Raw genomic sequence first — 101,432 nt, forward strand, 5'->3', positions numbered from 1 at the left:
TATAACGTGTTTGGCGCATCGCTGCATGACATTGGATCGGGGAAGTTTTATGGGGCTGTCGGGATGTATATCCTTTTTGCATTAATTCCGCTGTTCTTTAAACGAAGACAAGCTGTAAGGGACCGAGACAGAGTTTGAACAAAATGGGAAACTAGTTGAACGTTGGAGGAGAATCGAGTCATGCAGGGGAAACGATTGTATCAAAATGTAAGCTGGAGCTTCGGGGCGGCGTGCGTGCTGTTAATAGGTTTTGTCTTCTTGTCGCAGAGCTTAACGAGCGGTTGGCTGCAAGCATTTGATGAAGGAATCGGCAGCGCTGTCCAGTCACTTCGAAGCGATGGACTAACGCCTGTTGTGATAGGGATTACTTTGCTCGGAAAAGCAAAAGCGGAGAGCATAATCTTCGTTGTGGTTGCTGCGGTCTTGTTAGTGAGGTTTAAGCAGAAATGGGAGACGCTTGTGCTGCTGTTGGGAGTTTTAACGGCATGGGGGTTGAACAACGTGCTAAAAGGCGTGTTCGAGCGTGATCGTCCTGCGGGACCGTGGCTGATTGAAGAAACAGGCTTCAGCTTTCCCAGCGGACATGCGATGGTGTCGATTGTATTTTACGGACTAGTCGGTTATTTATTGTGGCTCAATGTACGCAACAAATGGAAGACGGCTTGGTTGATACCGGTTATTGCGGCTGTGCTCATTTTGTGCATTGGTCTAAGCCGTATTTATTTAGGCGTTCATTATCCGAGCGATGTGCTGGCCGGCTTTGCTGCAGGCGGCGCCGGACTCATCGGATGCGTGGCGGCGATTGGGCGCATCAGGCACCGGAAAACGAGCATACAACGGCCAAGTCAGCCTAACCGCAACATCTCAGGGTGACTTAAGTTTGGTGTCATTCCCAAAAAGGAAGGCATAAAGTTTTGCCAAAGTCATACACTTTTAGTAAGTAAGAGGCTCACTAAAGACATGGTTATAATCGGGGACAACGCCTTCCAGGGGTTCGTCCTTTTTCTTTTGCTTCCAGGACGTTGTATAATCAAAATCATCGGCAGATGACTCAGAAGGAAGGGATGACTATGCTGAAATTAAGTATTCTTGATCAGTCACCGGTTTCTACCGGTTTTACGCATAGCGAAGCGCTGCAGCAGACCATTCGGATGGCGCAGTTGGCGGATCGTCTCGGCTACACGAGATTCTGGGTGTCGGAGCATCATAACTCGCTGGGCCTCGCTGGCTCCTCGCCGGAGGTGCTGCTGTCGACGCTGGCGGCGCGCACAAGCCGCATTAGACTCGGCTCCGGAGGCGTGCTGCTGCCGCATTACAGCGCCTACAAAGTCGCTGAAAATTTCCGCATGCTCGAAGCGCTCTATCCGGGACGCATCGACCTGGGCATCGGGCGTGCGCCCGGAGGCACGCCGCATACGGCAAAAGCGCTGCGAGGCGTCGGCGCGGATCTGTTCGAAGGACTGGAGCGGTTCCCGGCGCAAGTCACGGATCTGCTCAGGTTCCTTACCGATTCGGTGGAATCCGGGCATGTGTTCGAGGGCATCCGCGCCACCCCCTTGGTGGCTGGAGTGCCCCAGGTGTGGCTGCTCGGCTCCACCGGGCAGAGCGGGGTGTACGCCTCGCAAGCAGGCGCAGCGTTCTGCTTCGCGCACTTCATTAACGGAGCGGGCGGACAGCATGCGGTGCGCAGCTACCGCAGCTCGTTCCGGCCGTCCGCGCTCAATGTCGTGCCGCAGGCGACGGTTTGCATTTATGTGCTCTGCGCCGATACGCAGGCAGAGGCGGAAGAGCAGGCCGCTTCCATCGATTTGCGCATTCTGCAAATGGAAAAGGGCGAATTCACCGGAGTGAAATCGCCCGCAGAAGCGGCTCGGTATAGTTACTCGGATTGGGACTACACCCGGGTCAGAGATAATCGGTCCCGGATGATTGTCGGCGATCCGGGGCAAGTCAGGGAGCAGATGTTGAATCTGGCTGACAGCTACCAAGTCGATGAAGTCATGGTGGTTGCCGGCGGTTATCTGCCTGAGACGAGGCTGCGGACCATTGAACTGTTAGCGGACGCGTTCAGGCTCGCTTAACGATTTCGTTTGTTCCTTTTATCGATTTCCTGTGTCACGATGAAAGCAAGCTCCTCGTTGCCGAAGAGAGACAGCACGCCTAAAACGGTGCCATCTGCAACCTCGCCGGCCTCCTCTTTGGAAACCGTTAAATCGAGGGCTTGCTGGAGAGCGGCATTATTAGGCTGGTCCGGGTAAGCGGCATGATAGAGCGCAGACGGGTCCAGATCATGATTAATGCACCACTGGGCAAAAACGAGAATCATCATATGCTCTTCGCGTTTATAGTTTTCGATCATCTGTTCTTCTAATTGTTTTTTATTCATACGGGGTAACATCTCCTTAAACTGCCTATTCCGCTTTATAGGACGGATGGGTTCATTATAGCGAAAGATCGGGTGCGTTCACAATGATTAAGAATGAGAAAATCAAAGCCTCCGAGGTTCATCTTACCGGCATTCACGGGGAGGACCTGGGGGTAGTCCCAACGAAGGAAGCGCTGGAGCTGGCGAAGCAGTTGAAGGTCGATTTGGTTTGTACCTCGCTCATGAGCAGTCCGCCGCCATGCAAGCTGATCGGAGCGGGTCAGGCGAAGCAGGAAGCGCTGCAGGAAAAACAGCAGGCCCGCAAACGCGAGCAAGCGCCAAAAATCAAGGAGCTGCGCCTAACGCCGCACATCGAGGATCATGACCTGGAGACGAAGCGCCAACAGGCCGAGCGGATGCTGCAAGGCGGGGATGCCGTGCAGTTGGTTGTCAAGATTTCAGGCAAGGAAGGCGTACAGGCCAAAGCTTTGCTCGAATCCTTAATGAAGGATCTAAGCGCCCATGGACGTAAACAGTCCGGCATTCAACTTAGCGGAAAGCAGGCTTCCGTCCAGTTGGATCCGTTATAAGAAAAGCATGAACGCCACTCCGCTTCTAGAGGGGAGAGGACGTTCATGCTTTTTTTCGCCCATGAGGGAGCGGCATCCCCCTAATTCACGGTTATGGCTTGCGAGCCCATCTGCTCCCAAACATATTTGAAATCGCTTAATGCATAGGCTTCCTGCTGTCCGGTCATGGGATCGTTCATATACGCGTAATCGTCGTCCCAACCGGTTAAAAGTAAGGCATGCTCAGGCTGATACCACTCCACGAGCCGGTCCTCATCATCCTGCCATTCCAGATCCAGAAAAGGCGTATCCATATGCTCGGTAGCCCATATCATGGCCGGTTTGCCGGCCGCAATCACGCTTAGCAAATTTTCGAAGGAAGTGCCGGTAATATCTTTGAGGCGGCCCGGCAGCAAGCTGTTCAGTGTGACAAAGACGGGCTTATGATAAATGCCATATCCCGCGTCGTAAGGATTCCCGACAAATACATCCTCCGGATTGCCGCCAACGAAAGCTCCATCTTCATTCTCGGCAGGCATCTCGCCTCTGGGGAGCGCGTCGGCAACTTCCTCCTTCGTGACAGGCAGCCCCGCCCAATTCAGCAGCATCGTGGCCGCTACGGCCTCGCACCCGTTGGGCAGCTCCGGCAGCTGTGAAAGGGCAGCGGCATCCTCCACTTGATAATGGTGCTCCGCAGGGGGAGAGGCATCAGCGGAAGGCTGTAGATCGGGCGCATCCAGGCGCGGCTCCATGAGCGGAGCGGCGGGGATAGTCGAAGTGGAAACAGCCTGTTCGACCGCAGGCGCAGTGGGCTTGGCCAATGCCAGACATAGGACGATTCCTAATGCCAAGAGGAGGCACAATATTTTTTTCAGCGAAATCACTTCCGATCCTGATCGATCTTTTTATTACAACATGGAGAACCCGGAAAAGCAATATGAAGCGGCAGAGACATATAAAAGCGACCGTGCTGCATAGTCTAGGAAAGCGGACAGCCTTTAGAAGCGCTGCTTTGGCGCCATTTTATGACCAGGGGAGGCATAAGCTCATACAATAGGGTAAAATGATATCAAATACCCGATTCACGGACTTGAGGGACGTTTATGAATAAGCACGAAGATGAGAAAAAGGCGTTAGAGCAAGCAGCCATCGATATTTTTCTGGAGTTATACAATGTAAATAACGGAGTTGCGCTGCAGATGGTTCGCCAGCAGGAGAAGCCGGATGCGCTTCTGGAGGATGCGGGCGGATGGCGGATTGGACTTGAAGTGACGCATTTGTTTTATGATATGGAGGAAGCCAGGCTGATGATGTCGCGATCCGAGCTTACGAAGCCCGGGGCAGAAGTGCTGGACACATTTATTAAGGTCATTAATGACCGGATTGTCAGCAAGGAAAAGAAGTTTCAAGATTATTCCCATGATTATCCTTGTATGCTGCTTATACGCAATGTATCGCTGTTGTTCGGGATGTCGGATGTTCTCAGCTTCAAGCATAAGCTGGTTCCGCCCAGCGGACGGTTCACGCAAGTATGGCTGTTGTCCAGGGATTTCACACCGGATTGGTTATTGATTAATCTCTATGAAGTTGGCGGCGGAGGGATGAAATGAAGCGTCTTTATGTTGGGCTTGGCGCAGCTTTTGGCGTATATGCCCTCATTATGATTGTGTATTTGTTAAAAGGAGATCTATTCGCGATCCCGAATAACTTGGTCGGCACAAGCGCAGACCCGCACACGTTCATGACCGTACAGGAAATCAACAAAGCTGAATCTTTGTCCCGCATCCGGTCTTTAGCTTATTTCCTAAGTTCACCGCTGCAAATCGGGTTAATCCTGCTGCTCCTGGGCGGCGCGGTCACCATTCGAAGCTGGGCGGAAAAATTGTTTCGGGCTTCCTTCCTGCAAATGGTCGTTTTTGTGCTGCTATTTATCCTGCTGATGGACGTGCTGTTCCTGCCGGTGGATTATTTTTTGTTTAAAGTTGACCAAGCCTACGGGGTTTCTACGGAGACGCTGGCTATCTTTTGGGGCGATCATGGGAAAGATTTTCTGCTTAATGCCGTAGGGACGATTGTGATGGTCTGGGTATTCAGACTGGTGCTAAAATGGAGCCCTGACCGGTGGTGGTTCTGGTTCTGGCTGCTGTCCGTTCCGCTGATTCTGTTCGTCACCTTTATTCAACCCGTTGTGCTTGACCCCTTGTATAATGACTTCAAGCCGCTTCAGGATCAAGAGCTTAAGGCGCAAATTCTTCAACTGGCTGCCCAATCGCACATTCCTGCCAAGCAGGTGTATGAGGTCAATATGTCCGAGAGGACCAACGCGATTAATGCTTATGTCAATGGAATCGGGGGCAACGCTCGTATCGTGTTGTGGGATACGACGCTCAAAAAGCTGCAGCCCGATGAGATTTTGACCGTGATGGCGCATGAAATGGGACATTACGTAGAGAAACATATTTATCTCGGCATTGCCTATGGAGTCGCGCTCAGTTTTGTTGGTTTATGGCTGGCTTTTCACGCTTACCGCTATTTCTTGAAACGCTGGGGTTCCAAATGGGGCATTAGGGGAGAGAATGATTTAGCGGCCCTGCCCGTTTTGCTGCTGCTTATTACGTTCATGAGCTTCGTCTCCGCACCCGCGCAAAATGCGTTTTCCCGGGTGATCGAGCATCGGGCGGATATGTATGCGATGAAAATGACCGGAGACGGCGCCGCCGCGATCCGCGCTTTTCAGCAAATTGCCAAAGAAAATTTAAGCCCGGTCACACAGCCGAAGCTGGTGCAATGGTTCCGCGGTTCGCATCCGGCGATCATGGATCGGATTATGTATTTTAAACAGTTTGAACGTTAAAAAATGCGCGGCAACGGCGAATCCCTCAGGATCGCAAACGAAAAGGACCGATTGGGCACATTTGTGCCTGATCGGTCCTTTTCTCGCTGCAGAAGGAGGGGAAGCTTACTGCTCGTTCCTGCGCGTCATTTGCTGCCAGACCGAGCCCTCGGCCGCATGTCCGCCCTGGATGCGCTCCAGCGCGATTTTGACCTGCATGCGGACCTCGAACTCAGGGTCGTCCGCCGCTTGCTGCAGGTCCTGCAGAACCGAGCTGTCGCCGACCTCGTACAGGAAGCGCGCCGCGCGCCAGCGGACCAGCTTGTTGCGGTCCTTCAGCGCCTTCGCCATGGCCGGCATGGCGGCCGGATCGCCGAGGTCGGACAGCGTATCGCCTGCCGTCCGGCGCACAGAAGGCGTATCGTCCTCAAGGGCGCGATACAGGAAGGGCAGTACCTCGGGCTCTTTAATATCCCCGAGGTACACCGTGGCCAGTCGCCGAATCGACGTGTTCTCGTCCTGCAGGGCATGGACGAGAAGCGGCAGCGTCGTTAGCGACGGCTGGATCTTCTGAAGCGCGGCGTAGCGCTGCTTCCAATCGCTGTGGCGCAGCTGCTCCAGCACAGCGCCTGCATCTTCGGCTTCGGCCTCTTCCGAAGCCGACACCGGGGTCTCCTGCATCGCGCTGGAGACCAGGCTTTCGATGCGGGCGTCGTCGTAAGAAGCGTCCAGCTCCTGGACGACTTCGCCCGCGATGTCCTTCAGCTCGCCGTAGCGCACGCCGAGCTCCTCGAGCTTCCGCTCCTTGATCAGGTTCGGCGAAGCCGTACCTGCGCGGACCGCGGCCTGTGTGAAGCGCTCCGGCATCGCTACGCGCGCTTCTTCGCTGCCTGCGCGCACCCTCACCTGGAGCGGGATGCCGCGGAACATCTGCACGAGGACTTGTGCCTCTCCGAAAGCCGCTTCCGCCTGAGGCTGCACGGACGGCACGCCGCCGCCGCTGTCAGAGCCCAGCGCTTCGCCAAAAATCTCGCGGGCTTTGGCCAGGATGAACTGCCAGTCACCCTTGGAAGTGCGGTCTAGGGCAATGAAATCGGCAGCGTGAAACACGCTGATCACACCTTGGACAGCGAGCAATTGCTGAATGCTGTCTGAAGCCTCGGAGCTGTTTTCCTTCGTATATGTTTGGCGCATGCCTGCCGGCAGGGATTCATCCATATTCAGTTTCATGGAATTTGGAGAGGGGGTAGGCTCGATCGATACAATTTTCATAATGGACACTCCTTCCGGTCGGTTGTTACGTGAAAAGACCCGGACGTAACAACGTCCAGGCCTGTATAGGCATTTCATTTTAATCCAAATCAACGAGGTTGCGGTTTAAATATTTATCAAGCGTTTTGGTGAGATCGAACACGGTATGTGCCAAATCCACGTTTTCAAAGACATGATCGCATTGATCACGGAAAGCCAATTCCTCTTCATAATAAGAGAGGTACTTCTGAATGATTTCCTCGGAGTCGCCGCTCTCTCTCATCCGCTTTTCGAGCGTATCCCGCTGAGCATAAATGAAGACCAGCACGACGTTGTCACCGTAAAGCTTTTTGAGCGTTTCGGCGCCGGAGCGGTTCAAAATTAAATAAATGCTGCCGCTGTGCTCGAACATCCGTTCAATATCGGCACTTTTAATCCCGTATAGGTGATCATTGACGGTACCAACCTCCATGAATTCACCGTTTGCCTGCGCCTGAACAAATTGAGCAGGGGAAATAAAGTGATAATCTTGACCGTCTTCTTCGGTTGCTCTAGGAGGTCTGGTGGTGTAAGAGATAACCTGCTTCATGCCCAGCGTAGAACCAGACATTTCAGCAACTGTCTTACGACCAGCTCCGTGAGGACCAGTGAATACAAAAATCATTTCCTTATCCTTTAATGCGTACATGGAACATACCTCCTTATTTGCAAAAAGTGAGGGGTAAATCCTACGTGCGTGCAACGGTATGAAACGATTTTTGTCCAAGTAGGATCATTTTCAGCCGTAATTATATTTTACATGGTTCGGGTTATTCGGTAAAGGTCTAGCGATGGAAACGCTTTTCTGACTAGCGTTTTCCTCCGCGGCCTCCCCTTGGCGCATTGCCGCGAGGTGAGCCGCCTCTGTCGCCGCGAGGCGCGCCACTGCGGGCGCCGGAGTTGTCGCTGCGTCCGCGCGCCGGACCGCTGCGCTCGCCGCCGGCTTGGTAGCCGCGCGAAGCTGCGCCTCCGCGTGCCCCGAAGCTGTCGCTGCGTCCTGCTCCGCGCTCCGCGCTGTCGCCACGGCCTTTGCCGCCGCGAATCGCGCGTGATGCGCTAGCCGCATCGTCGCGGCCCGTGCCGGCGTACTTGTTGTATGGCGAGTAAGATTTATCGCCATGAGGAGCGGAGCGCTTGCCTTCGGCACGTCCTGCTGCTGCGCGAGGAGCGCGTTCGGCGGATTCGCCGCGTCCCCATGAGTTCGTGACTCGCGCCTTTGCCGCGCTCATGTTGCCGCTGCGGCTTGGCGCTGCGTTCAACGGCTCTTTGCTCTCCGCGCGTCCCCACGTATTCGGATTCCGCTCGGAATTGACTTTGGCCGCACGTTGTCCTCTTGGCGCATCGCTGCGCGCTCCGAATTTATCGCCTTTGGAGGCGGAACGGCCCGTGCCGTACTGCATGCCGGATCTGTCTTCGCGCGAGCCGGATCTTCCGCGGCTGCGCTCACCGCGAGGTTCCGCATTGCGGCCGCTGCCCCTGCGGGAGGCTCCGCCATTGCGGCGGCCGGATCCTCTGCCTTCATGCTCGAAATGATCCTCGGAGCTGGAACGAACGCGGCGTCCTTGAGGCTCGGATGAACCTCGCAAGGACATCTTGATGCCTTTTTCGATAAGCTCGATTGTCGGCATATCCCGCTGCGTCGCGAAAGTTACGGCAACGCCCGTATCTCCGGCACGTCCGGTCCGTCCGATGCGATGAATGTAGCTTTCGGCGTCTTGCGGCACATCATAATTGAAGACATGCGTGACCCCTTCAACGTCTAATCCGCGCGCAGCGATATCGGTGGCAACCAACAGCTCGATGCGGCCGTCGCGGAATCGTTTCATGACTTGCTCGCGCTTGGCTTGTGATAAATCTCCGTGCAACTCGTCGGACATAAGTCCCATTTCCTGCAAAGCCTCATTTAATGCGATGGCTCTGGCCTTTGTGCGGCAAAAAATCATCGCGAGGTAAGGTTTGTATTGTTTAATAGCAGCGATCAGAGCATCTTGCTTCTGGCGGTCAGTCGTTGGAACGAGAACCTGCTCGATTTCGGTCAACGTGACCTGCTTGCTTTGAATTTTGATTTCTTTGGCTTCCTTCATATAAGCCTTGGACAAATTCATGACTTGCTCAGGCATAGTGGCTGAGAAGAGAAGCGTTTGGCGATAAGGAGACGTTTGCGCGATAATATCTTTCACTTCATGAAGGAAGCCCATATGCAGCATTTGATCGGCTTCATCCAATACGAGTATTTTCAATTTATAAAAATTGATCGAACCGCGGCGAAGGTGGTCCAGCAATCTTCCCGGAGTTCCTACTACTATATGTATGTTCCCCTGAAGTTTTCTAAGCTGCTTTTCTACATCTTGGCCGCCATAAGCTGCGAGCACCTTTGCACCCGTTACAGGGACAAGGGTTTTTAGCTCATTTGAAATTTGAATGGCTAATTCGCGTGTAGGCGTCAGAATCAACGCTTGCACATCTGAGCTTTCTACATCGATTGTTTCTAATATTGGAAGTACAAAGGCAAGTGTTTTACCTGTGCCTGTCTGTGCTTGTGCAATGACATCCGTGCCTTTCAATAAAACAGGTATGGCTTCTTTTTGAATGGGGGTCGGTTCGATAACGCCTGATGCTTGCAGGACTCCTACAAGTCTTTCTCTGATTCCTAATGAGGCAAATCCACTTGACATGGTAATTGGCCAGCTCCCTTTTTCCTACTATTGATAGGGATCTTTGGTGGTAGACCAAAGTCTCTCCTTGTTAAAGACGATTCCCCCATTGTACAGGAATGCCAGACAAATGAAAACAGGAGCAGGCCAACAAGCAGTAAATATCTACTTTATATAGTAGAAATGGATTTAAAAGAGCCCCTATTTATCCGGCAAAACTTGTGCAGTCCCGAAAACGCGCTCCACCGTCTTGTTGAAATCCGTCAAATGCGGCATGAGGGAGTTGCCTTTCCAAGTTTCTTGCGCGTAACCGTTCATCTTATTGAGGAAATCCCGATTGGCTGAAATATAGACATCCATAACGCTTGGCTGCAATAAACGGATTTTCTCCGCCATGGTTTGTTTAAAGCGATGGGAGAGCAAGTCATGATGAATGGCTGTTTCATAATTGTTAAACCCGTTGTTTAGCTCGTTGGAAGGCAAATAATCGTCGAAAGGGGCATGGTCATTGTAAAAGCCTTTGACGGTTCCTTGGTTGTTTGTTTCCCTTGTCGATCCTTTGGTGCCTATCGCACTGCTGTCAATCATAAGAGCCACATAGGCATTCTTGTCCGTTGTCATAACGATGGCTGTATTTACACCATTCATGGCATTGAGTTGATTCGAAAGAAATTGATTGAATTCGAGACTTGTATTGTTGTGCGTAACCGGACCATAGAGTTGCTGTGTTTGGTAGGCTCTTTCGGATTCTGTCGATTTGTTGGAGACAGAGCCAAAGTTGGTATGGTCCGGGCTTTTGCCGTATTCCCTTCCGCCTTCCGAACAGCCAGATAAAGACAGCATAAGGAATAGCATTCCATAAATCGGAAAACCTAACTTACTGAGCATCGTTAATGACCTCCTAATATCGAGTGTAATGACTATAGGATGGGATGTTTCTCTCCTTTTATTCGTGTTCACAAATATACGCTTTTGTGCATAAAGAGGTGGGTGTATGGAAATAACCATGGAGGGAAAATATATCGCTACAGAGCGGTTTAAGAACAATTTGTGAACTTCCCTCCAGCGATTGACAAAAACTTTTCACGAATTTATAGTTAATAAAGTGAATTGACATGGGCATGGCCATCGTGGTAAAAATAATGTTTTAAAAGTGGGGTTGATACAATGAGTCGATTGAAAAAGTTATGGCGTCTGCTACCCCTTTTAGCGGTAATGACGTTCTTGCTAACCGGGTGTGGAGACCCAACTCTGTCCGCTTTACAGCCGAAAGGTCCTGTTGCATCAGAGCAGCTGTTTTTGATGAAATTAAGTCTCTTTATCATGGTTTTTGTCGTAATTGTCGTATTTGCAATTTATGTGTATGTTTTGATTCGCTTTAGGAAACGTGAAGGCGATAACAGCATACCGAAACAAGTGGAAGGAAGCCACGTGCTTGAGATCATCTGGACTGTCGTTCCGATTCTCTTACTGTTAGTGCTTGCGGTGCCAACAGTATCCTACACGTTCAAACATTCCAAGAATTACACGCAGGACAAAGCCGCCGTTCACGTTAAAGTTACTGCTCATCAATTCTGGTGGCAGTTTGAATATCCGGATCTAGGTATCGCAACGGCTCAAAAGCTTGTCATACCTAAGGATAAAATCATTGCATTTGAGCTTATCTCTGCAGACGTTTCTCACGCATTCTGGGTACCGTCTTTGGGTGGTAAAGTGGATACGAACCCTGGAATCGCTAACACGCTTTACCTGCAAGCTGATGAAATCTCCACGTTCCAGGGCAGATGTGCTGAGCTTTGCGGAGCTTCTCACGCCTTGATGAACTTCACGGTTGAATCGAAGAGTGAAGGTGATTTCGACGCTTGGGTAGCGAGTATGAAAACACCGGCAACTGTACCGGCTACCGCTCAGAAGGGCGAAGAGCTTTTCAAAGAAAATTGTATGTCTTGTCACGCTGTTACGGCTAACGGCCCTGGTGTGGCTCCGAACCTCAAAGGTTTCGCAGATCGCGATACGCTTGCTGGTATTCTGGAACATACTCCTGAGAAAATGGCGCAGTGGATACATAATCCGCAAGAACAGAAACCAGGCAACAAAATGCCGGCATTCGGCAAAGACGCAGGCGGCAAGCTTGATGACGCCCAAATTAACGATATCGTTCAGTACTTACAGACTTTGAAATAAACTTCTCAGGTAAAGGAGGTTAATACGTTGGCTCACTCTCATCCAGTAAAAAAACATACCGGACTTATGGATTGGCTTACAACAGTCGATCATAAGAAAATCGGTATCCTGTACTTACTTGCGGGCGGGTTCTTCTTCCTCGTAGGAGGACTTGAAGCCATTCTGATCCGGATTCAGCTCGCTTATCCCGATCAACACATTTTTATCGGCGATTCCTTTAACCAATTAACAACGATGCACGGAACAACGATGATTTTCTTTGCGGCGATGCCGATTATCTTCGCTTTCATGAATGCCATCGTTCCTCTACAAATTGGTGCCAGGGACGTTGCGTTCCCATTCGTTAACTCACTTGGATTCTGGCTGTTCTTCTCGGGCGGCGTATTAATGAATACAAGTTGGTTCTTGGGCGGCGCGCCGAATGCCGGTTGGACCGGGTATGCACCATTGTCCACGATTATGGACAGCAGTTGGGGGCAGACGCTCCAAAACAACGTGCAAGGTACAGACTTCTATGTACTAGGTTTGCAAATTGCAGGTATCGGTACACTTATCGGGGGGATTAACTTCCTCGTTACGATCATCAACATGCGTGCTCCTGGTCTTACGTACATGCGTTTGCCAATGTTCACATGGGCAGCTTTCATTACTTCCGGTTTGATCGTTCTTGCATTCCCTGCAATTACGGTTGGGCTAGTTGAGCTTATGTTTGACCGTGTCTTTGGCGGGGCATTCTTCGATGCAGCCAGAGGCGGTAACAACGTACTTTGGGAACATCTGTTCTGGATTTTCGGGCATCCCGAAGTTTACATTCTGATTCTTCCTGCATTCGGTATCATTTCTGAGATCGTTTCAACGTTCTCCAGAAAACGTCTTTTCGGATACAGCTCCATGGTCTTCGCAACTGTGTTAATCGGTTTCTTGGGCTTCATGGTTTGGGTTCACCATATGTTTACAGCAGGCTTGGGTCCGGTTGCCAACTCAATCTTCTCGATTGCAACGATGGCGATTGCCGTTCCTACAGGCGTTAAAATCTTTAACTGGTTGTTCACCCTTTGGGGCGGGCAAATCCGTTTCACAACAGCTAACATTTTCGCAACGGCTTTCATCCCGACTTTCGTTATGGGTGGAACAACAGGGGTTATGCTCGCGATTCCGGCAGCAGACTTCCAATACCATGATACGTATTTCGTAGTTGCTCACTTTCACTATGTAATCGTTGGTGGTCTGATTCTTGGCTTGTTCGCAGGTCTGTACTACTGGTGGCCGAAAATGTTTGGCCGCGCGTTGAGCGAAGGACTGGGTAAGTTACATTTCTGGTTGTTCTTCATCGGGTTCCATTTAACATTCTTCCCGCAGCATTTCTTGGGTCTGATGGGGATGCCGCGCCGGGTATTTACATACCAACCTGGGCATGATTTAGAAGTAGGTAACTTAGTTTCGACGGTTGGTGCCTTCTTCATGGGTATCGGTACAATCGTTTTCCTGATCAACATTATCGCAACATCAAGAAAACCGGCTACGGCTCCAGCAGATCCATGGGATGGCCGTACATTGGAGTGGTCGATTCCTTCACCTGCTCCTGAGTATAACTTCAAACAAACTCCGCTTGTTCGCGGGTATGATGCACTCTGGAAAGAAAAAATGGCTGGCAATAAACAAATGACTCCGGCAGAACCGGTTGGTTCGATTCATATGCCTTCAGCATCCATATTGCCGCTAGTTATGTCTGTTGGTTTGTTCATCGCCGGTTTTGGTTTTATGTATAAAAACTTCTATGTGGCAGGCGCTGGTCTAGTAGTCACATTAATTGCTATGTTCTTGCGTTCGGTATACGACGATCACGGTTGGCATATTGAACCGGAAGAACTTGAAGATGACAAGGGGGTAAAGGCATGAGTACTCATCACACGGGCGCACTGCCTGCTAATCCGGAAACGGCTACCCTCGAAGGGAAAAATAAGGTACTCGGATTCTGGTTGTTTCTTGGTGCCGAGGTTGTATTGTTCGGTTGCTTATTCGCAACTTACATCGCGCTTCGTAACTCTGTTCCAGACGGTCCGACAGCGGATGAAATTTTCAAGCTCAAAACAGTGGGCTGGTCAACTTTTATCCTCTTAACAAGTAGTTTGACAAGCGTGTTCGCGATCATCGCCATGCACAAACAGAAGCTGGGCCAATTGTTATTCTGGCTTCTGATTACGGTATTGTTTGGTCTTTCGTTCTTGGGTCTTGAGATTTATGAGTTCGTTGAGTATGTTCACGAAGGTCATAAATTCACGACAAGTGCTTTCTCAACTTCCTTCTACACGTTGGTTGGTTTCCACGGAGCGCACGTTGCATTCGGTATTTGCTGGATTACCCTGTTGATTCTACAAGGACTCAAAAAAGGTCTTACCGTTGTTACAGCACCAAAGTTCTACGTAGCAGCGTTGTATTGGCACTTTATTGACTTAGTCTGGGTATTTATCTTCACAGTCGTTTACCTGATGGGGAAGGTGGGTCATTAAGATGAGCAGCAATTCTCATGATACACACGCACCTAGCAAACGAGTTAAGCATGAATCTCCATTGAACCACTATTTGTCTTACATTATTTCGATCTTGCTGACAATGCTTGCATTTGCAGTCGTTCTCTACGGAGACCTGGATCGTTCGTTTATCTTAATCTTCATCGTCACTTTGGGTCTGGTGCAAGCGATTATCCAGTTGTTCTTCTGGATGCACGCCAAAGAAAGAGGCCACTTATTCCCGTTGATCTTTCTAGGGGGAGGAGCTTTCGTAGCTCTGACTTGCGTAATTATGGCCGTATATTGGGTTTGGTGGTAAGCCATTAGGAAGAGGCAACTTTGTCTAGGCAAAGTGCCTCCTCTTTTTTTACCATGAGTTGAAAGGAGAAAGGGATCAGCTATGAGCCAAATTGGTGGATTTTTCGAACTATGGAGTCCTGTTTTACTGTTGGTGATCGTCGTTGTCGGATATGTATATCGTCGCTTTGTCGCTATGGGGAATGGGAAAACCGCAGAACCAGTTTCGGTTTCGAAGCAAATCTCTTTCTTCATTGGTCTGGCTTTATTCTATATTGGCCAAGGGAGCCCGATCAATTATATCGGCCATCACTACTTGTTCAGTATGCATATGCTGCAGCAAACCATTTTGTATTTAATCGTACCGATTTGCATATGGGTTGGAACACCGGACTGGATTTTGCGTTCGTTCATGAAAAATATCGTGTTCCGCGGCATACTCACATTTTTTACCCGACCGTTGATCGCCTTGTTCCTGTTTAACATGCTCTTCTCCATCTATCATATGCCTTTGGTTATGGATTACTTGATGAAGAACGATTTGTCACTCTTCGGTTATCATGCGGTGCTGCTGTTCACAGCATTTATGATGTGGTTTCCCGTCTTTTGTCCACTGCCTGAGTTGAACCGCTTGAATGATTTGAAGAAGATGGCTTACATCTTTGGTAACGGGATCCTGTTGACACCAGCTTGTGCGCTCATTATTTTCGCAGATACGATCATTTATGACATGTACTCGAATGTCACCGTGCCATTCAGCCATTTATCTCCTCTTGATGATCAACAACTGGGTGGTGTTCTTATGAAGATTATCCAGGAAATCGTTTATGGAGCAACGCTCGCGTACATTTTCTTCCGGTGGTATCGTAGAGAGCGCAGGGAAGAAGACGATGTGGAGCTTGCGGAAGCACAAGAGGGCCCCAATAATCATGGCGGGAATTGGAATCACGCTTAGGAGAAAGGATTAAGGGAGATGCACATTTTACCAACGATTTCCACGATGTTTATCGTAATCAGCGCCATTTTTGTCGGCTTTGGCTGGTATCATATTGTAAAAGGGAACCGGGAAACCCATCAAAAATTGATGGTCCTTGGAGCGGTTTTCGCTTTGGCGTTCTTCATCATTTATATGTCGCGCACGCTGTTTGAAGGCAACACGGCATTTGGCGGACCTGAGAGTTTGAAGCTGCCCTATCATTTATTCCTGTTTTTCCACATCGCTTTGGCAACGGTTGGCGGTGTTCTCGGATTAATAACACTTTGGCTGGCCTACAAAAACAAATTTCTTAAGCATAAGAAGATTGGCCGAGTAGCGGCAATTGTATGGCTCCTGACCGCACCAACCGGTGTAGCGGTTTATGTGCTGCTCTACTTGATGTACCCGGGCGGAACGACGAAGCCTGTTATTGATGCTATTTTTGGTTTGTAAAAAGAGTTCACTTTTTTCGAAGCTGTTCTGCTTTCTGGCATTTTGCCAGTGGCTGGGCAGCTTTTTTTGGTGTTTAAATTTCCTTTGTTTTCCAACATGTTGTAAGATGGTCATATAGGCTGATAAGCAAGCAACTTTTGTAAGAAAGGCAGGTTCAGGACATGACATACCCGCTTTCGGTAGAAAACGTTACGAAGCAGTACGGTGAGAAGACAGCTGTGAACGCTATTCATTTTCGTGTGCAACAGGGGGAGATTTATGGTCTGCTGGGCGCCAACGGGGCCGGTAAAACGACAACGATGCGAATGGTGCTAGGTCTCATTTATCCCGATGAAGGGAACATTTTGTGGAAAGGGCAAGGGTATCGTGAGGAACTGAAGAGGCTCATGGGCTACTTGCCGGAAGAGCGCGGCTTATATCCCAAGATTAAAGTGAGCGAACAAATCATATATTTAGCAGAGCTGCGCGGCTTAAGCCGCAAGCAGGCGGATGCAGCTCTCAAAGCTTGGCTGGATCGGTTCGAAGTGCCGGAGTACTACAATAAGAAAGTTGAAGAGCTGTCCAAAGGGAATCAGCAGAAGATTCAATTCATCGCTGCCATTATACATAATCCCGAAATTTTAATTCTGGACGAGGCTTTCAGCGGGCTTGATCCGGTAAATGCGGAGCTTTTGAAAACGACGGTGAAAAGCTTGCGCAACGAGGGAAAAACGATTTTATTTTCAAGCCATCGCATGGATCATGTCGAGGAGCTTTGCGAGAATATTTGCATGCTGCATCGTTCGAATACGATTTTACAAGGGAATCTCAAGCAGATTAAATCGGAGTTTCCAAAAGAGAGAATCACGCTGCAAACCGAGCAGCGAATTGAGGGCTTGGAGCGGCTCCCCGGCGTCACGGCAGTAGAGGAACTGCGAAACGGCTATCAAATTCGCATAGACTCCGCCGCGGATGCTCAGCTCATTTTGAGACATGCGATGGAGCAGTCCAGTATACAGCGGTTTCAAATCATGGAACCCACGCTGAACGAAATCTTTATTCAAAAGGTGGGGAAGGCACATGAATAGTACGCTGACCGTGATCAAGTTTACCTATTTGAGCCGCTTTCGTTCCAAATCATTTCGCGTAATGAGTTTGATATTAATTGTGCTCTTATCCGTTCTTATACATCTGCCAACCATTATAGATAAAGTATCTTCGCATGAAGCGACGAAAATTGGTGTGTTTGCTGGGAAACAAGCGGAAGTAGCTGGTAAGTTGGCCTCCTTTTATAATACTCAGCAGAACCCGGATATTTCGATCATTCCTTTGCAAGATGCAGGAAGCGCCGCTGCGAATGAGACGCTCGCCAAGCAGCTGATTGCGGAGAAGAAAATTAAGGGCTACCTGGAGTTCACGGATAATAACATTGCCGGATTCCCCAAAGCGGTCTACAAATCCGAAGGAACGATGGAGTTTTCGCTCAAAAACAAGCTTCAGACCGCCCTGCAGCTGGTCAAAACCGATGTAGCGCTGCAAGGAGCCGGAATCGCGCCCGAGCAAAAGGCCAACATGCAAGCTCCCGTATCCTTAGAAACGGTTCAAATTTTGATGAACAATGAAGGAACTGCAGGCAAAACCGAATCGCAAATGGTGATGTCCTATGCGCTCGTATATGTCATGCTGTTCATGCTGTATATGGGCGTCATCGGCTTCGGCAATATGGTAGCTATGGAAATAACCGCCGAGAAGAGCTCCCGCGTGATGGAACTGCTTATTACAAGCGTTTCGCCGCTTAAGCAGATGTTCGGCAAAATCGTTGGGATATGTTTGCTGGCGCTGACGCAGATCGCACTCACCATTGCTGTCGGTGCTGTTAATTTAAGTTTATCGAGCAGCAGTAAGCTAGTCTCGCAGTTAAATCTGAAATGGGAGGACCTTCAGGTTTCCCTCATCGTTTATTTTTTGATTTTCTATCTTTTAGGCTTCTTCATCTACGCCACCGTTTTTGCCGCCGTCGGTTCGTTAGTGAGCAGAACGGAGGAAGTAGGGCAAGCTATTATGCCTGTAACGATGCTGATCGTAGCTGCTTTTATGATCGCGATCTTCGGATTGAACAACCCGACTGCCGGGTTCGTCGTCACCATGTCGTTCATCCCGTTCTTTTCACCGCTCATCATGTTCCTGCGTATCGGCATGAGTTCTCCGGCAGTATGGGAAATATGGCTATCGATCGCCATCCAATTGGCTTCTATCGGCGCAATGGCTTGGGTTGCAGCGAAAATCTACCGCACAGGCGTGCTGATGTATGGCAAACGGCCATCATGGCGGGAGCTGCGCAAGGCGATGCGGGCGTATAAAGTTTAAGCATCCATACCTTGCTGATTGTGTGTGAGTAATTTTTATAAATAAATCTATTAATAAAAAGAATTTAAGACCTTGTTGGGAGAAACTGCTCCCACAAGGTCTTTTTTATCCCCCTACTCAATGCCATATGAGCCGGGCGGCTGCATCCAATCAAGTATAACTCTCATAAGACCAGTCGAGTCCTTTACGAAAGCTTATTATGCAGCTTATGCAGCAAAAATAAAAGTTAATAGAATTATAGTAGCAATGGATTTTGGGAATATAAGGGGACTAACGGTTTGTTCTCGTTAAATCAGAAAGGATAAAAAAACTTGAAAAAAAGACTAATGAAGAAAAGTAACATTTGGGTGCTAATTATAATTTTAATTATGGCAGCGATAATCATAGGTATTCTAGCTGTAAACAAGAAGAACAATGAAAAAACATTGTTATACCCTATACAAGTCGATGGAAAATGGGGCTACATAAATAAAATGGGGAAGATGGTCGTAGAACCAACTTATGCATGGGCGGATGATTTTCATGACGGTGTCGCCATCGTTCTATTAAATAATGATTCAGATGGAAGCAAAGATATGAGGGATCAAGATAGTGTAAAATATGGCGCCATCGATATGACAGGAAAAATGGTAGTTAAGCCGGATTACTCATACATAACGAAGTATAACGAAGGTGTAGCCGGGGCGATTCAAGTAGATGCGATGACGTATGATCTTACATACTTCATCCTGGACAGAAAGGGTAAGATTTTATACACGTTACCTGATGAGATGCAGATCGTTTCTATGCTGTTCAATGGAATGGGTTTGCAGACGCAAAGTGAAGGTCTGATATTAGTACAAGACGATAAAACTGAAATGTATGGGTACATTGATCGAAATGGGAAAATTATCATCCCAATTCAATATCATGAAGCTAGCAGCTTTTCAGATGGCTTAGCTTTAGTAAAGAATGATAAGCACTACCAGTATATCGACAAAACAGGAAAAGTACGGATTGACGCTAGTCCATATATTTCCGGTAAAAGTTTTTCGGAAGGATTAGCAGCCGTAGCAGTGCAGAACAAGGATCGGTCCACTGTTGAGTTCGGATATATTGATACAAAGGGCAACATGAAGATAGAGCCTAAATATACAAGGGCATATAGTTTTTCAGAAGGGCTTGCAAAGGTATGCGTGGGAGATAGCATCAACGAGTATTCAATAGGATATATAGATGAATCGGGAGCATATAAAATTGGCCCAACTTTAAATGATAGCTATGAGGAAACACTGACTTCAGAAGGCTTAGTTCCAATTGCTGATGGGGCAGGCGGGTATATGAATAAGGACGGGAAGCTTAGCATTGCTCCGGTTGTTACGAAAGATAATGACAATTATTTGAAACACAATATGGCCGGAGAATTTAGAAATGGAATTGCAAAAGTAAGCTTATCCGATGGAAGGATTGGGTATATCGATAGAACCGGGAGATATATCTGGGCCCCTCGTAAATAATTGGACAGTGAAACTACCGATTTCTGCAGAACTAGAAGCAGAAATAGAAAAGGAGGGCATATATGGCGATTTGTCGATGGCGTTTCTTTCTTTCAATTTCTATGGCGCTGCTTGTGCTTTTGTCATTTGACCATCGAGCGGATGCTCATGCCTACAGCGCGACCTATTCGTCATTGGAATTATATAAATCCAAGACGGAGTTTACTTATGCACTCGATGACGTATCGGTCATAGAGCTTGTGGGTGGCGATACCAATCATGACGGAACGCTCGATGCAAAGGAATTCGCTGCAGTGGAGCAGAAGCTGCTAGAGACTCTGAAGAGCAACGTCGATTTGAAAATTAACGGAGAAAGCGCGGCGTGGACTCAAATTGAGAGTCTCATTATTCGCGGCAAAAGGGCGATTCTGAAGGCCTCCTTCCCGGCGGTTGCGGCATCCCAGTCGATCCAGTTGACCGATCATTTGTATATGAATGACAAAGCGAGCAATTACGTAAACCTGATGACGATTTACTACGGTACCCAGAAAAGCACAGCGGCACTCTCGGGCAATAACCGGACCTGGGCGCTGCAAATGACGGAAAATGATTTTGCCGGATTGCAGTCGGGCGATGCGTTGCCTCAGCAGCAACAGCCTGAGGAGGCAGCTTCGTCAAGCACGTCTGACGGCTGGCTGTCTTTTTTCGTGCTGGGGATGAATCATATTTTATCGGGATACGACCACCTTTTGTTCTTATTTTCCCTGCTCATCGCAAGGCAAACGTTCAAGCAGTACGCGGGGACGATTACAGCGTTCACGATCGCGCATAGTATTACCTTGGCCTTGACAGTTACAGGCGTGATCCATATCTCCTCCCGTATCGTGGAGCCGGCCATTGCGCTGAGCATTTGTTATGTCGCTTTGGACAATCTGATTCGCAAGAAAGTCAGCTACCGGTGGGTATTGACCTTTATCTTCGGGTTGATCCATGGGATGGGTTTCGCGGACATTTTGACGGAAATGAACATTCCGAAGAGCGAATTGGCGGTGGATCTGATCAGTTTTAATGTCGGCATTGAAACGGTTCAAGTGATCATCGTTGCCCTGATGCTGCCCGCGTTAGCTCTTCTTTATCGCTGGAAGCACTCGAGTCGCGTGGCTGTTGCCTGCTCCGCTGTGGCCCTGATACTAGGCGGACTGTGGCTTGTCGAACGGGTATTTTTTCAAGTTTAATCATTCATGTTTGTAAAAATACTAGCACAAATGAAAGCTCTTCAGATACTTTCATTTCAAGCGAAGATTTTGCAATAAATAAATTCTACAAGGAGTGAAGACATGAAAGCATTCAAAAAAGGGCTGCTGCGAATAATCATGGCATGTTTACTATTAGTGAACATGATAGTGCCTGCATTACCAGCAGCACCAGCATTTGCGGCAATCGACGCCAGCAACAAATCCGTTGAAAATCCGCCGCAAGCTATTGTGGGGAAAACGGATGTAGCGACGTGGAACTATACCAGTTCTACACAAGTTACTGATGCGGCTCCAAACTTTGCAGCAACAAGCGGTTATTATTCTAATCCAAGTTTCAATTCAACATTGCAATTATTTAAAAGTAACGCCCAAGTAACTTCAGGATTAAGCTATGGTTCTGGAGGAATCACAAACACTAACTTCAGTGGACAGATGGATAAAGGATACTGGTACATTAAGACTTCCACCGCTGGATTTAAGGATCTGGTTTTTAATTATAGCGCACGTTCTTCAGGCACCGGTCCTCGTGATCTCAATACAGAGTGGAGTACTGACGGAACAAACTGGTCTGTATTCGGAAATAAAGTTGCAGATACAGGCTATACCGTTAAAATCGAGAGCACGTCCCTTGAGCAATTTGGTATGATTTTGCCGGCAGAGGCAGCAAATCAAAATACGTTATATATCAGAATTATTCAGAAATCTGAAGCTTCTGAAGGAAATGGCACAATTGGTACAAGTGGTACTTACACGGTTAACGGCATTCAGCTTTACGGAACCAAGGATCCAGCGTTTACTACACCTCCCGTAACAGCTTCGCCAAATACAACCGGTGCAATATTGGATGTTACACCGATCACTTTGTCCAATACAGATTCTAACGCACATATTTTTTACACAACTGACGGTACAACTCCGGCGACAACTGCGGGCGGTTCAACTAAATTATACACAGCGCCGATCACAGCTCTTTCCGCAGGCGGTTTTACAGGAACAGATCCGTTTGTCGTGAAGGCTGTAGCGAAGTTGCCGACACTTCTGCCGTCCGATGTCGCTACATTATCCTTTACTCAGCAGACCATCACATCGAATACTGACGCTAAAAAGCTTGATGCTGGGAAGTATGTCTGGGTAAAAGGCATCGGTACGTACTCAACTGCCACTAATACTCTGTACATTCAAGACGGTATGAATGCCGGCAGCGGTCTCTGCATTTTTAAATCCGGCGCAGACATCTCCTCCTATGTGGGCAAAGAAATCTATGTCTATGGGAAAGCAACGGTGTATAACGGTTTGATGGAGATTGTTCCAGATGATGTGACAACGAATATCGTTGTACGCAACGCTAGCCCGACTCTTCCAACCCCGACCAAAATTATGTTCAGCCAGCTTGCTGACAGAACATACGAAGGCATGCTGGTTTCCTTCGATACGGTAAAGCTCAACACGGTCGCTGGAACAAATACCGGAAGTCTTTATAATCACACAGTAAGCCAGGCAGGCATACAAACGACATTGCGCAGCAATGGTATTGCGAGTGCAGTTGGCGTTACAGGAAGCTATGTTAACATTACAAGGTCCATTGCCAATTATTTCAACGGCGTACAGCTGCTTTCTTCAAATGCTGCCGATCTCGTCGCTGCTACAACGCCGACCGTTGAGTTTATGACATCTAGCGTACCTACCGGAACGGCAATTCCGCTTAATTCCAAGGTGACGCTTGCCACAGCAACAACAGGCGCGAAAATAACTTACAGTTTAAATGGCGGCACTCCTGTAATTAGTACAACAAATTCAGTTGATATTACAGTTGATGCTTTACAAAACGGAAAAGCAACGATTACAGCAACAGCGTCAGACGGCACTTATACAACGGCGACTCAAACTTTTACATATACACAAAGCCAGGTCGCAAAAGTATCCGCAAGCCCAGGGAGTTCTGCAATTAATCCTGCAACACCCATCGCATTATCATCAGCTACGACGGATTCAACAATCATTTATTCGGTATACAGAAATTCCTTTTCTTCCACAGACGGTACTTTGGTGGGTACAGCTAATCAAATCTATACAGCTCCTATCACATTGGATGCCTCTTACTTCCCAGTAAGAATAGCTGCAAAGGCAACGCTTCAAAACTATGTGGACAGTGATCCTGAAAACTTCGCCTATACGGCCAAGAAAGCTATTGGCGGAGAAAAGAACTATTACGGATCACTTCACGCGCATACGATAAACTCGGACGGTCAAGGAACCTTGGAAGAAGCGTATAAATATGCAAGAGATCAGGGCAAATTTGATTTCTTTATCGTAACAGACCACTCCAACTCTTACGATTCCGCAACTTACGACGTTACCAAGGATCAAAACATTAATAATTACAACAAAACCAACGCCCCTTGGCTTGCCGGCAAAAAGGCAGCGCTGGAGGCAGCTACTTCTACATACGTGACCGACTACGGTTATGAGATGACATGGTCCGGCGGCCCAGGACACATGAATACGTTTAACACAACAGGTTTTGTCAGCCGCAACAACGCGACTTTAAATAACAAAACAAATGATGCCGGTCTTCAAACCTATTATCAAATGCTTAAGGGTACGCCGGGCTCCATTTCACAGTTAAATCATCCCGGAGCTACATTCGGTAACTTTGCAAACTTTGGTTATTATGATAATGCGATTGACGATAAAGTTACTCTTGTTGAAGCAGGCAACGGCGAAGGCGCCGTCGGTTCCGGCGGATACTTCCGGTCTGTCGACCAGTTTATTTTGGCTTTAGATAAAGGCTGGCACGTGGCCCCGACAAATAACGGCGATAATCATAAAAAGGGCTGGGGAACATCGAATACCGCTGCGACGGTCGTCTATACGAACGATTTTACATTGAGCGGAATTTATGCGGCACTGCACGACCGTTCGGTATGGTCGACAGAAAACAGGGACTTGGATGTCACCTATCATCTGACCGATGGGACGAACACCTACAGCATGGGCGCTATTTTGAATGCTCCCCCTGCGACCGCAAACATTACGGTAACAGCAACCAATAAAAACCCAGGCACAGCGACGAGTAATATTGCATCGGTTCAGCTGCTAAGCTACGGAGGAAAAATTGTAGATCAGAAGACCTACCCTAGCGGAACCAGCAATGTGAATTACACCTATTCGATGACGGCGCCCTCTGCCGGCTACTACTTCGCGATCGTCACGGACAACCAGGGCTTTGTAGCCGTCACTGCACCGATTTGGCTGGGTTCATCGCCGAAGATCGGAATCACCTCGGTAACCAACAGCACGGTCATGCCTGTTACAACTGAGGCGTTGAATTTAACAACAAATTTCTTCAATAATGAAAGTACACCCGTCACACTTAAGTCTATTTCTTATACCGTAGACGGGGATTCTGCTGCCAACAAAACGTATACTCCTGGCACAACAATCACGTCCTCTGGTGTCGCTGCGCATGTATTCAGCTATACACCGTCGACTACCGGAACCAAAACAGTCACGATCAGCGCCGTGATTACGGTGAACGGTGAAGATAAAACGTATACGACAACCAGCACGATGAAGGTTGTAGATATAAACTCCGTATCGTATGTCGGGCTTGACGCCTCACACGGCAATGAGTACGTCAGCGGAGGAAGTTATCCGGATTCAATGGCCAATATGATGGCTCTCGCGGGCGCAAACAGTGTGAGAGTTGTACAGCTGAAAACGTCAGCGGAATTAATTGACGCTACCAGCAATCCTAAATACAAAATGATCATTTTGAATGCTCCTTCAAGAAAGAGCGTTCCCGCATGGCCGACTCCTGTAAACTACTCGGCGGCGGAAATCGCGGCGTTAAAAGCATTTTCGGAAAACGGTAATACGCTTGTATTCGGAAATATCGCGGACTACGCGGAATCCGCAAACGCGGATCCGGCTTCACCGAAGAAGCATATGGCCGAGCTGCAGAACGACGTCCTGGAGGCCATCGGCTCCACGCTGCGCGAAGGTGACGATGAAGTGCTGGACGATGACAAAAATGGAGGACAACCGTATCGTCTGTATCCGACGGAGTTCAATATGGCTAATCCGTTGCTGAAAGGCGTCGTCGATGGTCAGACCTACAGCCAATATTCAGGCTCAACCATTTACGCTGTAGACCCGGCGACCGGTGAGAGAACCTCAACGCTGCCGACAACGGTGAGCCCGCTTGTGTTTGGCTTCCCAACCGCTTATTCGTCTGAAAACGACAATGACAACTTTGGATATGGGACGACCATGCCTACTTTTCCTTACGTCACAGTCGGAACTTATAAAACGGATAAGGGAATAAGCAATTCACAAGGGCTTTATATACCGAAATATGTAAATCCAAACAGCAAGGTTGCAACTAACCCGGAAGAAAAACTGCTGGCGGCATCTGAAACTGTCACGCATCCGAACGGTAAAACTTCTCTTGTCGTCGTTGCCGGCGGAGCTTTTATGAGTAACTTCGAAATACAAGTAACTTTAGACAATGCAGGGACATTGCCATATGCCAATTACAATTTAATGGATAATCTATATAAAACGGTTAATCCGCTGACGATTACAAGCATTGCCAACGCCAAGAATCTGCCGGATGGGACAGATGTCATCATTGAAGCAACAGCGACAACTGAGGTAAATACCCAGAGCGCAAATCCTGATACAAACAAGGGCTTTTTCGACTCTATTTATGCGCAGGATGCAACGGGCGGTATCAATCTATTCCCGGTTGCCTCAGGCATACTGGAAGGACAAAAGGCAAGGTTTGAAGGTAAGATCACGCATTATCAAGGTGAAGTAGAGTTGACGGTCAGCAAAATGACTGTTGTGGATCCAAGTATCCATAAATTCGCGCCTACTACACTTACGACAGCTGCTTCAATGTCACCCGTGAATACCGGACTTTTGGTGAAAACAGAGGGCGTCGTGTCAGATGTTTATAAAGACAATGACGGAACAATTAATCAATTTACGATTAATGATGGGTCCGGTCCGGCAATTGTATTCATTAACGGATACATTACAAAGGGAACGACGCTTCCGTTCGTTACAGACGGAGCAAGTGTTTCCGTCGTCGGTTTGGCTTCTGTCGGCGAGGTTTCCAGCGATTCGGATATGCACCCGAGACTCAGAGTCAGAGACCGTTCTGAGATCTTGAACGTTTCGTCAACTGTGGACAAATCCGCATTAAAAACAGAAATTACTAATGCGCAGACGCTACTCGGAAGCAGAACGGTAGGTACCGCTAATGGCAATGTATCGCAAGCGGGTCACGATGCGCTCAAAAATGCAATTACAGCAGCCATAGCCGTACAATCGGATGCGAATGCATCGCAAGCCGAAGTAGATGCGCAAGTGCGTGCATTGGCGACAGCAACTCTAACATTTAACGATTCAATTGTTTCAGAAGTACCATTAACGATTAATGGTCTGTCGACGATGAACGTAGGCGAGAGCTCTGTTGCTGAAGCAACATACGGTACTACGAAGTTGGATGCGACATCAGGAGTTATCTTTACGAGCAGCATTACGGCGGTTGCGGAAATCAACAGCACAAGCGGGCAAATCACCGCGATCAGCAAAGGTCAGACTGTGATTACAGCAACATATGGCGTACTTAGCAAAGCATACATTCTAACAGTCAATGCTGTGGCCAGCACGAATGCTAACCTTGCATCGCTGAAGCTGGATAATTCGACCATCAGCCTCACGTCGAACCAAACCGAGTATTCGACTAGCGTGGGCAATAGCGTAATCAGCGCTACAGTAAGTGCAGCAGCAGAAGATGCCAATGCTGTTGTGGAAATCAATGGTGAAGCGGTAAGCAGTAAATTAGTTAATCTGTCTAAGGGCTTGAACACCATCAAGATAATCGTGACAGCTCAAGACGGAACGACAAAGAAGGAATACAAGCTTCAAATCACCAGAGCAGATGACCAGACTAGCAACTCATCTGGCAGCAGTTCCGCTCCTAGCGGTACGCTGATCTCCTCTTCTAACGGAGGAACGGTGAAGGATAACGGTGTGACGATCGTGATTCCAGCCGGAGCGGCAAAAACGGATTTCCGGGTAACGGTTGAGAAAGTAACGAATACCGATGAACTGCTGAAGAACGCTTCTGGCAAGCTTATCGGCGATGTGTTTGAGATCAAGAAAGATTTTGCAGATAATTTCACTGCTAATCTAACGCTTAGTTTGCCGTTTGACCCGGCTAAGGTAGATCTGGCCAAGTTTGACCCAGCAGTCTATTGGTACGATGAGACAGCGAAGAAGTGGAATGCACTCAGCAACCCAAGCGTCGATAAAGACAAGGCGATGGTTAGCGGCAAAGTCAACCACTTCACGAAATTCGCCGTATTCGCAACAGAGAAGAAACCGACGGAGCCAACGAATACCGGTTCTACAGGTAAAGGCACCCTGTCCGATATCGCCGGCCACTGGGCGGAAGCGAATATTCGCGAGCTCATTCAAAGCGGAGCGATCGAGGGCTATCCTAACGGCACCTTCGGACCGGATCGTACGATTACCCGTGCGGAATTTGCATCGATTCTTGTCAAAGCATTCAAGCTTCAAGAGAAGAGCGGCAAAGGTTTTGCCGACACGAACAATCACTGGGCCCGCAAAGCAATTGAAACAGCGGCAGCCTATGGCATCATCTCCGGCTACAGCGACAGCTCGTTTGGACCGGATGATCAAATCACCCGCGAGCAAATGGCGGCGATGATCGTACGTGCAGCCAAGCTGCCTGCAGCAGCGGCAGGCCATACATTCACGGATCGCACAGCGATCTCCGATTGGGCACAAAGCGCCGTTGCTTCTGCATCGGCCAGCCATGTGATCGACGGCTACAGCGACGGTTCATTCAAGCCGCAAGCGAACGCTACGCGTGCTGAAGCTGTTACTGTGATCATGAAATCAATCAAGAAGTAATAGGCAAGCTGAATAAAGTCTCGGATCGCGAGCCTGAAGTTCCTTCATGGAGCGACAGGACGCGGTCCGGGACTTTTTTTCTTTACCATATAATTCTTGCTGAACGGTTCTCACTAAAATTTGTTAATGAAATCTTAATTTGCAGTATATGACGAAATTCTGTAACGTATAAATTGGCTCCTTTTTCCATGGCAAAAAAGCCCTGACAAAAGATGCCGCCAATAGCCGTTCTATCATGCGCCTCGCCAAAAAGCCCGTGATAGCGGCTTTCTTTTTTTATGAGGAAATTCCCCTACCTTCCCTCTTAAACCACGTTTTTGGGATAAACGCACTAATCATGGTATCCCGCTCCGACTAGTTCCGTTAGCGGTCACACTTCAAAAATGAAAATTTTTTACCATTAAACAATAAATGAAATTTTTTTACGCAAATCGTGATATTCGTTAATCACGTATTTACACTCTGTCTTTATAGTCAGAAATAAGAAAACGAACAAGGATGCGGCCTGCTAGTCCGCCATCCCGTCAGGAGGAGCATGAAGATGAATAAACAGTTACAAACGGTGAGTAAGCCTGCAAAGGTCAGTCTGATTCTAGTATCTGCCCTGATGCTCATGACCGCCTGCAGCCAAACGGCCGGCACGGATAAAAACGCAAGCCAAGCTGCGAGCGCCAAACCTGAGGTAACGGCAAAATTCGACGCGGCCGAAACGGCTGACCAGCTGTATGCGAAAGCGAAGGAAGAAGGCAAGCTGATCGTCTACTCGACATCCGGACGTGCCAATGACGCCGCCAACACGTTTATGAAGAAGTATCCAGGCATCAAAGTTGAAGTTAGTAAGGTGAAATCTGACCAGATGATGGACAAGGTGACGAAGGAGCAGGATGCGGGCCAGTTCAATCCGGACGTCATTGTGACGAAGGAAGTCAGCGGCGCAGTATTCGAAGAGATGGTGAAAACAGGCCGCTACGTCAAGTATTTGCCGGAGGATCTAGCGCCAAAGGTAGAAGAGCCGTTCCGTACCCAGGACGAAGCATATGCCAACTACGTCGAGTTCCGCACGATGTTCTACAACACGTCGCACTACAAAGAAGTGCCGGTCAAGAACTGGTGGGATCTCATCACCCCCGAGTTTAAAGGTAAGGTCTATACCGCGGATCCACTGAGTTCGCCGGCGTTCATGGATCTGTTCACGACTATGGTTATTCACAGCGACGACATGGAAGCAGCCTACAAAGAGAAGTTCGGCAAACCGATAGAGCTCCACGGCACAGAAAATGCTGGCTACGAATTTATCAAGCAGCTTTTCGCGAACGGTCTTGTCGTGCTAAAAGGCAGCGACGACGTTCTCGACGCCATCGGCAAAGCGAACAGCGACGCGATCGGCCTAGCCGTATCCGGCGACGTGTCCAAGAACGACGAAAAAGGCTGGACGATCCAGCCGATCTTCGACATCAAGCCGAAAACGTCCGTCCCCGACGCTGGCTACCTGTTCCTGGCGAACAAAGCGCCTCACAGCGCTTCGGCGAAGCTTTTTATCCGCTGGCTGATGGGAGAAACGGATGGCAAAGGCGAAGGCATGGAGCCATTCAACCAAATCGGCTCATGGGTGCCGCGCACCGACGTTACAACGAAAAACCAGCTGACGTTCGAGCAGTTGAAGCTGTGGCCGTTCAACGGCGATGCGCTGTATAAAACGGCACCGAAGGTCAGAGACTTCTGGATCAAGCAAAAGTAAGCAATAGCAATTCTCACCAAGGGTGGAGAGCACTTTGACGAACAGACCGAAGACGACATATCGTCTTGCCCGATTCAAGTATCAAGTACTGGACCGACTCAGGAATCCCGTGTATGTGATCGGGATTCCTTCCCTTCTATTTCTAGCCTATATGATCATTTGGCCGGTCGTGAAGCTGCTGTCGACCACGTTCGTCTGGCGCACGCAAGATTTGCGCTTAACACCGGAGGCAAATCCCGGCCATTTTACGCTATATCACTGGGTTCGTGTGCTGGCCAGCGATATGAGCCCCTCCTTGTTTTACAAGCCGGTGCTGCATTCGCTTGGCGTCGGGATCGCTGTCTCGATTCTGTCCTTGCTGCTCGGTTGCCTGCTCGCCTGGTTCGCGACGCGCACGGATATGCCGCTCAAACGGACGATTTCGTTTCTCATCGTGATTCCGTATTTGCTGCCGAACTGGATTTTGTCGCGGGCATGGCTCATTTTCTTCAAAAATAAACTAATTGGCGGTACGCCGGGCATTCTGCAGTCCTTGTTCCACCTGTCCCCCCCGGACTGGATCTCGTACGGGTTTGTGCCTATCGTGCTAACGATTACTGTGCATGACAGCGTGTTTGTGTTTCTGATCGTCGGCAGCGCGCTCAGCTCGATGAACGGCCAGCTGGAGGAAGCGGCGAGCCTGACAGGTGCCGGAAGGTTTAGGGTGCTGCGGCGCATTGTGTTTCCGCTGGTCATGCCGGCAATGCTGTCGGCGTTTATTCTTATTTTTACTAAAGCGATCTCCTCCTACGGGGTCCCTGCCATGCTCGGGACGCCGGTTCATTTTGATATGATCTCGACGATGCTCTATTCCAGCATGCGATCCCGCCTCACGACCGAGGCGAACGTGCTCAGCCTGATTCTCATGGCGATCACCATGCTGACGATCTACCTGAATCAACGTGTCATCGGCCGGAGCCGCAGCTTCGTGACGGTCACCGGCAAAGCCGCCTCGCAAACACTCACTGCCTTGGGGCGGTTCCGCTGGCCTGTCGCAAGCGTTCTGACCGGACTGCTGGCCGTCGTTGCTGTCGTGCCGCTGCTCATCTTGTTGCTGCAGACATTCATGCTCAAAGAAGGTTCATACAGCCTGAGCAACTTGACCATGCATTACTGGTGGGGAGAGTCCGATCCGGCGATTAACACCGGGGAAAAAGGCGCCATGCGCAACGACATTTTCCTGCTCGCCCTGAAAAACTCGGTCACAATTGCCGGCATTTCATCCGTCCTTGCTGCAGTGGCGGGCCTATTTCTCGGCTACGTCGTAGCCCGGGGACGCAACGGCTGGCTCGGCCGCGCCGTCGATCAAGTCTCGTTCCTGCCGTATCTCATTCCCGGCATCTCTCTGGCAGCGATGTATATTACGATGTTCGCCAAGCCGACGCTTTTTATCCCGGCGCTTTATGGCACGATCGGCATTCTGGTCGTAATAACCGTGGTGAAGGAGCTGCCGTTTACACTCAAAGCGGGCAGCGCCGCCATTATGCAGATCAGTCCGGAGCTGGAGGAAGCCGCGCAGAGCAGTGGGGCGTCTTGGTTTACCCGGTTTCGCCGGATCTTGCTGCCGCTCACCCGCAAAAGCCTGGTCTCCGTCTTCCTCCTTGTCTTCATCGGGGCGATGAAGGAGATGGAGTTGATCATTTTGTTGGTAACGCCGCGCACGGAAACACTCACCACGCTTACGTTTTACTATGCGGAAAAAGGGTATGAACAGCTGACTAACGTCGTGCTCATGATCATTATCGCGATCGTTATCTTGGTATATCTGCTCGCGGTACGGCTCGGCAAAGCAGATTTGACGCAAGGAATAGGAGGAAGTTCATGAATGCCATCGAAATCAACAATATCACGGTGTCTATTCGTCATAAGCAGGTGCTGCAAGGGATTGATTTAACGATCCCCAAAGGAGAGTTCATGACCTTTCTCGGACCTTCCGGCTGCGGCAAAACGACGCTGCTGCGCACGATTGCCGGCTTGCAGCGGGCTGAATCGGGCTCGCTTCGCATCGGCGGCAAAGAGGCGGCCAACGGCGAGACCGGGCTGCACGTGGAGGCTGCGCGCAGGGGCGTCAGCCTCGTGTTCCAAAGCTATGCGCTCTGGCCGCATATGACTGTGTTTGAGAACGTCGCCTTTGGCCTCCAAGTACAGAAGCTGCCGAAGGCCGAAATCAAGACGCGCGTGCAGAACGCTCTTGCCAAGATGCGCATCTCCGAGCTGGGGGATCGATATCCTGGCCAGCTGTCGGGCGGCCAGCAGCAGCGCGTCGCCATTGCCCGCGCGATTGTTACCGAGCCGGAGATTTTACTGCTTGACGAGCCGCTGTCCAATCTCGATGCGAAGCTGCGCATCGAAATGCGCGCGGAGCTGAAGCGGCTGCATCATGAGCTGCATACGACGATTGTCTATGTCACGCATGACCAGCAGGAAGCGATGACGATGTCGACGCAGGTCGCGGTATTTTTCGGCGGACGCATTGTGCAAGTGGATAAGCCGCGGAAGCTGTACGGACAGCCGCGTACGCTGGAGGTCGCGGAATTCATCGGGAATGCGGGCAATGGGATGAATTTTATCGAAGGAACGTTTGCGGGAGTTTCTGGAAAGACATGTCTGCAAACTGCAATCGGCACCTTCGGCATCGAGGGCTTGGCAGCCGGCGAAGGCGAGTTCGTCGTGACGGTGAAGCCGGAGGACATTCGTCTGTCCGACAAGAAGGAACCCGGCAGCCTGCAGGTTGAAGTCGAAGCGGTTTTCCCGTCTGGCGCGGAGACGCTTCTGCAGCTCCGGGTAGGCGAAGGGCAAACGCTCATGGCTCGTATGATGGGCGAGACTGACTACGAAGCCGGGAATAAGCTGTACGCCGCTTTGCGGCCGGAACGCATAAATGTGTACGAGAAGCGCACCGGAAAGCGGCTGGATGTCCCGATTATTTTTATACAACAATTGGAGGAACTACAGAATGAAAATCGATTTTCATATTCACGTTAAACTTTCCAAAAAAACGAACTTCAGCTTGGAGCACTTCTACAGCATGATTGATGAAGCGAAGGCAAACGGCTTGGACGCGATTACATTGACCGAGCATTTTAATACGCATCGATTTGAGGACGTATACGGGACGCTGGATGTGACTTTCCCTTGCAACAATCACTACTATAATATTGACGGCTTTAAAGTGTTCACGGGCATGGAGGTCGATGTGGCGGAAGGCGGCCATATTCTTGTCAGCGGACCGAAAGATAAGCTGTTGGAAGTGCGTGCAGCGCTGGAGAACCATACGACGGCTGAAAGCTTTATTCCACTTCAAAAGCTGTTCGAGCTCTGCGAGCCGCGCGGCATGATGGTTATCGGCGGACATCCGTTCCGGGCGTCGAATTCGCTTTATACAATCGACAAGGCTTTACTGAGCCGGTTTGACGCGTTCGACCTCAACGGCAAAGACCTGCACGAGATCGGCATTCAGGAAAATATCGCGAAGGTGCTGAATCTTGGCGACGAGCTCGGCGTGCCGGTGGTGGCGGGCAGCGATGCGCATCAAATGTTCCAGGTCGGTTGCGTGTATAATGAATTTAACGGACAGTTCGAAACCGTCGAGGAGCTGAAAAGGGCGATTCGCGACCGCGCCTACAAGCGGGTCATTTCGCCTTCGCTGAACCTTCAAGTACGGGCGGCGAACCTTGTAAAGAAGCTGCTGAAGAAAAAAACGGAGGTCGTTTAGTCCGCCAACTTTTTCAAGAATGGATGAGCTCGGGATGGATTTAAACTTTGCCAATCATAAATTATCGCGTGCCCACCAGCGAATCGCGGATTATATCAGCAAGCACGTGAATGAGATCCCGTACTTGGTGGAGGAAGACTTGGCGAAGGCATGCCAAGTGAGCATTTCGACGGTCTCCCGTTTTTGGGGGGAGATCGGGATGCGCAGCCTGAAGGACTTCCGCCAGCATGTCAAAGACGACATGCAGCAGTCGCCGGCCCGCAAGCTGCAGTCCGCATTCGACAAGTGGAGTCCGGACGCGGGGGCTGCGGCAGGCCTCCTCTCCGGCGCGGATTACCTGCAGCAGTCCGCAGAGCGGCTGGAGCAGGCTGAATTCGACCGCGCGGCGAGCCTGCTCAGCGCAGCCGGCACGGTACACATTTACGCGCCGGGGTCAGCGGAGTGCTTGGCGGCGCTGATGGATTTCCGGCTAACGCGCTTCGGCGTGCGCGTGAGCCGGCTGGAGCGCGGCGGGCATGAGCTGTTCGACAGCCTGCTGGCCGTCAAAGCATGCGATGTCATCGTCATCTTCGGCTTCGTGTCGGAATCGCCGGAAATGAAGGTGCTGTTCGATTTTGCCGCGTCGCGGGGCTGCCGGACGCTCTTGGTCACCGACTTGGCCGTCAGCCCGATGCGTAACAAAGCGGATATTGCGCTGTATACGGCGCGCGGCCAACTGTGGGAGTTTCACTCGATGATCGCGCCCATTGCAATGATCGAGGCGCTCATCGTCACCATCGGGAAGCTGCGCGAGCAGGAGGCCATGGCCGGCAGCGAAGAACTGCACCGCCTGCGCAAACAGTACGAGAAGTGGCTGCCTAAGCGGGTTTAAGGAGATCGGTGATACCTATGGACCGTTTGACTTGACAATGATGGAGTGTAGGCAGCAATTGGCTTGTTCCAAAGCAGTAAACAAACATGATTTCTGCTATAATGAGTAGTAAATTATGGGTTGGCAGAAGAGGTGATCGAGTGAGAATTTCGTTAAAACAAATGATCGTTATGTTTTCTATAGCAACTGTGCTTTCCGGTTGTGGTGCTACAAAAGAGGCTTCACATGGAAATACACATGCCAATGGTGATATTCAAGAGAAAACAAAATCAGCAGATGTTCTGCCTGCCTTCTTAAAATCGCAAAACGAGCAAATTCGTTTGGTGTATGAAGCAGCAGGGAAGGCAACGGAAATTTTGAAATGGATGCCATGTTACTGCGGGTGCGGTGATAGCGCCGGACATACCAGCAATATGAACTGTTTTATAAAGGAAGTAAATGCAGATGGTTCCGTTGTGTGGGACGACCATGGTACCCGTTGCGGAGTATGCTTGCAGATTGCCGCTCAGTCGATCAAAATGAAGCAGGAAGGTAAGACGTTAAAAGAAATTCGTGAAACAATCGATAATGCTTACAAAAAAGGTTATGCAAATCCGACAAAGACGCCAATGCCTGCTTAGAATAAGTTATACTCAATAATCAGGAAAAATGAATTGTAAAATGAACAAAGAAGTTAAGCGGCGTGGATCTGCTTAGCTTCTTTGCGTTGTGCGTCCGTGGTCGAAGTAAGGGGAAATTCCCCTGTAATTTGACTGCTGAAGCTTGTCCGAGCCATGTAGCCGGAAAACCTCCCTCTATTTACACCGCTTTCATGAGAATTCACTAAATCCGGTCACATTAATGGGAGGTTTTCCTTCTATATGTTCTGCGAGGTACTCCTTCGAGCAATTTAGATGGAGAATTTCCAGTTTGCTGCCTCCATGTCCCAAATCCATGAACATTTTTGTCATGCGAGCAAGCAATAACCCCAAAAATATCAATGAAAAGGGATCTCTCACTAGTGTAAGATGAAATTGAAATAAATTCCAATTAAAGAAGTTAAAGATAGTTCATTTATCCCCGCACCATGATGCTCACTCTCCGCAAGTCAGTCAAGAACCGCACACACAAGTCAGTTTAATCCTTTACCTTGCAATTATTTAACAGTCTGTTTCTAATCGCCTAATTATTTTCTTGCGGTCAATTTTCAAAGTAACGATTGAAATTCGTATCAAGAAATGGGAGGAAGATGATGATGAAGCATTCTATCGTTGTTCCGGTCAATCAGGATTTTAACATTCTAACGTTATTTACAGAATCCCTTATGAAGAGCATTTGTCCTTCGACTCAAATTATTTTCATCAACGATGGTTCCGGCCAAAAGGTTCAAGACCTTCTGGAACGGTTGCAGCGGGAAGCGCCCGCCGGGGTAGCGGTCGAAATTATTCGTCATGAGTACCCAAGGGGGTGTGCGGTTTCAATTAACGAAGCGTTGTCCACCGTAGCTGGCGACTACATTTATTTCCTAGATTCCGATATTATTCTTAATCCGAAATTCCAAGAACAGATGGAGACAACGCTTAACAGCAGCCCTGCGATAGGGATGGCCGGAGGGGTGCTGCTCTACCCGCAGACGGGAGGCATTCAGCACTGTGGCATTACATTTGCGGATACGATCGGACGGCATTTGTTCTTGAATGCGACGTTGGAAGATATTCCGCAGGAAATATTCAACGTACAGATGGTTGTATTTGCGATGTTCGCGATGAAGCGAGAAGTTTTCGAGAAAGTTGGTTATCTGGACGAAAAATTTTTCAACGGTTATGAAGATTTCGATTACCAGATGAGGGCGAAGGCGGCCGGTTATTCCACCGTGATTAATCCTGAGATTCGCGCTTATCACTGGGAAAGAAGCAGCGGCATTCATCGAAGTTTCAATCGCAAGAACAACTTGGCGAGATTTTGGAAAAAGTGGGGAAATGACATCCAAAGCGATATCTGGGACTTTACGTTTGCCAATTTGAAAAGCCGGCTTTCCTCCAGCAAATTAAAACAGGGATTGACCTTTACCGGAATTGACTTGGCAGAGGTGCGCAGCGATGCGGATGCGTTCTGGGATCATCTGCGCAAATCGGGGCTGGTCTCATTGACGGATGTGTACGATTATTCAAGCCGCTTTCAGTCCAATGGCGCGATCTGGCTCCCGCAAGTGTTGGGCAAGGAGTTGATTCATTCTTCGTCAAGACTGTTGTTTCTGGTGGACAATTTCACTCGTTTGCTCGACAACCGGTATTGGATTGAGATACGCCGCAATGTCTCGTCTGAGGATCTGATCATTGATTTATACGGCAATGTAGTTATGATCAACCAAATCTATGAAAGCTGCTGGCCAGGGACGAAGGTTCGATAGTCAGGGGGTGAATGATGAGAGAGACCGCACAAGAGTTGAATTTTACGAAGAGTCTGGAATGGCTGGAAGAAGCTTCTGCTATTATTCCCGGAGGCTGCAGCACGCTTGCCAAAAGTCCTGATCGGTTGTTTCCGGGTTATACGGCAATAAGCTGTATGGAAGCGAAGGGTTCGCGATTTACGGATCTGGATGGTCATGTATGGTTGGATTGCGAGATGGCAATGGGGACGGTGTCCTGGGGGCATGCCCGGGAAGAAGTTAATGATGCAATTATTAGGCAGTTGGCCAAAGGAACGAGCTTCTCGACGGCATCAGATTTGGAGCTGGAAGCGGCGAAGAGGTTGTTGAAGCGATTTGGGGGGCGCTACAAGTCGTTGAAGTTTGCGAAAGGAGGAGCAGACGTCGTCAGCGCCGCAGTACGTGCTGCCAGAGCCTATAGCGGCAAGTCAAAGGCTATTGCAACGGCCTATCATGGTTGGCACGATTGGTCGGCATTTGGATATTACGGACAAAACGCCGCAGCGCTGGGCATACCGGTTTCGATTCGAGGCACGACAAATTGGGTGGACAGCGGCGCAGACGCCATCATGGATGTACTGGCTTCGGAGGCCGATGATATTGCCTGTGTCGTGCTCTGTCCGAACGAGTGGGAGAAGGAAGACCTGCGTAAGGTTGTAACTGACTGTCGTCATCGGAAGGTAACCGTTATCTTCGATGAAGTCACTTCTGGCATACGAATGGGGAAACAGGCAACGGCAGGCGAATACGATATTTGGCCTGACATTCTCTGCCTGTCCAAAGGAATGGCAAACGGGCTGCCTCTAGCTGTCATTATGGGCGGCGACCCGTGGATGCCGCTGCTTTCAGACGTAAAGTTCAGCTCTGCCCATGCCAGCGAAGCGATTGCTTTTGCCGCACTTATCGCTTGCGAGCAATTGATGGAGCAAGCCCCGGACTGGCCGAGCTGGCGAGACAACACAGCTTGCATGATCAGGCGGCTGAAAGAGCTGATCGTGTCGCTCGGATTGCATGATCTCGAGCTGCAAGGGACTTACGCAAGCTTTTGTATACGTCAGCCCAACGCTCCACATTTTTACCAGGATCCGTTTCGCGAGTTTTTGGTCAAGCGTCTGGCGGCAGATGGGATTTTCAGCAAAGGTTATTTCGTGTTTTCCGACTGCCATACGAAAGACGATCTGGATCGCGTCCAGCTGTCGATTGAGTCTGCATTGCGATTATGGAGCGAAGGGAACGTAGCTCTAACGAATGATCAAAGGAGGCACGAAGGATGAAGGCACTGGTATACACAGCTCCCAAAACCGTAGAGCTGATCGAGATGGATCAGCCAGTCATTCAATCAGCGACACAGGTGAAAGTAAAGATTTACGGTTCAGGCATTTGCGGTACGGATTTAAACGTAATCAAGGGGAAGATTTTCGCGAATGCAGGAACGGTTATCGGACATGAAGGTGTTGGCACGGTGGTTGAGGTAGGCGAAAGGGTGCGGAGCGTTCGCGTAGGCGACCGCGTGATCATTGATCCGACGCAAGCTTGCGGCGTGTGCCACTTCTGCCGATTGAGTCAATTCTGTTATTGTGAAAACTTCGAAGAGCATCAGGTAGGGATGACGATTCACGGCACTTTCGCTGAATACTATGTCGGAGAAGAGAAATACATGTACAAAATACCGGATACGATGAGCTGGGAAACGGCTATGCTGATCGAACCGCTCGGCTGTGTGCTCAATACGTTTCTTAAAGCCAATATCAAGCCCAGCGACGCGGTGCTCGTCCTCGGCTCCGGAGCGATCGGATCATTGTGCCAGCTTGTCAGCAAACGTCTGGGTCGTCTGACAGTCGGGACTGAGCCGGATGACTACCGCCGCAGCTTTGCAAGCGGGATTGCCGATCATGTGTTCCATCCTGCGGAGATGTCCGTTGAATCGGTCCTGGCTGTGAACCATCACCGCAAGTTTGATATCGTCGTTGATGCCGTGGGCAATCAACTGCATACGGCGCTTGCGTACATCGGAAAAGGCGGGCGGATCATCCCCATGGGCTACAACGAACAGTATGAGGTTTCCATTCGTCCTACGGATTTCATCAATAACGGGGTGAACGTGATCGGTCAAGTTGCCGTTCATCAAATTGTAGGCATGGCGCTTCAGTTCGCCCAAAGTATGCCTGAGCTGGAACGAATGATCACGTCCAGGGTGGCGTTGGAGCAATATGAGCAGGCCTTCAACGAAACGATGGGCTACCACATGCGTACGGGCGAACCGCGTCCCATGAGCTCCGTTAAAACAATTTTAGTATGTTAAGGTGAATCTATGAACTTTGCAAAGTTTCGCCAGCTCCCCGACAATCCGCGCTATTCCATTTGGCTGGAGCCGTTGTGGGCGATTCCTGGCACGATCGTTTTGTTCTACGCCCCCTTGTATATGAAGGGGGCAGGTTTGAGCGATATTCAGATCGGGATCCTCAACTCGGTTAATTTGTACTTCTCTTTCGTCTTTCAGATGTTTGCGGGAGCTGTTACGAACAAATGGGGCAGGAAACGGACGACACTTTTCTTTGACCTGATATCTTGGAGTATCCCGATGTTTATTTGGGCATTTTCAAACAATTTCTGGCTGTTCCTTATCGCGTACTTGCTGAACGCAAGCTCAAAATTCGTCACGGTCGCGTTCAACCTGCTGATCATAGAGGATGTGGATGAGAAGCAGCGGTCTCTTGTATTTGCCATTATGAATATGATTATCATATCGGCAGGCGTGCTGGCTCCTCTCGCGGGAGGAGTTATTCACAAATATGGCATTATGCCGACGATAAGTGTCGTTTATTTCATCGGCGGCATCAGTATGACGGTGCTGTTCGTCGTTCGGAATTACTTGACGAAAGAGACCGAGGCCGGCAAAGTGATGATTCAAACGCATAGCGATACCCATATCGTTCGCGGAGTTTTGCAAAGCTTCCGCTTATTCGGTCAATCGCTGCGCAATCGACAGATGCTGCCGATTATTCTGATAACGGTTATTTCGAATATCGTCCTGCAGCTGAACTTTTTTCAGGTTATTTATTTGAAGGAACAGCTTGGCTTCGGCGACAGGATGATCTCGTGGATCCCTTTCATTACGGCAGTAACGACGATACTTGTGTACAGCGCGGTCATGCCGCGATTGAAAGAACGAAATGAAGCATCGTATGTCAAGCTGTCGTTAGCCGTATGTACAGTTGGGGCGCTGCTGTTTCTGTCTATTCCCGCCGGCAGCTCGCTAATGCTCATTATTGTTACAACCGTGCTTGCTGCAGGAACTTTTCTGCTTTTAACGTTCAGGGACTCCCTGCTCATGAACAAACTTGGCCATTACGACAAAGCGGATTTATATTCCTCCATCCAGGTCGTTATGTCCATTGTAGCGATTCCATGGGGGTACATCTCGGGGCTCGTTTATAACTTCAAGCCTTCGTTGTTGTTCGTTATTATTTTTATCGGCTATGCCAGCTTATTCGCGTTGGCGTATCCCATAGGCAATGGGTCCGGCAAGCCTACTAAGCAATCATTAACGATGGGAGAAGAGAGATGATTCCAAATTTATTTGGGGAAGACACAAGAAAGAAGCTTGAATGGCTCAATCCGCCGGAACAATATCAGTTTACGGAGGATGGCAGACTGGCTGTTGAAGCTCCGTCCAAATCCGATTTTTTTCAAGATCCGGCAGGCAAACACTATGCCGATTCTGCGCCGTTCCTGTATTGGTCTGCGGGAGATTCCTTTGAACTAACGACCAGGCTGCGTGTCGATATGCGGCATATCTATGATTCCGGTTGTTTAATGATTATGGTGGACGAGCGGAACTGGGCCAAGCTGTGCTTTGAATTCAACGGTCAGCATGCGATTATTGTGTCTGTCGTTACGAGGGACGGCATATCCGACGATTGCAATTCGGAGCGTGTCGCCGTAGAGAATCCTTACTTGCGCATTATTAAGCAAAACGAATGTATAACTTTTTCCTATTCGCCGGACGGCGCTAATTGGACGCTCGTTCGATACTTCGGCATGCAGAACTCCGCGGAATGCCGGGCGGGAGTTGTGGCGCAGTCGCCGCAAGGAGCAGGCTGTCCGGTGGAGTTCGAATATTTGACGTATAAAGCGGCGCATACCGAAAGCCGCTTTTAAACGATGATAGAACGGGGGGGACATAATATGTTGAAAGCCGCTATATTTGATTTCGATGGCTTGCTGCTAGATACGGAAACACCGTGGTACCGTGTTTTCAAAGAAGTGTACGCCTCGTATGCCTTGGACCTGCCGCTGGCGCTATGGGCTCGCCATGTCGGCACTTCTTTTGAAACATTCAATCCTTACGAATATCTCAAAGAGCATGCGAAGGAGCCGATAGACCTTGAGCAAATAAAGTCTCTTTTGCAAATGAGATATGAGCTTCGCATGGAGAATGCCCAATTGAGACCAGGCGTGCTGAAGATTTTGCATAAGACGCGTGAATGCGGAATGAAGATCGCCGTTGCATCCAGCTCGACTCATGACTGGGTGAGCGGTTATTTGAAATCGTTCGGGATGTACTCGCTTTTCGATGAGGTGGTCACAGCGGACGATGTGAAGAAAGTGAAGCCGGACCCCGAGCTATACAAGCTGGCGATGCACAAATTAGGCGTGAACTCATTTGAAACGATCGCTTTTGAAGATTCGCCTAATGGGTTAAAGGCGGCCAATGCGGCAGGTATCCGCTGCATCATCGTACCCAATGAAGTTACGAAAGGCCTGGATTTCCCGCCTTATGAGAGAAGGCTTAATTCCCTGCTCGAATTTGATATCGATCAATTCTTGTTCGAAAACGGGTTGTCTGATCCGGCTTAAGCGCACGTATGTCACACACCTGGACGAATCATAACGCCGATTCTTCCGGGTTATTTTTTTCGACTCAACAAAATTTATCAATGGAAAGCACAAAAATTGTCATGTGAAAGCGTGTCCAATCTCTCTAGAATTAGGCTTACAAAAGAATGATCTAAGGGGTATACCTAGTCATTACTACATCATAGATCAAGGAATGAGGGTAGCACATGAGTAACATGATGCAAAAGAGAGTGCTTGTTTTTTCTTTTCTGGCGTTGCCGGTCGGATTACTGCTGTTGTTTCTGATTTACCCTACAGTGAAGCTGTTTGAATACAGTATGACTGATTGGAACGGGATCAGCAGGGAGCTTCATTTTGTAGGATTCGACAATTATTTGAAAGCGCTCAAAATGTCGCAAGTTTGGCAATCGCTTTCGAACAACTGGCTTTATTTTATCATCCATGCATTGCTGATTCCGTTTGAGATTTTATTAGCGGTTATGTTGAATGCCAAAATGAGAGCCAGTGAATTTTTCCGCTCTATCATTCTTTTGCCTTACATTATCAACGGCGTAGCTGTCGCTTACATTTTCAGCTATTTGTACAACCCGGTGAACGGTCCGATCAACGAGCTTTTAACAGCCGTCGGCTTGGAAAGTTGGATTCATAACTGGCTTAGCGATGTGAAAATTGTGAACTATTCGCTCGTTGCGATCTCGCTATGGCGATTTGCAGGTTTTCATATCATCCTATTCCTGGCCGGCGTTCAGTCCATTCCGAACGATTTGTATGAAGCCGCAACCATTGACGGAGCTAGTAAAATGCAGCAGGTTCGATATATCGTTCTGCCGGGCATTCGCCGTGTCATTGAAATTATTTTGTTCTTGAATATCCGGGGAGCCCTCCAAGTATTTGATATTCCTTTTCTCGTTACGCAAGGCGGTCCGGGAACTTCAAGCAGTACGTTTACGATTTTCACGATCAATACAGCATTTAAGTTCAATAGTTACGGTCTGGCATCGGCAATGGCTATTATTCTGATGGTGATGATCATCGCATTCAGTTTCATTCAAAACTTGTTGATCCGTGAGAAGGGAGAAAAATCATCATGAGCCTGTCCCAAACAGAAGTTGCCATCAAACCGAGCAAGCTGGAAAAGGCAGGAGTTCTCTCCTTCCTCGGTAAAACGCTTTATTACGTCATTCTAACGATCGTTACGTTAATTATTTTCGTGCCGCTGCTTGTCGTTGTTTTCGCAGCTTTCAAAACATCGCCGGAACTCGCGGCTACATCCCCATTTTCGCTGCCGAAGAGCTGGTCGTTCCACAATTTCGCTGTCGCATTCGAGAAAGCGAATATGCTGGTAGGACTCATTAACTCGCTTAGCGTTACGGTGTCCAGCGTAATCATTAATGCGATTCTCGGAGCTATGACAGCCTTCGTATTGAATCGATTTAATTTCCGCTTCAAGAAAACGATCTTTATTTTATTCATTGTGGCATCCGTCGTACCTGCGTACACCACGGAAGTAGCCCGTTTTCAGACCATTAAGTCATTAGGGTTGTATAACACGCTGTTCGCGCCGCTCATCATTTATGCCGGTACGGATTTAATGCAAATTTTCATTTACTTGCAGTTCATTGAGAAAATATCCAAGCAATTGGATGAAAGCGCGCTGCTGGATGGCGCCTCATATTTCCGGATTTTCCGTTCGATTCTTTTCCCGCTCTTGCTTCCGGCAACGGCTACCTTGGCGATTATTAAAGCCGTTGACATTATGAACGATATGTACATTCCTTATCTATACATGCCATCTAAGAAGCTAAGCACGCTATCAACCGCTTTGATGACGTTTGTAGGCGAGCGGGCGACCTATTGGAATGAGCTTTCAGCCGCTATTATTTTGGTCATGCTTCCAACCATTGTGATCTATTTAGTCTTGCGCAAATTTATTTTTGCCGGATTAATGGACGGAGCGATGAAAGAGTAGAGCGGTTCGATTATTCAAACTTGGGGGTAAATCCAATGATTAATGACAAACTGCCATACATTTATTATGGCGGCGATTATAATCCTGACCAATGGCCTGAAGAAGTGTGGCAAGAAGATATGAGACTGTTCAAATTGGCAGGCATTAACATCGTAACGCTGCCCGTTTTCAGTTGGGCGAAGCTGCAGCCCTCGGAGGACACTTACGATTTTGAATGGCTGGATAAAATCATTGACACAGTCTCTAAGGAAGGCATCTATCTGTGCTTGGCTACATCGACTGCGGCCCAGCCTGCCTGGATGTCGCGGCTGTATCCGGAAGTGCTTCCCGTCGATATCGACGGGAGGAAGCGAACGCACGGCTCCCGCGTCAACTTCTGTCCGAACAGCAGCGTTTACCGGATGTACGCTCAGCGTTTAGCGGCCAAAATGGCGGAGCGCTACGGGCATCACCCGTCATTGCTTGTTTGGCATATCGGCAACGAATACGGTCCGCATTGTTATTGCGATACTTGCGCTTCGGCGTTCCGAGCTTGGCTGCAAAATAAATACGGCACCCTTGAAGTCGTGAATCAGGTGTGGAATATGAGTTTCTGGTCTCATACCGTATATGAGTGGGACGATATCGTACCGCCTACGAATTTGAACGGAAACAATAAATGCTTCCAAGGTATCGCACTGGATTATAAGAGATTTATGTCAGATGCTATCCTGGCTTGTTACCAATGTGAGTATGACACGATTAAAGCGATCACGCCGGATATCAAAATCACATCGAATATATGGGGGCTATTCAACGGTTTGGATTTAAAGAAATGGGCCGAGCACATGGATGTTGTATCCTGGGACAGTTATCCTCAAATGAACGAGCCGATGAGCAATGTGGCGATGAGGCACGATTACATGAGAGGACTGAAGGACGGACAACCTTTCATGCTGATGGAGCAAACGCCAAGCCAGCAAAACTGGCAGCCCTACAATAGCCTCAAAAGGCCTGGCGTTATGCGTCTTTGGAGTTACCAAGCCATCGCTCACGGAGCGGATACGGTGATGTTTTTCCAATTGCGCCGTTCTGTCGGCGCATGCGAAAAGTACCACGGCGCTTTGATCGCTCACGCAGGCCATGAGCACACCAGGGTATTCAGAGAATGTACGCAGCTGGGACAAGAGCTGCTGTCGCTCGGAGATACGCTTCTCGATTCCGTAACAGAGTCCAAAGTAGCGCTGCTTTTTGATATTGATACTTGGAATGCCGTGGAAATGACCAGCGGCCCCAACGTTGATCTCGATTATCTCAAGCAAGCCCAGAAATACTACAAAGCGTTCTACGATCTCAACGTTAGTATAGATGTCATTAGCCCGCTTAGTGATTTTTCCAAGTATGAGTTAATCATCGCACCTGTCATGTATATGATGAAACCCGGCGTGAGCGAACGACTGAAGTCGTTTGTGAAGCAAGGGGGGACGTTCGTCACTTCGTTCTTCAGCGGGATTGTGAATGAGAACGATCTTGTGACGCTTGGCGGCTATCCGGGCGAGCTGCGCGATCTGCTAGGCATTTGGGTTGAGGAAATAGATTCGCTACAGCCGGAAATGACCAATGCCATTATCATGCAGGATTCGTTCGGAAAACTCCACGGCGAATATGAATGCGGACTATTATGCGATTTGCTTCACCTGGAGGGAGCAGAGGCGCTCGGCGTCTATGGACGCGATTTTTACGCGGGCATGCCCGCGGTCACCCTGAATAAATTCGGGCAAGGGGAAGCGTATTATGTGGCGACAGACCCTGATTCGAGATTTTTGGAGGCGTTCGGTCAAACGCTGTGTGAGCGACTGAATTTGATTCCAGCTCATCGGGCTCCTTACGGGGTCGAAATCAGGAGCAGACAGAAGGGCGGCAAAACGTACACCTTTGTCTTGAATCATAATGCTTACGAATCAGCGATTCTATTAGATGAGGGACCCTATGAGGACTTATTGTCTAAACGAGTCTACGAACGTACATTGGTGCTGGAGCCGCATGGGGTAGCGATTTTAGAAGTTTTGGACAAGGAATAAGCAGAACGATTAGGCAGCAATCTTTGGGGGAAGGCAGAGATGCCTTCTCTCGTCATAAACACCCGTGGCACGCATGGATGGTATGTTTTGGCTGATTGACGAAGTCAAATTTTAATTTTACAATGGCGGTAGATTATGTCGAATCTTGCAAAATAACGAGCTTCATTTGATGAAAGCGCAACTACTTTGTCACAAATTCCCTTGTGCCCCAGTTTCTGCTTCAGATAGGCGAATGTAGCATCTCATTATGAGAGTGGGGGACATTACAATGAGGATTTTCCAAAAAAGATGGCCAATTACTTCGATTTTGTACGGCATGTTCTTTTTTGTCATTGTTATGCCTATTGTGTTGGTTGCTTCCTTGTCATTGAGAGCTTATACAGATATTTTGCTGGCTAACATCACCTCGCGCACGATGCAAACCTTGGAGCAAGTCTCTTATTCCATCGATCAGGAAAAAAGCAGATATATAAGAACCATTGCCGCCATTGCCACGGATAACAATTTGATATCCCTTGCCACTTCCTTTCACCGCAGCACAGAATCCAAAGACCTATTCTACAACTCTTTCCAACTGGAAAATCAATTGAAAAATTATTTACACGATATGCCTGACGTCGTTTCGGCGATGTTCGTCTACCGCAACGGGGGCGCCTACTTTTTCGAGGGAACGCATTTTCATAACATTGACACACGGATCAACGAAGAGTTATTAAAGCGAACGCCTCTTTACCAGAAAGCCCTGCAGAATCAAGGACGGGTACTTTTGTTTGGTTCCGAAGAGAATGTGTTGATCGAATCGAATGATAAATTTATTTTATCCGCCGCGATAGCTCCTCAGTCTGAAAGGTCATTCAGCGATGTAGAGATGATCTATTTTGTCATACAAGCCAAATCTTTCGAGAACCTGGCGGAGTCTACTTCCAACCAAATCGGAAGCTTCATTATTCTGGACGGAAACGGAAGCATTATGCTTGACACCAGCAAAGATAAAAATAAAAACATCGAAAAACAAACTATCCAGCAAGTCCAGGATAAGAGAGACGGCAACTTTAAAACGAACGTTAACGGTGAGGAGATGTTTGTTACCTTTCTCACCATGGATCGAACGGATTGGAAAATCGTCTACATGACGGATTACGATCAGATGACGGCCGAGGTCAGACAAATTTATAGGTTCATTATGAACGTATCGGCGGCAGGGCTGGTCCTATTTTTAGTTGTGTCCTTCTTCCTTGTAAGAAGCATCGTCGGTCCTATCAAATCTTTAATCTATCAAATGAATAAGATGAAAAGCGGTTCTTTGCATGTGGATCTGGAACTTTCCGGCCCTCTTGAGGTGTATTCCTTAGGAAAAACGTTTCAAAGCATGATTGTACGCATTAAGGAGCTTATCGTCGAGAAGCAGGAACAAGAAAAGCTAAAAAACCGTGCGGAAATCGATGCGCTGCAATCTCAAATTAATCCTCATTTTTTGGTGAACACGCTAAATGCGATCAAAATCATGGCGATGCTGTCGAAAGCCACCAATCTGGTTGAAATGACGGATTCTCTCATCAAATTGCTATCTTCAACGTTTCATCGCGGCGGATCTTACCTCCAGGTTTTCGATGAAATGCAGAGCTTAGAGAAATATATTCACATTATGAAAGTCCGGTATGGCGACCGGTTTAAAGTGGAGTATGCTTTTGAGGAAAATGTTATGAATGCTTATATTCTCAAGCTGCTCTTGCAGCCAATTTTGGAAAATGCGATTATTCACGGATTTTATGCGAAAGAATCGATGGGGATTATCAGAATTAAAGGTGAGAAACAAGAGGATCAACTCATTATTACGATTACGGACAATGGCAAAGGCATGGAACAGCGGACGATGGAAGCTTTGCTGCAGGAGAACAAAGTGGAGTCGTTATGCGGGATAGGCATTGCCAATGTCAACGATCGAATTCGCTTAAATTACGGAGAGGCTTACGGGTTGGAAATTCATAGCGAACCGGGGATCGGTACGGAAGTCACTGTGACATTGCCGTTTCTCCCGATTAATCCTGATAAGCATACGATCTAATTTTTATAGAGAAATAGACAGGGGGTCATATTCTATGAAATTTTGCTTATACGATACCAAATATGACCGGGTCATTCTGATTGAAAAAGACTTTGTGACAGCTGTATCGTTGAAGGACAAATTCGGGCTGTCTGTCGATATCGCGGTCCTTCCGATTATGTCCAAGAAAGAGTATTTGTCTTTTCCCATATCGTTTCGCGGAGAAGTTAGCGGCCGTTCCTATTTGCTGTATGAAGTTCCGGGCATTATCGAGCCCAAATTTGATCAAGTGATTGTTCAGGATTAGAACGATGATCGGCTTGTAGCTGAATGGAGATGAGTAAATGTTTAGAGTTATGATCGTCGACGATGAGCCGCTTGTAAGACTAGCCATGGGTGCGATTATTCCGTGGGGAGATCTGGGATGCGAGGTAGTAGCCGAAGCAGCGGATGGTCATGAAGCATGGGAGCGGATATCGATTCATCAGGACATTGATTTAATGATCGTCGATATGAGCATGCCGATTATGGATGCCAATACGCTGTTATCCAAGCTGCAAGAAGCCAATCTGACGAACTCGCCGCTTAGTATTGTTTTAAGTGCCTACTCAGATTTTAATTTTGTGCGCAAAGCATTTCTGCTAGGTGCCGTAGATTACATCATGAAAGCGGACCTCGATCCCAAACATATCGTTCCGGTCATTGAAAAAGCCATTAAGCAGTTGAAAGAAAGAACGGATTCCTCCCTAACCTTGCAAAAAATGAATCACGATGCGGATATGAAGCAGCGCGAGGCGTGGTTCCGAGGCTTGCTGTGCGATAAAGATTATATGTATAGTCTTAACTTGACCCAGGACGATTCTTTTCAGAAATGGGTTGCCCAGTATGCGAATTATCAGCATGTCATTATAACGCTGCTCCCGGATAGACGGTCTCCTGAAGCAAGCAAGACGGCGCATCCCGATCCCGAACATCATGATCATCTCGTCAAAATCATCAAGCAAGGGATGGAAATCGTCAAGCTTCCCTATGAATTCGTGCAAACGCAAGAAGATGAGTATTCGCTTATGCTGTGCGTGGAATCTTCGACCAGTTATTTGAATTTACGCGGGCGCGTGATGGAGCTGCTGGATTCTTTGCGCAATACGATTAAAAACTTTTTGAATGTCTCGCTGTCTGTCGGCGTGTCGGAGTCGTGCGCAGACTGGAAATCCTGGCATTTGAGGTATATTCAAGCCAGAGGCTTGGCTAGTATGAGGTTCTCCGAAGGACCCGGAAGAGTCTATTATCCGGAAACAGTGATTGTAACGGAGCGACAACTGAGTATACCGTGGGATTATTCCGTGATGATGTTTCATATGGAAAAGGGGGACAACCAGTGGCAGCAGCAATTATCCGCAGGATTAACGCATTTGAGTGAAATGCCGAATGTGACCTTGGAAAGCTCACTCCCGATTTATGAAGAGCTGATTTGGAATATCGGCGCATTGCTGCATACCAAAGGAATGAACTGGACCCATGTGATTGAAACGCGGCGCAGACCCTATGAGATCGTGGAGCAATTTAATTTCAGGGAGGATTTACACGAGTGGATTGAAAAGCTTGTTTTCCGCCTCGCCGATTTGCTGCATCCCGATAAATTTCGCGAGGAGAATCCGCAGCGGCTCGTTGAAAGAGTCAAACGTTACGTAGAGAAAAATTATTGCAATGCCATTACATTGGGTCAGGTTAGTGAATGGGCGCAAGTGACCGAGAGTCATTTAAGCAAACAATTTGTCAAAGAAACGGGTGAGCATTTTATTGAATATGTGACAAAGCTGCGGATTAATGAAGCTACCAGGCTGATCGAAACGGACATGAAAATGTACGAAATCGGCGTCAGGGTAGGGTATGAAAACCCGGAACATTTCAGCCGCGTTTTTAAAAAATACAGAGGAATGAGCCCTCAGAAATACCGGGACAATTATTCCAAGAAAAAAGATTAACCCCAAAATATATCAAGCGAATCACCAAATATATCAATGAAAGCGTATTCTGTATTTTTGTAAGATAAGGGTGTAAATAACAAGCTACGTATTCCTGAGGGGGTTAAGAAAGACCATGAAGAAGAGATTAGTAACATCTGTACTTTCAATTGCCTTGACGTTTGGATTAGCAGGCTGTAGCACCAATACGGCAACAACGGGGAACAGTTCTTCGCCAGCGCCTACTGCAGCAAGCGGCGCGAAAGAGAATGCGGTTACATTGAAACTCGCGATGTGGGATAGCGACAGCGAATTCCTCGATAGCTGGACTAAGAAGGTTAAAGAGTTTTCAAACGTAATGCCGAACGTGAAAATGGAAGTCGAAACGTTCAAAAGCGACGGCGATTATTTGCAAGCGATGAAAGTAAGGCTAGCCGCTAACGAGCTTCCGGACATTATCGAGCTGAAGCCTAATTTCATCAACGATTTCAAAGCGGAGCTTCTGCCGCTGGATGGTCTGAGCGTAACGGCTAAGAATACGAAGGCCAAGCAATTCGCAGTAGATGGTAAAGTGCTTGCCTTGCCTGTTATCTCCTTCCCTGAGCTTGTGTACTATCATCCGAGTGTATTCAAAGAATTGGGCTTAAGCGTTCCGACAACGTGGGAGCAATTTGTAAGCGTATTAACGGAGATCAAAAAGAGCGGCAAATATCAGCCTTATGCGATGGGCGGCAAGGATTCCTGGCCGAACTATCCGTTCAACGAATTTATGCCGCTGCTGGTATCCGGCGATGAGAACTATTACGACAAAATTGCTGGTCAAGACAAACCATTTGATAAAGGCACGCCATTCTACAAAGCTTACACGGATATTCAAACGCTGTATGATGCAAAAGTCATGGGCGCTGATCCGCTTGGCTTGAGCAATGACCAGGCAACGGGATTGTTTGAAGCGAAGAAAGCAGCAGTGATTGCCGCAGGACTTTGGTACTTGCCGCAGTACAAAACGAAAGTCGGAAACATTGACGATCTGGCGGCATTCCCGCTGCCTACCCGCCACTCGGAGTCGGAGCCGCTGAAAGTAATGACGTTCACGGATAACTTCTTCGGTATTAACAACAAATCCAAAAACGTAGAAGCAGCGAAGAAATTCCAAGAGTGGATGTTCTCCTCGGATGCGTATACCTTCTATGTGAACAAGAAGCAAGCAAACTCCGTCATGGAGGGCGTTAAAGCAGACGTTCCGTTCTTGACCGAATTCTACAAAGCAAACAAAGTGGAAGAGTTCAACTATCGTCCAGGCGGCGAGAACTTTAACAAATACGTCAACGCCATCCAATTGGATTGGAAAAAGCTTGGTCAAGAAATGATGGGCGGAACGCAGCTGGATAAGATCGCTAACGATCTGAATGACAAATGGTCGAAAGCAAAATCTGGCAAGTAAGGTTTAAGGCGTGAAAATAGGAGCGGGATGCTCGTCATCCCCTCTCCTCATCTTAGGAAATTGATGCAAATCAGTTTCCGTTTTTTTCGAAAGTGCTGGTAAGCGTTTCCATATTATGGTTATTGGTGGTTATGCCATCTTAGAAGGAGGTTGTGTTAATGTCTACAACAGTTGGACGAAAGATATTTGCTTCTTGCCTTGCTTTTTCTCTAGTTTCACCTGCGTTTTACGGGTTGACCGCTCACAAGGCGAGTGCCGCTGCGACTGCGATTAAATTAGATCCAAGCAACATGCAGCAATCGTGGGACGGATGGGGAACATCGCTAGCTTGGTTCGGTAATATAACAGGCGGCTGGAAGGATGAGACAAGAAATGCTTTGGCTGATGCGCTCTATTCGCCTCAAGGATTAAACTTAAACATTGTCAGATACAATATTGGCGGCGGAGAGAATCCTGCCTATAATACCATGCGTCAAGGCGGTGCAGTTCCTGGATACTCGCCATCCCCTGGTGTGTTCGATTGGACGCAGGATGCCAATCAGCGTTGGTGGCTGCAAGCTGCAAAAGCAAGAGGCGCCAATCAATTGGAAGCGTTCTCCAATTCTGCCCCGTACTACATGACGGTCAGCGGAAGTACGACTGGGAACAGGGACTCCGGGAAAGACAACTTGAAACCGGAAGAATATGATAACTTTGCAACGTATATGGCAACAGTTGTGAAGCATTTTAAAGACAATTGGAATATTGATTTCAATTATCTTTCCCCGGTTAACGAGCCTAGTACGAATTACTGGGGATTTGGCGGAGGCCAAGAAGGTTCTCACTATGACGTTGCCTCACAAATGAAGATCATTAACAAAACTCGCGCGAAGCTGGATGCAGCAGGCCTTCAATCCGTCAAAATTGCGGCAATGGATGAATCCGTTCTGGATACCTTTATAACCAATTGGAATTCGTATGACGAAACAACGAAAGCAAATATCGGAAAAATGAATACCCACTCCTACGGCGGAAATGATCGGGTCGGAATTAAAAATCAAGCCAAAGCTGCCGGCAAGCCGCTATGGATGTCTGAAGTTGATCTTGGTCCATCGGGCATTGCTCACAATCACGAAGATTTTGAACCGGCACTCGCCTTAGCCGAAAGAATTATGACGGACATCACATGGCTTGAACCGAAGGGCTGGGTACTGTGGCAGGCGATTGAGAGCGAGAAAAACATGCAGAAGGATAAAGAGAACATGAACTGGGGTCTCCTTCATGCAGATTTCGATACGCAGCAATGGTGGTACACGAAGAAGTATTATGCGATGCAACAATTCAGTAAGTTTATCCCGCAAGGCTCCAGATTCATCGCAGATAACAATGACAGCACGTTAGCCGCTTATGATCCTTCCAAGAATAAAATCTATGTCGTATATAGAAATGCTAACACAACTAGCCAAGATATTTCATTAGACATGTCACAGTTTGACGCTGTTACTGGGACTGCAACGCCATATGTTTCTTCTGCTGCGGAAAATGTAGCCCAGAAGGCGAACGTTCCGATTATGAACAAAACATTAAATACGACAGTTGGCCCGAAATCAATTACAACGTTTGTGATTGACGGAGCTTCCTATACAAGCAATACAGTTATTCCTCAGAGTCAGATGAGTGCAACGGCAAGCAGCGCTCAATCCGGAGAAGGACCTGAGAAAACACTGGATGGGAATGCTTCAAGCAAATGGCATACGTCTTGGGATCCTTACGACGGAGGTCCGCATACCCTTACTTATAACCTCGGGGGATCTTATAACGATGTCTACAAGCTGAGCTATTTACCAAGGCAGGATGCAGACTGGAATGGCATTATTACCAAGTATACCGTTGAAACGAGCACTGATGGTACCGTTTTCACTCCAGTTGCGCAAGGCACATGGAATAACGACAAAACCGAGAAAACGGCAACGTTCTCATCGACTACCGCTCAATATGTCAGGCTGAAAGCGGATCAAACGAACGGCTCGGGAGCACAGTATGCATCGGCTGCCGAGATCAATATTATGAGAAAGTCAGGTTTTACCGTAGATAAGGTTACGCTGGACCAGACAATTGCCAGCGCAGAGGCTTTGCTGACTGCAGACGCCAGTTTAACGGCATTGCAATCGTTAGTTAACGAGGGTAAAGCAGTTCGGGGTAGCGCTTATGTCACACAAGAAGCTATCACTGACATCGCAGGCAGAATTGCCGCTGAGTACAATCAGCAATCTAATTCGTCCGGGCGTATCCCGCAAAGCCAGATGACGGCAACGGCCGACAGTTCGGCCTCCGGCGAAGGACCTGAGAAAACGTTGGACGGCGACATCGGCACGAAATGGCATACGGCATGGGACGGCTCTTATACACCGCTTCCACACTCCATCACTTACAGACTCGGCAAGGCGTATGACGGTGTGTATAAGCTGAGCTACGTGCCACGGCAGGATGTGGATTGGAACGGTGTTGTGACCAAGTTTGAAATTTCCGTAAGTTCCGATGGCATCGCTTTCACCAAAGTTGCCGAAGGAACATGGGATGCGGACAGATTGGAGAAGTCGGCAACCTTTAAAGCACACGGCGCTTCGTATGTGAAATTTACAGCGCTTGCTTCGAAAAGCGATGCAGGCAAACAGTATGCATCTGCTGCTGAAATCCATATTTTCAACAAGGCTGGATTTACTGTGGATACGTCCAAACTGAGCAATGCGATGGCTGCTGCGACTACGTTCATCGATGGTTTTTCGAGTGATCCTGACTATTTGGAGGATTTGAAAACATTGCGTTCGCAAGGTCCGACACTGCTGAACAGCAGTACGGCGACTCAGGAAGAGATGGTGAACCTGGCAAACAAAATCACTGCCGAAATAGCGAATATCCAAAGCAGTGAACAGCAGGCTGACGGAATTAGTCTCTTCTATGCTCCGGAAGCTTATGCATCAAATCCTTCCAGTCTCATGCTGGATAACAACAATTCAACGTTCTATGAATCGAATTGGGCAGGGAACGGAAGAAAATACAAATCTGGCGATTACATCATTGTGGATCTGGGTCAGAACAAGCCTGACGTTGGAAGAGTGATGGTTACGCCAAGGCAGGACAAGGCGAACGGAAGAATCGGGCAATTCAAAGTTTACTACAGCGATGCGGATTTAACGAATAAACCTGCGGACGGCTCGCAAGCTTATTTGGATCAGAATTTCACATTTGCAGCCAATGGCGCTTGGGACACATCCAGCTCCAGCATGCAATCGGCAACATTCAAATCGCATAAAGCCAGATATGTAGCGATTCAGGCTATTTCTACAGGCGGTGACGGTAATACGCTAACTGCTGCAGAGATTGCTGTCAATCAGAAGAAATCCACTGGTTTCGATACGGTAAGCTTGGAAAATGCCATTACGCAATTGCGTACGGCATCTAGCATTAGTTCGAAAGTAGCAGCGGCGATTGAAAATAAAATTGCATCGATCGGTACGCTCAGCGACTTAACGGAGGAAAGCATTCCTTACTACATTAGAGTTCTGCAGGACTTATACAATTTATATCAGACCATAGGTAAAACAGATTCCATTAAAAGCGGTCAAGTGTGGCTGGATGGAGACGGCATACCAATCCAGGCTCATGGCGGAGGAATTCTGTACAACGAGAAGAACAAAACGTACTACTGGTATGGCGAAGACAAGTCTGAAGATAATGTTGGCTCGGGTTATGTACCGGTAACAGGCGTTCACGCGTACTCTTCTAAAGATTTATACAACTGGAAAAATGAAGGGATTGTACTGCCGGTATTCAACAACCCGCAACTTGGCGAAAATGTATTGCCTGCCGGAGACCTTCCATTGTACTTGGATGAGAATTCTGAGACTTACAAGAACAGCGGAGTTCCATTCGATCCGAATCGAACTGTCAATATCACGGATCGAAATGGTGATTATACAGGTTCTATGAAATCGCCGGTCAATTCGTTAAGCAAACATAATACGCCTGTTCGCATAGCTCAGCTTAATGCATTGTACGCGGACAAAACGAATGCAGAAAAGCAAGCGATGTATAAAGATTTCAACTGGGATAAAGTTGTCGAACGTCCGAAGGTCGTCTACAACAAAAAAACGGACAAATATGTGATGTGGTGGCATCAAGACGGACCGATTGCCGGTTCTTATTGGGCGGCGGAAGGCGGCGTTGCCATCAGCGATTCGCCAACCGGTCCATTCAAATTTTTGGGCACATCCAGATTGCCGAATAATGGATGGGGCGGCGGCGAAGGCGAAGGCATGCTCCGCGATATGACGTTGTACAAAGACGATGACGACAAAGCATACCTCATCTACGCATCCGAAGGTAACGGAACGGAGGTTGTTATGCAGTTGAATGACGACTACACCGGACCTGCGAAGAACGAGAATAACCAGTCGGTAGAAGGCGTTCATTGGGCTAAAGTTATCTGGGGTGGGCGAGAGGCTCCGGCAATCTTCAAGCAAGACGGCGTCTACTATATGATTACGTCAGGCTTGACCGGGTGGGATCCAAACCCAGCCCAATATCATACAGCGACCAATATTTTAGGTCCATGGGAAAATAAAGACAACCCGGCCAGGGGTTGGAATAACGACAAGACATTCTACAGTCAAAGTACTTTTGCGCTTCCGTATAGGGATGCAAATGGAACTATCGTTCCGAATAAGTTCATTTTTATGGCGGATCGTTGGAATAGCGGGAATCTGAAAGATTCCAGGTATGTATGGCTGCCGATCGATTTGAACCCGCAAGACAGAACAATTGGATTCTGGTGGCATGATGAGTGGGATTTCTCTTACTTTAAAACAGGCACGACAGTGAACTTCAACAGTGGCGGCGGCAGTGAGGTTCGTGCGGTGTACGGAGCTGTACCTGGTTCGAAGATTGCAGCGCCTGAAGCTCCGGTGAAGAACGGGTTTACTTTTGCCGGCTGGTATCAAGATGAAGCATTGACGACGGCATGGGATTTCGGCGTGAATACGATCCCGGCGAACGACATCACGCTGTATGCGAAGTGGCAGCAAGCTGTATCCGTGATTACGGGCGTAATGCCGGTGACTGTAACTACAGTTACTTATACCGCACCGGTACTGCCTGGCACGGTAACCGTGACTTACGATAATGCGACGACGGCGCAGAAGTCCGTTGTGTGGGATGCGATTAATCCGTCCAAGTATGGGGCGGCCGGCACCTTTAGCGTGAACGGTGCTGTAAGCGGAACGGCTATACCTGCCGTTGCTAATGTAACGGTAACAGATGTTGTGTACGCGATTACTTCCATCTCTGTAAGCGGCGCAGGCGGCGTGAATACGATCGCAAGTCAGGGTGGCACGCTGCAGATGCAGGCGACTGTCTTACCGGCGAATGCAAACGGTCAAGTCACATGGAGCGTTTGGGAATCCGACGGTACCACAATGACCAATAAAGCAACGATCAACGCCAGCGGATTGCTTACGGCGAAAAACGACGGAATCGTCAAAGTGGTAGCGACAGCCGCTGACGGCAGCGGCGTTCAAGGCTCCAATTATGTTGTGATCAGCGGTCAGAAACCGACGCCGACCGACGTGCCGCACACGACGTTAACGGGGGCGGGCACGGTTCAGGCAGGAACTGCATTTGCGACGAATTTTGGATTAACGAACGTAACGAATAACCCATCTTCCAGCGTCTATGCGCTAGACATCATACTGAACTTTGATGCGAATGCGATTGAATTTGTATCCGTGGATTCATTGAAATCCGGCTTTAGAGCGGTTGAGCCAATAACGAATGTACCGGGGCAAGTCCGGATTATGGCGATCAGCGAAGGAGAAGCGGGGGCTATTACCGCAAGCGGAGATGTATTAAAGATTAATTGGAAGGCGAAGCCGCTGACTTCGTCCACGACAACTAATCTGAGTTTAACCAAGGCAGCCGTTTCTAATGCATTAAGTCAAAAAATGGATGCGACTCTGTCTAATCTAACGGTTTCTGTTACAGCAGTTGATAAGACAACGTTGCAAACGGTCCTTAATGTGGCACAGTCCATTTATGATCGTGCGGAAGAAGGAACGCAAGTCGGGCAATTCGCAGCAGGTTCCAAAGCGGTGCTGCTAGCTGCGATCCAAGCGGCCGCTGCCGTCAACACGGCCCCGGCGGCTAGCCAGCAAGAGTTGGACGATGCGGCCAGCGTTTTAAACCAAGCAATCCAAACGTTCAACCAGCAGTTCATCAGGATCTATGCGCCAGGAGATGTCAATGAAGATAAACTCATTAATATCGGAGACTTGGGACAAGTAGCGGCGAATTATGGCAAGACTTCCGCAAGCAGCGATTGGGATAAGATCAAAGCTGCCGACTTTAATCATGACGGCAAGATTGACATTATCGATGTAGTAGGTATTGCAAGACTCATCCTGCAATAACAATCAATCTGAAATGGAAGAGGAAGGCCAGTCCTTTCTCTTCCCTATTCGGATGATATTGAAAAGGAGTGAACCCCATGCTACGCAAAACAGGCTTGTTTATCACGGTTATGATGCTCTTATTAACCGTTATTCCAATCGGCACGGCTGTAGGTGCCGGAATCCCTTCATTTAAGATTAATCTGAATGCTTCTCAAGTAACTGCCGGCGACAAGGTGGTCGTTACGATCCAGGGTAGCAATGTAACGGATTTATACGGTTACGAAGCTGTTCTGACCTATGATGCAGATCGGCTGGAATTCGATCGGGATCAATCGAAAGGCTTATTCGAAGGATATAAGATTGCAAAAAATTCGGGGAATCAGGTTACTTTTGCCTATTCGAAAATGGGAAATATAGCGGGGGAAAATGGAGATCTAGCTCTTTGTACGCTGATTTTCCAGGCTAAGAAGAGCGGACAAGCTAACGTAACCTTGAATCAGATGACAACAGTGACATCGCAATCTCTACCGGCTATTTGGAATGTAAATGCACAAGGTTCTGTTAAAATTGACGCAGCAATTTCTGGTCCTGTCGGCGGTGGAGGAGGAGGCGGCCTGGTAACTCCGCCAACGAAAGAAGATCCGAATCTCTATGTGCCCAAAGATTCCGAGCTCCGGATCGAAACTGCACAAGACGGTCAAACCTCTGTAACAGCAGTGATCGACAGTAAACGCTTGGAGCAGAAATTAGCAGATCTGAAAGCAAAGGGCGGCAGCGCCGTTTTGAGCTTTGAGATTCCTGGCGAGCGTGACTTGAATGCCTTGGAGCTGCCGCTGCCAATGCTGCTCAGCTCCCTGAAGGATCACAAAGATACCATTTTAAGCGTACGAAGCCATTTGGGCACTTACGATCTTCCGATGTCGATACTGAACCAGGCGGATTTCACAGGTATGGCTGGCGTAGAAGGAACGACGCTGATCATTCGGATCGATAAGGCCAAGTCATCGCATGAAACAAAATTCGATCAATCCATCTCCGATAAGGGAATGGTGCGTGTGAGCGATATGATCGATTACAAAATCATTCTTAAGAGCAAGGACAAAGAAGAGGAAATTCATAGCTTCGGCAACTCCTTTGTGACACGCGTTATCCATGTAGATGCAACAGTACAAGATCCGTCGGCTGCGACTGCGGTTGTGTATGACCCGGTTACAGGAAAAATGAAATTCGTGCCTTCCGTGTTTACCGCGAAAGATGGCAAAACCGACGTGAAGGTCATCCGGAATACGAACAGTTTGTACGCGATCGTTCAAAACAAGAAATCGTTCGACGATATGATCGGTCACTGGGCGAAGCAAGATGTAGAGCAACTAGCTTCGAAATTGATTATCGCCGGAACATCGGATCGCACGTATACGCCTGAAATGCAAGTCACCCGCGCGCAGTTTGCTGCTTTGCTGGTACGAGGATTGGGATTGCCTGAGGAGGCCGGACTGAATATCTTTACAGATGTTGCAGACTCGCAGTGGTATGCCCCAGAAGTGAATACTGCAGCTAAGTACGGCTTGGTTCAAGGCGTCGCGGAGGGTCAATTCAACCCGGATGCACAGATTACAAGAGAGCAAATGGTCGTCATGATGATGAAAGCGATTGGGCTCGTTCAAGGAACATCAGCATCTAACGCTAGCTCGACGAATATCTCATTCGCTGATCAAGCTATGATATCGGACTATGCGCGAAATAGCGTAGCCGCAGCAGCTGCTCAAGGATTGATTCAGGGCAAAACGGAAACCGACTTTGCTCCGCAAGATGTAGCTACACGCGCAGAAGCGGCTGTCATCATCAAGCGCGTGCTGCAATATGCGAATTTGATTAATAAATAATTGCTTTTAAAAGCAAGTCTATGTCAAAAAGTAGAAGGGTAAGCCTGCGTTCAGCAGGCTTGCTTCTTCCAACTTTTTTGTAAGCGAGGCACTGCCAATTGGGAGCGGTTACATACATGGAGTTAAACGAACGAAGAGGTCCTCAAGAGGAGGGGAAATAATTGCGTAAGAAGATTTCAACATGCGTAGGACTTATCCTTATGCTATTTTTTGTCTCAGTTGCGCCCGTTTTTGCGACTACAACGAATCAAAACACAGCAAGCCCCGTTGTAAATGATAGTTATACGAATCAGAAAAACTATGTGGATCTCAGGTTTGGCATGTTTATCCACTATAACATGGGAACCTACCACGATCAGGAATGGGTGACGCCCGGACAAGATCCGCTTTCTTTTAATCCTAAACAGGTGAATACGGACCAATGGGCGCAAGCTGCCAAATCCGCAGGCATCAAATATGCTGTTCTAACGACCAAGCACCATGACGGATTTGCCCTGTGGCCAACCAAATATGGCAATTACAACGTGATGAACAGCTCCTACAAGAAAGATATCGTAAGGCAATATGTCGATTCCATGCGCGCTCAAGGCATTTTGCCGGGGCTATACTTCTCCATCTGGGATCGTCAGCAAGGTATTCAAAAAGGTTCCGTCTCCAGAGCGGATATCGAATTTATTAAAGGGCAGCTAACCGAGCTGCTGACGAATTACGGCGAAATTCCGGTTTTGATTATCGACGGCTGGGCCTGGGAGATGGGTCATAATGAAGTTCCCTACCAGGAAATTCGCGAATTAATAAAGCGCCTGCAGCCTAATATTCTTATTGTGGATCACAATGGACAAACGCAGCCATGGGATGAGGACATCATTTATTTCGAAGAACCTAAGGGTGTTTGGGCACCTTCTAACAATGCGTATGCCGCTAATCAAGGTATGCCGCTTGTTTCCAGTCAATGGTTCTGGCACGATTGGATGAAGAATACAGAGCCGGCAAGCGTTAAGAATATTGTACAGGATCATCTTGGTTATTTGGAACCGCGTTATACCAACTTTTTGCTCAACGTTTCACCAAACCCGGATGGGGAGCTGGATAACAATGTCGTCAATCGATTGGCGGATATCGGAAAAGCTTGGACGCCGAATGCATCTCGTCCTCCACTGCCGCAGCAGCCAATCGTGATGGAGCATCCGATTACAGCGAATTCAGCAACGGCTACTAGCGGGAATGCGAGCAATGCGATTGATGGCCTTATGGATTATGTAAACACTTACGTTGAAACGGTTTGGCAAAGCAACGCATCTCTGCCTCAATCCATTACATTGGATTTGGGCTACACGTACAAAAACATTAATATGCTGAACTACTTGCCTTCGCAAAATTTATCACAAGGTATGATTACTTCCTATACGTTATACGTGAGCGAGGACGGGACGAACTTCACTTCGGTTAAAAGCGGCACTTGGGATGGGGACAAGACCATGAAACGTGTAACCTTCCCATCGCAAACAGCACGCTATGTCAAAATGGTAGTGAATTCGGCTGTAGGCGGCTTCGCTGCTGCAGCTGAGTTGGCAGTCGGATCATACACCAATGAAGTTCCAACGCGGACAGGGATTGATTCCTTTGATGCCAACGCATTGTATCGCATCGTCAATAAAGCGACCGGCAAAGCTTTGGGCGTTGGGAATTCGTCAGCAAATGGAGCGGCTGTTGCCGGACGGACCCAATCGGGTGATTTGGATCAGCAATGGGTTATCGACGATTTAGGTCTGGGCAAATATAAGATTGTCAATAAACAAAGCGGACGAGTTATGGATGTTACAGACGGCAGTAAATTGTCTGGAAAATCAGTCATTCAAAGATCAGATTCTGAAACTGCTGCAGATCCTGCCGTCATAAATCAGCAATGGGCCATCTCCAATGTTGGCAACGGCTACTTCAAAATTACCAGCGTAAACAGCCAGTTGACTTTGGAAAACAGTAACGGTTCTGCCGCTGACGGAAATCCGGTTGTTCAAAACATGTATACCGGAAGCGACAGTCAATTATGGAAAGTGGAAAGAATGCCTTCTCTGATTGACAATGTGAAAGCGAACGGAGTGCCGATCCAAGGTCTTCATGCCGAGAATCGCACGGCGACGGTGACTGTTTTCAGAGAAAAGGACCTGGCCGTTCCAACCGTTACAGCGGATAAAGCATCCCAAGACGTGCAGGTGGTAATTGCCCCAGCCAGCAGCTTGCCAGGCGTAACGACTATCACAGCTACGGCTGATGGCGGAGCGACACAAGAAGTCTACACGCTGAACTTTGAGCTGGTAGACCGTTATGCAAGCGATTTGAACTGGTTAAGCGCATCCTCGGGCTGGTCTACGGTTAAGAAAGATAAGAGCATCGACGGCAATGCGATTCGTTTGATGGGCAGCAATGGCGATGTAACGTACGAGAAGGGCTTTGGCACACACGCGGATTCAAGAATTATTTTTGACATTTCCGATAAAAATTATGAGTCTTTCACGGCTCTTGTCGGAGTTGACCAAGAAATGGCCAAATCGCCGTCTTATGCCGATGTGGAATTCAAGGTGCTTGTAGACGGCGTAGAGAAGTTTGCGAGCGGTGTCATGAAGGTTACCGACGTGGCTAAACCGGTCGATGTTCGTGTAGCAGGCGCAAGCGTCGTGGAACTTGTTGTTACGAAGAGCGATAACGATAATAGCGAGGATCATGCAAGCTGGGCTGATGCGACGTTCAGAGTTGCAGAAGGAAAACCCGAACAGAAGGAAGAGTTGCCTAAAGTTGACTATTTAAGCGATCTGAACTGGTTGAGCGCCACCTCGGGCTGGCTTGATGTGAAGAAAGACAAAAGCATCGACGGTAATGCGATCGTATTGATGAATGGGGCCGAGAATCTCTCCTTTGCCAAAGGCCTTGGGACTCATGCCAATTCAATGATCAAGTATGATCTTACTGGAGCTAATTATGAAACTTTCTCCGCCTTTATCGGCGTAGATAAGGAAGTGAACGGCGGAGGTTACAAGGGCAACGGCTCGATACAGTTTAAAGTGTCAGGAGTGAAGAACGATGGCACGATCGAATCGCTTTACTCCGGAAGTGTGTTGAGAGTGTCAGATGATGCCCGATTTGTGAAAGTGAATGTTAAAGGTTATAAAGAGCTAATCTTGGAAGTTACGGATGCTGGCAATGGTAATAGCGAGGATCACGGCGATTGGGCGGATGCGAAGCTGACGGTTGGAGCGGAGACACCCGTGATTACGGGAGTTAGGCCAGTAAACGTGGTTACGTCTACGCATGTTCCGCCGGTTCTGCCTGCGAGTGTCACAGTTGTGTATAACAATGGGACAACTGCCGATAAGCCGGTTCAGTGGGATCTGGTAGATTCGTCCAAGTATGCAACAGTTGGTAGTTTTATCGTGAATGGTGCTGTAGATGGCACAGTTATACCTGCTGTAGCGAACGTTACGGTTACAGCAACACAGATCGTGAACGTACAATCGATCGCTGTCACAAGTTCGACGACGAAGATTACCGAGAAGGACGGAAGTCTTCAATTACAAGCTTCGGTGCTCCCTGCCAATGCGACGAACAAGTCTTTGACATGGGCGGTCTATGAAACAGATGGCGTAACCCTAACAGATAAAGCAATCATCAACACAAATGGCGTACTTACGGCCAAGAAGAACGGGATTGTGAAAGTGGTAGCAACAGCTGCAGATGGCAGCGGTATTCAAGGTTCCAGTTACATTATTATAAGCGGTCAAATACCACTGCCAACGGACATGCCGCAGGCTACGCTTACGGGTCCGGCGGTCGTTCAAGCAGGCGCTGGCTTCTCGACGCAGTTTGGCTTAAACAATGTAACAGCCAGCGTATATTCCGCGGTTTACGGGGCTGACATTACCCTAATGTATGATGCGGACACTATCGATTTCGTATCCGTAGATCCGTTAATAGCCGGATTCGATAAGGTTCAAATCAATACCGACGTACCAGGTCAAATTCGGCTTCTCGCAGTTAAACTAGGGGAAACCGGAGGGATAACGGCAAGCGGAGATATATTCAAATTCAATTGGATCGCGAAGCCGAATCGCCCGGCCAAGACAACGAATCTAGTTCTGACTAAAGTAGCTGTTTCCAACGGATTGTCGCAGAAGGTAGATGCTACACCAGCTAATCTAACGGTTTCGATTACGGCAGCAGAGAAGTCAACGCTGCAGAAGGTCATCCAACAGGCACAGTCCATTTATGATCATGCGGTGGAAGGAACCAAAGTCGGACAATATGAGGCGGGCTCCAAAGCGGTGCTATTATCCGCCATACAAGCTGCTTCTGCCATTCAATCCAATTCTGCGGCTGCGGAGCAGCAGCTGGATGAAGCGGCCAATACGTTGAACATGGCGTTGCAAGCTTTTAGCGGGCAGATCATTACGGCTTATGCGCCAGGAGATGTCAATGAGGATAACGTCATCGATATTGGAGATTTAGGCAAGGCAGCCGTGCATTACGGGAAAACTTCGGCTAGCAGTGACTGGAATGAGGCGAAAAGCGCGGATATCAATGGTGACGGGAAGATTAACATTGTGGATATCGTAGATATTGCTAAGCTGATTATGCAATAACTAAATAAGCTCATAGCCAGTGCTCGGTTCAACGTTAAGTTGGCCCGGGCACTGGCTTTTTCTATGCTTGTATACTTTGGTCAGATAGCCCCTGACTAAACGTAATAAACTCACGCATGGCGTAAGAGACATAGTGTTCCTTAGGCCAAATAATCACTAAATCCCACGGTATGGAAGGCTCTGTTAGAGGCAAGGTCAGCACCTCGGGACTGGTGATTTTGCTGCAAATGGCCTCGGGAATGATGGAGATGCCTGCCTTCGATGCTACCATCTCGGCCAACAGGTCCCACTGTGAGCTTTCATAGACAACGGAGGGCTCGAATCCAACGGTTCGACAGGCATGCATCACATGATTCCGGACCGCATAGCCGCTTGGAAACAGAATAAAGGGCTCGTTTCTAAGCTGCAGGAGGGATACACTGGATTGCTTGGCGAGCGGATGCTCACGATGGATAATCAGAGCTAATTTTTGATACATAAAAGGAAGGGTCTCAAAGGCGGACACATCCACAGGCCCTACGACGACACCAAGATCCACCTTGCGGTTATGAACAAGGCTTTCCACATGTTTAGCGCCTTCTTCGACAATTCGAAAATGAATGCCGGGATACAAGGTTTGGAACTTCGCGATCACGCGCGGGAAGAAAACGGAGCCGACGACCGGGGGGAGCCCGATGGTAATGGTTCCTTTTTTTAGGTTAGCCACATCGTCTAAGACGAGATGAAGGTCTTGAGCGGCCTGGACAATGACCCCGATTTGCTGAATGGCGGCCTGCCCCGAGTCGGTCAATTGGACATGCTTGCCGGAACGGTCAAATAAGGTGACGCCCAGTTCCTCTTCTATATTTTTCACCATTTTGCTAAGGGTAGGTTGGGTCAGGTGAAGAGCTTCGGCGGCTTTGGTAAAGTTCATATGTTTCGCAATCTCAAGCAGGTATTGCAGCTGACGGATATCCATGAAATCATCCCCGACCTATAGCTTATTTTCATCAATATGATTCCAAATATGAATTTTACCTTGCGAGAATGAGCATGTAAACTAAAGGGAGTGAAACATTTCCAATTTCATTACTTTTTAACAAGATTGAAAGCGCTTTATCTATAATTAATCATGCACGCTGGAGGTTCACGCAATGACCAGGTTTTTGGAAAATAGAGTGGCGCTGATAACCGGCGCTGCAAGCGGAATCGGTCTGGAAATCGCCCGCACTTACGCACGGGAAGGAGCCAAGGTGGTCATTTCCGACATCAATGGCGAGCAGGCGAATCTGGCTGCGCATGATTTACAGCAAGAAGGCTATGAAGCCATAGGGATCAAGTGCGATGTAACGCAGGAGCCGCAATTTGTGCAAGGGATTGAAACGGTGGTCCAAACCTATAAACGGCTGGACATTCTCGTGAATAATGCGGGGCTGCAGCATGTGGCTCCCATTGAGGAATTCCCTGTGGAGAAGTTCAATTTCATGCTCCAGGTGATGCTGACGGGCGCTTTTATTGGCATTAAGCATGCGTTTCCGATCATGAAGGATCAAGGCTTTGGACGGATTATTAATATGGCTTCGATTAACGGGGTCATTGGATTTGCCGGCAAAGCGGCCTACAACAGCGCCAAGCATGGACTGATCGGCTTAACGAAGGTGGCGGCACTCGAAGGGGCGGCTCACGGCATTACGGTGAATGCCCTATGCCCGGGATATGTCGATACGCCGCTAGTGAGAGGGCAGCTGCAGGATTTAGCCAAAACGCGGAACGTTCCTCTGGAAAGTGTTCTGGAAGAAGTCATTTACCCCTTGGTTCCACAAAGACGCCTTCTGGCCGTAGAGGAAATTGCCGATTATGCGATGCTCATTGCCAGCGATAAATTGCGGGGCGTCACGGGGGCGTCGCTCTTAATCGACGGCGGGTACACGGCGCAGTAGAAAAAAAGGAGATGAATCAGCATGAGCAAGCTATATGCTTCTATGGAGGAAGCTGTGGCGGACATTCGCGACGGAGCTTCGTTAATCGTGGGCGGCTTCGGGCTTTGCGGAATTCCGGAAAATTTGATTGCAGCGCTTAGGAAGCAGGGAACCAAAGATTTATGCGTAGTCAGCAACAACTGCGGGGTCGATGATTGCGGACTTGGTCTTCTGCTGGCGAACAAACAAATTAAGAAAATGATTTCCTCCTACGTAGGAGAAAACAAAACGTTTGAACAGCAGTTCCTGAGCGGAGAGCTCGAAGTGGAGCTCGTTCCGCAAGGAACGCTGGCCGAAAGAATCCGTGCGGGCGGGGCCGGGATTCCGGGCTTTTATACAGCTGCAGGCGTAGGCACTCTGGTTGCGGAAGGCAAAGAGCACAAAGAGTTCGATGGGCGCACATACCTGCTCGAAAAAGGGATTGTCGGCGATTTCGCCTTAGTCAAAGCTTGGAAAGCTGACCCGCTGGGCAATCTCGTTTACCGCAAAACATCGCGCAACTTCAATCCGCTGGCTGCAACAGCCGGGAAAGTGACGATCGTCGAGGCGGAAGAAATTGTCCCGTTAGGGGAATTGAACCCGGACGATATTCATACGCCAGGTATTTACGTGCAGCGGATTGTGCAGGGTGCGTCTTATGAAAAACGGATCGAGCGTCTCACCGTTCGCAGCAAGGAGGAAGTCCGATGAAAAATGACCGTCTAACCATTATCAAAAGCGCCGTCGAGGAAATAAAAGAGGGCATGTATGTCAATTTAGGCATCGGCCTGCCTACGCTGGTCGCCAATTCTATTCCCCCGGAAATGACGGTTATGCTGCAATCGGAAAATGGGCTTCTGGGCATCGGAGCTTACCCTTATGCAGGAGAAGAAGATCCGGACTTGATTAATGCCGGGAAGGAAACGGTAACGGCTGTGACGGGAGCGTCCTTTTTTGACAGCGCGCAATCTTTTGCCATGATCCGAGGAGGCCATATTGATTTAGCGATTCTTGGCGGTATGGAGGTCGCAGAGAATGGGGATTTGGCGAACTGGATGATTCCCGGAAAAATGGTGAAAGGGATGGGCGGCGCTATGGACCTGGTCCATGGGGCCAAAAGGGTCGTAGTCATCATGGAACATGTAAATAAATCAGGCGAGTCCAAGGTGAAAAAGGTCTGCACCCTGCCTTTGACAGGCAAGGGAGTGGTGCATCGTCTCATCACGGATCTGGCTGTGTTTGATTTTACAGAGGCGGGCATGGTGTTAACGGCGATCCAGCCGGGAGTTACGATGGCAGAGGTTGCAGCGAGCACCGAGGCGCGGTTTACGATCAGCCCTCTTCTGCAAAGCACACTTCAGATGAGCAAAGGAGAAACGTTATGAATAGAGAAGTCGTTATTGTTAGCGCAGTCCGTACAGCTATCGGCAGTTTTCAGGGAACGCTGGCGGACATATCTGCTCCGCAGCTTGGCAGCACGGTGATTCAAGAAGCTTTAAAGAGAGCCAATCTAGCCGATAGCCAAGTTGACGAAGTCATCATGGGCAATGTGCTGCAGGCTGGTCTTGGGCAAAACCCGGCCAGACAGGCTTGGCTCAAGGCTGGATTTTCGCAGCTCGTACCTGCCTTGACGATTAACAAAGTTTGCGGCTCCGGCTTGAAGGCCGTCATGCTGGCCGCACAATCCGTGAGCCTTGGCGATGCCGAGATCGTGGTGGCGGGCGGTATGGAAAATATGACGCAAGCGCCATATCTCCTTCCCGGAGCTCGATCAGGCTTGCGGCTGGGCGATAGCACGATGGTGGATTCGATGATGAAAGACGGGCTATGGTGCGCGATGGGCGATATCCCGATGGGCATCACGGCTGAGAATGTTGCCGAACATTATCGTCTTTCCCGCGAGGAGCAGGACGAATTCGCTGCGTGGAGCCAGCAGAAGGCGGAGCATGCCATCGCATCAGGCAGATTTAAGGATGAAATTGTGCCTGTTGCCATCCCGCAAAGAAAAGGCAGCCCGGTGCTGTTCGCGCAAGACGAGTTTCCCCGTTCGGGAACGACGGCTGACATTCTTGGCAAGCTTCGTCCGGCTTTCAAGAAAGAAGGCACCGTCACGGCTGGGAACGCTTCCGGCATTAACGACGGAGCCGCTGCTTTAGTTGTCATGTCTGCGGATAAGGCTAAGGAGCTTGGGCTTAAGCCTTTGGCGCGAGTTAAGGGTTATGCGAACGCCGCCTTAGATCCGTCGATGATGGGCATGGGACCGGTCGATGCCGTCCGCAAACTGCTAAGCAAAACAGGCGTGCCCTTGGACAGCGTCGATTTATTCGAGCTGAACGAAGCTTTTGCATCGCAGTCTTTGGCCGTTGGCCGGGAGTTGGGCGTTCCTCGCGACAAATTAAATGTCAACGGCGGATCGATTGCCCTTGGGCATCCGATCGGTGCCAGCGGAGCCCGTATTCTGGTTACGCTGCTGCATGAGCTGGACAAAAGAGAAGGCAAGCTGGGTGTAGCGGCTTTGTGCATTGGCGGCGGGCAGGGCGTGGCGATGTTGGTGGAGCGGGAATAGCGTACCCGCCGCAAACGGTATCTCGGAACAACGCTGAGCAGTCTCTGCCGTGTAACTCGTTTGTAACCCTTAACCTGTTTACTTAAAGTAAACAGGTTAAGGTGCTGTATAGAAGCAGCAAGCAGGAGGAATGTCATCATGGTAGAATACATAGTTCATTGGTGGGAGAAACGATGCCTCCTTACGCCGGACCATATCGCAGTCGTGGATGGAGAAACGGGAGAACGATTAACGTACAGCGAGCTGAACGCCATGGTGAAAAGGCTGGCCGCTAAGCTTGAAACCCATGGGATTAGCCGGGGGGACCGGATCGCGCTGCTTGCTCCCAATCATGTCGCTTATTTTGAATGGCTGTTTGCTTGCCGCGTGCTTGGCGCCGTGCTTGTTCCGTTAAATTGGCGCTTGGCATTGCCTGAGCTTGCCAGTATTTTGACGGACTGCACGCCAAAGGCGATCGGCGTTCACAGCCGGTTTGCCCTATTAGCGGAGGAGCTTAGGGCTTCTCACGCCATGGAGGTCCTTCCGCTCGATCTGGCGGATGACCCCTCACTCGACTGCATAGCGGCAGCGCTAGATACACAGCCCAGCTGGGTGGAAGCCGACCCTGAAGATCCCTTCGTGATGATCTATACCGGGGGAACGACAGGCAAACCGAAGGGTGTGGTTCTTAGTCACCGGTCTATTTTTTGGAATGCGGCGAACACCGCGGTCACTTGGAATTTGACGGCGAAAGATGTGACGCCGACGTATATGCCGATGTTTCATACCGGAGGGCTGAATGCCTTGTCGCTGCCGGTTTTGCATGCGGGGGGAACGGTTGTCGTTGTGGGGCAATTCGACGCCGAACATACGCTGGAGCTGCTCAACCGGGAGAAGTGTACGATCGCGCTGCTAGTTCCAACGATGTATCACATGCTGATACAATCACCGGCCTTCGCGGACGCGGTATTTCCGACGATGCATACGTTTCTTTCCGGAGGAGCTCCTTGTCCGCTTCCCGTCTATCAAGCCTTCGAAGCAAAGGGACTTTCCTTCAAGGAAGGCTATGGATTAACCGAGGCCGGGCCAAATAATTTCTATATTGATCCTCAGGATGCCGTTCACAAGAGAGGCTCCGTAGGGCGTCCGATGCTGTACAACGATGTTATGCTGGCTGATGATGAGGGCTGCGAGGTAGCGACCGGCGAGGTTGGCGAAGTTTGGCTGCGAGGCGGGCATGTTTTCCACTCCTACTGGAATCGCCCGGAAGCGACGGCTGAAGTGCTGAGACCGGACGGATGGCTGAAGACGGGGGATCTTGGCAAAAGAGACACCGAGGGCTATTACTATATTATCGGCCGTAAAAAAGACATGATTATCAGCGGCGGCGAAAATGTCTATCCGCTTGAGGTCGAGCATCACCTCCGGCAGCACCCGGCCATCAGCGATGCGGCTGTCGTTGGCGTGCCTGATGAGAAGTGGGGAGAAGCTGTCTCTGCTGCGGTTGTCCTGGAAGAAGGCTGCAGCTTAACGCAGGACGAATTGATTGCATACTGCTCTGCTGCCATAGGCAGATATAAGGTTCCTAAGCGAGTTCTATTTATGGGGGAGCTGCCCAAAACAGCGGTTGGCAAAATTGATAAGAGTAGAATAATAGCAATTATGTTACAATGTGGAAGCGAAGCATGAGTTTAGGGGAAAGGGGTGCGGTGATGAAGACTGGCATCGTGCTCAAGACAAAGTTGACTCCTCATCGAGTAAAGTCACATATGTTAAGACGATCCGTTTTAACCAAGAAACTAAAGCGGCTGAACGATCATCCGCTGACACTGGTCCATTCCGGCCCGGGCTATGGCAAAAGTACGGCTGTCGCCTCCTTTCTGCGCGACATGCCTTCCCCTTATTGCTGGTACAGCATCAGCGAGCATGATGACGATCTGTATTTGTTTCTAACTTATATCGTTCATGCCGTTCGCGGACAATTTCCCGCCTTCGGAGATGAGCTGTTAAATCATCTGGCTCAGGGTGAGTATTACGTTCGCGATGCCGAATTACACCGGCTCTTCGATGCTTTCCTGAACGAACTGGCGACGATTCAGGGTGAGCTTACGCTTGTCCTGGACGATTATCACCTCACTGCCCACTGCGAAGGTGTAGATGCTTTTATGCAGTACGCATTGAAACATATGCCTGCGGGGATTCATGTCGTTCTATTAAGCCGCAAACGCCCGGATTGGGAGCTGCTGGCTGCGATGAAAGTCCGCGGCGACCTGCTGGAGATTACCGAGCAGGACCTTATGTTCTCCGAAGAAGAGATCGAGGTGCTCTTTACAGATTACTACGACTACCCACTGCGGCCTGAAGAGGCGCAGCTTATATACCGCAGGACGGAAGGATGGGCCATCGCTGTCCAGTTGATTTGGCAGCGCTTACTTTTAACCGGCAGCGATGTTAGATCTTTACTGGCGGACGAAGCCGAGACGATGGATGATCTATTCCGGTTCTTGGCTCTGGAAGTGTTTCAGAAGCAAATGCCGGATATTCGAACGTTCATGCTGCAAACCAGCTTGCTTGACGAACTGACAGCCGATGCTTGCAACAAGATTCTGGAGCGCGAGGATTCTTATCAGCTGCTCGCCAAATTATGCAGTCAGAGTCTGTTTTTGACGCATCTGGAGGACGGTTTATTTCGGTATCATTCGTTATTTCGGGACTTTTTGCAGGGGCAATTCAAAAAAATGCCTACGGAATACGTCCGGTTCGCTCATTTGGCCGGGGCGTATTTGGCTGCGACCGGCCAGTACGGCGGGGCCATGAATTTGTTCGCTGCGGCGGGCGATCCCGGCGAAGCGGCGCGGATGCTGGAGCTGCACGGCCGTACGCTGCTGGAAACAGGCCAGCTGGAAGCGTTGATGGATCGTATCCGGCGTACCCCGCTAGCGGAGAAGAATGCGAGGGCTGCCCTCTGGATCTATGAAGGGGATGTTCACCGCTACCGCTGCGTGTATGAGCAAGCCATGAGCTGTTATGCGCAAGCAGAGCAGCTGGCAGCCGCAGCTTCAGACTCGATTGGCCAGTCACTGGCGCTTGAGGGGCAGGTTCGCATCTATCTGGATACCATCCAGCCCGGGAGAGCGCAAAAGCTGCTGGAACGCTCGATTGATCTGCTGGAGGCTTCGACGCAATCGGAGGATACGCACCGCGTGCGCCTGTATGGGTTAATGGCGGAAAACTTGGTAAACTCCGGACGGGCGGCGGAAGCCGAAGATTGGTTTAATAAATGCCGGTTCTATCTGACGGATTTCCATGAAGATTGGTTGGAAGCGCGTCTTCATTTGCGCACCGGTCGCTTGAAGCAGGCGAAGCGGCTCGCCGAACGGATCGTGCAGCAGCGCAACAAATCGAACGCTGCTCAGCTGCCCCGCTCGCATCGCGAGATCGAGCTGCTTCTTTCGCTCATCGAGTCCATGCAAGGCCGGCCAGAAGTCGCGAAGCAGCTCGCCGAAGCCGGGATGATGGTGGGCATTCGCCTGCATGCTCCGTTCGTGGAAGCTGTCGGCTGGATTCGTATGGGCCATGCGGCGCAGCTTTTACAGAAATACGACCCTACCGTTGCCGTAAAATGCTACCGGGCTGCCCAAGAAATGATGGAACAGCTGGATGTCTCGCGCGGCAAAGCGGAGCCGCTCATGGGGCTTGCTCTGCTCTATGGCCGTGAAGGCGCCTTCGAGCTTGCCGCCCAGTTCGGCGAAGAGGCGCTGGCCGAAACAGAGAAGGTGAACGATGAGTGGCTATCGTCCTATATCCGCATATCCCGCGGGATTGCCGCTTTCTATGCCTCCAGATGGGAAGAGGCGGAAGCGGTGTTCATGGAATGCCATGAACGGTTCATGCTGTGCGGCGACAGTTACGGACTTACGGTCACGCTGCTGTGGCAAGCGATGCTGGCTTACCGCACCGAACAGGATGAACGGTTCCACGATGCGATGGAACGCTTTCTTCAAATGCTGCAAAGCGGCGAGTACGATGCGCTCATCGAAAGGCGTACGCTATTCGGCCCGAGAGATGTACAGCATTTGGCCCCGCTTCTTATTGAAGCGCAGAAGCAGAGGATTGAGAGCGGGTATGTCACCCATCTGCTGACCGGGTTGGGGATGGAGCATATGACTTACCACCCGGGGTATACGCTGCACATCGAAACGCTCGGCGGCTTCCGCGTATGGCTGGGGGACCGCGAGCTCGAAGAGAAGGATTGGCAGCGCGGGAAAGCCAAAGAGCTGTTTCAACTGCTCGTTGTCAAGCGCCAACAGCTGCTTCCCAAGGAAGCGATTCTGGCGCATCTGTACCCGCAGGCGGACGACAAATCCGCTGCCCGCGATTTCAAAGTGATGCTAAACGCGCTCAATACAGCGCTTGAGCCGCATCGGCGCGCGCGTGCGAATCCTTTTTTTATCCAGCGTCACGGGTCGTCGTATGGACTTAACTTGGCGTCAGGCTTTGAACTGGACACGATCGAATTCGAAGCGCTGCTCAAAGATGGTCTGGAGGAATCGGACCCGGCTAAAGCTATGGCCTTATTAGAGAAAGGGCTCCAGCTGTATAAGGGCGACTATATGCCTGACCGCCGTTACGAGGATTGGTGCATCGAAGAGCGGGAGCGATTGCTGGTGCTGTATCTGCGCGGAGCGGAACGGCTGGCGAGGCTGCAGCTCAAAGCGGAGCTGTATGACCGCGCCATCCACTGGTGCGAAGCCATCGTCCAGAAAGACTCCTGCTGGGAAGAAGCGTACCGGCTGCTGATGCAGAGCCACCTCAAGCTCGGAAACCGCCGGCAGGCCGACAGATGGTTTCACAAATGCCAGCTTGCTCTGGCGGAAGAGATGGGAGTCGAGCCGATGCCTGCCACGCAGGAGCTGTATAAGCAGCTGTCCGAATCCGATGTAACTGATTTGTAACCCTGCCACATTATGATGAAGTCATTCTAAATTAAGAGGGGGATTCTCTTCATGCCAACACAAAAATGGGGACGCAGCGGAAGTGTAGCGCTCATTACAACGATCCTGCTGCTTTCATCCGCATGCTCGAGTGCAACGAACAGCAATAACACCGAGTCACCGACAGCGGCCGCAACGGCGGTGGCTTCGAAAGCTCCGGTTGAAAGCGCTGCCGCAAATAAAACGCCGATCAAAATCGGGGTGCTGGCCTCCATGACTGGCTCGCTTGAAAGCTATGGAAAGCAGACCACCCGCGGTTTTGAAATGGGAATCGATTACGTGACCAAAGGGACGAAGGTGCTGGACGGCCACCCGATTCAGATCATTGTCGAGGATACGGAAACAAAGCCGGACGTCGCGGTGCAGAAAGCGACAAAGCTGCTTGAGAAGGATAAGGTGGATTTCCTTGTCGGCTCATCCAGTTCAGGCGATACCTTGGCGGTTCTGCCGCTGGCGCAGGAGTATAAGAAGGTCATGGTCGTTGAGCCTGCCGTGGCGGATTCCATTACGGGAGCCAGCTGGAACAAGTATATTTTCCGCACAGGTCGCAACTCCTCGCAGGATGCGGTGGCAGGCGCGGCAGCTATTGCGAAACAGGGCGTAAAGATCGCGACGCTCGCTCCGGACAGCGCATTCGGCCGGGATGGCATTGCGGCGTTTAAGGAAGCGGCGCTTAAGCTTGGCGCAAACTTCGTAACGGAGCAGTACCCAGGCGCGACTGCGACGGATTTTACACCGAACATACAGAAAATCCTGGAAGCGAAACCGGACTACCTGTTCGTTGTGTGGGCAGGCGCCAACTCGCCATGGAAGCAGCTGCAGGATATGAAAGTGCAAGCTAGCGGCATTAAAATTTCCACAGGAGCACCCGACATCGTAGCGCTGAAAACCATGAACGATCTGGTCGGCATGGAGGGCTTCTCCGTTTACTACAATACGCTTCCGAGCAATGACATTAATAAATGGTTGGTCGATGAAAACAAGAAGCGGTTTAACAACGAAGTTCCGGATCTGTTTACGCCGGGCGGCATGTCGGCAGCGCTTGCCATTGTCGAAGCGGTGAAGAAGGCAAACTTTGATATGAATACCGACACCTTGATCAAGACGATGGAAGGCATGTCCTTCGAAACGCCAAAGGGAACGATGAAATTCCGCCCCGAGGATCATCAGGCACTGCAGTCTATGTATGCGATCAAGCTGGTGAAAAAAGACGGCTTCGATTATCCGGTGCCGGAGCTTATGCGTGAAATGAAGATGGATGAGACCGCTCCGCCGGTTCGTAATAAAAAATAGCAAGGGGCGAGTGCGAATGAAGCCGATTCTCGAAACCCGTGATCTGACGATCGCATTCGGCGGACATACGGCGGTGAACGGGGTGGACCTTACGGTGCCACCCCGGCATTTTAAATCCATCATCGGGCCGAATGGAGCGGGGAAGACGACATTTTTCAATTTACTGAGCGGCGAGCTGAAGCCAACCCGCGGAACGGTTTGGTTTAAAGGGCAGGACATCACTCCGCTGTCACCATATGAGAGGACCCGGTTAGGCATCGGGCGATCTTTTCAAATTACGAACGTATTTCCGAATCTGACAGCGCTGGAAAATGTCCGGTTGGCCGTCCAGTCGCGGGAAGGCATTCGATATAACGTTTTCCGCCATTTCACCGCTTACCGCCGTCTTGAAGAAGAAGCCCGGGAACTGCTCCACACCGTGTTATTGTCAGAGGTGGCCGAATCCCCGGCACGCATGCTGGCGCATGGCGAGAAGCGCAAGCTGGAGATTGCCATGCTGCTTGCTCTGAACGCCGAACTGCTGCTGCTGGATGAACCGACGGCGGGCATTTCCATGGAAGAGGTGCCTGCGATCTTAGAAGTGATACGCGGCATCAAAGAACGGGGCGACCGCTCGATCGTACTGATTGAGCACAAGATGGAAATGGTCCTCGATCTTTCCGATTCGTTGATGGTTCTGTTCAACGGCAAATTGCTGGCGGACGGTTCGCCGCAAGAGATCATGAATAATGAATTGGTCCAATCCGCGTACTTAGGGGGCTTTTACGATGACGCTTCTTAACGTCGAAGGTATCGAAACGTTTATTGGTCAGTATCACATTTTACAAGGGGTCTCGCTGGAAGTAACGCCAGGGGAGATTACCGTATTGTTGGGGCGCAACGGTGCCGGCAAGACGACAACGCTCCGGTCGATCATGGGGTTGAATCCGATTTCCCAAGGCGGCATCACCTTCAAGGGAGAACGAATAGATAAACTGCCTACCTACGCCATTGCCCGGAAGGGAATTGGCTATGTGCCGGAGGATCAGGGCATTTTCGCCGATTTGACCGTGCAGGAGAATATGAAGGTGGCGATGCGGGTCCAGCACGATGCGGCGATGCAGCGCCAGGAATGGATTTTGGAGCTGTTTCCCGATCTACGGACGTTCTGGCAGCGCAAAAGCGGTCATCTCAGTGGCGGGCAGAAACAAATGCTGGCCATTGCGAGAGCTTATGTCGGCGAGAATGAGCTGCTTTTGATCGACGAGCCGAGCAAAGGGCTTGCGCCTATCGTGGTGGAGAAGCTGATGCAGTCCATCGAACAAATCAAGAAGAAAACGACGGTGCTCCTGGTCGAGCAAAACTTTTTCATGGCCAGCCGAATCGGAGACCGCTACTATATCGTGGATGAAGGCCGAATCGTCCTGGGCGGGCGGATGAGTGAGCTCAGGGAAGACGCGGAAACCCGCAAACGGTTCCTGGGGATTGCCTGATATCCGGCCCAACGTTTGGGGATCCATTACAGAGGAGGCCGTATCCTTATGGCTACATTATCAAACTTGCTCGTTAACGGTCTCGCGACCGGCATGCTCGTATTTCTGCTGGCGGCTGGACTTACCTTAATTTTCGGACTGATGGATGTTCTTAATTTCGGACACGGCGGTCTGTTCGCATGGGGAGCTTACTCCGGCGTTTGGTTATTCACTCGCACAGGCAGCTTCACACTCGCGATTATCGGGGCGATTGTCACCGGCCTGGTTCTCGGCCTTGTGATGGAACGCATCGTGATTCGGCCTGTATACGGCAATCATGTTCAGCAAATTCTCGTTACGCTGGGCGTTATGCTTGTTTTAAGCGAACTGTTAAAGGTCGTATGGGGGCCGAACCCGATCTCTGCGCCGGTACCGAAACTGCTTGACGGCAGCTGGAGTTTGGGCGGCGTTATTTTTATCAAATACAGATTGTTTATTATCGGAGTAGGACTCCTTGTCCTGTTAGGATTGCAGCTGCTGATGAACCGTACGAGGCTCGGTCTCATTGTACGCGCCGGCGTGCAGAACAAAGAAATGGTGCAGGCGCTTGGTATCCCGATTCATCGCGTATTTACAGCTGTGTTCATGCTGGGCGCAGCGATGGCGGCGCTCGGCGGCGTGCTGCTCGCGCCTTACTCCGGCATTGTGTTCGCCGAGATGGGCATGCAGTTCGCGATTCTCGCGTTTATCGTCGTCGTTATCGGAGGAATGGGAAATATTAACGGGTCGGCGCTCGCTTCCGTTATCGTCGGGCTGACAGGGTCCTTGATGGCTTATTATGTTCCCGATTTGTCGCTTGCTGTCAATATGCTGCTGATGGTGCTGGTGCTCATGCTCAAGCCATCCGGCCTGCTTGGATCGAAGGGGTGAGAAGATGCTAACGCTGCTTAATAAACGCTTTTCCGGCTCTTTGACCGTATACGGGCTGTTGTCTCTTATTTTAGCTTTGTACCCGCTTATCAACGACTCGCGCAGCGCCATGATTCTCGTGACGAAAATATTCATCTTCGGGATCTTTGCGATCAGTTACGATCTTTTGCTGGGCTACACGGGAATTGTCTCCTTCGGGCATGCCATGTTTTTCGGCATCGGAGCCTATGCGGTTGGCATTATGATGCATAATTACGGCGCTTCCATCGGCGTACTGCTGCTGGCCATTCTTGTCGGCCTCTTGGTTGCAGGCGTGGTCAGTTATTTGGTCGGGATGCTGTCGCTGCGGTTAAAAAGCCATTATTACGCGATGCTCACGCTCGCCTTTGCAGGGCTGTTTCAAGTTGCCGCAGAGAAATGGCGCACGCTCACGAAAGGCGGGGAAGGCTTCACCTTCTCGATTCCTGACCTTTTAATGGACCGCCGCACCTTCTACTGGATTTCGCTTGCGGTGCTGATCATCGTGTTCCTGCTGCTGCGCCGGTTCACGGTATCGCCGCTAGGCAGCGTGCTGCAAGCTATTCGCGAGAATGAACAGCGGACGCGTTCGCTAGGCTTTAATCTTGTGCATTATAAAGTCATTGCCAGTGTCGTTGCGGGGATGGTGGCTGCGCTCGCAGGATCGATGTATGCGGTGACGCTGCGTTTTGTCAATACCTCGGTGTTTGCTACGGATATTACCTTGGATGCGCTGCTGATGACCATTATCGGCGGAGTCGGCACCCTGTACGGCGGACTCATCGGCTCAGCCATTATCGAGTTGGCCCATAACGGATTATCGAACCTCGCCAAGACGTATGCGATCTTTGACCGTTGGATTATTTTCTTCGGCTTGCTGTATATCCTGATTGTCATGGTATTTCCCAAAGGTATCGCGGGTACGGTCAAAATGTGGTGGGCGAAATGGCGAACTCCGGTACTTGAAAGGCGGGTGGAGAAAAAATGGCAGTAGAGCCCAACATGGTGAGCTCCTTTGTCCTCCGGTTCAGCTCTGTGGGCGAGGAGGAACAGCCTGAAGAGCGCCGCTGGCGCATTCGCATTACGCATGTGCAGGATCAGGATGAAATTGTCGTCGGTTCCATGCAGGAAGCGTTTGACTACATCGAGCAAGCTTTACGAAAAAAGGGTGAGGAAGGAAAATGAGCCTTTCAAATGAACGCATAGGCATTTTAAGCACGGGGATGTACATGCCTCAAACCATTATGACCGCTAAGGATATTGCCGAGGCTTCCGGTCTGCCTGAAGAGGTGGTGGAGCAGAAGCTGGGTATCCGGCAAAAGCATGTTCCCGGCCCTGGACCCGAGGACCAGACCTGCGAAATGGGCATCCTGGCGGCGCGCGAAGCGATCGCGAAAGCGGGAATCGATCCGAAGGAAATCGATCTGGTTATTTATATCGGCGAGGAGCATAAGGAGTATCCGGTGTGGACCGCCGCACTTAAGCTGCAGCACGAAGTCGGTGCCGTGAACGCGTGGGCGTTCGATGCCGCCCTTCGGTGCGGTACGACGATCATGGCCCTCAAAGTGGCGAAAAGCCTGATGATGGCCGATGATTCGATCCAAACGGCGCTGCTCGCCGGCGGATACCGGAACGTCGATCTCATTGATTATGAAAACCCAAGAACGCGGTTTATGTTTAACTTGGCTGCCGGCGGCGGGGCTATGCTGCTGCGCAAAGGTCACGCGAGCAACGTGGTGCTGGAGAGTCATTTGATCACTGACGGCGCTTTTGCGGAGGATGTCATCGTACCTGCGGGCGGCACGAAAATGCCGTTAACCAGCGATTTGCTGCAGCAGGGACAGGGGCTGTATTTGGATGTGCCGGATCCCGAGGGGATGAAAGAGCGTCTCGACCGCACGTCGATGGCGCGTTTCGTTGAAGTGATTCGCAGAGCAGCGGAGAAAAGCGGTTGGCAGCTGTCCGACATCGATTATCTGGCTATTTTGCATATGAAAAAGTCGGCGCATGACTATGTACTGAGGGAAATCGGGCTTTCCGAAGAGCAGTCGGTGTATTTGCAGGATTACGGCCATGTAGGCCAGCTTGATCAGATTTTAAGCTTAGAGCTCGGCGTGGAGCAAGGGAAAATTAAAGATGGCGATCGCGTCATCCTGGTGAGTGCCGGCATCGGCTATGCGTGGGGCGCAACGGCTATTCAATGGGGCAAAGGGAGGAATGCGTAAATGGCGGAGGTTGTGTTAAAAAGCTTGGAGCTTCCGAATGGGGAAACCGTCGGGTATCGCGAGAGAGGCGTTGAAGGCGAAGGACCGACACTGCTTTTGGTTCACGGCAACATGAACTCGTCTAAACATTGGGATGTGCTCATGGAGAGCCTCGATCCCCGGCTGCATCTTGTTGCCATCGATCTTCCCGGATTTGGCATTTCTACGTATCGCAAGCCTATCGGCAGCCTTTTCGATTACGCAGATGTGGTTAAGCAGTTTGTCGATGCGCTCGGACTGCACAAATTTGCCCTGATCGGCTGGTCGACCGGCGGCGGAATCGTCATGAAATTTGCGGCGGATTACCCGGAGCAAGTGGAGAAGTTGATTTTACTCGCCTCGATGTCTACGCGCGGATATCCCTTCTATGCAGACGGCGCAGACGGCAATCCGGATCTAACGAAGCGTCTCCGCACACATGACGAAATCAGCGCGCTTTCGCGGACGAAGCTTATTTCGGATGCAGGAGCACGGCAGGACCGGGCTTTCATGCGCTGGCTGTTCGAAGTTTCGGTGTATAACTTGAATAAACCGGCCGAGGAGCAGTTTGAGCAATATGTGGATGATATTTTGACCCAGCGAAATCTGGCAGATATTTATCATGGCTTAAATACGTTCAATATTAGCAGTGCGGATCATGAAGCTGCGCCGGGAAGCGGGGATGTCTCGCGGATTAAAGCGCCTGTGCTCGTCTTATGGGGGGCGAACGATCTCGTCATTCAGGAATCGATGACAAGCGAGATTATGGAAGATCTCGGCGATCGCGCTGAGCTCGTAGTTTTGGAGAACTGCGGCCATTCGCCGTTAGTGGATGCTTTGCCGGCGTTAACTGTGCAGGTAGATCGGTTTGTGCTTGGTTAGGAATAGCAAGGATCAGAAACGTTGGAGGAGATTGGAACGATGAGACTTCAGGATAAGGTCGCGTTAATTACCGGGGGGGCTAACGGAATTGGCCGCGAGACAGCTCGGTTGTTCGTCTCGGAGGGTGCCCTCGTTGCTATAGCCGACTATGATGAGGAAGCTGGAGCGGAAGTGCTGCAGGAGCTGCAAGCAGCTTCCGGCGGAGAGCGGACGATCTTCGTGAAGGTCGATGTAAGCGACGCGGAAAGTGTGGAGCGGATGGTGGGCACCGTGGTCGAGCGTCTGGGCACCTTGGATATACTGATCAACAACGCAGGCATTACACGCGACAGCATGCTCAGCAAAATGACGCTCGAACAGTGGCATCAAGTCATCGACGTGAATTTAAACGGCGTGTTTTACTGCACCAAATTTGCAGCGCCGCATATGGTTGCTAAAGGGAAAGGCAAAATCATCAACACCTCCTCGATCGTCGGCATTAACGGGAATATCGGCCAGACGAATTATGCGGCGACCAAAGCAGGTGTCATTGGGATGACCAAAACCTGGGCCAAGGAGCTGGGATTTAAAGGAGTAACCGTTAATGCCGTCGCACCGGGCTATATTGAAACCGGCATGGTGGCCAAAGTTCCGGAAAAGGTGCTTCAAGGCATGATCGAGAAGGTGCCTCTGCGCCGCCTGGGTCAACCGCAGGATATCGCCAAAGCTTACTTGTACCTAGCTTCGGACGATGCTGATTATGTGAACGGTACCGTACTAGAGGTGAACGGCGGTTTAGTTATTTAATTTGAAAACCCCCATACCGGGAGTAGTAGAAAGGCCATGACCTTTTCGAAATACTCAGGATATGGGGGATTTTTTTATTCGCTCACCATGCGATTCGTTAGGCTGCCTAATTTTTCGATGGAAATCGTTACGACATCGCCGTCTTTCAAATATACGCGTTTATCCACCGGATCGCCGAGCACAACGCCCTCCGGGGTACCTGTGAGGATGATGTCGCCCGGATACAGTGTCATGTGCTGCGAAATATAGCTGACGATTTCGTCGCAGTGGAAAATCATATCGGCTGTGTTCGAGTTTTGCCGTACCTTGCCGTTGACGGTGGTGCTGATCTTCAGGTCATTGGGATTGCCGACCTCGTCCGCCGTGACCAGGTAAGGGCCGAGAGGGCTGAAATCATCGCATGACTTGCCTAGCAGCCATTGCGCTGTACGCATCTGCAGATCGCGGGCGGACAAGTCGTTCACGCAGCAGTAGCCGTAGACATGGTCCAACGCTTCCTCTTTGGAGACGTATTTGGCCTGCTTGCCGATGACGATGACGAGCTCCGCTTCATAATCGACTTCGTTGGTTACACGGGGGAGGGCGATATCATGCCCATGCCCTGTCAGCGTATTGTTGAATTTGTTAAAAAGAATCGGATACTGCGGGATCGGAGCATTCGTTTCTTCTGCGTGCTTGCGGTAGTTAAGCCCGACGCAAATGATTTTGCCGGGGTCCGTGACGCAGGGACCGTAGGTAAGTTCTGCTTCGCTGAGTAGAAGAGAATCGCGATGATCGCTTTCAAGAGCGAGGCTGACGAGCTGATGCAGCGCATCGGTTGCGGCGGCTCCGCCTTGGATCGCTTCGTGAACCGTCGCAGGTACAGAGAACGCAGGTGATAGCTGCCGGATAGCTTGAACGGCATCCAGTACGCCGGAGTCTGTTTGGATGCCGAGCGTGAGCGAATGATTTTTGTGGAATGTAAGCAGTTTCATGAGAGAACCTCCTGAGTAGTTGGATGTATGAGGGCATGAAAGTTGTGAATGGAAGCGTGAGTGAGAGCTTGGGTGAAAGCGTGAATGAAAGTATGAATGAGAGTATGAATGAATGTGTGAATGAGAGTATGAATGAAAGTATGAATGAAAGCTTGATTGAAAGCGTGAATGAAAATGCGAATGAAATCGTGCGGAAGCCCAATTTATGCGTTTTTGCCGAACGTCACGCCTCCGTCAATGTAAAGCGGTGAACCCATCATGAACTTGGACTCATCCGAAGCAAGGAATAATGCGGCTGACGCCACGTCTTCCGGACGCCCCATCTCGCTGCTCAGCTGTCTGGATTTCAAGGAGGCGACGGCAGCCTCCGGATCGTCATACGAGGTGCGGAGATAATTTTCAACAAACGGGGTCAAAATCGTTCCGGGAAGCAGCGCATTCACCCGAATGCCATAGGGGGCATAATCCACCTGCATGGATTTGGTAAGCGCGAGGACGGCGCCTTTGGTCGCTGCGTACGAGGCTCGGCGAGCTAGTCCGATTTCGGCTATGCAGGAAGACATATTGATGATCGAGCCCGATTTGCGCTCCATCATATGGGGGAGAACATGCTTGGAAGGGAGGAAGACGCCCTTCACATTAATGCTCATGATGCGGTCCCAGGCGTCAGGCTCCAGTTCATGGAGCGCGCCTACGCCGCTGATGCCCGCGTTGTTGAAAAGCACATCGATTCGGCCGTAGGCTTGAATGATTTGCTCAACCATCGCTTTGACGGAGTCGGAGTGCGTCACGTCCGCTTGAATGAAGCGGGCCGCTCCGCCAGCCCCGGTAATTTCATTCACCGTCTCGATTCCCTTGGTTTCGTCGAGATCGTTCACGATGACCTGAGCGCCCTCGCGCCCGAATAAGAGTGCCGTGCTTTTGCCAATTCCTGAAGCAGCGCCCGTGATGAGAATGACTTTGTTCTGCAACCGCATGTTCAATTCTCCTTTGCTATTCGGATAGTTGGTGAGCCAGCTTGCAAACTTCTTCTATACAGATCTGCTTCTTCTGTTCCCACTGAGGCGACATCATGGAGCAGCTGACAGCGGCGATGACCTTCCCTTCGCTGTTGCGAATTGGAGCGGCTGCGCAGCTGAATCCGATGACAGCTTCCTCCAAATCGAGCGCGAAGCCTTGTTGGCGGATTTGCGCCAAGTTGTTTTTCAAGGCTTGCAAAGACGTGATGGAATGCACCGTTAACGGAGGAAATGGCTCTTGTTCGGTGGGATAAAGCAGGTCGAGCTCCTCATCGCTCAGATCAGCCAGCATCACCTTGCCGAGAGCAGTGGCATGCGCAGGAAGCCGCGTTCCCGGTCCTGAAGCGAGCCGGACGGGTGTTGGCGCTTCCTCTTTGGCGAGATAGAGCACCTCGCTGCCGTCGAGTCTGGCAAGCTGCAGCGATTCCCCGAGCTTCAGCTTCGTGAGGGAGGCTTCCTTGTGGAACGACTCGTTCAAGTCGCGCTGCTGCTGTACAGCCGCATGGCCCAAGCGAGACAGCTCGCGTCCCAGACGGTAGGTCTCACCGGCTTCTTTCTCGACCCAGCCCAAGTTCTCCAACGTTAAAAGCAAGGAGTACATCGAGCTTTTGTTAATGCCCAGCGAACGTGACAAATCGATGAGCTTCAATCTACCGGGCTGCAGCGAGATTTCTTTGAGAATAAGGTGCGCACGTTCAATCGCCGGAACGCGGTATTTATCGTCCAATCGTGTGCCTCCTAGTTCGTGTGGATTGCGAAGCGGTTTATTATACAAAACCAAGTTTATTAGTTAAAACCATTATAGCATAGATCGAGGGAAAAAACGAGTGGGATGATGGAGGTTGTTTTCGTCTGGATGGGGGGAGTTGGTGAGTGAGTGCCATTTGGGGTTGGGTTGGGGGAGTAGGAGTAGGAGTAGGGCGTGAAACATAGCATGAGCGAGAACAGGCGTGGGGGGAGGAAGAGATAGAGGTAGAAGCGAGATAGCGTGTGGGGTAGGGACAGTAGAAGGAGTAAGGGTGACAGCAGGATTAGAGTAGGAGCAAGTGTTAGAGTAGAAACGAATTCTAGCGTGTGGAGTAGGGACAGTAGAAGGAGTAAGGGTGACAGCAGGAGTAGAGTAGTAGCAAGAGTTAGAGTGGAATGGAGAGCTAGCGTGTGGAGTAAGGACAGTAGTAGGAGTAAGAGCGGTAGCAGGAGTAGAGTAGTATCAATAGTTAGAGTGAAATCGAGAGCTAGCGTGTGGAGTGAGGACAGTAGTAGGAGGAAGGGCGACAGTAGGAGTAGAGTAGTAGCAAGTGTTAGAGTAGAAGCGAGAGTTAGCGTGTGGAGTAGGGACAGTAGAAGGAGTAAGGGCGACAGCAGTAGTAGAGTAGTAGCATGATTGGCGTAGGAGGCGAGTTTATGTATCGAGAGCAAGAGAAATAACGGGATCAAGAGCAGCAGGAGCACCTCGAGCAATTGCATTGTGTTGAAATATCGCCTACGATGGCAGAGCCGCGCGTCTGCTCGGGGTCTATGTTGTAGTTTGTGCAACAATATGGCTGTCAATCAGGCAAAGTGCTCCTCTATGTTGCAGTTTGTACAACGATTTTGGTTGAAATGAGTATTTTTTCGTCATTTCGATTCAAATGGTTGTACTTTGTGCAATGAAGGTGAGATTGATGAGTAAAAAGTGCTTACTAAGTTGTATAAAGTACAACGAAGGCTAGACCTTGATGCGGCCAATGTGGCTCATTACCCGACTGAACTTCGAAAGTTTACATACACCACCAATAGGCTGACATAACCATTTGAAAAATGCCCGATATAGCTCATAATTTCGCAGCAATATCAGTCCCAGATAAGAGTCTCCAAAGACTCTTATCCCCGCCCCAAAGCCATCTTGTTCCAAAATAGCAGTCTTTAAAGTCTCCTATATGCACAAAAAAGCCGCCAATCTCACCAATTTTCAGCACTTAGGGGTCTTCAGAGACACTTTATTGCTTCTCAACATCACAGTTTGACCGAAATAGAAGTCTTTCACGTCTCCTATTTGCTCGAACAACTTCCGCCCCGCCACCTGCCACTCGTACCCTGTAATCTGCAACCCGCTACCCACACGCTGATCAATCCCGCACCAGCTATTACTTGGAGCCCGGAATGAACTGCTTCAGCCACCCGCCGAAGCTTTGCGGGTTTCTCGTTTGAATGAGCACCACGCCTTCGCCGCGGAATCGGCATACAACGCCTTCACCGCTTGTAATACTTGAGAGCCAGCCTTTGGCTGCTTTCTCGATCTTATACTGCGTATAATCCGGCCATGCGACCAGATGCCCGTTATCAATGACAACCTCTTGTCCAGGTGCAAGATTAATAGCATGAATAGCTCCGTAGGAGGAGAGGAAAACGGTGCCTCGACCGCTAATTTCAACGATAAAAAAACCTTCGCCTGACATGAAGCCACTCATCAGATTTTGCATTTTGGTATTCACTTGGATGCCGGAGGTTCCAGCGAGAAAGCCGTCTTTTTGCACGTACAGCTTGTACGATCCGTCGAGCTCGACAGCTTCAATGTCGCCGATTACCGAGGGTGCCAATAAAACCTCACCGCTTCCCCCGGTCGGGGTCAACTCTTGGAAGAAAAATTTCTCGCCGCTCAGCATACGGCCAAGTCCGCGCATAATGCCGCCATCTACAGTTCCTTTGAGCTCAACGTTAGGCGACATAGAGACCATGGCTCCGGATTCCGCCTTAATGTTTTCACCGGCTTCAAGCTCCACGCGCAGCATCGGAAACGCGCCTTTATATAAGATTTCGTGTTTCATAAAAAGATCATCCTCCACATTTAGAATATAAATTTATAAAATGTTAAGCCACATTTGACCGACTTGAAACGGTACGCTGAGGGTTTTGGCAGATGCTCATCATCCCGATTTGCATGAGGCTCCTTATCTTTTTTTCCAGTATAGCATACTTCACTTCGATACGATTTATAGGGCAAGCCAAAATAAGACAGCCATCCACAAACGGATAGCTGTCTTAGGTTAGCTGCTAGGCTGAGAGTTTATGTATTCAAACTGGACATCACCGTGCCGAAAAGTATGACTACGAAAACAAGATAGATGACAAGACCGATAGCCGCCCAAATTAAGCTGGCTTTGGCATAGTTCGATTTTGAAGGGTTTTCCCCTTTGCTAAAAGCCCATACGAATAACAAAACGATATTCACAATGGGTATGGCCAGCAGCAGGATCGTAATCATCCAATCCTTGACACTTAGCACAGGCGCATGTTGTTCTTCTGGCATCGAAAGATCAACTCCCTCTCAGTCGTTTACCTTACTGTATTGCCAGCAGTCTCCTTGTATGCCATAAAAGTTTACATAACTTGTTCACGGGAACAAGGTGAGGGCGAGCGAAAGGAGAGGGCCTCCACCGAGAGGTCTCAAAAGGCCCTCTCAGCCGCCGGAACGCAGCTGAAATGCAGCGAGCCGCCCGAAAAGGCCGTCTCAAGAGCAAAAACTCGCAAAATGCGGTGAAACCGCATCGCGAGAGGTCTCAAAAGGCCCGCTCAGCCGCCGGAACGCAGCTGAAATGCAGCGAGCCGCCCCAAAACGCCGTCTCAGCCCCAGCCACCCTACCGCCGGTAGGTGCGAAAAATAATATCCCGGTTATAGTTGCCGAAGCCTTCACCGTATAAAGTCATGCCGCCGACATGCGCCGCATGCTCCGGCACTTCCAGCCGCAGTGTCCACTCGTTGCGCGACATGCGGATGTCCTTGAGCGTGACGTCGGACAGCCGCTGCCCGTCAAGAAAGGTGCCCTGCTCGGTGACCCGGATCACCTTGAGCCAACCGTATTGGTTGATGGAGTCCGGCCACCAACTGGGGGTGAAATGCCCGCGGCCTTGGCCCGAATCGCCGGGACTCGTCCAATAGCCGAGCAGGGTGTCGTTGACATAGAAATGAATGTCAGACGGCCAATTCTCGGCAATCCCCGGCGCTTCCGAGCCGAGCTCCAGTGAAATCTCGATCTCCTCCAGCGTCTGACCGGGGAGCAAATAATTCGGGACGCGGTATTCCACGAAGCCGCTTCCGAACCAGAGAATCTTCGCATGCATGCGCTCAGGCTCGAGAAAATAGCGCGGATCGTCGTACTGGCCGATGGTATGATCGGCCGTGGCGAGACCGCACGTAGGCTGCACTTCAAAGCGCGTGTAATGTCCGATGGGAATGGACACCTCATCGAACACGCGCTGGGGCTCGCTGCGCTGCGGCAGCTGAATTTCCACGCGCGATACCGCTAGCGTGCATATTTTATGCGTGCCGCCTTGCTTGCGAACCAATGCCGTGTCAATCAGGCCGCCGGCCTCCAGCTTCTTCACATGCATGGTCACGATGGCGCTGCTCAATCCAAGCGTCTGGGCCAAATCCTTCACATTCATTTCTTGCTCAGCAAGCAAATCCAGAATCTGAAGCCGCACATCGCTTGCCAATGCTTCATAGAGCGGCAGCCATTTGCGGTCAGTTGTCGCATGTATCATTCAACCAAACTCCTCTATTCGAAACTGATTTCTAACTTCGACTGATTAATACAAATATAAATCCAAACCAAGCGGAAAGAAAGGCTTGAAATCAACCGACAAGTATTGTTTAATAGAGTCAGTTGCATCATATTTTCATTAATCGATTCATATTTTTATTAATTATACGATGAGGTGAAAGCAATGTCTATGAAAGCGAGCATGATTGTCGACAAAGATTTTAAAATCGGAGAAGTAGATTCCCGGATTTACGGTTCTTTTATTGAACACTTGGGACGCGCTGTTTACGGGGGCATTTATGAACCGGGACATCCGCAAGCCGATGAACAGGGGTTTCGGGCGGACGTTCTGGAACTGGTCAAAGGACTGGATGTCCCTATTGTCCGTTATCCGGGCGGGAACTTTGTATCCGGCTACAACTGGGAGGACGGCATTGGCCCGCTGAACCAGCGTAAGAAAAGGCTGGATCTGGCTTGGCGCACCATCGAGCCGAACTTGGTCGGACTGAACGAATTCATGGATTGGTGCCGCAAAGCGAACACGGAGGCGATGATGGCCGTTAACCTGGGAACTCGCGGACCGGATGAAGCCAGAGATATCATCGAGTACGCCAATATTCAAGGCGGCACGTACTGGAGCGATTTGCGGATTTCCCACGGGTATAAGGCACCTCATAACATCAAAACCTGGTGCTTGGGCAACGAAATGGACGGTCCGTGGCAAACAGGCGCCAAAACAGCCGTTGAATACGGGCGCACAGCTTGCGAAACGGCCAAAGTTATGAAGTGGGTCGATCCCACGATCGAGCTTGTGGCTTGCGGCAGCTCCAGCTTGAATATGCCGACCTTCCCGGATTGGGAGGCGACGGTGCTCGAACATACATACGATCACGTCGATTATATTTCTCTGCATCAGTACTATGGCAATCGAGACAAGGACTCCGCTAATTTCCTTGCGCAATCGATGGGCATGGATCGCTTTATTCATACCGTCATCTCTACAGCAGATTATATTCAGGCGAAAAAACGCGGAAAGAAGAAGATCAACCTATCCTTCGACGAATGGAACGTCTGGTATCACTCCAATGAGGCTGACCGGAAAATCGAGCCTTGGTCCATCGCTCCGCCGCAGCTCGAGGACATTTATAATCATGAGGACGCGCTTCTCGTGGGTTGTATGCTGATCTCGATGCTGAAGCGTGCGGATCGTGTGAAAATGGCTTGCATGGCACAGCTCGTCAACGTCATTGCCCCGATTATGACGGCAAACGGCGGGGCCGCATGGAAGCAAACGATCTACTATCCATACATGCACGCGAGCTTGTTTGGGCGGGGAACCGTGCTTGTTCCGCTAATCAAATCGCCGAAATACGATGCCAAAGATTACACGGATGTTCCTTATTTGGAAGCCGTTGCGGTTCATAATGAAGCGGGGTCGGAAGTGACGGTCTTCGCAGTTAACCGCCATTTGGCGGAGGCTCTTCCGCTTGAGTTGGATCTGCGCAGCTTTGGAGCTTGCCAAGTTATCCAGCATATCGTGTTGGAGAATGACGATCTTAAAGCGTCCAATACGATAGATGATCAGGATCGGGTAAAACCGCATAACGGCGGCAATGCAGCGATGGATACGAATGGACAAATCCATGCGACGCTGGGCAAAGCGTCTTGGAACGTTATTCGCTTGAAATTGGCCTAGGCGGGCAACCGCCGCGCAATAAAAGACATGGCAGAGGCTAACGCTTTTGCCATGTCTTTTATGCATTTCAACCATTATTTGCATCCTTACCTCAAAATAAACCGCCTCTGCGTGTCGCATACTATGACCAAGAAAGCCCGCGGGGAGGCTTTAAGCTTGGCCACTTCTTTATTTTGCAGCTCATGCTCTGGTATGATGGAGGAAAATCTTTCTTTAAGGAGTTTCCTCTATGAAAATAAGGCTGCTAATCATGATTACAATCGTTCTGATTTTGGGGCTGACCGCCTGCGGAAACGGAAACGACAATGGCAATCATAAGCAAAACGAACCGCAAACAACAGCCGCGAATGCCGATCCTCAAAAGGTTTATAAAAATTTTTGTATCTCTTGTCATGGTAATCAATTACAGGGCGGAGAAGGTCCGAATATTCAAAAAGTCGGTGAGCGTTTGACGGAAGCCGAGATCATAAAGCGCATACAAAAGGGTGGCGGCGGGATGCCTCCGTTTCAAGTCGCGCTCAAAGAAGAAGAACTGAAAGCATTGGCAGCTTGGCTTGCAGACCTCAAATAAAGGGAATGATTGGGAATCCTAAGGTTCCTTTAAGGTTATCTACATATTTTCTTCACAATTGGGGTTTAGAATGGGGCAAGAGGAGAGTGATGCAAGATGCACTTGAATTTGAAGCCCCGGAACCATCTTCATAAAGAGCGGAAAAAGATGAGAACACAACGTCTGGGAGCGACGATTTCGCTAGTACTGTTTTTAATTCTCTTACCGGCACTTTCGGTGACCGGCATGGAGCTGCTCGAGCGCGGCACATGGCATGCCACAATAGATTGGATATCGTCCAATCAGTCGCTTTATCTATTAAATGTAGGACTTACTTTCTGTTTACTTGCTTTCATTTATGCTGTGGTGGGATCCTTGGCGATATCCGGTGCGATTTCGACCTTATTACTTGGTCTCATGGCATTGATTTCTTATATGAAGGTGACAATGATTGGGGAGCCGTTCTTCCCATGGGATATTTTGCTCAATAAAGAAAGTATGGATATTGCTTCGCTAGTGACCGGCAAAGCAGCTATGATACGAATTGGCGCCATTGCCGCCTCCATTATTTTCGTGCTTGCACTCCGCTGGATCATTCCGCGCACGACGATTCCTATTATAGCTAGAATTGGTTTAGGACTGTTCTCGCTCTATGCCTTATATGCTTTCGGAATCAAAACACCGCTGGCCGGCAAAATTCTGGATCATGCAGGCGTGAGCGAAATTATATGGAACCAGCAGGAAAACTATGCGAATAATGGAACGACGCTGGCTTTTACGCTCAACGTCAAAAACTCCATCGTTAAAAAGCCGGACACCTACAGCAACGAGTCTATCGCTGCGGTTGCGGCTTCGCTTGAGGCTTCCGCGCAAAAAGAGCCGGCAGTGAAAAAAGCGTCCGTCGACACGCTGCAAGGGAAAAAGCCGAACGTCATTTTCATTATGAGTGAAGCTTTCTGGGACCCTACGCTGCTGACGAACGTCAAATTCAGCGAAGATCCGGTGCCGACCATTCACCGTTTGCAGAAGGAATCGTCTTCCGGTTACTTGCTGTCGCCTCAATTCGGAGGAGGCACGAGCAATGTGGAATTCGAGGTGCTTACGGGTAATTCCATGAGTTTCCTGCCTGGAGGTTCCATCCCTTACCAGCAATATGTAAGCAAGCCTGTTCCGAGCTTAGCCAGTTATTTTGCCGATCAGGGTTATAAAAGCATGGGAATTCACTCTTACGAAGGCTGGTTCTGGGACCGCAACACCGTCTACAAACAGCTTGGCTTTGAATCTTTTAAAAGCAGCGAGCATTTCGTGAATCCGGAAACGAAGGGGTACTTCATCTCGGATGCCGAGGTGTCCAGAAATATTATCGATGAAGTGGATAAAACCGAAGATCCGATGTTTATTTACACGGTCACGATGCAAAATCACGGGCCTTATGACGATCCGCGGTATGGTGAAAATCAATTCAAGGCCGAAGGCAATTTGACGCCGCAAGCCAAATCGATTTTGGAAACCTATGCACAAGGCGCGCATGATGCCGATCAAAGCTTGCAAATGCTCATCGATCATTTCCAAAATTCCGACGAACCGACGATGATTATCTTCTATGGAGACCATCTGCCGATGCTTGGTTTAGACTATCAAGTGTATAAGGAAGCAGGATTCATCACAACTAGCAATGCCAATGACTGGTCGCTGGAAGAAGTAAAGAAAATGCACAGCATTCCGCTGGTCACATGGTCGAACTTCGATATGCCGAAGCAGGATATTCCGCTGCTCAGCGATTCCTTCTTAGGCGCGCATGTGCTGGATATGCTGCATATGGAGAAACCGGCGAACTTTGCGCTGAATGCGGAGCTGGCTGCCAAAGTGCCGGGACTGCTCAGCAATCTCGTTGTGGATCAGGACCAAACGCTTCATGCAAAAGCGCCTGAATCCGTACAGCCACTTCTGGACGACTACAGGAACGTACAGTACGATCTGCTTTTCGGGAAGCAGTATTTAGCTTCTTACATTGATCATGACTATCTGACGAAAGCGTCTCAACCAAGCTACAACGCCGAGTTTGATAATCCAGAGACGAAGCTCCGGGCAACGGGAGGAAGCAGTCCGCCTGAGGCCACGCCTGCTAGCGTGCAGTAATGCGAAAGAACCTCTACACCATTCATTGGTGGAGGTTCTTTTTTTGGAAGAATTATTGAAAGTTATTTCCAATAGAGTTAAACTATTCTGGTGTACAACTCAACCTCGGGTGCGGCAATCCTCCGGAAAGGAGGACGATGCCATGGAGACTTTCCAAACGATCATGATCATGTTTGCGTTCGGTAGTTTTATACTGGCGCTATTGACATACATCGATAAACGAAAGTAACCCACTTCTAGGTTGACCGCCTGGTGGGTTACTCTCTTAACCATATACTTAGGAGGAAGTCCACCCAAGATTGTACACAGGAGACGGTTAGCGGACCGTCTCTTATTTATTTTTATGATATCACTTCGCTTTTATACTTCGCAACTCCCTTCACAAAAAATAATCATTGCCATACCCAGGGGAATTTTGGTAATATGAAACTCCGTCTCTACGCTGCGGCTGCAGTAGGTATTCGTTTTTTTCGTATGAAAAAACATAGGAGGTGTTTTATGCTTTTCGCGGTTTTAGCCCGCAAGGCATACGCAAGGAATTTGCAGTATCGTGGTTCGCATCTGCTGCATAATGCAGTGAGCGCAGTGTTTGGCTTCATTTATGCAAGTATATGGACGGGGCTCGGGACCGATTCGTCGCTCGGCGATTACGGAGCCAAAGGGATCGTCGGGTACATCGCGTTCAACCAAGCCAGCTTGTGGATTACACAGTTTATGACCAATGGACTGGGGCTCGAGCAGTCGGTGCGCACCGGTCAAATCGCGGTCGATCTCATGCGGCCCGTTCACTTGTTCTATCAGGCGATGTGCCGGGAATGGGGGCAAGTGTGGTATCAGTTTCTGTATAAATTTATCCCGATTTATGTCCTCTACTATTTCATTTTCTCCTTACAGCTTCCACAGAAGGCTTCGGTTTACGGCTGGACAGCGATCGCGCTTGTTTTTGCAGCTTACATCTCCATTTGCATGAATTATCTGATTGGCGTTGCAGCTTTATGGACCACGGAATCCCGTTGGTTTTACTGGGTGAGTTACTCATTCAGCATGCTGCTTTCTGGCTTTTTCATTCCTCTCGAATGGCTGCCGGGCTGGCTTCGCACCATTAGCTTTTATACTCCTTATCCGTATTTACTCTACTATCCGACTCGTATATATTTGCAGCTTGAAGAAGGCACGGTCGTGCTCGGAGCTCTCGCATGGGGCATCGGGTTTACTTGTGTCTGTCTGGCCGTTACGCATTGGGTACGCAAAAAGCTGGAGGTGCAGGGCGGATGATGTCAGTTAAGCTTTTTATGCTGCTGATCAAGGCAAGCTTGCGCAGCCGGATGCAGTACAAGTTCAATTTCCTGTTTTCGACGGCTATGGCATCCTGCGTGCATATCTCGGAATTTCTGATGGTGGCGCTGGTCATGATGCGCTTCGGCAATATCAAGGGTTGGACGCTTTATGAAGTATGCTATTTATACGGCGTGATCATGATTTCCAAAGCGATTTACCGAACGCTGGCCTCCGACGTGCATCACCTGGAGAAATATCTCGTATCCGGCGATTTGGATGCGCTTCTGATACGTCCTGTCCCTGTGCTGCTGGCACTGATGACACAAAACTCACGCGTGCTCTTCGCCGAAATCGGGCAGGGGCTTATTTTGCTCGCCATTGCGATGAAAGCCTTGATGTCCACCGGGCAAATCGGCTGGTCTGCCGTTCCGCTAACCGCCTTAATGATCGTCAGCGGAGCGGTTATTTTATTCGCCATCGGGCTGGCTACCGCTGCTTCCGGATTCTGGCTGACACGGATCGAGTATTTGCAAAATATGACCGAAGACGCCACCCATACAGCGGCCCGCTATCCGCTTTCCCTGTATCCCAAATGGCTGCAAGGCGCACTTCTGGTGCTTGTGCCTGTCGGGTTCGTGAATTACATCCCCGCCTTATATGTGCTCAGACACCAGGGAGGCGCTTGGATGCTGCTTGGGACTATCGCCGTTTCTTGCGCTGCGCTCTGGCTGGCTATGCGGTTTTGGAAGACAGGCTTATCCCGTTATCAAAGCACAGGAAGTTAATCGCCTTACATATAAGGAGGGAAGGGATCGATATGATTACCGTTACGAATTTGCGAAAAACATTTCACACCCCGCTAGTCCAAGAAGGCCGGTTCTCCGGCATCCGCACCTTGTTTTCACGGGCCTATAAAGAGAAAGAAGCGGTACGGGACATCAGCTTTGAGATTGAATCCGGCGAGTTCGTCGGGTATATTGGACCTAATGGTGCGGGAAAATCAACGACGATCAAGATGCTGACCGGCATTCTTCATCCGACCTCGGGCGAGGTGTTGATCCACGGCTTAAGTCCGCAAAAGCACCGAAGGCGCGTCGTCGGCAAGCTTGGCGTCGTGTTCGGACAGCGCAGCCAGCTGTGGTGGGATTTGCCGGTTAAAGATTCCTACGAGATCTTAACAGCCATGTATGGCGTGGACGAGAGCGTCTCACGCCGCAGATTAGGGGAGTTGAATGAACTCCTTGAGCTGAAAGAACTGCTGGATATGCCTGTGCGGAAGCTCTCGTTGGGGCAGCGGATGCGCGCCGATTTGGCGGCTTCCATGCTGCATGATCCGGATATTTTGTTCCTGGATGAACCTACGATCGGGCTCGACGTAGTCGCGAAGAAGAACATTCGCAGCTTTCTGCAAACGTTAAATCGAGATTTCGGCAAAACGATTTTGCTGACGACGCATGATATGGACGATATTGAGCAGCTATGTAAAAGAGTGGTCGTGATCAATCACGGTCAGATCGGATATGACGGCTCGATCGATACGTTAAGGGACCGCATCGGTTTGCCGACGATGATGAAGATCACGTATCGCGGCAGCATCAACGTGCCGGCGAGTTGGGATCTGCCGTTCCGCGTGGTGGAACAGGAGGCGAACGTCCTCACAATCGCCTGCAACCGCCAGGAGCTAAAGGCGATGGACGTACTGCGTATCGTCAGCCTTTGGGGCGATATGGACGATGTCCATATGGAAGAGCCGGAGTTTGAAGAGGTCATACACGGGGTATACCAATAGGCAGGAGGGAGAATAAATGCCAATTGAAAAGGAAGAACGGGAGCGGGAAGCGCAGCGCGTTTCCTCTGTACGCTCCCAAATTCAGGAGCGAATGGTCGATCTGGGAGAGACGGTCGATCAGCGCCGCTCTGAAGTAACCGCGATTGGCCGCAGCTTTTGGGACGATATTTCGGTCAATGCGGACAATGCGGACGATATCATCGAAACAGCGGCGAGTATGGCCCAGCAGGAGCATGTCCTGCAGGGTCAGAAGCGCAGCTTTCAAGTAGCCCAGGATGCGCTGTATAAGCTGCAGCGTGTCGTCGATGCGCCGTATTTTGCGCGCATTGATTTTCAGGAACAAGGTGAGCCGGAGCGTGAGAAGATCTACATCGGCCTCACTTCCTTCATCGATACGAAGACGGATGAAATTCTCATCTATGACTGGCGTGCGCCGATTGCCAGCTTGTTCTATGACTACCCGCCGGGGCCTGCGACGTACCGCACACCGGAGATGGATGTCAGCGGCGAGCTGCTGCTTAAGCGCCAATATATCGTTAAAGCCGGCGAACTGCAGGATGTGTTCGACACCGGGATCTCCATCGGCGATGAGATGCTGCAGAAGATGCTCAGCCGCAGCGCCGACGAGAAAATGCACAGCATCGTAACGACGATACAGCGCGAGCAGAACCAGATCATCCGCGATGACCGGCACAAGGTGCTCGTCGTGCAGGGCGCAGCCGGCAGCGGCAAAACCTCGGTCGCCCTGCAGCGCATCGCGTATTTGCTGTATAAATACCGGACGACGCTAAGCGCCGATAATATGATTCTGTTCTCGCCGAACTCGCTGTTCAGCGATTACGTTTCCCACGTGCTTCCGGAGCTGGGCGAAGCAACGATGCAGCAGACGACCTTTCAAGATTATTTGACCCATAAATTAAGCGATACGGGCCTTAAGCTCGAAGATCCGTACGATCAGCTCGAATTCATTCTTACCGGAACAGAGCAAGACTCCGCGTACAAAGCCCGTCTGCAAAGCATTTCGTACAAAACGTCGGCAGCCTTTCTCAATGTCATTGAGGCCTACGGCGAAAAGCTGAAACATGGCGGCATCCGCTTTCACGATCTAGCGGTAGGAGCGAAGGTGCTGATTACGGCCGACGAACTGAGCGAGCGTTTTTACGGCAAAACGTCGATTCTTGCGCTCGGAGAACGCATGGAGCAATTGTCGGAGTGGATGCTGGAGAAGCTGGATGAGATTCAAGCGGATGCGCAGAAACGGTTTTACCGCAAAATGGTGCGGGAGCCCAAATATATGGGCACAGAGCCCGAGATGAAGAAGATGAGCAAAATCAAGGCGCATAAAGCCATTGCTCCGCTGAAGGAGAAAGCGAAGAGCCTTGCTTATGTCGATGTGCTCGGAATGTACCGCGATCTCTATACGAACCGGGAGCTGCATCAAGAACTGATCGCGCAGGCCGGCCAGCAGCTTCCCGAGGCTTGGGAGAGCATCAGCTCCTTCACGGCGGCTGCCCTGGACCAAGGGATCCTGCATTACGAGGACGCCACGCCGCTGGTTTACTTGAAGGGACTTGTCGAGGGACAACTTCGCGTAGGGACGATCCGCTACTGCCTGGTGGATGAGGCGCAGGACTATTCGCCGTTCCACTATGCGTATCTGAAGAAGCTATTCCCACGTGCCCGTTTTACCCTGCTCGGGGATTGGAATCAGGGAATTTTTACCCACGCGAATGCCGCCAGCGACGCGGACGGCGAAGATTCTAAGAACGAGTACAGCTCAATCAGCGAGCTGATGAAAGAGGACGAGACGGAGACGATCCGTCTCGTCAAAAGCTACCGATCCACGCGTGAAATCGTGGATTTCGCCAGCCGCGTGCTGCCGTTCGGCGAGCCGATCGAGCCGTTCAGCCGCAGCGGCGAGGCGCCGCGCCTTCTGCGCGCGGCCAGCGAGAACGAGCTGCGCCGCTTGGTCGCGGATGCGGCGCTGACCCGCCAGCGCGGCGGCGCAAGCTCCGTCGCGATTCTGTGCAAGACCGCGCGCGAGACGGAAGCCGCGCACGAAGGCTTGAAGCCGCTGCTGCCGGGTCTTGCGCGGATCACGAAGGAGACGCTGCACTATGAGGCAGGCGTGATGATCATGCCGGCGTACCTCGCCAAAGGGCTCGAGTTCGACGCCGTGATCCTCTACGACGCCGGGGCGGCTGTCTACGCGGAGGCGAAGGAGCGCAAGCTGTTTTACACGGCTTGCACCCGCGCGCTGCACTACTTGGATGTCTGCTACCTAGGAGAATTGACACCATTTCTCCCGTAAACTTGACCGTCTCTCGATGAATCGGGAGGCGGTTTTTTTGTATTCGCCGCGGTCTGCATAAATCCACCTTGATGGGAAATCTTAACTTATAAAAAGCTTCCACCTACTACCAAGCGGGAGATCCCTTATGCTTACAGCCAAGAAAATTACAGCACTTCAATTGTTCTACGTCATCATTATTTCGATTGCGATAACGAATCATGTCCTATTGATTCCTGTGCTGCTGCATTACGGCAAACGGGATTCCTGGGTGGGAGTGGCGGCTTCAATCGTTCCTACATTAATGTGGATATTTCTTTTGTATTTCATTATAAAACGCTCTAAGCAGATGAACATGCTGGAATGGATCCGGCAAAGATACGGAAATTTCATCGTCGTACTCCTAAAAACGGTTGTTATCCTGATCGCCCTGACCCATGCGGCCATTACTTTGCAGGATATGGTGACTTGGACGCACGTTTCCTATTTGCCCAGGACGCCGCCTGTCATGATTTCTTTGACATTTATGATTTTTTGCTTCTTTGCCGCTCGCAAAGGGATACGCGCAATTGCGATAACCTCGGGCATTTTGCTGCCGGTGGTGGTGATCCTTGGCTATTTTGTCATGGGCGTTAATTTTCAATATAAAGATTACAGTTTGCTCACCCCTCTATTTACACATGGCTACCGACCGGCGCTAAAATCGATGTATTTAGCCGCCGGTTCTTCGTTCGAGCTGCTAAGTATCGTCTTTCTTCAACATTATGTGGATACTCGTATCCGATTGTCTGCCCTGTTGATCGTAGGAGCCTGCTTAATCGGTCTAACCCTGGGACCCTTAATTGGGGCCATTACGATATTCGGACCTTTTGAAGCTGACGACCTCAGGTATCCGGCATTCGAACAGTGGCGTATGGTGACGTTGGGGAAATATATTTCCCATCTGGATTTTTTATCTATTTTCCAATGGATATCCGGTGCGTGTATTCGAATGTCTATGTTGATGTTTCTTAGTGTGGATGTACTGATGCTGCAAAAGAAACGCGCCCGGACGATCATCTTAATTGGAATCTCCATATGCTTCGTTGCGATGAGCCTTCTGCCGATCACAGACAACCAAATGCTGTATTTTGTCCAAGCCTGGTATTACCCTATGATGTTTATCGCCGGTGCCGGTTTGCTCTTTGTTCTGCTTGTGTTGACCATCTTGCCGGTGAGGCGAAAGGAGAAGGTGACGAAGTGAATGAGCATGAATTGCGGGACCTATTTGCGTCGTCGGCGGACGTCATCATCAAGATGTACCCTTTACCCGGAGTTAATCAAAAGGTACTGTTGATGTTTTGCGAAGGGATGATCAACAAGGACCACATCGAGCAGCGTGTGCTCCCTAAACTTCAGGACTTGATCACTCTAAGGCAGGATAAGGACATATCTGCGCTCGATCTCCCTACGCTGCTTCAAATGCAAGAATTGACGGGACCTGATACCATCGCAAATATGTCCGTGAGTGTATATGCAGGATTCCTTATCTTGTTTTTTGAAGATCAGCAGCGCTTCTTTGCGCTCGATCTGTCCAATCCTCCCAACCGCACACCGGAAGAATCCAATACGGAAACTTCCATCAAAGGCCCGCGCGACGGGTTCACAGAGGGCATCGTGACCAATGTTGCGCTGATTCGAAAGAGGCTGCTGACCCGTAGTCTTTGTTGTGAAAAAATGCAAATCGGCAAGCGCAGCCATACTTCCATAGCGCTCTTGTATATAGATGATATTATCGACCCGGATGTGCTTCAGGACGCAAGGCGCCGCTTGCAAGCCATCGATCTCGATGCTTTAGTCTCCAGCGCGCAATTAGAGGAATTGTTAACGGAGCAGAAATACAATTTCTTCCCCTTGCTGGATTATGCGGGAAGACCTGATTACGTAACGGACAGCTTGCTGCGCGGGCGATTCGCCATTATTGTCGACGGATCTCCGATGGCTCTGTTAGCTCCGGCGAATCTGATGTTTATTTTAAAATCACCGGAAGACGTGCACAGCCCCTTTTATTATGTGGCATTCGAGCGCGTTCTGCGTCTGGGGGGACTGGTTGTTGCCACCTTGCTGCCGGGTTTTTGGATTTCGCTGTCCGCGTTTAATCTCGATCAAATTCCTTTTTCACTTGTCGCCACGATCTCATCATCCAGACTGGGATTACCGCTATCGGGACCGTTGGACTTTATTATCATGCTTCTGTTGTTTGAACTGTTTCGTGAAGCAGGTGCAAGGCTGCCGAAAGTCGTCGGACAAACCGTTACGGTTGTAGGCGGGCTGATTGTCGGAGACGCAGCGATTCGTTCAGGCATTACAAGTCCTACAACCCTTGTCATAACGTCAATCTCGACCATAGCCATGTATACCCTCGTCAATCAAACCCTGGCCGGAACGGTTACGCTGCTGCGGGTGATCATTTTATTGGCATCGACGGCTTTTGGCATTTACGGCTACATGATGTCTCTCATCGGACTCATCTTGTACGTGTCGACGCTGGAGTCGTTCGGTGTCCCGTACTTGTCGCCGTTGTCGCCGCCGCGCTTCAAGGAAATGATTCCGGCCATTCTTGCCAAGCCATTCCGCAGCATGAAATTTAGGCCGAAGATGTTAAGTCCGAAGGATAACACCCGTCAGAATGAGGATCGCCCATGATTAGGCCCATGAAGCGTTTAGGACGAATCGTGATTGGCCTGCTGCTTATCGTCAGCCTGACGGGCTGCTGGGATATCAAAACAATCCAAGATACGAACTACTTAACGGCGGTAGGCTTTGATTATCAAAAAGGGAAATTCATCGTCTACGGACAAATGTTGGATTTCGGTTCCGTTGCCAAGCAGGAGGGTGGCAAACAAGGGCAGCCGCCTCAGATTTGGGTTGGCCGTGAAGAGGGCGAAACCGTTAATGAGGCTTTCAATCGATTGTACAAAACGACGCAGCAGCGTGTTTTCTGGGGGCATGTCAATGCCTACCTCTTCTCTAGCGAAGCCCTGAAGCAAGGGATCGGCAAATTTCTGGACGGGTCCGTGCGATTTAGCGAAACGCGATATACGCAGTGGATCTATAGTACGGACGAAGCCATTGAGGAAATTTTCTCCATCATTCCGTTCTTCAACGTCTCCCCGATGTCTTCCATCTTGATGCACCCTGTAGATAACTACCGCCAACACTCTTTCATTCGACCATTTCGGTTGTACAGGGCCGCCGCACTGCTTCGTGAACCCGGTTACACGGTGATGATGCCGACCTTGACCATTCGGGACGATGTTTGGGTGAAAAATGAAAAGCCCGATCCCAAATTAGAAGTCAGCGGCGTGTATTCGCTCGGTGAACATAATAAAGTAGACTGGTTTTCGGAGAGTCAGTTTAAGGGAGACAGGTGGCTCGAGAAAAGCACGGCCCGTACGCCGCTAGTCGTCTCCATCGACGGCAAGCCCGTCCAATCGGTTTCGATTCAACGCCCGAAACCACGCATTACGCTGCGCAAAGGCGGCAGCCTGATCTTCGATGTTCACGTAAGATGCAAGGCCATTATTGTCGAGATCGTCGAGAAAGTAGACGAGGAGCCACTTCGGAAACAAATTGAAAAGCAGATAGCCGAGGAAATCGACTACACGTTCAAGCAAGGCAGAAATCGCGATGTCGATATCTATCAGCTGGAGCATGTGCTGTATAAACAAGACTTCGGATTGTGGTCCAAGCTTACCGACTACGGCAAGCAGCCGCTTGAGGGATATCGGCTTGGCGATATCCATGTTGAAGTTCGACTCACGCATTCGGGGATGCTGAAAATGACTGATAAGAAGGAGCAGCAGTACTGAAAGTTGGGATTCGTGAGGGGAAGTGGGGGATG

79 protein-coding genes (1 of these 79 only partly in view) are annotated in these 101,432 nt (G+C 49.8%); 66 read left to right on the top strand and 13 right to left on the bottom strand.

Annotation, left to right across the window (positions count from 1 at the left end):
* The 3 genes from AC3WRW_RS07160 to AC3WRW_RS07170 form a co-directional block, all read left to right on the top strand.
* Window positions 1-138, top strand: partial view of a TVP38/TMEM64 family protein gene (locus AC3WRW_RS07160; protein ID WP_492545653.1) — the 3' portion only. 528 nt of this gene lie to the left of the window's left edge; only the last 138 of its 666 coding nucleotides appear in the window; its start codon lies off the left edge, out of view; it ends in the stop codon at window positions 136-138.
* A 42-nt stretch (window positions 139-180) separates the two neighbouring features.
* On the top strand, window positions 181-873 hold the full coding sequence (locus AC3WRW_RS07165) for a phosphatase PAP2 family protein (protein ID WP_492545654.1): 693 nt from the start codon (window positions 181-183) through the stop codon (window positions 871-873).
* Between the two features lie 197 nt (window positions 874-1,070).
* Window positions 1,071-2,081 carry an LLM class flavin-dependent oxidoreductase gene (locus tag AC3WRW_RS07170; RefSeq protein WP_492545655.1) on the top strand — a complete coding sequence of 337 codons (1,011 nt, stop codon included), beginning with the start codon at window positions 1,071-1,073 and terminating at the stop codon, window positions 2,079-2,081.
* Here AC3WRW_RS07170 and yxiS read toward each other — a convergent pair.
* Complete coding sequence (yxiS, locus tag AC3WRW_RS07175) at window positions 2,078-2,386, bottom strand: protein YxiS (protein ID WP_492545656.1); 309 nt, start codon at window positions 2,384-2,386, stop codon at window positions 2,078-2,080. The two genes, AC3WRW_RS07170 and yxiS, sit on opposite strands and share 4 nt — an antisense overlap.
* A gap of 83 nt (window positions 2,387-2,469) precedes the next feature.
* Between yxiS and infC the strand changes: the two genes are divergently transcribed.
* A complete protein-coding gene (gene infC / locus AC3WRW_RS07180) occupies window positions 2,470-2,955 on the top strand; it encodes a translation initiation factor IF-3 (RefSeq protein WP_492545657.1) in 486 nt (161 codons plus the stop codon).
* 80 nt (window positions 2,956-3,035) lie between these two features.
* Here infC and AC3WRW_RS07185 read toward each other — a convergent pair whose 3' ends face one another.
* Window positions 3,036-3,686, bottom strand: coding sequence for a C39 family peptidase (locus tag AC3WRW_RS07185; RefSeq protein WP_492545658.1), 651 nt, complete (start codon window positions 3,684-3,686; stop codon window positions 3,036-3,038).
* Here AC3WRW_RS07185 and AC3WRW_RS07190 point away from each other — a divergent pair.
* The 3 genes from AC3WRW_RS07190 (at window position 3,685) to AC3WRW_RS07200 (ending at window position 5,788) form a co-directional block, all read left to right on the top strand.
* The gene (locus AC3WRW_RS07190; RefSeq protein ID WP_492545659.1) at window positions 3,685-3,912 is read left to right on the top strand and encodes a hypothetical protein; all 228 of its coding nucleotides are present in this window, start codon (window positions 3,685-3,687) and stop codon (window positions 3,910-3,912) included. The genes AC3WRW_RS07185 and AC3WRW_RS07190 overlap by 2 nt on opposite strands.
* Window positions 3,913-4,037: 125 nt before the next feature.
* On the top strand, window positions 4,038-4,544 hold the full coding sequence (locus tag AC3WRW_RS07195; RefSeq protein WP_492545660.1) for a hypothetical protein: 507 nt from the start codon (window positions 4,038-4,040) through the stop codon (window positions 4,542-4,544).
* The gene (locus AC3WRW_RS07200; RefSeq protein ID WP_492545661.1) at window positions 4,541-5,788 is read left to right on the top strand and encodes a M48 family metallopeptidase; all 1,248 of its coding nucleotides are present in this window, start codon (window positions 4,541-4,543) and stop codon (window positions 5,786-5,788) included. Before AC3WRW_RS07195 ends, AC3WRW_RS07200 begins: the two co-directional genes overlap by 4 nt.
* Before the next feature lie 105 nt (window positions 5,789-5,893).
* Here the strand turns inward: AC3WRW_RS07200 and AC3WRW_RS07205 are convergent, their stop codons facing one another.
* The 4 genes from AC3WRW_RS07205 to AC3WRW_RS07220 form a co-directional block, all read right to left on the bottom strand.
* Window positions 5,894-7,039, bottom strand: coding sequence for a conserved virulence factor C family protein (locus AC3WRW_RS07205; RefSeq protein ID WP_492545662.1), 1,146 nt, complete (start codon window positions 7,037-7,039; stop codon window positions 5,894-5,896).
* Window positions 7,040-7,118: 79 nt separating this feature from the next.
* Window positions 7,119-7,706: a guanylate kinase gene (locus AC3WRW_RS07210; protein WP_492545663.1), complete on the bottom strand. Its 588-nt coding sequence runs from the start codon at window positions 7,704-7,706 to the stop codon at window positions 7,119-7,121.
* 160 nt (window positions 7,707-7,866) lie between these two features.
* Entirely contained in the window at window positions 7,867-9,732 is a 1,866-nt protein-coding gene (locus AC3WRW_RS07215) for a DEAD/DEAH box helicase (protein WP_492545664.1), read from the bottom strand.
* Between the two features lie 180 nt (window positions 9,733-9,912).
* Window positions 9,913-10,599 carry a YhcN/YlaJ family sporulation lipoprotein gene (locus tag AC3WRW_RS07220; protein WP_492545665.1) on the bottom strand — a complete coding sequence of 229 codons (687 nt, stop codon included), beginning with the start codon at window positions 10,597-10,599 and terminating at the stop codon, window positions 9,913-9,915.
* A 279-nt stretch (window positions 10,600-10,878) separates the two neighbouring features.
* Between AC3WRW_RS07220 and coxB the strand changes: the two genes are divergently transcribed.
* From coxB to AC3WRW_RS07385, 33 genes are all read left to right on the top strand, one after another.
* Window positions 10,879-11,895, top strand: a complete 1,017-nt coding sequence (gene coxB, locus AC3WRW_RS07225) for a cytochrome c oxidase subunit II (RefSeq protein WP_492545666.1) — start codon at window positions 10,879-10,881, stop codon at window positions 11,893-11,895.
* 27 nt (window positions 11,896-11,922) lie between these two features.
* On the top strand, window positions 11,923-13,794 hold the full coding sequence (gene ctaD, locus AC3WRW_RS07230; RefSeq protein WP_492545667.1) for a cytochrome c oxidase subunit I: 1,872 nt from the start codon (window positions 11,923-11,925) through the stop codon (window positions 13,792-13,794).
* Window positions 13,791-14,405 carry a cytochrome (ubi)quinol oxidase subunit III gene (locus AC3WRW_RS07235; protein ID WP_127453747.1) on the top strand — a complete coding sequence of 205 codons (615 nt, stop codon included), beginning with the start codon at window positions 13,791-13,793 and terminating at the stop codon, window positions 14,403-14,405. Before ctaD ends, AC3WRW_RS07235 begins: the two co-directional genes overlap by 4 nt.
* A 1-nt stretch (window position 14,406) precedes the next feature.
* A complete protein-coding gene (locus AC3WRW_RS07240; RefSeq protein ID WP_492545668.1) occupies window positions 14,407-14,724 on the top strand; it encodes a cytochrome C oxidase subunit IV family protein in 318 nt (105 codons plus the stop codon).
* 81 nt (window positions 14,725-14,805) lie between these two features.
* Window positions 14,806-15,657, top strand: coding sequence for a cytochrome c oxidase assembly protein (locus AC3WRW_RS07245; RefSeq protein ID WP_492545669.1), 852 nt, complete (start codon window positions 14,806-14,808; stop codon window positions 15,655-15,657).
* A gap of 18 nt (window positions 15,658-15,675) precedes the next feature.
* The gene (locus AC3WRW_RS07250; protein WP_492545670.1) at window positions 15,676-16,131 is read left to right on the top strand and encodes a DUF420 domain-containing protein; all 456 of its coding nucleotides are present in this window, start codon (window positions 15,676-15,678) and stop codon (window positions 16,129-16,131) included.
* Between the two features lie 161 nt (window positions 16,132-16,292).
* Window positions 16,293-17,198: an ABC transporter ATP-binding protein gene (locus AC3WRW_RS07255; RefSeq protein WP_492545671.1), complete on the top strand. Its 906-nt coding sequence runs from the start codon at window positions 16,293-16,295 to the stop codon at window positions 17,196-17,198.
* Complete coding sequence (locus AC3WRW_RS07260; RefSeq protein ID WP_492545672.1) at window positions 17,191-18,477, top strand: ABC transporter permease; 1,287 nt, start codon at window positions 17,191-17,193, stop codon at window positions 18,475-18,477. Before AC3WRW_RS07255 ends, AC3WRW_RS07260 begins: the two co-directional genes overlap by 8 nt.
* 311 nt (window positions 18,478-18,788) lie before the next feature.
* Window positions 18,789-19,973 (top strand): WG repeat-containing protein, encoded by a 1,185-nt coding sequence (locus AC3WRW_RS07265; protein ID WP_492545673.1) that lies wholly within the window; start codon window positions 18,789-18,791, stop codon window positions 19,971-19,973.
* A 62-nt stretch (window positions 19,974-20,035) separates the two neighbouring features.
* On the top strand, window positions 20,036-21,187 hold the full coding sequence (locus AC3WRW_RS07270) for a HupE/UreJ family protein (RefSeq protein ID WP_492545674.1): 1,152 nt from the start codon (window positions 20,036-20,038) through the stop codon (window positions 21,185-21,187).
* A gap of 102 nt (window positions 21,188-21,289) precedes the next feature.
* Window positions 21,290-28,159, top strand: coding sequence for an S-layer homology domain-containing protein (locus tag AC3WRW_RS07275; RefSeq protein WP_492545675.1), 6,870 nt, complete (start codon window positions 21,290-21,292; stop codon window positions 28,157-28,159).
* Between the two features lie 541 nt (window positions 28,160-28,700).
* Window positions 28,701-29,897 carry an ABC transporter substrate-binding protein gene (locus tag AC3WRW_RS07280; protein ID WP_492545676.1) on the top strand — a complete coding sequence of 399 codons (1,197 nt, stop codon included), beginning with the start codon at window positions 28,701-28,703 and terminating at the stop codon, window positions 29,895-29,897.
* A gap of 34 nt (window positions 29,898-29,931) precedes the next feature.
* The gene (locus AC3WRW_RS07285) at window positions 29,932-31,761 is read left to right on the top strand and encodes an ABC transporter permease (RefSeq protein WP_492545677.1); all 1,830 of its coding nucleotides are present in this window, start codon (window positions 29,932-29,934) and stop codon (window positions 31,759-31,761) included.
* The gene (locus tag AC3WRW_RS07290; protein ID WP_492545678.1) at window positions 31,758-32,921 is read left to right on the top strand and encodes an ABC transporter ATP-binding protein; all 1,164 of its coding nucleotides are present in this window, start codon (window positions 31,758-31,760) and stop codon (window positions 32,919-32,921) included. The genes AC3WRW_RS07285 and AC3WRW_RS07290 overlap by 4 nt, the downstream gene beginning before the upstream one ends.
* Entirely contained in the window at window positions 32,893-33,651 is a 759-nt protein-coding gene (locus AC3WRW_RS07295) for a PHP-associated domain-containing protein (protein WP_492545679.1), read from the top strand. Before AC3WRW_RS07290 ends, AC3WRW_RS07295 begins: the two co-directional genes overlap by 29 nt.
* A gap of 19 nt (window positions 33,652-33,670) precedes the next feature.
* Entirely contained in the window at window positions 33,671-34,522 is an 852-nt protein-coding gene (locus AC3WRW_RS07300; protein ID WP_492545680.1) for a MurR/RpiR family transcriptional regulator, read from the top strand.
* A 161-nt stretch (window positions 34,523-34,683) separates the two neighbouring features.
* Complete coding sequence (locus tag AC3WRW_RS07305; protein ID WP_492545732.1) at window positions 34,684-35,142, top strand: PCYCGC motif-containing (lipo)protein; 459 nt, start codon at window positions 34,684-34,686, stop codon at window positions 35,140-35,142.
* Between the two features lie 611 nt (window positions 35,143-35,753).
* Window positions 35,754-36,911 carry a glycosyltransferase family 2 protein gene (locus AC3WRW_RS07310; protein ID WP_492545681.1) on the top strand — a complete coding sequence of 386 codons (1,158 nt, stop codon included), beginning with the start codon at window positions 35,754-35,756 and terminating at the stop codon, window positions 36,909-36,911.
* A gap of 14 nt (window positions 36,912-36,925) precedes the next feature.
* The gene (locus AC3WRW_RS07315) at window positions 36,926-38,203 is read left to right on the top strand and encodes an aminotransferase class III-fold pyridoxal phosphate-dependent enzyme (RefSeq protein ID WP_492545682.1); all 1,278 of its coding nucleotides are present in this window, start codon (window positions 36,926-36,928) and stop codon (window positions 38,201-38,203) included.
* Window positions 38,200-39,231 carry a zinc-dependent alcohol dehydrogenase gene (locus AC3WRW_RS07320; protein WP_492545683.1) on the top strand — a complete coding sequence of 344 codons (1,032 nt, stop codon included), beginning with the start codon at window positions 38,200-38,202 and terminating at the stop codon, window positions 39,229-39,231. Before AC3WRW_RS07315 ends, AC3WRW_RS07320 begins: the two co-directional genes overlap by 4 nt.
* A 9-nt stretch (window positions 39,232-39,240) precedes the next feature.
* Window positions 39,241-40,497, top strand: a complete 1,257-nt coding sequence (locus tag AC3WRW_RS07325; RefSeq protein ID WP_492545684.1) for an MFS transporter — start codon at window positions 39,241-39,243, stop codon at window positions 40,495-40,497.
* Window positions 40,494-41,090, top strand: coding sequence for a DUF1349 domain-containing protein (locus tag AC3WRW_RS07330; protein ID WP_492545685.1), 597 nt, complete (start codon window positions 40,494-40,496; stop codon window positions 41,088-41,090). Before AC3WRW_RS07325 ends, AC3WRW_RS07330 begins: the two co-directional genes overlap by 4 nt.
* A gap of 27 nt (window positions 41,091-41,117) precedes the next feature.
* Window positions 41,118-41,789 (top strand): HAD family hydrolase, encoded by a 672-nt coding sequence (locus AC3WRW_RS07335; RefSeq protein WP_492545686.1) that lies wholly within the window; start codon window positions 41,118-41,120, stop codon window positions 41,787-41,789.
* Window positions 41,790-41,995: 206 nt separating this feature from the next.
* Window positions 41,996-42,880 carry a carbohydrate ABC transporter permease gene (locus AC3WRW_RS07340; protein WP_492545687.1) on the top strand — a complete coding sequence of 295 codons (885 nt, stop codon included), beginning with the start codon at window positions 41,996-41,998 and terminating at the stop codon, window positions 42,878-42,880.
* Complete coding sequence (locus AC3WRW_RS07345; RefSeq protein WP_492545688.1) at window positions 42,877-43,758, top strand: carbohydrate ABC transporter permease; 882 nt, start codon at window positions 42,877-42,879, stop codon at window positions 43,756-43,758. Before AC3WRW_RS07340 ends, AC3WRW_RS07345 begins: the two co-directional genes overlap by 4 nt.
* A 35-nt stretch (window positions 43,759-43,793) precedes the next feature.
* Window positions 43,794-45,818 carry a beta-galactosidase gene (locus AC3WRW_RS07350; protein WP_492545689.1) on the top strand — a complete coding sequence of 675 codons (2,025 nt, stop codon included), beginning with the start codon at window positions 43,794-43,796 and terminating at the stop codon, window positions 45,816-45,818.
* Between the two features lie 268 nt (window positions 45,819-46,086).
* Entirely contained in the window at window positions 46,087-47,883 is a 1,797-nt protein-coding gene (locus AC3WRW_RS07355) for a sensor histidine kinase (protein ID WP_492545690.1), read from the top strand.
* A 34-nt stretch (window positions 47,884-47,917) separates the two neighbouring features.
* Window positions 47,918-48,169, top strand: coding sequence for a hypothetical protein (locus AC3WRW_RS07360; protein ID WP_492545691.1), 252 nt, complete (start codon window positions 47,918-47,920; stop codon window positions 48,167-48,169).
* Window positions 48,170-48,206: 37 nt separating this feature from the next.
* The gene (locus AC3WRW_RS07365) at window positions 48,207-49,847 is read left to right on the top strand and encodes a response regulator transcription factor (protein WP_492545692.1); all 1,641 of its coding nucleotides are present in this window, start codon (window positions 48,207-48,209) and stop codon (window positions 49,845-49,847) included.
* A 115-nt stretch (window positions 49,848-49,962) separates the two neighbouring features.
* Window positions 49,963-51,270 carry an ABC transporter substrate-binding protein gene (locus AC3WRW_RS07370; RefSeq protein ID WP_492545693.1) on the top strand — a complete coding sequence of 436 codons (1,308 nt, stop codon included), beginning with the start codon at window positions 49,963-49,965 and terminating at the stop codon, window positions 51,268-51,270.
* 158 nt (window positions 51,271-51,428) lie between these two features.
* Entirely contained in the window at window positions 51,429-57,713 is a 6,285-nt protein-coding gene (locus AC3WRW_RS07375) for a discoidin domain-containing protein (protein ID WP_492545694.1), read from the top strand.
* Window positions 57,714-57,790: 77 nt separating this feature from the next.
* Window positions 57,791-59,578 (top strand): S-layer homology domain-containing protein, encoded by a 1,788-nt coding sequence (locus tag AC3WRW_RS07380; RefSeq protein WP_492545695.1) that lies wholly within the window; start codon window positions 57,791-57,793, stop codon window positions 59,576-59,578.
* 161 nt (window positions 59,579-59,739) lie between these two features.
* Window positions 59,740-64,212, top strand: coding sequence for an NPCBM/NEW2 domain-containing protein (locus tag AC3WRW_RS07385; protein ID WP_492545696.1), 4,473 nt, complete (start codon window positions 59,740-59,742; stop codon window positions 64,210-64,212).
* A gap of 61 nt (window positions 64,213-64,273) precedes the next feature.
* Here AC3WRW_RS07385 and AC3WRW_RS07390 read toward each other — a convergent pair whose 3' ends face one another.
* Window positions 64,274-65,170 (bottom strand): LysR family transcriptional regulator, encoded by an 897-nt coding sequence (locus AC3WRW_RS07390; protein ID WP_492545697.1) that lies wholly within the window; start codon window positions 65,168-65,170, stop codon window positions 64,274-64,276.
* Between the two features lie 175 nt (window positions 65,171-65,345).
* Between AC3WRW_RS07390 and AC3WRW_RS07395 the strand changes: the two genes are divergently transcribed.
* The 15 genes from AC3WRW_RS07395 to fabG all read left to right on the top strand — a co-directional run bounded on the left by AC3WRW_RS07395 (window position 65,346) and on the right by fabG (window position 81,291).
* Entirely contained in the window at window positions 65,346-66,131 is a 786-nt protein-coding gene (locus tag AC3WRW_RS07395) for a 3-hydroxybutyrate dehydrogenase (protein WP_492545698.1), read from the top strand.
* 21 nt (window positions 66,132-66,152) lie between these two features.
* Entirely contained in the window at window positions 66,153-66,860 is a 708-nt protein-coding gene (locus tag AC3WRW_RS07400) for a CoA transferase subunit A (protein WP_492545699.1), read from the top strand.
* Complete coding sequence (locus tag AC3WRW_RS07405) at window positions 66,857-67,534, top strand: 3-oxoacid CoA-transferase subunit B (RefSeq protein ID WP_492545700.1); 678 nt, start codon at window positions 66,857-66,859, stop codon at window positions 67,532-67,534. Before AC3WRW_RS07400 ends, AC3WRW_RS07405 begins: the two co-directional genes overlap by 4 nt.
* Window positions 67,531-68,715, top strand: coding sequence for an acetyl-CoA C-acetyltransferase (locus AC3WRW_RS07410; RefSeq protein WP_492545701.1), 1,185 nt, complete (start codon window positions 67,531-67,533; stop codon window positions 68,713-68,715). The genes AC3WRW_RS07405 and AC3WRW_RS07410 overlap by 4 nt, the downstream gene beginning before the upstream one ends.
* Before the next feature lie 138 nt (window positions 68,716-68,853).
* Window positions 68,854-70,383 (top strand): acyl-CoA synthetase, encoded by a 1,530-nt coding sequence (locus AC3WRW_RS07415; protein ID WP_492545702.1) that lies wholly within the window; start codon window positions 68,854-68,856, stop codon window positions 70,381-70,383.
* Window positions 70,384-70,463: 80 nt separating this feature from the next.
* Window positions 70,464-73,649 (top strand): ATP-binding protein, encoded by a 3,186-nt coding sequence (locus AC3WRW_RS07420; protein WP_492545703.1) that lies wholly within the window; start codon window positions 70,464-70,466, stop codon window positions 73,647-73,649.
* Between the two features lie 51 nt (window positions 73,650-73,700).
* The gene (locus AC3WRW_RS07425; RefSeq protein WP_492545704.1) at window positions 73,701-74,981 is read left to right on the top strand and encodes a substrate-binding domain-containing protein; all 1,281 of its coding nucleotides are present in this window, start codon (window positions 73,701-73,703) and stop codon (window positions 74,979-74,981) included.
* A 16-nt stretch (window positions 74,982-74,997) separates the two neighbouring features.
* Window positions 74,998-75,762 carry an ABC transporter ATP-binding protein gene (locus AC3WRW_RS07430; protein WP_492545705.1) on the top strand — a complete coding sequence of 255 codons (765 nt, stop codon included), beginning with the start codon at window positions 74,998-75,000 and terminating at the stop codon, window positions 75,760-75,762.
* Entirely contained in the window at window positions 75,749-76,453 is a 705-nt protein-coding gene (locus AC3WRW_RS07435) for an ABC transporter ATP-binding protein (protein WP_492545706.1), read from the top strand. Before AC3WRW_RS07430 ends, AC3WRW_RS07435 begins: the two co-directional genes overlap by 14 nt.
* 48 nt (window positions 76,454-76,501) lie before the next feature.
* A complete protein-coding gene (locus tag AC3WRW_RS07440) occupies window positions 76,502-77,362 on the top strand; it encodes a branched-chain amino acid ABC transporter permease (protein WP_492545707.1) in 861 nt (286 codons plus the stop codon).
* A 4-nt stretch (window positions 77,363-77,366) separates the two neighbouring features.
* A complete protein-coding gene (locus AC3WRW_RS07445) occupies window positions 77,367-78,374 on the top strand; it encodes a branched-chain amino acid ABC transporter permease (RefSeq protein WP_492545733.1) in 1,008 nt (335 codons plus the stop codon).
* Complete coding sequence (locus AC3WRW_RS07450; RefSeq protein WP_492545708.1) at window positions 78,365-78,565, top strand: hypothetical protein; 201 nt, start codon at window positions 78,365-78,367, stop codon at window positions 78,563-78,565. Before AC3WRW_RS07445 ends, AC3WRW_RS07450 begins: the two co-directional genes overlap by 10 nt.
* The gene (locus AC3WRW_RS07455; RefSeq protein ID WP_492545709.1) at window positions 78,562-79,605 is read left to right on the top strand and encodes a 3-oxoacyl-ACP synthase; all 1,044 of its coding nucleotides are present in this window, start codon (window positions 78,562-78,564) and stop codon (window positions 79,603-79,605) included. Before AC3WRW_RS07450 ends, AC3WRW_RS07455 begins: the two co-directional genes overlap by 4 nt.
* The gene (phaZ, locus tag AC3WRW_RS07460) at window positions 79,606-80,505 is read left to right on the top strand and encodes an intracellular short-chain-length polyhydroxyalkanoate depolymerase (protein ID WP_492545710.1); all 900 of its coding nucleotides are present in this window, start codon (window positions 79,606-79,608) and stop codon (window positions 80,503-80,505) included.
* Between the two features lie 39 nt (window positions 80,506-80,544).
* The gene (fabG, locus tag AC3WRW_RS07465) at window positions 80,545-81,291 is read left to right on the top strand and encodes a 3-oxoacyl-ACP reductase FabG (RefSeq protein WP_492545711.1); all 747 of its coding nucleotides are present in this window, start codon (window positions 80,545-80,547) and stop codon (window positions 81,289-81,291) included.
* A 74-nt stretch (window positions 81,292-81,365) separates the two neighbouring features.
* On the opposite strand, the gene AC3WRW_RS07470 is transcribed toward fabG, so the two are convergent.
* The 6 genes from AC3WRW_RS07470 to AC3WRW_RS07495 all read right to left on the bottom strand — a co-directional run bounded on the left by AC3WRW_RS07470 (window position 81,366) and on the right by AC3WRW_RS07495 (window position 87,808).
* The gene (locus tag AC3WRW_RS07470; RefSeq protein WP_492545712.1) at window positions 81,366-82,265 is read right to left on the bottom strand and encodes a fumarylacetoacetate hydrolase family protein; all 900 of its coding nucleotides are present in this window, start codon (window positions 82,263-82,265) and stop codon (window positions 81,366-81,368) included.
* A gap of 203 nt (window positions 82,266-82,468) precedes the next feature.
* Window positions 82,469-83,242, bottom strand: coding sequence for an SDR family NAD(P)-dependent oxidoreductase (locus tag AC3WRW_RS07475; RefSeq protein WP_492545713.1), 774 nt, complete (start codon window positions 83,240-83,242; stop codon window positions 82,469-82,471).
* Window positions 83,243-83,258: 16 nt separating this feature from the next.
* Entirely contained in the window at window positions 83,259-84,011 is a 753-nt protein-coding gene (locus AC3WRW_RS07480) for an IclR family transcriptional regulator (protein ID WP_492545714.1), read from the bottom strand.
* A 1,399-nt stretch (window positions 84,012-85,410) separates the two neighbouring features.
* Window positions 85,411-86,091: a TIGR00266 family protein gene (locus AC3WRW_RS07485; RefSeq protein WP_492545715.1), complete on the bottom strand. Its 681-nt coding sequence runs from the start codon at window positions 86,089-86,091 to the stop codon at window positions 85,411-85,413.
* 239 nt (window positions 86,092-86,330) lie between these two features.
* Window positions 86,331-86,573, bottom strand: a complete 243-nt coding sequence (locus tag AC3WRW_RS07490) for a hypothetical protein (RefSeq protein ID WP_492545716.1) — start codon at window positions 86,571-86,573, stop codon at window positions 86,331-86,333.
* A 329-nt stretch (window positions 86,574-86,902) separates the two neighbouring features.
* Window positions 86,903-87,808: an ArsR/SmtB family transcription factor gene (locus AC3WRW_RS07495; RefSeq protein WP_492545717.1), complete on the bottom strand. Its 906-nt coding sequence runs from the start codon at window positions 87,806-87,808 to the stop codon at window positions 86,903-86,905.
* A gap of 183 nt (window positions 87,809-87,991) precedes the next feature.
* Here AC3WRW_RS07495 and arfA point away from each other — a divergent pair, with 183 nt between their 5' ends.
* The 11 genes from arfA (at window position 87,992) to AC3WRW_RS07550 (ending at window position 101,400) form a co-directional block, all read left to right on the top strand.
* The gene (arfA, locus tag AC3WRW_RS07500) at window positions 87,992-89,503 is read left to right on the top strand and encodes an arabinosylfuranosidase ArfA (RefSeq protein ID WP_492545718.1); all 1,512 of its coding nucleotides are present in this window, start codon (window positions 87,992-87,994) and stop codon (window positions 89,501-89,503) included.
* Window positions 89,504-89,732: 229 nt separating this feature from the next.
* Window positions 89,733-90,074: a c-type cytochrome gene (locus AC3WRW_RS07505; protein ID WP_492545719.1), complete on the top strand. Its 342-nt coding sequence runs from the start codon at window positions 89,733-89,735 to the stop codon at window positions 90,072-90,074.
* 147 nt (window positions 90,075-90,221) lie between these two features.
* Window positions 90,222-92,192 (top strand): LTA synthase family protein, encoded by a 1,971-nt coding sequence (locus tag AC3WRW_RS07510; RefSeq protein WP_492545720.1) that lies wholly within the window; start codon window positions 90,222-90,224, stop codon window positions 92,190-92,192.
* A 142-nt stretch (window positions 92,193-92,334) separates the two neighbouring features.
* The gene (locus tag AC3WRW_RS07515) at window positions 92,335-92,421 is read left to right on the top strand and encodes a putative holin-like toxin (protein ID WP_302847481.1); all 87 of its coding nucleotides are present in this window, start codon (window positions 92,335-92,337) and stop codon (window positions 92,419-92,421) included.
* Between the two features lie 269 nt (window positions 92,422-92,690).
* Window positions 92,691-93,467, top strand: a complete 777-nt coding sequence (locus AC3WRW_RS07520) for an ABC transporter permease (protein ID WP_492545721.1) — start codon at window positions 92,691-92,693, stop codon at window positions 93,465-93,467.
* Complete coding sequence (locus tag AC3WRW_RS07525; protein ID WP_492545722.1) at window positions 93,464-94,255, top strand: ABC transporter permease; 792 nt, start codon at window positions 93,464-93,466, stop codon at window positions 94,253-94,255. Before AC3WRW_RS07520 ends, AC3WRW_RS07525 begins: the two co-directional genes overlap by 4 nt.
* Before the next feature lie 32 nt (window positions 94,256-94,287).
* Window positions 94,288-95,259 (top strand): ABC transporter ATP-binding protein, encoded by a 972-nt coding sequence (locus tag AC3WRW_RS07530; RefSeq protein WP_492545723.1) that lies wholly within the window; start codon window positions 94,288-94,290, stop codon window positions 95,257-95,259.
* A 16-nt stretch (window positions 95,260-95,275) separates the two neighbouring features.
* A complete protein-coding gene (gene helD / locus AC3WRW_RS07535) occupies window positions 95,276-97,570 on the top strand; it encodes an RNA polymerase recycling motor HelD (RefSeq protein WP_492545724.1) in 2,295 nt (764 codons plus the stop codon).
* 127 nt (window positions 97,571-97,697) lie between these two features.
* Complete coding sequence (locus AC3WRW_RS07540; protein WP_492545725.1) at window positions 97,698-98,792, top strand: GerAB/ArcD/ProY family transporter; 1,095 nt, start codon at window positions 97,698-97,700, stop codon at window positions 98,790-98,792.
* Window positions 98,789-100,234 carry a spore germination protein gene (locus AC3WRW_RS07545; protein WP_492545726.1) on the top strand — a complete coding sequence of 482 codons (1,446 nt, stop codon included), beginning with the start codon at window positions 98,789-98,791 and terminating at the stop codon, window positions 100,232-100,234. Before AC3WRW_RS07540 ends, AC3WRW_RS07545 begins: the two co-directional genes overlap by 4 nt.
* The gene (locus AC3WRW_RS07550; RefSeq protein ID WP_492545727.1) at window positions 100,231-101,400 is read left to right on the top strand and encodes a Ger(x)C family spore germination protein; all 1,170 of its coding nucleotides are present in this window, start codon (window positions 100,231-100,233) and stop codon (window positions 101,398-101,400) included. The genes AC3WRW_RS07545 and AC3WRW_RS07550 overlap by 4 nt, the downstream gene beginning before the upstream one ends.
* Window positions 101,401-101,432 lie beyond the last annotated feature (32 nt).

Source organism: Paenibacillus sp. FW126-R14 (assembly GCF_058789495.1).

Bases quoted from the DNA above. Each gene is read 5' to 3' on its own strand.
- AC3WRW_RS07165 (WP_492545654.1), top strand. From the start codon at position 181: ATGCAGGGGAAACGATTGTATCAAAATGTAAGCTGGAGCTTCGGGGCG.
- AC3WRW_RS07170 (WP_492545655.1), top strand. From the start codon at position 1,071: ATGCTGAAATTAAGTATTCTTGATCAGTCACCGGTTTCTACCGGTTTT.
- yxiS (WP_492545656.1), bottom strand. From the start codon at position 2,386: ATGAATAAAAAACAATTAGAAGAACAGATGATCGAAAACTATAAACGC.
- infC (WP_492545657.1), top strand. From the start codon at position 2,470: ATGATTAAGAATGAGAAAATCAAAGCCTCCGAGGTTCATCTTACCGGC.
- AC3WRW_RS07190 (WP_492545659.1), top strand. From the start codon at position 3,685: ATGAGCGGAGCGGCGGGGATAGTCGAAGTGGAAACAGCCTGTTCGACC.
- AC3WRW_RS07185 (WP_492545658.1), bottom strand. From the start codon at position 3,686: ATGGAGCCGCGCCTGGATGCGCCCGATCTACAGCCTTCCGCTGATGCC.
- AC3WRW_RS07195 (WP_492545660.1), top strand. From the start codon at position 4,038: ATGAATAAGCACGAAGATGAGAAAAAGGCGTTAGAGCAAGCAGCCATC.
- AC3WRW_RS07200 (WP_492545661.1), top strand. From the start codon at position 4,541: ATGAAGCGTCTTTATGTTGGGCTTGGCGCAGCTTTTGGCGTATATGCC.
- AC3WRW_RS07205 (WP_492545662.1), bottom strand. From the start codon at position 7,039: ATGAAAATTGTATCGATCGAGCCTACCCCCTCTCCAAATTCCATGAAA.
- AC3WRW_RS07210 (WP_492545663.1), bottom strand. From the start codon at position 7,706: ATGTACGCATTAAAGGATAAGGAAATGATTTTTGTATTCACTGGTCCT.
- AC3WRW_RS07215 (WP_492545664.1), bottom strand. From the start codon at position 9,732: ATGTCAAGTGGATTTGCCTCATTAGGAATCAGAGAAAGACTTGTAGGA.
- AC3WRW_RS07220 (WP_492545665.1), bottom strand. From the start codon at position 10,599: ATGCTCAGTAAGTTAGGTTTTCCGATTTATGGAATGCTATTCCTTATG.
- coxB (WP_492545666.1), top strand. From the start codon at position 10,879: ATGAGTCGATTGAAAAAGTTATGGCGTCTGCTACCCCTTTTAGCGGTA.
- AC3WRW_RS07235 (WP_127453747.1), top strand. From the start codon at position 13,791: ATGAGTACTCATCACACGGGCGCACTGCCTGCTAATCCGGAAACGGCT.
- AC3WRW_RS07240 (WP_492545668.1), top strand. From the start codon at position 14,407: ATGAGCAGCAATTCTCATGATACACACGCACCTAGCAAACGAGTTAAG.
- AC3WRW_RS07245 (WP_492545669.1), top strand. From the start codon at position 14,806: ATGAGCCAAATTGGTGGATTTTTCGAACTATGGAGTCCTGTTTTACTG.
- AC3WRW_RS07250 (WP_492545670.1), top strand. From the start codon at position 15,676: ATGCACATTTTACCAACGATTTCCACGATGTTTATCGTAATCAGCGCC.
- AC3WRW_RS07255 (WP_492545671.1), top strand. From the start codon at position 16,293: ATGACATACCCGCTTTCGGTAGAAAACGTTACGAAGCAGTACGGTGAG.
- AC3WRW_RS07260 (WP_492545672.1), top strand. From the start codon at position 17,191: ATGAATAGTACGCTGACCGTGATCAAGTTTACCTATTTGAGCCGCTTT.
- AC3WRW_RS07270 (WP_492545674.1), top strand. From the start codon at position 20,036: ATGGCGATTTGTCGATGGCGTTTCTTTCTTTCAATTTCTATGGCGCTG.
- AC3WRW_RS07275 (WP_492545675.1), top strand. From the start codon at position 21,290: ATGAAAGCATTCAAAAAAGGGCTGCTGCGAATAATCATGGCATGTTTA.
- AC3WRW_RS07280 (WP_492545676.1), top strand. From the start codon at position 28,701: ATGAATAAACAGTTACAAACGGTGAGTAAGCCTGCAAAGGTCAGTCTG.
- AC3WRW_RS07290 (WP_492545678.1), top strand. From the start codon at position 31,758: ATGAATGCCATCGAAATCAACAATATCACGGTGTCTATTCGTCATAAG.
- AC3WRW_RS07295 (WP_492545679.1), top strand. From the start codon at position 32,893: ATGAAAATCGATTTTCATATTCACGTTAAACTTTCCAAAAAAACGAAC.
- AC3WRW_RS07300 (WP_492545680.1), top strand. From the start codon at position 33,671: ATGGATGAGCTCGGGATGGATTTAAACTTTGCCAATCATAAATTATCG.
- AC3WRW_RS07305 (WP_492545732.1), top strand. From the start codon at position 34,684: ATGATCGTTATGTTTTCTATAGCAACTGTGCTTTCCGGTTGTGGTGCT.
- AC3WRW_RS07310 (WP_492545681.1), top strand. From the start codon at position 35,754: ATGATGAAGCATTCTATCGTTGTTCCGGTCAATCAGGATTTTAACATT.
- AC3WRW_RS07315 (WP_492545682.1), top strand. From the start codon at position 36,926: ATGAGAGAGACCGCACAAGAGTTGAATTTTACGAAGAGTCTGGAATGG.
- AC3WRW_RS07320 (WP_492545683.1), top strand. From the start codon at position 38,200: ATGAAGGCACTGGTATACACAGCTCCCAAAACCGTAGAGCTGATCGAG.
- AC3WRW_RS07325 (WP_492545684.1), top strand. From the start codon at position 39,241: ATGAACTTTGCAAAGTTTCGCCAGCTCCCCGACAATCCGCGCTATTCC.
- AC3WRW_RS07330 (WP_492545685.1), top strand. From the start codon at position 40,494: ATGATTCCAAATTTATTTGGGGAAGACACAAGAAAGAAGCTTGAATGG.
- AC3WRW_RS07335 (WP_492545686.1), top strand. From the start codon at position 41,118: ATGTTGAAAGCCGCTATATTTGATTTCGATGGCTTGCTGCTAGATACG.
- AC3WRW_RS07340 (WP_492545687.1), top strand. From the start codon at position 41,996: ATGAGTAACATGATGCAAAAGAGAGTGCTTGTTTTTTCTTTTCTGGCG.
- AC3WRW_RS07345 (WP_492545688.1), top strand. From the start codon at position 42,877: ATGAGCCTGTCCCAAACAGAAGTTGCCATCAAACCGAGCAAGCTGGAA.
- AC3WRW_RS07350 (WP_492545689.1), top strand. From the start codon at position 43,794: ATGATTAATGACAAACTGCCATACATTTATTATGGCGGCGATTATAAT.
- AC3WRW_RS07355 (WP_492545690.1), top strand. From the start codon at position 46,087: ATGAGGATTTTCCAAAAAAGATGGCCAATTACTTCGATTTTGTACGGC.
- AC3WRW_RS07360 (WP_492545691.1), top strand. From the start codon at position 47,918: ATGAAATTTTGCTTATACGATACCAAATATGACCGGGTCATTCTGATT.
- AC3WRW_RS07365 (WP_492545692.1), top strand. From the start codon at position 48,207: ATGTTTAGAGTTATGATCGTCGACGATGAGCCGCTTGTAAGACTAGCC.
- AC3WRW_RS07370 (WP_492545693.1), top strand. From the start codon at position 49,963: ATGAAGAAGAGATTAGTAACATCTGTACTTTCAATTGCCTTGACGTTT.
- AC3WRW_RS07375 (WP_492545694.1), top strand. From the start codon at position 51,429: ATGTCTACAACAGTTGGACGAAAGATATTTGCTTCTTGCCTTGCTTTT.
- AC3WRW_RS07380 (WP_492545695.1), top strand. From the start codon at position 57,791: ATGCTACGCAAAACAGGCTTGTTTATCACGGTTATGATGCTCTTATTA.
- AC3WRW_RS07390 (WP_492545697.1), bottom strand. From the start codon at position 65,170: ATGGATATCCGTCAGCTGCAATACCTGCTTGAGATTGCGAAACATATG.
- AC3WRW_RS07395 (WP_492545698.1), top strand. From the start codon at position 65,346: ATGACCAGGTTTTTGGAAAATAGAGTGGCGCTGATAACCGGCGCTGCA.
- AC3WRW_RS07400 (WP_492545699.1), top strand. From the start codon at position 66,153: ATGAGCAAGCTATATGCTTCTATGGAGGAAGCTGTGGCGGACATTCGC.
- AC3WRW_RS07405 (WP_492545700.1), top strand. From the start codon at position 66,857: ATGAAAAATGACCGTCTAACCATTATCAAAAGCGCCGTCGAGGAAATA.
- AC3WRW_RS07410 (WP_492545701.1), top strand. From the start codon at position 67,531: ATGAATAGAGAAGTCGTTATTGTTAGCGCAGTCCGTACAGCTATCGGC.
- AC3WRW_RS07415 (WP_492545702.1), top strand. From the start codon at position 68,854: ATGGTAGAATACATAGTTCATTGGTGGGAGAAACGATGCCTCCTTACG.
- AC3WRW_RS07420 (WP_492545703.1), top strand. From the start codon at position 70,464: ATGTTAAGACGATCCGTTTTAACCAAGAAACTAAAGCGGCTGAACGAT.
- AC3WRW_RS07425 (WP_492545704.1), top strand. From the start codon at position 73,701: ATGCCAACACAAAAATGGGGACGCAGCGGAAGTGTAGCGCTCATTACA.
- AC3WRW_RS07430 (WP_492545705.1), top strand. From the start codon at position 74,998: ATGAAGCCGATTCTCGAAACCCGTGATCTGACGATCGCATTCGGCGGA.
- AC3WRW_RS07435 (WP_492545706.1), top strand. From the start codon at position 75,749: ATGACGCTTCTTAACGTCGAAGGTATCGAAACGTTTATTGGTCAGTAT.
- AC3WRW_RS07440 (WP_492545707.1), top strand. From the start codon at position 76,502: ATGGCTACATTATCAAACTTGCTCGTTAACGGTCTCGCGACCGGCATG.
- AC3WRW_RS07445 (WP_492545733.1), top strand. From the start codon at position 77,367: ATGCTAACGCTGCTTAATAAACGCTTTTCCGGCTCTTTGACCGTATAC.
- AC3WRW_RS07450 (WP_492545708.1), top strand. From the start codon at position 78,365: ATGGCAGTAGAGCCCAACATGGTGAGCTCCTTTGTCCTCCGGTTCAGC.
- AC3WRW_RS07455 (WP_492545709.1), top strand. From the start codon at position 78,562: ATGAGCCTTTCAAATGAACGCATAGGCATTTTAAGCACGGGGATGTAC.
- phaZ (WP_492545710.1), top strand. From the start codon at position 79,606: ATGGCGGAGGTTGTGTTAAAAAGCTTGGAGCTTCCGAATGGGGAAACC.
- fabG (WP_492545711.1), top strand. From the start codon at position 80,545: ATGAGACTTCAGGATAAGGTCGCGTTAATTACCGGGGGGGCTAACGGA.
- AC3WRW_RS07470 (WP_492545712.1), bottom strand. From the start codon at position 82,265: ATGAAACTGCTTACATTCCACAAAAATCATTCGCTCACGCTCGGCATC.
- AC3WRW_RS07475 (WP_492545713.1), bottom strand. From the start codon at position 83,242: ATGCGGTTGCAGAACAAAGTCATTCTCATCACGGGCGCTGCTTCAGGA.
- AC3WRW_RS07485 (WP_492545715.1), bottom strand. From the start codon at position 86,091: ATGAAACACGAAATCTTATATAAAGGCGCGTTTCCGATGCTGCGCGTG.
- AC3WRW_RS07490 (WP_492545716.1), bottom strand. From the start codon at position 86,573: ATGCCAGAAGAACAACATGCGCCTGTGCTAAGTGTCAAGGATTGGATG.
- AC3WRW_RS07495 (WP_492545717.1), bottom strand. From the start codon at position 87,808: ATGATACATGCGACAACTGACCGCAAATGGCTGCCGCTCTATGAAGCA.
- arfA (WP_492545718.1), top strand. From the start codon at position 87,992: ATGTCTATGAAAGCGAGCATGATTGTCGACAAAGATTTTAAAATCGGA.
- AC3WRW_RS07505 (WP_492545719.1), top strand. From the start codon at position 89,733: ATGAAAATAAGGCTGCTAATCATGATTACAATCGTTCTGATTTTGGGG.
- AC3WRW_RS07510 (WP_492545720.1), top strand. From the start codon at position 90,222: ATGAGAACACAACGTCTGGGAGCGACGATTTCGCTAGTACTGTTTTTA.
- AC3WRW_RS07515 (WP_302847481.1), top strand. From the start codon at position 92,335: ATGGAGACTTTCCAAACGATCATGATCATGTTTGCGTTCGGTAGTTTT.
- AC3WRW_RS07520 (WP_492545721.1), top strand. From the start codon at position 92,691: ATGCTTTTCGCGGTTTTAGCCCGCAAGGCATACGCAAGGAATTTGCAG.
- AC3WRW_RS07525 (WP_492545722.1), top strand. From the start codon at position 93,464: ATGATGTCAGTTAAGCTTTTTATGCTGCTGATCAAGGCAAGCTTGCGC.
- AC3WRW_RS07530 (WP_492545723.1), top strand. From the start codon at position 94,288: ATGATTACCGTTACGAATTTGCGAAAAACATTTCACACCCCGCTAGTC.
- helD (WP_492545724.1), top strand. From the start codon at position 95,276: ATGCCAATTGAAAAGGAAGAACGGGAGCGGGAAGCGCAGCGCGTTTCC.
- AC3WRW_RS07540 (WP_492545725.1), top strand. From the start codon at position 97,698: ATGCTTACAGCCAAGAAAATTACAGCACTTCAATTGTTCTACGTCATC.
- AC3WRW_RS07550 (WP_492545727.1), top strand. From the start codon at position 100,231: ATGATTAGGCCCATGAAGCGTTTAGGACGAATCGTGATTGGCCTGCTG.